Genomic DNA, 96,086 nt, shown 5'->3' on the forward strand with positions numbered 1-96,086 from the left:
AGGCGATCGCGGTGGCGACGCCGGCGATATTGCCGGTGCCGACGCGGCCCGCCAGGGACATGGCGAGCGCCTGGAAGGAACTCACGCCCGACGCGGACTTCTCGCCGTGGAGGAGTTGGCCGAGCATGGCGGGGATCTGGCGCACCTGCACCAGCCTCGAGCGGATGGAGAAGTAGACGCCGACCCCGAGGCACAGGTAGATCAGGGCGGGGCTCCACACGTACTCGTTCAGGGTTGCCAGCAGGTCAGACATGCGAGCAACCCTAAAGGGAACTCCAAGAGATCGGAGCGCATCGACGACCTTTGGTTACCCACAAGTAATCCCACCGCAAAGATCCGCCGTCGCAGCGCGCCGCTCAGCGCACGAACAGGTCGTCGAGATGACGGTCGATCGCGGCGAGGGCGTCGTCAGGGGTGACGACCCCGAGCTCCAGCAGGGGCGTCAGGCCGGTCAGCGCGAGCAGCCGGTCCGTCTCGGTCGACGGTGCGCGGTCCGCCGCGATCCAGCCGTCGGCGATCGCGGCACCGACGAGCTCCTCGACCTGCGCGCGCCCCCGGACCATTCCCTCGCGGGTGCGAGCCCGAATCTCCTCGTCGTGCAAAGCCTCGAGGACGTAGGCGGCGTTCATCCGGCTGGTCGCGCGCGAATCCGGGTGCAGCGGGAGCATTTCGACCAGCACCAGGCGCAGCACGTCGCGCGGGTGCGGATCCACTCCGAGGCGCGCCAGCCCGTCCGCCACACGCGCCCCGGTCTGCTCCGCGGCGAAGTCCATCGCGAAGCCGAGCAGCTCCTGCCGCGAGGCGAAGTAGTGCTGCACCTGGCCGTGCGACATTCCGGCCTCCTTCGCCACCTCGCGCAGGCTCAGCCGGAGGACGCCGGACGCGTCCACCACCCGCCACAGCGCGCGGGCGATCCCCTCGCGGCGCTCCCGGTGATCGACCTGCTTCGGCACGGCGACTCCTCCCGATCATTCCAATACACTTGAAATAATACAACTGGCTGATAACGTCGAGGGCAGGACACGCCGAGACCGAAGGAGCCGACATGCAGAAGCGACCGAGGATCAGGACGGCGGAGGGCGTCGTCGAGGGCGAACTCGTCGGAGGCACCGCGATCTTCCGCGGCATCCCGTACGCGCAGCCGCCCGTGGGGGCGCTGCGCTTCGCGGCGCCGGCACCGGTCCCCCACTGGGACGGGGTCCGCCCCGCCGTCGAGTTCGGGCCGCCACCTCCGCAGTCCGGCCCAGGGCCGCGGGCGGAGGCCTCGGACGACGCGAACTGGCTCACCGTCACCGTGTCCACCCCCGTCCCCGCACGGTCCGGCCTGCCGGTCCTGGTGTGGATCTCCTGCGGCGGCTACATGGCCGGCACCGCGGCGGATCCCATGTTCGACCCCGCCGCCCTCACCAGCGCGGGACTCGTGGTCGTGATCGTCCAGTGCCGCATGGGCGCCGAGGGCTTCGCGCTCCTCGAGGGTGCACCGTCGAACCGGGGCCTGCTCGACCAGATCGCCGCGCTCGAGTGGATCCGGCGGAACATCGCGGCGTTCGGCGGAGACCCCGAGGCGGTCACCATCGCCGGCACCTCGGGCGGTGCGGGATCCGTCGCCGCCCTGCTCACGATCCCAGCGGCACGGCCGCTGTTCCGGCGGGCCATCACCCACTCGGTCCCCGGCCTGACCATCACTCCGGCGCTGGCGAAGGAGGTCACGGCCGCGCTCGCGGACCGCCTCGACGTCGCGCCCACCGCGGCGGGCTTCGCGGACGTACCGCCGCAGCGCCTCGCCGAGGAGGTCACCGCGCTGTGCGCCGACTCCCCCGCGCACAAGGAACGGTGGGGGCGCCTCGCCCACCTCGGGATCGTCGTCTGCCCGATCATCGACGGGGACCTCCTGCCGCAGCCCCCGTGGGAGGCGTTGACCGACGGGAACGCCGCGGGCATCGACCTCCTCGTCGGACACATGCGCGACGAGTTCCGGCTGTTCAGCATCATGATGGGTGTCCGCGGCACGTTCACGGAGGAGGACGCGGCCACGGCGATGGCGGTGTTCGCCCCCGGCGACCCCGCCGAGTACCGCGCCGCGTACCCGGACGCGTCGGCGGACGAGATGGTGGAGATCGTGTACTCGGACGCGACCTTCCGGATGCCGTCCGCATTGCTCGCCGAGGCGAACGCCGACGCCGGCGGCACGTCGTACCTGTTCGAGATGCAGTACGCCTCCGAGGTCTACGGCGCCTGCCACAGCATCGACGTGCCGCTCGCGTTCGGGACCCTGGACTGCCCCACTGGTGTGCTCCTCTTCGGCGAGGACGCGCCGGACGGTGCGCGCGCGATGTCGGACGAGCTGCAGCACACCTGGGTGCGGTTCTGCGCCACCGGCGATCCCGGCTGGCCCCGCTACGACGCCGACGGCCGAAACACCCGGCTCCTCGACACCCCGTCGACGACGGCGCCGTATCCGGAGGAGCGCTCGCGCCGGATCTGGGAGGGCCGCCCGCCGCTGCCGTTCGCCCCCGCCTGAGCGGCCGAGACCGAGGAGCAGCGATGTCCCCACCGGTCCACGTCACCACGTGGCGGCCCGCCGATCCGAGCCGCCGGGGCGCAGCGCCCGCGATCTTCGTGCACGGCGTCTTCACCTGGGGCGACGACGACGCGTACGGCTTCGCCGCGCAGCGTCCGCTCGCCGACGACAGGCCCCTGCTGCTGGTCGACCGTCGCGGCTACGGCCGGTCGCCCGACACGGATCGGAGCGACTTCGACACGGACGCCGACGATCTCGTCGCGCTCCTCGACACCTCCCCGGACGGCGCGCACCTCGTCGGGCACTCCAACGGCGGGCTCGCGGCGATGCTGGCCGCGGCGCGACGCCCGGAGGCCGTGCGCTCGCTGGCCCTCATCCAGCCGTCGGCCCTGCGCGCGGCGGCGGACCACCCCGCGGTGCGTGAGTTGCTCGCCCGCGTCCGCCCCGAGCCCGCACCAGGCCCACCCGACCTCGATCCGGCCGAGTTCCTGAGGCTGTCGACCGAGGGCATGGGGATGGCGATGCCGGAACCGACGCGGCAGCGGCTGCGCGCCGTCAGCACGTCGATGCGCGAGCGTCCGGTCTGGGAGGCGGACCCGCCGTTGGAGCCGCTCGCCGCCGCGCCGTGGCCCGCGCTGGTCGTCACCGGCACGTGGGACGACGCTCCCGCGGAGTATCGACGCTACGCGGGCGAGCCGCTCCTGGCCTGCGCCGAAGCCGTCGCCGAGCGGATCGGCGCCCGGCGCCTGCGCGTGCCCGGCTACTACCCGCACACCCAGCACCCCGCCGAGGTGAACGGCGCGGTGCGCCGCCTGTGGCGGGACTCAGCCGGGTAGCCGCGCGGCGAGACCGTCGAGCAGGAAGCGCACGGCGTCGTCGAACCGCTCGTCGGGCTCGCCCCACGCCGTCGGCCCGGCCTGCGCCGCGAGCGGATACTCCTGGGCGCCGATCGCGGTCGCGCGGGCGACGGGGTCGTACCCTTCGGCCGGGGCACCGTCGGGCCCGAAGACCTCCTGCTCCTCGATGACGAACCCGACGACCAGATCCCGCAGGGTGGACATCGCGAGCGCGGCGTCGCGCAGCGGGAACCCGGCGTCGACCAGCAGGCGCAGGGGCCGCTCGCTCGCGCGCACGACGGCGACGTCGGTGAACTTCGACCCGCTGAAGACCCGGGCGCCGTCGGGGTGCGCGCGGAGTGCGGCGCGCAACCGACGGGCACCGTCGGACAGCTCGGTCCGCCAGTCGGGCGCGGGCGGCCCCGCGGGCAGGGCGCGCCGCATCAGCTCGGTGGCCATCTCGTCGAGCAGGTCGCGCTTGGACGCGACGTGCCAGTACAGGGCCGGCGCCTTGACCTGCAGGCGGTCGGCGATCCGGCGCAGGGTCAGGCCCTCGACCCCGACCTCGTCGAGCACCTCCAGCGCCGCCGCCACCACATCCGTCCGTGAGAGTCCCACCCCACCACCTTAACGGTGTTAAAGTGGTGGCGAATTTAACACCGTTAAGGAGATCGCATGAAGGCAGCACTCGCCACCTACGCCGACGCGCCCGTCTGGGCCGATGCCCCCGATCCCGCCGCCGGGCCCGACCTCGTCGCCGTGTCGATGCGGGCCGTCGCGCTGCACAACCTCGCGCGCGGCATCGCCGACGGCCGGCACTACGCCGCCCCCGCGTCGCCGGGCTTCGTCATCGGCGTCGACGGCGTCGGCGTCGCCGAGGACGGCCGCCGGGTCTACGTCTCGGCGCCGGGCACCGCGGCCCCGACGATCGCGGTCCCCGCCGCCGCACTGGTCGAGGTGCCGGACGCGCTCGACGACCTGCAGGCTGCCGCGGCCGTGAACGCCGTCATGTCGTCGTGGATGGCGATGACGGTCCGCGCCCGCGTCCGCCCCGGGCAGACGGTGCTGGTGCTCGGCGCCACCGGCGGCTCCGGCCGGCCCGCGGTGGCCGTCGCGCGCCACCTCGGCGCCCGCGTGATCGCGGCGGGGCGCAACACGGACGTGCTCGCGACGGTGGGCGCGGACGCGACCGTCGACCTGGGCGCCCCGGAGGCGGAGATCGCGGAGGCGTTGCGCCGCGAGAAGATCGACGTGGTCGTCGACTACCTGTGGGGCCGACCCGCGGAACTGACCCTCGCGGCGCTGGAGAAGCGCGGACCGTCGGAGTTCGTGCAGATCGGCACGATGGCGGGCGCGGAGATCGCGCTGCCCGGCGCGCTCCTGCGCTCGACCGACATCCGCCTGCTGGGCAGCGGCTTCGGCTCGTTCACCGCGCAGGAGGTCGCCGCGGCGCGGCCGGACATCCTCGCCGCGGTGGTCGAACTGGGGATCGGGATGGACGTCACCGCGGTGCCCGCGGAGTCCGTCGCCGACGTCTGGCGGGCGGACTCCGCGGGCACGCGGGTGGTGCTCACGCTGTAGCGGGGACCCGGTCCTCGGCGGACTCGTCGGCGTAGACGTCCTTGCGCGGCGCGTTGTAGGCGTCCTCGTCGAGGATGCCCTCCTGCTTGGCGACGATGGTCGGGACCAGCGCCTGGCCGGTGACGTTGAGCGCGGTGCGCCCCATGTCGACGATGGGCTCGACGGCCAGCAGCAGGCCGACGCCGGCCAGCGGCAGCCCGAGGGTCGAGAGGGTCAGCGTCAGCATGACCGTCGCACCGGTGGTACCCGCGGTGGCGGCCGAGCCGATCACCGAGACGACCACGATGAGCAGGTAGTCCGTGATGCCGAGCGGAACGTGGAAGAACTGGGCCACGAAGATCGCCGCGATCGCCGGGTAGATGGCCGCGCAGCCGTCCATCTTGGTCGTGGCGCCCAGCGGCACCGCGAAGGAGGCGTATTCGCGCGGCACGCCGAGATTGCGCTCGGTGACCCGCTCGGTGACGGGCAGCGTGCCGATGGAGCTGCGGGACACGAAGCCGAGCTGCGCGGCCGGCCAGACGCCGCTGAAGAACTGCTTCACCGAGAGGCCGTGCGCCCGGATGATCAACGGGTACACCACGAGTCCGACGATCAGCAGGCCCAGGTAGATCGCGCCCGTGAACACGCCGAGGGAGCCGATGGCGTCCCAGCCGTAGGTGGCGACCGCGGTGCCGATGAGGGCGGCGGTGCCGATCGGGGCGAGGCGGATGATCCACCACAGCACCTTCTGGATGATCGAGAGCAGCGAGGCGTTGAGGGCGATGAAGGGCTCTGCCTTCTCCCCCACCTTGAGCGCGGCGATGCCGATCGCGGCGGCGACGACGAGCACCTGCAGCACGTTGAAGCTGAGCGAGACGGAGCCGTCGGACACCTTGGCCTGCAGGCCGAGGAAGTTCGACGGAACCAGGCCCGTGATGAAGGCCCACCACGAACCGGTGCTCGACGGCGCCTTGCCCTCACCGGTGACCGTGGTGTGCGCGCCGGGCTGCAGCACCAGGCCCAGGATGATGCCGATGATCACCGAGATGAAGGCGGTGATGGCGAACCAGAGCAGCGTCTTGCCGGCCAGCCGCGCGGCGTTGGTCACGTTGCGCAGGTTCGCGATCGACGCGATGACCGCCGTGAACACCAGCGGCACGACGGCCACCGTCAGCAACTTGACGTAGCTGGAACCGATCGTCTTGAGCGTGCCGACCAGCCAGTTCACGTTGCCGTCGGCCGCGGGCGCCATGTTCCGGGCGATCAGGCCCAGCACCACGCCGGCGACGAGGCCGACGATGATCTGGAAGCCGAAGTTCTTCAGCAGCGCGGGTACGCGCGACGGGGTTTCCACAGAGGACATGTCGGGGTGCAACGACGCGCGGCCGACCCGTGTTCCCTTTCACTCACGCTGAGCGAAAGGCTCGCACCACCACCCGCGCGGGCCGTACATTCCGCGCCGGCACGCTGAGGCCGGGCGCCAGCACCTCGGCGACGGTCCGGTCCTCCCCCTCGTCCTCCGTCGCGACGACCTCGGCCGCCTCCATCACCGCCGGGTCGAACGCCTCCCCCACCCCGGGNNGNCCGACGGTGCCGCCCCGCCCGACGAGCAGTCGCTCGACCCGCGCCGCGACCGCCGCGAAGGCAGCCCGTTCCCGCTCGGACTCGGCGGTGTCGGCGCACGCCGTCACCTCACCGAGGAGGGCGAACAGCTCGACCACGAGCGGCAGGTCGGCGCCGGCCCGGTCCCGGGCCTCCCGCGCGCCCTCCGCATCCGCCAGCCGCTCGACGGTGCCGGCCTGGCGGGCGAGGATCCGGGCCAGGTCCTCGACCCGCTCGACGAGGCGATCGTCGCCGGTCCCGGGCTCCGCCGGGGCGTCCTCTACGCTCATGCTCGCCCACCCTAGCGCGCCGCCTGCGCTGCTAATATCCCGCCATGGGGGTCTACGGGATCGACCTGGGCACGACGAATTCTGCGATCGCGCGCATCGGCGTGGACGGTCGCCCGGAGATCGTCCGCGGGCTCGGCGGGGAGGCGACGGTGCCCTCGGTGGTGCTGTTCGCGTCGGCCTACGACCACCTCGTGGGCGAGGGTGCGCGCCGCGAGGCGCGCCTCGATCCCGAGCATGTGTGCAGCCTGGTCAAGCGGCGGATGGGCGACGCGCAGTGGCGCTTCCGCGCGCACGGCGAGACCTGGTCCGCCCCGGCGGTGTCCGCACTCATCCTTAAGAGCCTGGCGGGCGACGTCGCGTTCAGCGGCGGCGAGCCGGTGCGGCGCGTGGTGATCACCGTGCCCGCCTACTTCGGCGACGAGGAGCGCCGCGCCACGATCCAGGCGGGCGTCTACGCGGGCTTCGACGTGGCCGGCGTGCTGTCCGAGCCCATCGCGGCCGCCCTGTCGTACGGCTTCGGGCGCCTCGACGGCGGCCTCGACCTCGGCAAGGGCGCGCCGCGCGAGACGGTGCTGGTCTACGACCTCGGCGGCGGCACATTCGACGCCACCGTCATCGAGCTCGCCGACCGGCGGATCTCCGTGCTCGCGGTGGAGGGCGATCACCAGCTCGGCGGCGCCGACTGGGACGAGCGGCTCGCGCTGCACCTGTCGCAGCGGTTCTGCGAGGCCAACCCGGATGCGGAGGACCCGCTCGACGATTCCGCGGGCTCGCAGGCGCTGGTCCTGGCGGCGGAGCGGGCCAAGCACGAACTGACCCTCGCGGACCGCACCGACGTGGTGATCGCACACGACGGCGCCCGCGCGGTCGTCACGCTGACCCGCGCGGAGCTGGAGGAGATGACGGCCCCGCTGCTGCGGCGCACCGTCGACCTGGCGCGGGACTGCCTGAAGACCGCCGAGAAGCGGGGCGTGCACAAGGTCGACCGGCTGCTGCTCGTCGGCGGCTCCTCGCGGATGCCGGCCGTGGCCCGCGCCCTGCGCGAGCAACTCGGCCTCGACGGCGAGCTGCACGACCCGGACCTCGCCGTGGCCCGCGGCGCCGCCCTGTACGGCGAGAAGCTGGAGATGGAGCGCCTCGTCGCAGCCGATCTCGTGACCCGCGGCCTACTGCCCGACGGCGCTCCCCCGCTGCACGCGCAGGCGGCCGAGCTGGAGAACTCGATCGCCCGCGTCGCGGCCTCCTTCCAGCAGCCCGTCTCGCTGGTGCGGCGGATGCTCGAGATCCAGGTCGACACCGTGATCTCGCGCGGCTTCGGCGTGCTCGCCGTGCACGATCACGGGGACCTCGGCGTCACGTGGCTGGTGGAGCGCAACCAGACGCTGCCGGTCCGCGTGCGCCGCTCCTTCGGCACGATGCGCGAGGACCAGCAGCAGATCGAGGTCACCGTCGTCGAGCAGCAGGGCCAGGTCGCCTCGCAGCGCCTCGGCGACGCGAAGCTGTTGGTGGAGGGCACGATCCGCGACATACCGCCCGGCTACCCTGCGGGGAGCGAGGTGCGCATCACCTTCGAGATGGGCTTCGACGGGGTCCTGCACGTGACGGCCCACCACGTGGACGCCGACCTGCCGCTCACCCTGTCCGCGCAGACCGGGGCGATGCTCTCGCAGGCCGACGTGGAGCGCGAGCTCGGCCAGGTGCAGCGGTCGCGGCGTCGCGACTGAGGGGCCAGCCATGACGCCGATGCCGCTGTTCGACCCCAACGGCTACCGCAAGCGGGTGCTCGCGGACGTCGCCCGACGCGGCGGCCCCGAGAACGCCGACGCCTTCGAGCTGTACGACCTGCCCCTGGACGATGCCGAGAGCCTCAGCGACGCCGAGGTCGCGGCGCGCCTCGACGAGGTGTGGGGCTTCTGGCAGCGCCAGCGCGACCACCCGAAGTACCGCACTCTGGTCGCGCGGCTCGTCGACGAACACGAGCAGCGCAGCGCCCCGCTGCGGTCCGCCGCGAGCCGCGCGTCCGAGGCCGCGCGGGTGCGCGCCGAGCGGGAGGAGCGGGACGCCGCCCGGTACGAGATCCTCGACACCGCCATCGCGCGGCTCGTCGAACGCCACGGCGGCGTGCCCGCCGAGAAGGTCCCGGGCCTCGAGGAGATCGGCGCGCTCGGCGGGCTGACCGCGGCGGAGGTCGCCACCCGGCTGCGGCGGCACCGCGTGCTGCCGGGCGCCGCGCCCGCACCCGAGCCCGCACCCGCGGGTCTGACCGCCCAACGCCGAGCGCAGATCCGGGCCCTGCTCACGGAGTGGAGCGAGCTCTGCGGCGAGTCGGTACCCACGCTGTTCGCCCTGCTCGGGCTGGGGATCACCGACGTGCACGACGGGGTGGAGATCCGCGAGCGCGCCGACATCCTGCACCGCCGCGCGCGTGAGATGCGCGCCGGCCGCGGCCGCGCGGTGCTCGACGAGCTGGGCGTGCACGTGCGCGAGGTGCTCGCCGTCGGCGGCCCGCTCGCCGACTCGTACGCCCGGGCCGTGGTCGAGGACGCCGCGGAGGTGCTGCGCCCCAAGGTGCGCGCCGCGATCCTGATCGAGGACCGGCTCATCGGCCCCGATTACGAGTACCTCGCCACCGAGGGCGAGGACCTGGGCCTCGACCGCGCCACCGCCGAGCGGGTACTCGCCGAGCTGGCCGCCGAGTACGGCGGCGGGGTCGGGCACGCGCCACCCCCATCGGTATCCGCCCGGACCGCACCGCCGACGGCCGCTCCTGCCCCGGCCGGCGGCCCGCGGGCGTGGGAGGCGCCGCTCAAGGCCGCCCGCGCGGCCCTGCGCCGAGGCCGTCCCGCCGAGGCGGCCCGCCTGGCCGCGGAGGCCAGCGCCCTCGACGACGGCACGGCCAACACCCAGCTGCGCGCCGTCGCCGACGAGGCGCAGTGCGTGCTCGACGAGGCCGCGGCGCTCTGGCGGGAGGTCGCAGCGGCCCGCGCCGCCGGACGGTACGCCGACGCCGCCCGCGCGCTGGCCCTGCTGCAGCGGCGCGCCCTCGACGCTCCCCCTCCGCCCGGGCAGCCCACACTGCAGGACGCCATCGACGAGGTCCGTCGCGCCCAGGAGGGCCCGGCGACCGGGCCCGCCCCGCACTCTGTGGCCGCGGCGCCCCCGCCGTCCACCGCCCCGCCGGCACCGAGCGCGCCGGTGCCCGCGCCGCCCACCGCCGTCACCGCGCGCCAGGTCGACGGTGCCGTGCTCGTCACCTGGTCGTCCCCGCATCCGGCGGCGGATTTCAAGGTCAGCCGCCAGCGGCCCGACGGTGGCTGGACGGTCGTCGGCCGCACCCGCGAGGCCCGGCTCGAGGACGGCGGCGCGCCCCGTCGCGCGGTGCCGGTCTACGCCGTGATCGCGATGGTCGACGGGGTTCCATCGGCCGAGGCCCGCTCCGACGCCCGCCCCGCCCCGGTGCCGGCGCCATCGACTCCCGCACAGCCGCGACCCGTATCCCCGGCGCCGGCACCGCCGGCGGAGTTCCCGGCGATCGCGAACGTGGCGCTCACCGACGGCCGGCTCACCTTCGACTGGCCGCCCGAGGTGACGGAGGTCTACGTGTCCTCGCGGGTCGGGGGGCCGCCGCGCTCGCCCGTCGACCCGACCGCGCGGTCGTGGAAGGTGACCAACACGCGCTACCAGATCGACGGCGGCGCAGTCCTTCCCGGCGACCTGGCCCGCCCGGCGCACCTCGCCGTGGCCGCGTGCCGCCGCGGTCCCGACGGCACGCTGCTCCTCGCTCCCGATTTCGCCGCGACCGCGCACCTGCGGTTGGATTGACGGGTGTCACAACCCCGCGCAGCCTCCCGAGGAAACCTGCGGCTGGCCCTGATCCTGGGCTCGCTGTCGGCGTTCGGCCCCATCACGACCGACCTCTACCTCCCCGCCCTCCCCGCCGCCGCCGCGGATCTCGACGCCTCGCAGCCGGCGATCCAGGCGACGCTCACCGCGTGCCTGATCGGCCTCGCCGTCGGGCAGATCTTCGTGGGCCCGCTGTCGGATTCGATCGGGCGGCGACGGCCGATGGTCGTCGGGATGGCGCTGTTCATCATCAGCTCGCTGATGTGCGCGGTCGCCCCGTCCGTGTACCTGCTGGACATCGCGCGGCTGCTGCAGGGCGCCGCCGGCGCGGCCGGGATCGTGCTGAGCCTCGCCATCGTCCGGGACCTGTTCGACGGTGTCGCCGCCGCCCGGATGATCGCCGCGCTCATGGCTGTCGGCGGCGTGGCCCCGATCGTCGCGCCGCTCGCGGGCGCCCAACTGCTGCGGTTCATGGACTGGCGCGGCCTGTTCGTGGTGCTCGCGGTGCTCGGCGTGGCCCTGCTCGCGATCGCCGCCGCCAAGGTGCCGGAGACGCTGCCGAAGGCGGACCGTCGGCCGGTGGGCTGGGCGTCGGTGGCGAGCGGCTTCGCGTCCCTCGCGCGGGACCGGCGCTTCGTCGCGCTCACGCTGACCGGCGGCCTCGCCTTCGCGGCCATGTTCGCCTACATCTCCACCTCCGCCTTCGTCTTCCAGAGCCACTACGGCTACACCGAGTCGCAGTTCAGCATCGTCTTCGCGGTGAACGCCGTGGGCCTGCTCACCACGAACCTGATCGGCGGACGCCTCGTGGGCCGCGTGCCGGTCGCCTCGCTGGTGCGGATAGGCCTCGCCGGCATGGTGATCGGCTCGGTCGCGTCGCTGGCCACGCTGGCGATCGGGAATCCGCCGCTGGTGATCGTCTCGCTGTTCGTCACCGTCTCGAGCCTCGGCCTCGTCATGCCGACCGTGGCGGCCCTCGCCCTCGACGACCACGGGAACCTGGCCGGCACCGCCTCCGCGGCGCTCGGCGCGGCCCGGATGGTGCTGGGCGGTGTCGCGGCCCTGTTCGCCGGGATCGGCGGGAACCCCGTGGTGCTCGGAACCGTCATGGTGCTCTGCGCGGTGGGCGCGGCGGTGTCCTTCGTGATCGCCAAGCGAGCGCCAACCGCGAGCCGGTAACGTGGCCCGTATGACCGATTCAGTCTCTCGAACCTACCGTTCGCTGCCCGGAATCAGTACGCGCGCCTGGGAGCACCCCGCCGACCGCGCCGCGCTGGTCGCGCTGCGGAGCCTCAAGGGTTTCGACACCGTCCTCAAGGCCATCTCGGCGCTGCTCCGTGAGCGCCAGCACCGCCTCCTCTTCCTCGCATCGGGCGTGCGCGCGGACGACCGGCAGTTCCGCGACCTGCACGACATGCTCGTCGACTGCGCCCGGGTCCTGGACACCGACGTCGTCCCCGAGCTGTACGTGGTGCAGAGCCCCACCGTGAACGCGCTGACCATCGGCATGGACAAGCCCTTCATCGTGATCAACACCGGGCTGCTCGAGCTCCTCGACGAGGAGGAGAAGCGCTTCGTGATCGGCCACGAGCTCGGCCACGCCCTGTCCGGCCACGCCGTCTACCGCACGATGCTCATGCACCTCATGCGGCTGGCCGGCACGTTCGGCCTGATCCCGATCGGCGGCTGGGCGCTGCGCGCTCTCGTCGCGGCGCTCATGGAGTGGCAGCGCAAGTCCGAATTGTCGGGCGACCGGGCCGGGCTGCTGTGCGTCCAGGACCCGGACGTCGCCATGCGCGTGCACATGAAGACGGCGGGCGGCACCCGCCTCGGCGAGATGGACACGCAGCGCTTCCTCGCACAGGCCGCCGAGTACGAGCGCACCGGCGACCTGCGCGACGGCGTGCTCAAGCTGCTCAACCTGGAGCTGCAGTCGCACCCGTTCTCCGTGCTGCGCGCCGCCGACCTGAACCGCTGGGTGGAGCGCGGCGACTACGGACGCATCCTGGGCGGCGAGTACCCGCAGCGCACCGACGACGACCGCGCCAGCACCGCCGACGAGTTCAAGACCGCCGCCCGCACCTACAAGGACGGCTTCGACGCCTCCGCCGATCCGCTCATCACCACGCTGCGCGACTTCGGCGCCTCCGCGGTGAACACCGTCGGGCAGGGCGTGACCGACGTCGCGACCGGCGTCGGCCGCAAGATCGACGAGTGGCGTCGCAACTCGGCGCGGAAGTACGACGAGGGCCAGTGAGCACTCCCCCGTCGCCGGGGTCCGACGACGCACCCGAGCCCGCGGACGTCCCCGAGCCGGCGGAGGCCGCTCCATCGTCGGACGACGCCGAGCACTCCTCGGAAGCGGACGCGTCCGCCGATGCGGCGACGTCAGTCGAGCCGGAGGCCGTGCCGCTGAGCCGGCGGCCCGCGGTCCTGACGATGCTGGCGCTCATCGTGGTGTGCGTGATCGGCAGCCTCCTCATGCGGTCGATGAACGGTTGGCTCAACCAGACCTCGGTGTTCTACGTCGGGCTGCCCGCACTGCTGGCCGCCCTGCTGGTGATCTCGCGCCCGTCGACCAGCGCGTACGGCATCGTGCTCAAGGGCACGACCCTATTCCTACTGATCGCGACGATCTTCGCGGGCGAGGGCGTCGTCTGCGTCCTCTTCGCGGCCCCGCTGGTCTACGCCGTGGCGCTGCTCGTCGCCGCCCTGGTCAACGCCGTCCGCAAGAGCGGACACGACGCGCGGGTGGTCGCGGTCCCCGCCTTGCTGCTCGCCGTCGCCTCGACCGAGGGCGCGGTGCCCGCGCTGTCGCTCCCCGCCGAGAACACCGTCTCCGCCGAACGCATCGTGGCGGCCACGCCCGAGCAGGTCCGCGCCGCTGTCGGCGCGCCGCTGCGGTTCGCCGAGCTCTCGGGCGCGCTGGCGCTGGGCTTCCCTCGGCCGCTCGAGGACCACCCGGAGGGGCTCGACCCGGGCGACGCCCGGCACGTCGTCCTCAGCGGCGCGCCGCAGCGCGCCGCGGTGCTGCACGGGCACCACTGGGGCACGGCGCCGTCGACCCTGACGCTCCGCGTTGCCGGGTCGGGCGACCGCTCCGTGGACTACGTCGCGGAGCACGACGCCACCCCGATCGCCACCTGGCTCGCCTGGCGCGCGTCGACGGTGCGCTGGGAGCCGGTCGACGGCGGCACGCGCGTCACCTGGTCGCTCACGTTCGACCGTCGCCTCACGCCGGCGGCGTACTGGACCCCGCTCGAGCGTGCGGTCGCGCAACGCGCTGCGGACTACCTCATCGGCTCACTGGCCCTGCCCTCCTGACGTGCCCACGGATCTGCCCCTCGATGTGCTGCGCCCGGCGGTCGCGCTGGTGCCGTGGCTCCTCGCGGCCGCCGCGGCGGTCACCGCGGACCGGCCGCGCCGCGCCGGAGCCGCGCTGGCGACGCTGTGGAACGCGGTGGCGCTGCTCGCCGTCAACGCCGCGGCGGTCCGGCTCGGCCTGTGGTCCTTCGGCACCGCCTCGCAGCCGGTCACGGGGTCGGTGTGGGCGGGCGTGCCGGTGGACGTCGTCCTCGGCTGGGCGGTGTTGTGGGGCGCGGTCCCCGTCCTGCTCGGCGCGGTGGTGCGGCCCGCGCTCACCGGCGCGGTGCTCGTGGCCGGCGATCTGATCGCGATGGCCTCGCTGGCGCCGCTCGTGGTCCTGGGCCCCGGCTGGCTGTGGGGCGAGGCGGCGGCGGTCGCCGTAGCCCTCGTGCCGGGACTTCTGCTGGGCGAACTGACGGCGCGCGGCCGCGCCCTCCGGGTGCGGTCGTGGCTGCAGACGGTGCTGTTCACGGCGATCCTGGCGTGGTGCCTGCCGACGGTCGCGCTGGGCTTCGCCGGCCGCGGGTGGGGCGAGGCGCTCGCCGCGTGGCCGCCGCCGGTGCTGTCGCTGTGGATCCAGGCCGGCGTGCTGCTCGCGATCGTCGCGCAGCGCGCGGTCGCTGAGTTCGCCGAGCACGGCGGCACGCCGTTCCCGTGGGATCCGCCGTCGCGCCTGGTCCGGACGGGCCCGTACGCCTACCTGGCCAATCCGATGCAGGCGTGCGCCGCGGCGATCCTGCTCGTCGAGGCGGCGGCCCTCCTCGAATGGCGGCTCGCCGAGGCTGCGGTGCTCGCGGCGGTGTTCGCAGCGGTCCTCGCCGCGCGGCACGAGGACGACGAGCTGACCGCGCGGTTCGGCCCCACCTGGGGCGCGTACCGGCGAGCCGTGCGCGCGTGGCGCCCCCGCCTCCGGCCGGTCGACGGGAACGCCCCGGCGGAGCTGTGGGTGTCGGCGACGTGCTCGGTGTGCGCGCCGGTCGGCGCGTGGTTCGCTCGGCGGGCGCCGGGGCAGCTGACGATCCGTGCGGCGGAGGAGCATCCAGCGGGCCTGCGCCGCGTCCGGTACTCCCGACCGGACGGCACGGGCACCGCGTCGGGCATCGCCGCGATCGGCCGCGGGCTCGAACACCTCGGCCTGGGCTGGGCGGTCGTCGGCTGGATCCTGCGCGCCCCGCTCCTCGCGCCGGTGCTCCAGGTCGCGGCCGACGCCCTCGGCGGCGGGCCGCGCGAGCTCCGGGGGCGGTAGCTCAGGCCTGCGGGCTCAGCGCGTCCAGGTCGATCCGCAGCGGGCACGGCACCGTCGCCGTGAAGGTCCCCCGCACCGTCTCGCTACGGTAGGTTCCATCGACCAGCGTGAGGAGCTGCGCCGACGGGCCGCCGTCGAGGTCGATGATCCAGTACGCGTCGATGCCGGCGCGCTCGTACTCGGCGCGCTTGACCACCTGGTCCGTGCGCCGGGTGCCCGGGGACAGGATCTCGATCGCCAGGCGCACCCGCTCCGCGGGCATGGGCTGCTCCACCGGGCGCTCGACGAGCGCCACGTCGGGCACTCGGACCGTGGGGCACGCGCCGGGCGCGACCAGCACTTCGATCTCCTGCAGGCACAGTACGGGCGTGGGCGCTTGATCGAATATCTGCCGCCACAGCAGCGAACTCGCCAATGAATGCATCGGCCTCGGCATCGGCGACACGTCCACGACCCCCCGCACCAACTCGAACCGCGCCGATGTGTCCTCCCCCAAGGCACGCCACTGCTCCAGCGACATCGTCTCCGGATGCTGCGGCGCGGCGGTCATGGGTCGCAGTGTACGCCGCAACACCGACGGAACACGGTCCGGAAGAGGCGATCGCAACCGCCCTGTGGATGGACCGTTTTCCTCCACAGGCACCCCGTTCCGGGCCGGTTCCCGACGGTGCCGTGCGGCACCGTCGGGACATGCGCATCGTCACCCGCTCGGCACTCGCCCTGATCCTCGCCGTCCTCGCCGGCGCCGCGCCCGCACGGGCGGCCGGCGACTACGACTGGCCGCTCGACCCCCGGCCGGCGATCGCGCGGCCCTTCGCGAACCCGGAGAAGCGGTGGCAGCCGGGGCACCGCGGCGCCGACCTCGCTGCCGCCCCCGGGCAGACGGTGTACGCCGCGGGCGCCGGGCGGGTGCACCACGTCGGGCGGGTGGACGACCGCGTCGTGGTGTCGGTGCTGCACCCGAACGGCCTGCTCACCACCTACGAGCCGATCGGGGAGCCCGCGGTCCGCGGGGGCGACGAGGTGGGGATCGGGACGCCGCTCGGGCGGGTGTCCGCCGGACACGAGGGCTGCCCCGCGGCCGCGTGCCTGCACTGGGGGCTCCGGCGGGGCGCTGGCCACGCGGCGCAGTACTTCAACCCGCTCCTGCTCGTCGGCGCCGCCCCGGTCCGGCTGCTCCCGGACAAGGGCACCGGTTGAGGACCGACCTACCCTGCCGGACGGCGCGCGAGCACCGTCGTCGGGTGCAACGATGGGACCGTGACGGACGAGACCACGCCAGCAGCGGACACCGGCGAGACCGACGACGCGGCCGACCGGCTGCAGGAGGCACAGACCATCGCTTACCCGAGCAGTTACTCCGGGCGCCAGCGCAAGGCACCGGAACACGACCCGACGGTGGTGGTGCTGTTCGGCGCCACGGGCGACCTGTCGCGCCGGAAGCTGTTGTGCGGCCTCGGTTATCTCGCCGTCTCGGGGCTCGGCCCGGACATCCGGGTGATCGGCACCAGCCTGGACGAGATGGACGACGCTCAGTTCCGCGAGTTCGCCCGCACGGCGATCGACGACGTGGGCGCACGCAAGCTGACGCCCGAGCAGTGGGCGGAGTTCGAGCCCGACCTGTCGTACGTGAACACCACCGCCGGCCCGGAGGCGCTCGCCCGCGCCGTGGCGGAGAAGGAGCGCGAACTCGGCGCCGACAAGGGCGTGCGCGTGCGCCGCCTGTTCTACCTGAGCGTGCCGCCGAAGGCCGCCACCACGGTGATCGACACCCTCGCGAAGGCGGGCCTCACCGAAGGCTCGCGCGTGATCATGGAGAAGCCCTTCGGCGAGGATCTGGAGTCGGCGCTGGCGCTGAACGCGGAGGTGCACAAAACCTTCCGCGAGAAGCAGATCTTCCGCATCGACCACTTCCTCGGCAAGGAGGCGGCGCAGAACATCCTCGCGTTCCGCTTCGCCAACGGGCTGTTCGAGCCGATCTGGAACCGCAACTTCATCGATCACGTGCAGATCGACATCCCCGAGTCGCTGGGGCTCGACGCGCGCGCCGCGTTCTACGAGCCGACCGGCGCCTACAAGGACATGGTCGTCACCCACCTCTTCCAGGTCATGGCGTTCGTCGCGATGGAGCCGCCCACCGCGCTCGAGCCGCGGGCGATCTCGGAGGAGAAGAACAAGGTGTTCCGCTCGCTCGAACCCATCCACCCCGACGACGTGGTCCGCGGCCAGTACGCGGGCTACCGGCAGGAGAAGGGCGTCGATCCGGAGTCCGACACCGAGACCTTCATCGCACTCAAGGCGCGGATCGACAACTGGCGCTGGGCCGGCGTGCCGTTCTATCTGCGCACGGGAAAGAAGCTGGCGCAGGGCATGCGGATCATCTCGATCGCCTTCAAGGAGGCGCCGAAGTCGATGTTCCCGGCCGGCTCGGGCATCGGCCAGCAGGGCCCGGACCACCTGACGTTCGACCTCGCCGACGAGTCCAAGGTGTCGCTGAGCTTCTACGGCAAGCGCCCCGGGCCCGGCATGCGGCTGGAGAAGCTGTCCATGCAGTTCTCCACCGAGGAGACCGACCGCGCCGACGACGTGCTCGAGGCCTACGAGCGGCTGATCCTCGACGCCATGCACGGCGACCACACCCTGTTCACCACCGCCGAGGGCATCGAATCGCTGTGGGAGCGGTCCATCCCCCTGCTGGACGATCCGCCGCCGGTCAAGCTCTACGAGCCCGGCTCCTGGGGGCCGAACTCGATCCACCAGCTCATCGCCCCGAACGCCTGGCGCCTGCCCTTCGAGCGCAGCTGGCGCGACTGAGGGCTACGCCCGCGGGTGCGCCTGCTCGTGTGCGGCGCGCAGCCGGGCGACGGAGACGTGCGTGTAGAGCTGCGTCGTCGCCAGCGAGCTGTGGCCCAGGAGTTCCTGCACGACGCGCAGGTCCGCGCCACCGTCGAGCAGGTGGGTGGCGGCGGTGTGCCGGAGGCCGTGCGGCGCCACCTCACGCCCGCCCGGCACCGACCCGGTGACCTGGTGCACGACGGTGCGCGCCTGCCGCGGGTCGAGCCGCCCGCCGCGCGCCCCGAGGAACAGGGCGGTGCCGGAGCGCTCGGCGACGAGGGTGGGCCGGGCCTCGTCGAGCCAGCGCCGCAGGGCCGCGGCGGCGGGTGCGCCGAAGGGCACCGTCCGCTCCTTGTCGCCCTTACCGATCACGGTGAGCACGCGCCGGCCGTGGTCGACGGACCCCAGGTCGAGCCCGCACAGCTCGCTCACGCGGATCCCCGTGGCGTAGAGGGTCTCCGCGATCGCGAGGTCGCGGACCGCGAGGGGGTCGCCCTCCGCCGCACCGGAGGCGGCATTGCGCAGCGCCTGCCCGGCATCGTCGGAGGAGAGCACCGTGGGCAGGGTGCGATGCGCGCGGGGAGCCTTGAGCCGGACGCCGGGGTCGGCGTCGAGGTGGCCCCGTCGGGCGGCCCAGGCGGTGTACGTGCGGGCCGACGAGGCCTGTCGCGCGAGGGTGGTCCGGGCGGCGCCGGACGCGGCCCGCTCCCCCAGCCAGGCCCGCAGCGTCGCGAGGTCCAGACGGTCCGCCGCCACCCCGCGCTCCGCGGCGAAGGCGAGCAGGGCCGTGAGATCGGCGAGGTACGCGCGCACGGTGTGCTCGCTGCGGCCGCGCTCGAGCCGCAGGTACGTCTCGTACTCCGCCAGCGCCTCGCTCATACCCCCACCCTAACCCCGAAGTGAACACCGTTTCGGACCGGAAAGCCGCAGGTCGCGATGAACAGGAACGGTGTTCAATCGGGCAGGGGCGCGTGCGCGGTCTCGCGGCAGCGGTGGACCACGGGCAGGGCGACGAAGTGGAGCACCACCAGGTAGACCGGGAAGGCGAGGTCGAGGCCGCGCTCGTGCAGCGCGGTGCCGATGGCGGGGATCGTGCCGCCGAAGATCGCGGTCGCGAGGGCGAAGGCGGTGCCGGTGGCCAGCACGCGGATCCGGGACGGGAACATCTCCGCGAGGGCGGTGCCGAGGCTCGCCATCATGAGCGCGGTGATCACCATGCCGGCGCACTGCACGGCGAGCACCGTGACGAATGCGCCGGAGAGCGCGAGGAACAGCGGGATCGTCGCGACGGCCCCGACGACGAGGAAGGCGTACATCAGGGGCTTGCGGCCGATCCGGTCGGAGAGCAGGCCGAGCGGGATCTGGACGAGCCCGTACACGACGAAGGCGATCGCCGAGACGGTCACGGCGCTCTCCTTGTTCAGCCCCTCGGTGAGGATCGCCCACGTGGGCACGAAGGTGCTCCACGCGTAGAAGACCGCGGCGGTGGTCGACGCGAGGACGAAGGCGCGACCGAAGTCGGCGCGGTGGCCGGTGAGGATCTCGCGGTACGGCCTCGTCCCGGCGGATGCCCCGGGATCGGCGAGGGTCTCCGCGGCGCTGCGCCGGATCCACCAGGCGACGACCGCGAGGACGGCGCCGAGGAGGAACGGGACGCGCCACGCCCAGTCCGCCATCGCGTCCGCGCCGACGGTCCCGACCAGCAGCGTGATGGCGAGCAGGCACAGCACCTTGCCGAGGCTGGAGCCCACGTTGACGATGCTCCCGTACGCGCCGCGGCGGTCGCCGGGGGCGGACTCGACGAGGAAGGCGGTCGCGGTGGAGAGCTCGCCGCCGGTCGACAGGCCCTGGATCAGGCGCGCTACCACCAGGATCACCGGGGCGAGCACTCCCACCTGCGCGTACGTCGGCGCGACGCCGATGAGCAGGCTGCCCAGCCCCATCATCGCGACGCCGACGGCCAGCGTGGGCTTGCGCCCGTACCGGTCGGCCATCCGCCCCATGAGGACGCCGCCGATGGGCCGCGCGAGGAAGCCCACGGCGAACACGGTGAAGGTCGCTAGCAGCGGCACCACCGACTCCGCGTCGCCCGGGAAGAACTGGCGGGAGAAGTAGATGGCGAGGAAGGAGTAGGCGCTCCAGTCGAAGTACTCGACGAGGTGCCCCACCGACCCGGTGAGGATCTGCGTGCGCCGATTCGGTCCCGTCGCGGGCGACGCGACCGCGCCGGTCTCAGTCACGGTGCTGCAACCGGCGGGAGAGCCAGTTGCCGAAGAACTGCGCGATCTGCACCACGACGATGAGCACCACGATCACCACCAGCGTGAGCTGCCAGTTGTTCTGCTGGTAGCCGTACTGGCGGGCGAAGTCGCCCAGGCCGCCGCCGCCGACGTAGCCGGCCATGGCCGACATGTCGACCACCGCGACGAACATGAACGTGTAGCCCAGGGTGAGCGGCGCGAGGCCCTCCGGGATCACGACGGTCGCGAGCGTGCGGACCTTGCTCGCCCCCATCGACCGCGCGGCCTCGACCACGCCGGGATCGACAGTCACGAGGTTCTGCTCGACGACGCGGCCGATCACGAAGGTCGCCATCACGGTCATCGCGAAGGCCGCGGCCTCGACGCCGATCCGCGTGCCGATCACCTCTTTGGTGATCGGTGCGATCGCCGTGATGAAGATGATGAACGGGATGGGCCGGATGATGTTGACCAGCACGTTGAGCACCGAGAACACCGCGCGATTGGCGAGCAGGTTGCCGGGCCGGGTGGCGTAGAGCAGCGTGCCGTAGACGAGTCCGAGCAGGCCGCCGACGATCATCGTGATGCCGACCAGGCGGACGGTCTCGCCGATGGCGTCGATGAAGACGTCCTGCGTCCCGGGCGGGAAGACGTCGTCGAGGAAGGTCGGGTAGGTCATCGGACGATCTCCTGACCGGTCTGCGGGTCCTTGACGTGCGCGAGGGATCCGAGCTGCGCGACCGCCGCGGCGACCGCGGCCTCGTCGCCCGTCACCGAGTAGGTCAGCGAGCCGAACGGGCGGCCGCCGACCTCGGCGACGCCGCCGTAGAGCACGCGCGCGCCGGTGCCGTGCGCGGCGAAGACCTCCGCCGCGTCGAGCGCGTCGGGCTCGTCCCGCACGTCGACGGTGACGACGGTGCCGGGTCGGGCCGCGTGCAGGCGCTGCAGCGTCTCCGGGGTGACGTCGTCGCCGACGGCCGCGTGGACCAGCGACGTGGTCGCGGGCGACGTGGGCGCGGCGAAGACGTCGTATACCGGGCCGTAGTCCACGAGCTTGCCGTGATCGAGCACCGCGACGGTGTCGCAGATGCGGCGGATCACGTCCATCTCGTGGGTGATCACGACGATGGTGGTGCCGAACTCACGGTTGACCCGCAGCAGCAGGTCGAGGACCTCGCTGGTGGTGCCCGGGTCGAGCGCGCTGGTGGCCTCGTCCGCGAGCAGGATCTTCGGGTTCCGGGCCAGGGCGCGGGCGATGCCGACGCGCTGACTCTGCCCGCCGGACAGCTTGTTCGGGTACTGCTTCGCCTTGTCGCCGATGCCGACGAAGTCGAGCAGCTCCGCGACGCGCGTGCGGCGCTCGTCCTTCGACAGGTCCCCCAGCGTGAGCGGGTACTCGACGTTCCCCGCCACCGTGCGCGAGTTCATGAGGTTGAACCGCTGGAAGATCATGCCCACCTGGGCGCGCAGCTTCTGCAGGTCGCGCTCGCCGAGCGTGCCCACCACGGTGTCGAGCACACGCACCTCGCCGGAGGTGGTGGACTCGAGGCCGTTGATGGTGCGGATCAGCGTCGACTTGCCGGCGCCGGACTGCCCGATCACGCCGGTGATCGATCCCTCTTCGATCGCGAAGCTGACCCCGTCGAGCGCCTTCGTCGTGCCGAAATCCCGGGTGGTGTCGCGGAACTCGATCGCCACCCGGGTATCGGTCGCGCTACTCACTTGCCGCGGGCCTTGACCTGCTCCTGCAGCTTGACCGTGATCTGCTGCAGCTCGTTCGCGGGCTTCTGGATGAGGATGAACGTGTCGCCCTTGTCCTTGCGCAGCGCCTCGACGACCTTCTGGTCCTGGTACAGCTTCGCCAGCTGGAGGTACTTCGGGTTGTCCTTGTCGGCCTCGCGGACGACGAAGGCGTTGATGTAGGGCTCCGACGCCGGGTTGGCCGGGTCGTCCTTGGCGATGATCAGGTCCTTGCCGAGCTTGGCGTTCTCGGCCGGATCGTTGTTGACGACGGCGCCGTCGACGCTGTCGAGGCTCAGCGCGGTCTGGTTGGCGTCCACCGTCTTGACGGTGACCTTCGACGCGGCGGTGTCGATGTCGGCCGGCGTGACGAACGGGTTCTGCTCGACCTTGAACTTCACGAGGCCGGCCGAGTACAGCACGAGCAGCGCGCGGGAGAGGTTGGTCGGATCGTCCGGGACGACGATGGTGCCGCCCTGCGGGATGTCGGCCACCGACTTGTGCTTCTTCGAGTACAGCGGCAGCGGGTAGATCGCGGTCGCGCCGATCGGCACCAGCTTGGTGTTGTTCTTGGCGTTGTAGTCGGCCAGGAACAGCAGGTGCTGGTACTCGTTGATGTTCAGGTCGCCGTCGTTGAGCGCGGCGTTGGGCTGCTTGTAGTCGCTGAAGTTCTTCAGCTCCACGTCGATGCCCTGGTCCTTCGCGAGGCCCTTGTAGACCTGCCAGAACGCCTGGGCACCGTCGGTCACGCCGATGGTGACGGCGTCACTGCTCGAGCTCGAGCCGCACGCGGCGACACCCGAGGCGAGGGCGATGGGCACGACCAGGGCGAGCGCGAAACGCTTCATCTTCACGGTTGATGTTCTCCAACTCGACGGCACCGGGGATCTCCCAGCTGCGTGAACGATACCTACTGGTTAGTACATCGGTGGGACAAGCGCGCGGTTGGGCCCGGCGCGCGGTTCCGTGACCAGGTTCGACGGTCCGCCGCCGGTTTCGCTCATGAGTGCACCGAATGATCGCCCGCCCCCGGACGGGCGCATCGGACCGGATCGATCACGAATCGAGAAGCCCGCCCGGGCGGCCGCTCGTAGTCTCGGTGGTGAACCCGAGGACCACCGCGAGGAGAGCACCATGACCGCCCGCAGCGCCACCGCCGTCCGCTTCACCGCCACCGCCGAGGTGCTCGGCGAACGGACCCTCGTCCGGCTGCCCGCCGACGCCAGCGCGGCGCTCCCGTCACGCGGCCAGGTCGCCGTGACCGGCACCCTCGACGGCGCGGACTTCCGCACCGTCGTCGAGCCGGACGGCCGCAAGGGGCACTGGATCGCCCTCGACGACGCCCCGGTCGAGGCCGGCGACGAGGTCGCCCTGGACCTCGCGCCGACGAAGGAGTGGCCGGAGCCGACGGTGCCCGACGACCTGCGGGCGGCCCTCGACGGTGCGCCGGACACCGCCGACGTGTGGAGCGACATCACGCCGATGGCCCGGTGGGAGTGGGTCCGGTGGATCGGCGCCACGAAGAACCCGGCGACCCGGGCCAAGCGCGTGGACGTGACGATCTCCAAGATGCGCTCGGGCAAGCGCCGGCCGTGCTGCTTCGACCTCGCCTCGTGCACCGATCCGGAGCTGATGAAGAACGGCGAGCTGATCGCGCCCGAGGACGCGGCGCTCCGCCCGGCGTAGCCCCCCGGAACGCCGCACCGGCCGGTCCGCGACACGCGCGGGCCGGCCGGTGAGAGGTCGTGCGGATTCAGTTCTGAGGTGGCTGCTGCCCGCCCGGGCGACCGGGATCCTGCGGGTCCGGGCCGGGCCAGCGCTCGGGGTCGGGTCCCGGCTGCCAGCCCTGCTGCCATCCCTGCGGCTCGGCGCCGGGATGGCCGGCGTGCTGCCCGGTGTGCGGGGCCTCGCCCGGCTGCCACGCCGGAGGCTCGGTGGCCTGCCGGTTCCAGGCGTCGGGACCGCTCTGCCAGCCCTGCGACGGGCTCGGCGCGCTGTGCTGGGGCGCCCGCCCTCCGTACTGGTGCTGGCCGGGCTGGTGCTGTCCGGCGGGCTGCGCGGGCAGCCCGACGGTCGGCGGCTGCCCACCCTGGGCGGCGAACTGCTGCCCGGTGCCCGGTGCCTGCTGCGGAGCGGCCTGGGTGTGCTGCGCCGAGAGCGGCGCCTGGGGCGGGAGCGGCGGCTGGTAGCCCGGGGCCTGGGGCGGCACCTGCTGGGCGGCCTGCGCCAGCGGCGGCTCCCCCACCGGCGCCTGCCCCGCCGGGCTCTGGGCCGAACTGGTGCGCGCGGCCTCCTTCGCGGCCTCCTCGCGCTCGGCGCGGCGGGCCGGGATCTCGGTCTCGACCTTGCTCAGCCAGCCGTCCCAGCGCTGCTGCATCGGCTTCACCAGTCCGCCGCCGACGCCCACGACGATGACGCCGCCGATCGTGGCGAGCACGGCGACGAGGACGGGGGTGGTGACCGTGGTGGCGACGCCGATCTGGTTCAGTGCCGCGATGATGCCCGCACCCCAGATGAACAGCGAGGCGATGGTCGCGAGCAGCGGGCCGTACGAGGCGCTGCCGAGCGCGCCGCCGACGATGTCCTTCACCGCCTTCGCGATCGCGGCGACGATCACGATGATGAGGATCGCGACGAACAGCTTGGGCAGCCACGCGACGAACCGGGACAGCAGGTCCCCGATCGGATTGGGGCCGAAGACCCCGATCGCGAGCTGCAGCGTGATGAGCAGGACCGCGTAGTAGACGACCTTGGCGAGCAGGGTCGAGGCGTCGTAGTCGCTCTTGGCGAGGACGCTCTGCAGGCCGCTGCGCTCGGCGAGCCGGTCGAAGCCGACCTTGGCGAGGATCTTCGCGATGATCTTGGACAGGATCTTCGCGACGATCCAGCCGATGATCAGGATGACCAGGAAGGCGGCGAGTTTGGGGACGAAGGTCGCGACGGAGCTCCAGGCGTCCGAGAGCCCGGCCCCGTAGTCGATGGCGAGTTGGGAGGTCATGGGTTCACCTCTCGATCAGCGATACCCGGGCACGCCGAACGCGTGGCGGATATCCACGGGAAGGACTTGGGGACCACGCCGGTTACTGGACACCGCCACCCTGGGGCCAACCCTAGGCACTCAGCGTGCCGATCTCGCGTCAACACCCCCAACTCCCGCGACAAGCAATCGCATTCACGACATTTCGCCCGGTCGCATCGGGTTCGATTGAGGCGTTTGCAAATTCCAGCGGGTGCGACTTCACCGGATCTACACCCCGCGACGTGCGCCGGTCAGCCGTCGAGGCGCCACAGTGCGCCCTCACGTCGCACCAACCCCTTCGTCTCGAGCAGGGCGAGCTGTCCCATGACCGCGCGGGCGGGCAGCCCTGCGATCACGGCGATCTCCGACACCGACAGCGCGGATCTCGCCGGGAGCGCGCCGTGCACCCGCAGCGCCGGCCCGTCGAGGCCGTCCGTCGGGCGCGCAGGGACGTCGAGTTCCAGCGCGAGCTCACCGATCCGGCCCACCTCCTCGATCACCTCGGCGGACCGGGTGACCAGCACGGCCCCTTCCCGGATCAACTGATGGCAGGTCACCGAGGTCGCCGCCGTCACGGGACCGGGCACCGCGCACACCGGCACCCCGCGACGACGCGCCCACGTGGCGGTGTTCCTGGTGCCCGACCGGAAGCCGGCCTCCACCACCACGACACCGCCGGTCGCAGTGCCCACGATCCGGTTGCGGTTCAGGAACCGGTGCCGCGCGGGCACACCGCCCGGCGGGTACTCGGAGACGACGAGACCCGTCTCCGCGATCCGCCGGAACAACCCGGCGTGGCCGGCGGGGTACGGCCGGTCCAGGCCGCCCGCGACGAAGGCCACCGTCGGGCCCTCGGCGGCGAGCGCCGCGCGGTGCGCCGCCCCGTCGATCCCGTACGCGCCGCCGGAGACGATGGAGAAGCCCTCGGCCGCGAGGTCGCCGGCGAAATCGTCCGTCACCCGCTCGCCGTAGCTCGACGGCGCCCGCGTCCCGACCATCGCCACGGACCGCTCCAGCAGCTCGTCGAGACGTCCCCGGCCGACCACCCACAGTGCCACCGGCCGCAGTTCACGGACCTCGTCCTCGTGCTCGGTGTCCTCCGATGGCAGACGCTCGGCGAGCCGCCGCACGGACTGCTCCGGCCACTCGTCGTCGTCCGGCGTCACCAACCGGCCGCCGAGGTGCGCGATGTGGGCGAGATCGGCGTCGGCCCGATCCTCCTGCGCCCGGCCGACGGTGCCGTCGGCCACGTCCTCGAAACCGTCGGCGAACTCCCGACGGCGCACCATGTCCGCCGCGGCCACCGGTCCCACCTCCTCGACGAGGGCGACCAGCGGCCCGCACGGCGGCTCCGCGACCCGGCTCAGATACGCCCACGCCCGCCTCACGTCCTCGCTCATCGTCACTCCTTGTCCCGGAACTGCAGGGCCTGAATCACTTCGTCCTCGCCCGGCTTGTCCAGGCCGAGCAGGTCCGCAAGCGTCCACGACAATCGCAGGCAGCGGTCCGCGCCGCGCGCCGTGATCTTCCCGCCCCGCAGGTAGAGCTCCAGCGGACGAAGAGCCTTGGCCGAGAGCCGGAACCGGCGGCGCAACACGACGCCCGGGACCTCCGAGTTCGTCAGCCATCCCTCGGCGCCCCAGCGGGCCGCCGCCGCCTCCCGCGCTCGGCGTACCCGGTCGCGCACCGTCGCACTGGATTCCTCCGCAACGCCGTCCTCGTGCAGCGCGCCGGTGCCAGGAGGTTCCATGCGCACCCACAGGTCCACCCGGTCGAGCAACGGCCCGGACAGGCGGCCGAGGTAACGGCGGCGGACCGTCGCGGTGCACGTGCAGTCCTGGTTCCGGGCGGGCGCACAGGGACACGGGTTCGCGGCCATGACGAGGAGGAACCGCGACGGGTACTTCACCACGCCGTCGCGGCGCGCGAGCCGGATCTGGCCCTCCTCCAACGGGGTCCGCAGCGCCTCGAGCGAGCGCGGCCCCATCTCGGCGCACTCGTCGAGGAAGAGCACGCCGCGGTGCGCGAGCGACACCGCACCGGGGCGGGCCAGTCCGCTGCCACCGCCGACGAGCGCGCTCACCGAGGACGTCTGATGCGGCGCGACGAAGGGCGGCACCGTGATGAGCGGCCGGTCCGGGCGCAGGTTCCCGGCGATCGAGTGGATCGCGCTCACCTCGAGCGCCTCCCGGCGCCCCAGCGCCGGCATGATCCCCGGGAGCCGCGACGCGAGCATCGTCTTCCCGATGCCCGGCGGGCCGGTCATCATGATGTGGTGCGCGCCGGCGGCCGCCACCTCCAGCGCGTACTTCGCCTCGGGTTGCCCCACCACGTCGGCCAGGTCCGCCACCGCGGGACCGCGGTCCTCGGCGACGAGCGGTCCCGGTTCTGCCAGGCTCCCCTCCCCCGCGAGCCACGCCACGACCTCCGACAGGTGCGCGGCACCGAGCACCTCGATACCGTCGACCAGGCCCGCCTCGTCGAGGTTGGCGAGCGGCACGACGGCGCGCGTGAAGCCCGACTCCTTGGCGGCGAGCACGGCCGGGAGCACCCCGCGTACCGCCCGGACGCGGCCGTCGAGGGCGAGCTCCCCGAGCAGGACGGCACCGTCGATCCGCCCGACAGACACCCGCTCCGCGGCCAGGAGGATCGCGATCGCCAGGGGCAGGTCGTAGACGGAGCCGACCTTCGGCAGCGTCGCGGGCGACAGCGCGACGGTGACCCGGGTGTCGGGGAATCGGATCCCGATGTTGACGATGGCGGCACGGATCCGGTCGCGGGACTCCTTGAGCACCGTATCCGGCAGGCCCACGAGGTGCACCGCCGGCAGGCCCGGGCCGATGCAACCCTCGATCTCGACCACCGCACCGTCGACCCCGGTGATGGCGACCGAGTGCACCTTGCTCAGCGCGGACATCACGCCACCCCGGCCCGGTACTCGAGCGTGACCGGGCCGCCCGGCGGCGTGTAGACCGACGCCACGTCGATGCGGACCTGCGCGAAGGCGCCCTGCGTCTCGGCCAGCCAGCGCGACGTGAGGGCCCGCAGCTGTGCGACCTTGCGCGGCGTCACCGCGTCGAAGCCGGTGCCGAACGCCGTGCCCGACCGCGTCTTCACCTCGACGATCGCGAGCATCCCGTCCGGCGCGCGGGCGATCACGTCCAGCTCGCCGCGCAGGCCCCCGCCCGAGTACCGCCAGTTCCGCGCCAGCACCGTCCACCCGCGGTCCGCCAGGAAGCCTCAGACCACGTCCTCGCCGGCACGCCCCGTCTCGTTGTTCCCCATGGCCTGATCGTGCCGCCGGTGCACCACAGGCACCGTCCGCGAAGACGGTGCCTGTGGAGAAAAAAGGTTATGTACGCATAATTGTGGATAACCGGCCCCGACGGGCGATCACTGTCGGACGAACCGCTCCGCGATCGACGCCACCTCACGACGGTCCGGAACGGCGCCCTGCACCAGGATCCGGAAGACGACTGGACCCACCAGCTCGGCCGCGGCCACCGTCGGATCGAGGTCCGCAGCCAGCCGCCCGGCGGACCGGTTGCGGTCGATGACGGCCCGGGCGGCATCGCCGAGCGGGTCGGCGCCGGCCATCAGTTCCGCGACCTTCGGATCGTGCTGCGCCTCGCCGATCAGGGCCCGGTAGGCCAGTCCCGCATCGGATTCCGTGAGGAAGACCACGACCGCGGCGAGGAAGTTCTCGACGTCCTCGCGCACCGTCGGCCGGGGCTCCACAGCGAGCTCGAGGACCGCGTCCGCCGCGCTCGCCTCCAGCAGGATCTCGGCCTTCGTCGACCACCACCGGTAGACGGTCTGCCGGCCGACCCCGGCGCGCTCGGCGATGCCCTTCATCGTCATCGCGGCGTAGCCCTCGTCGACGAGCATGTCGTCCACCGCCCGCAGCACCGCCGTGCGCGCCTCCTCGCTGCGGGGCCGCCCGACCGGGCGCTCGGTCTGCGTCATCGCGTCACCGTAACAGCCGACTCCGCCCCTGATTCCCCGTCACGCACGCGACGCCAGGGCGCGGGCGCGCGCCGCCGACCGCGCCTCGACGGCGCACACGACCACGGCCAGTGCGGCGACGACGGCGCAGAAGACCAGCCCCGCGGTGCGCAGGCCGACCGCCGCGGAGAGCGCGCCGACACCGATCGCCGGGAAGGCGAGCATCACGTACAACCCCGCGAAGAAGGACGACGAGACCTCGGCGCGGTGCGCGGGCTCGACCTGCTCGACGGTGGTGGCGATGCCCGCGTTCATGCAGAGTCCGCCGAACAGGCCCAGCACGGCGGCGGAGAGCAGCAGCGCGGCGACGGACTCCGCCGCGAGGGCGACGGCGAGCAGCGCCGCTGCCGCCACCAGGCCGCCGCAGCCGACCACGAGCGCCGTGCGCGGCACCATCCGGCGCGCCACGAGCTGCCCGATCGCCATGCCCGCGAAGGCGAGGAAGACGACGAAGCCGGCGAGGGCGTGTCCGGGCAGGTGCAGGAAGCGCGCGAGGAAGATCGCGGAGACCGCGGTGAGCACACCGGTCACGGCGAACGCCGAACCGGCGGCGAGAACGGCCCGCACGAAGGCGCCGTGGATCTCGCTCGGCACCCGCAGTCGCCGGGGGCGCAGCCGCACCGAGCCGGCGACCGCGGTCCTCGGCGCGAACGCCCACAGCCCGGCGAAGGCGGCCACCGAGAGCACGAGGTGGACGACGAACGGCACGACCAGCGGCGATGCCGAGACGTCGGCGACGGCGCCCGCCAGCAGTGTGCCCACCGCCAGGCCGCCGGTGTTGACGGCGACCGCGAGGGTCCCGGCGGCCGCCCGCTTCTCAGGGGCGAACAGGTCGATGACCGCCGCGGTGCCGGTGCCGCTCATGAGCCCGGCCCCGAGGCCGGAGACGATGCGCGCCACGATGAGCAGCGGCAGCGACGGGGGCAGCAGGAAGAGCAGGGCGCTGACGATCGCCAGCGTCACGGCCACGAGGAGCACCGGGCGGCGCCCGATCTCGTCGGACAGCCGCCCGAAGACGGTGAGCGCGGCGACGACGCCGAGGGCGTACACCGCGAACAGCACGGTGACGGTGAGCGGGCTGAATCCGAGCTGCGCGGAGTAGATCGAGTAGAGGGGCGTGGGGAGGGTGGTACCCATCATGACCACTAGGAACGCGAAGGCCGTGCACACCACGGCCGGCGCGACGCGGTAGGGAACCGCGGTCCGATCAAGCAACATGAGATATTCCTTCTATATCGAGACAATGTGACTCGTTATAGAAACGATAGCAGATATTCGAGACACTGTGCACCGTTAATTTTCCGGCGGAGACGCCGCAGGCACCGTCCCCGACGGGAACGGTGCCTGCAGCAGGATCGGCCGGCTCACTCCGGGAGTCGCAGCTCCGGCTTGTCGAGCTCCTCGATGTTGACGTCCTTGAACGTCACTACGCGGGCCTGCTTGAGGAAGCGCGCCGGGCGGTACATGTCCCACACCCAGGCGTCGGTCATCCGCACCTCGAAGTAGACCTCGCCGTCCGCGTTGCGCGGGATCAGATCGACCCCGTTGGCGAGGTAGAAGCGGCGCTCCGTCTCCACCACGTAGGTGAACTGGCTCAGCACGTCCTTGTACTCGCGGTACATGGAGAGCTCCATCGCGGTCTCGTACTTCTCGAGATCCTCTGCGCTCACGTCGTCCTCCTCACCTGATGTCATCTGTCGTAACCGCTCCAGATTACCGCGCCGCCGCGATGTTCCTCGACGACGCGTCCAGCGCGGCCCGCACGTTCTGGTACCGCATGCGGTGCTGGGCGCTCGGCCCCAGCTCCCCCAGCGCCGTCATGTGCACCGCCGTCGAGTAGCCCTTGTGCACCGCGAAGCCGTACCCGGGGAAGTCGTCGTCCAGCTCCGTCATCACGCGGTCGCGCGTCACCTTCGCCAGCACGCTGGCCGCGGCGATGCACGAGGCGGAGGCGTCGCCGCCGATCACCGGCAGCGACGGGATGCCGAGGCCGGGCACGGTGAAGCCGTCGATGAGCACGTATCCCGGCCGCACCTGCAGGCCCGCGATCGCGCGCCGCATCCCCATGATGTTCGCGACGTGGACGCCGATCCGGTCGATCTCGGGCGCCGGGATCGAGACGACCGACCAGCTGACGGCGAGCTCGAGGATCTTCGGATACAGCTGCTCCCGGGCGTTCTCGGTGAGCTTCTTCGAGTCGTCGAGCCGCGCCAGCGACGGCGGTATGCGTGCCGGCAGGATGCACGCGGCCACCGTCATCGGGCCCGCACAGGCGCCGCGCCCGGCCTCGTCGATGCCCGCCACCGGCCCGAGGCCGGCCCGCCCGAGCACGGTCTCGAGCGTGCTCAGGCCCGACGATGCCCGCACCACCGGTCGCGGGGGCCATCGGTCGCGCATGCGCCCCTAGCCCTGCTGCGGGTTGATCGAATCCACCGTCTGCCAGCGGCTGAACGGGTAGATGATCGCGACGACCTTGCCGCGGATGTCGGCCTTGGGGATCGTGCCCTGCAGCTCGTCCTCGATGTGGAAGCGCGAGTCGCGCGACATGGTGCGGTTGTCGCCCATGGCGAAGACGTTGCCGTCGGGGATCGTGATCGGCCCGAAGGGCACGCCCCAACAGCCGTCCTGCTCGGCCATTTGCTTGGCAGCGTCGGCGAGGTAGGGCTCGACGAGCTTCTTGCCGTTCACGGTGACACCCGTCTCGGGGCGGCACTGAATGGTCTGGCCGCCCACCGCGATCACACGCTTGACCAGGTCGTTCTCGTTCGGCGGCTGCAGGCCGACGTACGACAGGGCCTCCTGGAGGCCGCGGATCACGGTATTGCTCGAGCGCACCGGCGTCACGGGGTCGAGCCCCCAGGACTCGGTGGGCGCGCGGAAGACGACCACGTCGCCCGGCTTGGGGTCGCCGGTGAAGTAGCTGATCTTCTGCGTCACGATCCGGTCACCGGTGCAGCCCTCGCACCCGATCAGGGTGGGCTCCATCGACTCGGACGGCACGTACCACTGGCGGCCGACGAAGGTCTGCAGGCAGAAGCTGAGCACCAGCGCGACCAGCACGATCGCGCCGACCTCGAGCGGCCAGTTGGTCTTCTTGTCCTTCTTCGCCTTCGCACCCTTCCCGTCCGTGGGCGCGTCGGAGCCGTTGGTCCCCCGCTCGTCGCCCGACGGTGCCGGGTCCGGTGCGGCGTGGCGGCCGCCCTTGCGCAACGGCTCGGGGGTCTCCGGGGAGTTCGTCTGCTCGGGCACGGGTACACACTACCGAGCAGGCGGTGCGGACATCCGATCGCGGAGCCGCTGGGCGGGCGAGTCTGCCGCCGCGGACAGCATCCGTCGAACGCCGGCGAATCCGCGTCGCCGTCACATGTGCGCGTAGACGATGCGTGGACGAGGCCCGATCGCGCGCAGGAGCTCGGCGTCGAGGCCGGGGACGAGCGACAGGGTGGGCCAGTTCCAGAGCGCGACCGCGCAGTCGGTGAAGTAGGTTCCGCCCTCGCCCTGCCAATCGCCGATGAGGCCCGTGGTTCCGCAGTTGTTGCACGTCACCGTCGGCTCGATGCGACTGTCGAACCACTGCTGGCACCACTCGCCCATCGGAATCTCCGTGAAATCGCGAGCGCATCCCGGGCACCGGGGATCGTCCGTGGCCTCCACGGCGGTGACGCAGCCGAAGCCCAGGTCGATCTCAGGGCGCTGCGGGTACATCGATCGCCACCGGGCGATGGCCAGCTCCTCCAGCGCGTCCGCGTCGTAGGCTCCGTCGCGGAAGTCGGGCGAGGCGTCGATGACGCCGCGATAGGCGTGCCCGCACAGTTCCATGATCCGCGGGTCCGCTCGTGCCTCGTCGAGGCACCATCTGGCGTCGGCGAGCCTCAGCTCGGCCCCACGACGCTCCGCGATCTCCGCGACCGCCTCGGCGCGCGCCCGTCGTCCCGGGTCGCCCGGCGGTGCCACCGAGATCACGTAGATGCAGCTCTCGCTCAACTGCTCCCCCCTTCCCCCGCGCAGAGTCCGTTCTCGCTGTCGAGCCTAGGCGGAGACAGACGAGCGCCCCACGATCCTCGGGATCGTGGGGCGCTCGGGAGGTGCTACGCGGCGGTCACTCGGATCGCCGGCGGCGCTGATGTCAGCGCTTCTCCTTGATCTTGGCGGCCTTACCGCGCAGGTCGCGCAGGTAGTACAGCTTCGCGCGACGGACGTCACCACGGGTGAGGACGTCGATCTTGGCGATGTTCGGGGAGTGCACGGGGAAGGTGCGCTCCACACCGACGCCGAAGGACACCTTGCGCACGGTGAAGGTCTCGCGCACGCCGCCGCCCTGGCGGCGGATCACGACGCCCTTGAACACCTGGACGCGCTCCTTGCTGCCCTCGATGACCTTGACGTGCACGTCAAGGGTGTCGCCGGGGCGGAAGTCGGGCACATCGCTGCGCAGGGACTGCTGGTCAATGAAGTCGAGCGTGTTCATCGCTGGATCATCCGTTTCTTACATGTCTTCGTGAGCAGAGGACCCTGGCGGCCCGTCGCGACTACTGCCGCGGGGGTTCGACCGGTTCGTACTCCTGTCCTGCCGGCCGCTCCGCAGCCGGATACGCCCGGGTAGCACGCAGCCCGGGCAACCTGTTGATTGTGCCAGATCGCCGCCGGTTTTTCGAAATCGTGAGCCGCCGGGCCATCGACCGGGGCCGACGGGGCGGCGCCGGCGCGGGCACGACGGTGCGGTCCAGCTCCTTCTCAGCGTCCTCGCGCAGGTTCGGCAGCAGATCCGGGCGGCCCGCCATGAGGTCCTGCACGGCGATCTTGGCGCGGATCAGCGGGCGACGCAGCCGACGCTCGCGGCGCAGGGCGCGGAGCATCCGCCGCGAGTCCTGCTCGTACCGCCAGCGGGCCCACGGCGCGCCCGGCCGGGAGAGCCGGATCGCGCCGATCAGCAGCAGTGGGAAGAAGAACAGGCCGATCAGGCCGGTCCAGATCTTCCCCTTGAGCAGCACGATCGCCGCGGTGCCGAGGCTGATCACGCCGAAGCCGATCTGCGCGGCCCGCTCCGGCGAGTCCCGGAATCCCGCGAAGTCCACCAGGTCGAGGGGGCGCAGCCCCAGCAGCAGCAGGCCGCTCATGGCGATCGCCACGAACACCGCGTCGACGGACGCGCGCCCCTCCTCCTGCCAGTACACGTCGCGCAGGTAGAGGATCAGTGCAAACTCGTCGAGGATCAGCGCGGCCCCCAGCCCGAAGACGCCCGCGAGCACCGCGGCCGTCGTCTGGGTGGCCTTGTCGAAGTTCGCGATGAGGCCGATCGCCGAACCCAGGCACAGCACCACACCGAACACCATGTGGTGCAGGTGCAGGCCGCCGGGCTTGACGTTGCCGAACCACCAGCGCACGTTCGCCCGAATCAGCCGCACGCTGATCCGGATCCCCATGAAGCCCACGATCAGACCGATGCAGAAGGAGAACAGCGGCAGCCGTCCCCCTGCGACGATGTCGTTCGCGAACCAGGTGGACATCCCTCCAACCTAGCGCCGCGCACCGTCGCCCCAGGTCGGAACGCCGCCGCCCGCGCACGCCCGCGTACGCGGATGGCTTCCGCGCACGGTGCGCGGCTGTGCGCACGCGGCACGTCCGCACAACCGCGTGGTGTGCGCGGATCGCTCGCCGCGCACGCGGCGCGTGCGCGGGGACTACTTCCCGAAGCCCGCCTTGCGCAGCGCGTCCGCCATCGAGCCCGACGGTGCCGCCTGCCCACCGCCGCGCGACGACCGGTTCTGGCCGCCGCCCCGCTGCCCCTGGCCGCGGTTCTGGCCGCCGTGTCCACCCTGCCCGCGCTGGCCACCACTCGGCTGCCCACCGCGGGCGTCGCCGCGCGGACCGCCGCCCCGAGGACCGCCGCCGCGCTGCGCTCCCCCGCCGCGCGGTCCGCGCTCCTTGGGGGCGGCGTCGTCGTTCAGGCGCAGCGAGAGACCGATCCGCTGGCGCTCGACGTCCACGTCGACCACCTTGACCTTGACGACCTGGCCGGACTTGACCACCTCGTGCGGGTCGGAGACGTACCGGTCCGACATGGCGGAGACGTGGACGAGGCCGTCCTGGTGCACCCCCACGTCGATGAACGCGCCGAACGCGGCGACGTTGGTGACCACGCCCTCCAGCACCATGCCCGGCGTGAGGTCGGACACCTTCTCGACGCCGGCGGCGAAGGTCGCGGTGGCGAAGGCGGGACGCGGATCGCGGCCCGGCTTCTCCAGCTCGGCGAGGATGTCGGTCACCGTCGGGACGCCGAAGCGCTCGTCGGCGAGTTCGGCCGCGATGTCCGCGGGCCGCAGCTTCGCCAGCGCCGGGCCGTTGCCGATGAGCTCGGCGAGGGCCAGCCCGGAGCGGTCGAGGATCTTCCGCACCACGGGGTACGCCTCGGGGTGCACGCCCGAGGCGTCGAGCGGGTCGTCGCCGCCGCGGATCCGGAGGAAGCCGGCGCACTGCTCGAAGGCCTTGGGGCCGAGGCGCGGCACGTCCAGCAGGCCCTTGCGGCTGCGGAAGGCGCCGGCGCCGTCCCGGTGCGCGACGATCGCGGCCGCCAGGTTCTCGGTCACGCCGGAGACGCGCGCGAGGAGCGGGGCCGACGCGGTGTTGAGGTCGACGCCGACGGCGTTCACCGCATCCTCGACGACCGCGTCGAGCGACTTGGCGAGGCTGGCCTGCGAGACGTCGTGCTGGTACTGACCGACGCCGATCGACTTGGGATCGATCTTCACCAGCTCTGCCAGCGGATCCTGCAGGCGACGGGCGATGGAGACCGCCCCGCGCAGGGAGACGTCCATGTCCGGCAGCTCCTGCGAGGCGTACTCCGACGCCGAGTAGATCGACGCGCCCGCCTCGCTCACGACCGCCTTGGCCGGGACCTTCGCCCCCGCCTTCTTGATCTCGCCGAGCAGCTCGGTGGTCAGCGCGTCGGTCTCGCGCGATGCGGTGCCGTTGCCGATGGCGACCAGCTCCACGTCGTGCCGGGCGATGAGCGCCGCCAGCAGTGCCTTGGACTTGTCCCACTGGTTCTGCGGCTGGTGCGGGTAGATGATCAGGGTGTCGAGCACCTTGCCGGTGCCGTCGACGACGGCGGTCTTGACGCCGTTGCGGAAGCCCGGGTCGAGGCCCAGGGTGGGCCGGGTACCGGCGGGCGCCGCCAGCAGCAGGTCCTTGAGGTTGGTGGCGAAGACGTGCACGGCGTCGTCCTCGGCGCTCTGGCGCAGCCGGGTCCGCGCGTCGACGGTCGCGGAGACCATCAGCTTCGTGCGCCAGGCCCACCGCGCGACGGTGCCGAGCCACTTGTCGGCCGGGCGCCCCTGGTTCGAGATCCCGAGCGTGGCGGCGACCATCGCCTCGTAGTCGGCGTCCTCACCGCCGTCGAACTGCAGCGAGAGCACCTCCTCCTTCTCACCGCGGAGCACGGCGAGTACCCGGTGCGAGGGCATCTGGTCGAGCGGCTCGGAGAACTCGAAGTAGTCGCGGAACTTCTGCGCCTTCTGCGGGTCGGCACCCTCGCGCACGCCCGTGCGCAGCGTGGAATCGGCCCAGAACTTCTCGCGCACGGTGCCCACCAGCTCGGCGTCCTCGGCCGCCCGCTCGACGAGGATGTGCCGCGCGCCCTCGAGCGCCGCCGCGGCGTCGGCGACGTTCTCGCCGAGATACTCCGCGGCCAGCTCCTCGGGCACCAGCGTGGGGTCCGCGAGCAGGCGCTCGGCCAGCGGCTGCAGGCCGTTCTCCCGCGCGATCTGCGCCTTGGTGCGGCGCTTGACCTTGTACGGGAGGTAGATGTCCTCGACGCGGGCCTTGGTGTCGGCCGCGAGCAGCGCGGCGCGCAGCTCCGGCGTCAGCTTGCCCTGCTCCTCGATGGAGGCGATCACCGCGGCGCGGCGATCGTCGAGCTCGCGCAGGTAGCCGAGCCGCTCCTCCAGCGTGCGCAGTTGCGCGTCGTCCAGGCTGCCGGTGACCTCCTTGCGGTACCGGGCGATGAACGGGACCGTCGACCCCTCGTCCAGCAGCTGGACCGCGGCGGCCACCTGGTTCTCCCCCACCGAGAGCTCCTCGGCGATGCGGGCGGATACGGACTTCACGGGCGCGCTCGAATTCACGCGGCCACCCTACCGGCGGGCACCGACGAGTTCGGCGATCACCGGCTCGGTGGCGCCGCACACCATGACGGCCTCGTACGCGACGTCGGCCAATCCGGCGCCGCCGTCGCGCACGAGGAAGTGCAGGGCCGCCATCACCCGCGCGGACTGGAAACCCAGGATGTAGCCGGTGTGGTCCCCGTCGAGGCGGCGCGCGTGCGCCTCGCGGTCCAGGTGGTCGGCCGCGGCGGCCAGGCGATCCGCCTCGCTCCGCCGGGATCCGGGCGCGCGCCGCTCGTCGAGGAGCACCTCGCCCGCGGCATCGAGGGCGGGATCGGCGGCGCGGTCCAGGGCCCCGGCGACGAGGGCCAGCCCCGCGGCGTGCCGCCGGTCGGCGGGCACCGCGGCGACGGCCTCGGCGAGGTCCGGCAGGCTACTCGAGCGGTGCATCGGCGCCCTCCCAGTCGGTGGACCACGCGTCGGACGACCACGTCGGCGCGAAGCCGGCGGCGCGCAGGTACTCGCACACGTCGGGCGGCGGCGGGGCCGCGCCCACCACCGGGCCCGGCGCGAAACCATGCGCCGCGCAGAAGGTCGCGATGGACAGCTCGGGCCAGGCCTCGTTGCCGGCGGCGAGCTCGCCGTCGCGCAGGATCACACCGGGCCGCAGGTAGCCGTCGAGCTCCGTGGTGCCGACGAGCCGCCACGGCCGGCCCGCCTCGTCGGTCACCTCGGCGACGGCCATCCGCACCCAGCCGCGCGCGGGCCCCGTGACCGCCGCGCACACCTCCCGCAGCCGCAGGTCGAGGTCCGCCGGCGCGGAGGCGGGCACCGCGTAGTGCGCCGACCGGTGGGCACCGTCGGCACCGAGGGCCCGGCCGAGCATCCCCATGCCGGCCACGGACGCAAAGGCGCCGAGCGCGGCGCCGTGCCCCGCCCCGAGTTCGGCGGCTCGTCGGCGGGCCTCCTCGGCGGCGTCCTCGGTCTCGGCCCGGCCGCGTTCGTCCGCGAGGTCGGCGGACTGCTCGGCACCGGGGTCGCCGGGCGGGTTCTGGCCGCGCGCCTCCAGCCGGGCCAGGGCCGTGCGCGCGGCCACGTCGGTCATGCGGGTGCGGGTGTCGTCGACGAGCTGCGCGTACTGCGCGTGGAACTCCGCCCGGGCCCCGTCGAGCTCGGCCGCGGCGACGAGAGCGCCCGCCGGCGGGGCAGTCCCGAGGCCGGCGGCGATCCGGCGGGCCGCGTCGTGCGCGGCGAGGTACCCCTCGACGGTCGCGACGTACGGGCCCGGTTCCGCCGGCCAGAACGCGGGGCCGGTCACCCGACGGCCTCGATCGCCTCGGCCGCGGCGCGGTCGGTTCCGGCCGCGCGTCGGGCCCCGTTCCGGATCCGCGCCGCCAGCGCGCGCAGCTCGGCGACGGCGGCGGCGTGCAGCTCCCTCGCCGCGGCGTCGGACGCGGCGGGGACGTCGCCGAGCGCGAGGGCGTACCGATCGTCCGGGAGCGGCAGCGGCTCCGGTGCGGGCAGGGAGTCCGCGAGCGCGTCGACGGTGCGCGCCTCCCGTTCCCACGCGTCCGGGTCGAGTTCGAAGATCATCGCGGCACCCGGGTCAGCTCGGCGCGCCGCTCGTAGTGCTCGCGCAGGGTGGCGGCGGCGCGGGCCGCGAGCTCGGCGATCAAGGGGCCCAGGCGTTCCGGCGGATGCGCGCGCGGCGTCCCCGGCGCCAGCTCCACATCCACGACGTGCCCCCGGACGTCGACGGTGACGGCGACGGTCCGGTCCTGCGACCGCGCCGTCACCCGGGCGGTGCGGAACTCCTCATCGAGCCGCGCGAGTTCCGCCTCGCGGCGCTCCACGTCCGCGAGCAGCGCCGCGGCACCGCTGATCTGAGCCATGATTCCCCCGAATCCGCCGGCGCCCCCACGCCCGCTCGCGACCCATCATGCCGTGCGGGCGCGCGCAGGGTGCGGGTTCGGCGGCGATCAGTGCGGGCCGGGTGCCGGGGCCTCCCAGTCCGGAAGGCTGTCGCCGCGCACCGCGGGGAACTCCACCCGCAGGCGCGACCCGCCGCGCGGCGAGTCCTCGATGCGGACGGAACCCCCGTGCGCGCGGACGATCTCCTCGACGATGACCAGCGCGAGTCCGGTGCCGTCGGCGCGGAGACGGTCCGGTTCCTCGAAGGGCGCGAAGGCCCGCGCGCGCTCGGCGGCAGGGATGGGCGGGCCGTCGTCGTCGACGCGGAGGACGACGGCGTCGTCGAACGTCGCGATCCGCAGCACAACGGCCGTCTCGGCGTGCCGCGCGGCCTCGTCGAGGAGGTACTGCATGAGCACGGTCAGGTGGGTGCGGGCGCCGAGCACCAGGGTCGTGAGATCGCCCTCGACGGAGAAGGCGGCCCGGGCCGGGGCGCGCACGTCGGTCATCACCTCGAACCACGGCAGGATCTCGCGGCGCGGGCGATCGCCGGCGCGCAGCCGGGCGAGGAGCAGCACGTCGGCGGCGGCCACCTGCAGTCGCTCGGTGGCGGCGAGCCCCCGCTGCACCGCGTGCGCAGGGTCGGGTCCACCGGGCCTGCTCGCCGCCTTCAGGTCCGTGTGGACCGCGGCCAGGGGGCCGCGCAGTGCGTCCGCGGCGTCGCCCACGAAGTCGAGTCGCCGCTCGGCGCCGCGCTGGCGGCGGTCGAGGGCGTCGTTGAGCGTGCGCGCCAGGCGCGTGAGCTCGTCGTCGCCGTCGGGCTCGTCCACGCGCAGCCGGGGGTCACCGTCGGCGAGGTCGCGGAAGCGCCGCTCCAGCACCCCGACCCGCCGCAGGACCCGGTCCGCGACGAACCACGCGACGGCGGCGGCGACGAGGCCCGCCAGGGCCGCGGTGCCGGCGACCGCCCCGGCGGTGGACCCGGGGCGGGTGTCGGAGACCCGCACGGCGGCCCAGGCGATCATCGCCGCGCCGAGGGCCACGGCGATCCCGACGAGGAGCGGCAGACGCGTCCGCGTCGAACCGGGCGACGTCGCGCCCGGCGCCGGTGTCCGTGCCACTCGTCCTCCTCCCGGGCGCCGATCGCCTGGTCCGTGACGGTGCGATCGCGCCGGCACCGTTCCCCGGGTTGACGATACCGACCGTCGATCCGTTCCCAGCGCTCATCGCGCCCGGGACGTGCGGCGTGGCGACCGACCGTCAGGCCGTGGTCTCGGCGCCGTCGGGCGGCAACAGATCCGGCCGACGGTCCGCGGTCCGCGCGAGGGACTGCTCGCGGCGCCACAGCGCGACCTTGGCGTGATCGCCCGACAGCAGGACCGGCGGCACGGTGAGATCGCGCCAGGTCTCGGGCCGCGTGTACGAGGGGCCTTCAAGGAGGCCGCCGGCACCGTCGGAGAAGGAGTCGTCCTGGTGGCTGAGCTTGTTGCCCAGCACGCCGGGAATGAGCCGGCCGAAGGCCTCGACCATGACGAGGACGGCGACCTCGCCGCCGATGAGGACGTAATCGCCGATGGACACCTCGACCACGCGGACGCGGCGGGCGGCGTCGTCGAAGACGCGCTGGTCGATGCCCTCGTAGCGGCCGCAGGCGAAGACGATGTGCTCCTCGCGGGCCCATTCGTGGGCCATGGCCTGCGTGAACTGGACGCCGGCGGGGGTGGGGACGACGAGCAGGGCGTCGTCGGGACAGACGTCGTCGAGGGCGGGGCCCCAGACGGTGGGCTTCATGACCATGCCGGGCCCGCCGCCGTAGGGCGAGTCGTCGACGGCCTTGTGCACGTCGTGGGTCCAGTCGCGCAGGTCGTGCACGCCGAACTCGAGCAGGCCCTTGTCGACGGCCTTGCCGAGCAGCGCCTGCCGCAGCGGCGCGAGGTACTCGGGGAAGATCGTGATGACGTCGATGCGCATCATTCGGGGTCCAGGAGCCCCTCGGGCGGGTCGACGGTGACGACGCCGCCGGCGACGTCGATGTCGGGGACGATCGCGGTGACGAACGGGATGAGGATCTCGCGGCCGTCGGGCGCCTTCACCGACAGCAGCTCGCCGCCGGGCGCGTGCAGCACCTCGGCGATCGTGCCCACATCCTCCCCTCCGACGGTGCGGACGGCGAGGCCCTCGAGCTCGTGATCGTAGAACTCGTCGGGGTCGTCGCTCGGCTCGACGTCGGCGGAATCGATGAGGAACAGCGTGCCGCGCAGTTCGTCGGCGGCGGTGCGATCGTTCACGCCCTGCAGACGCACCAGCAGCCTCCCGGAATGGTTCCGGGAGGCTGCCACGGTGTACGTCTGGGTGTTCTTCTCACGGGGGCGCCGACCGGTGAGGACGGCGCCGTCCGCGAAGCGGAGCTCGGGCGAATCGGTGCGCACCTCCACGACGATCTCGCCGCGGATGCCGTGCGACTTGGCGACGCGGCCGATCACGAGCTCCATCGGGTCAGCGGACCCGATCGGTGTCGACGACGTCGATCCGGATGCCCTTGCCACCGATGCCGGTGACGAGGGTGCGCAGGGCGGTCGCGGTACGGCCACTGCGGCCGATGACCTTGCCCAGGTCGTCCGGGTTCACGTGGACCTCGATCACGCGGCCACGACGGCCGGTGATGAGGTCGACGCGGACGTCGTCCGGGTTCGACACGATGCCGCGCACGAGGTGCTCGACGGCATCGGCGACGACGGCGCTCATTACTCGCCCTCGGCCGGAGCCTCGGCGGGAGCCTCAGCAGCCTCTGCAGGCGCCTCGTCGGCCTTCTTCTCCGCCTTCTTCTTGGGCGTGGTGGCGGCCGCGGCGGGCTCCTTGTCGGCCGCGGCGAGGGCCGCGTTGAAGAGGTCCAGCTTGGACGGCTTCTCGGCGGCGGTCTTCAGGGTGCCCTCGGCGCCGGGGAGACCCTTGAACTTCTGCCAGTCACCGGTGATCTTCAGCAGGGCGAGGACCGGCTCGGTCGGCTGCGCGCCGACACCCAGCCAGTACTGCACGCGCTCGGAGTCGATCGCGATGAGCGACGGCTCCTCCTTGGGGTGGTACTTGCCGATCGACTCGATCGCGCGGCCGTTGCGGCGGGTGCGCGAGTCGGCGATGACGACGCGGTACTGGGGGTTGCGGATCTTGCCGAGCCGCGTGAGCTTGATCTTGACAGCCATGTGCCTGTGGTTCCTTCGTGTAGTCACGTGTGCAATTCAGCGATGCGTCAGGATGAACGCACCCGGTTTTGCCGTCTGGTTGCGTGACCGCCGGGGCGGTATCTCAGCCGCTGCCGGTCAGCAGCGCTCCATTCTGCCACGCCGTGCGACCGGCGCGAAATCGCGTGACCGCGCTCCCGCCGTCGTCCGCCGGCGCTCGGCCTGCCGCGGCGGGCGCGCGGCGGTAGCGTTCGGCCATGGGCACGAATCCCCTCGACGACGACGCCTTCCTCATCCCCGCCTACGCCGGACGACTCGGTACCGACCCGCTCCCCCGCGCCCGGCTCGCGGACGGTGAGACCACGCCGTCGGAGGCGTACCGCTTCATCCACGACGAGCTCATGCTCGACGGCCAGTCGCGGATGAACCTCGCGACCTTCGTCACCACCTGGATGGAGCCGCAGGGCCAGGCCCTGATGTCCGAGTCCTTCGACAAGAACGCGATCGACCACGACGAGTACCCGGCGACGTCCGCGATCGACGCGCGGACCGTGGCGATCGTGGCCGATCTGTTCCACGCCCCCGGTCTGGACCCGGCCGACCCCGCCTCGGCGACGGGCACGTCGACGATCGGCTCCTCGGAGGCCGTCATGCTGGCCGGCCTCGCGCTGAAGTGGCGCTGGCGGAAGGCCCGCCGGGCACGGGGCCTGGACGCGAGCGCACCGAAGCTGGTCCTGGGGTCGAACGTGCAGGTCGTGTGGGAGAAGTTCTGCCGCTACTTCGACGTCGAGCCGGTGTACCTGCCGATCGAACCCGGGCGCTACGTGATCACGCCGGAGCAGGTGCGGGCCGCCGTCGACGAGAACACCATCGGTGCCGTGACGATCCTCGGCACCACGTTCACCGGCGAGTATGAGGACGTGGCAGGGGTCTGCGCCGCGCTCGACGATCTGGCGGCGCAGGGCGGCCCCGATGTGCCGGTCCACGTCGACGCCGCCAGCGGCGGCTTCGTCGCCCCCTTTCTCGACCCCGACCTCGTGTGGGACTTCCGGCTGCCGCGGGTCGCGTCGATCAACGCCTCGGGCCACAAGTTCGGGCTGACGTATCCGGGCATCGGGTTCGTGGTCTTCCGCGACCGGGCGGCCCTCGACGAGGACCTGGTCTTCCGGGTGAACTACCTCGGCGGCGACATGCCCACCTTCACCCTCAACTTCTCCCGCCCCGGCGCGCAGATCATCGGCCAGTACTACAACTTCATCCGCCTCGGCCGCGACGGGTACACCAAGATCATGCGGGCCCTGCGCGGAACGGCGACCTGGCTGGCGAAGGAGGTCGCCGCACTGCCGCACCTGCAGGTCGTCACCGAGGGCTCGGCGTTGCCGGTCGTGACTCTCACCGTCGACGACGCCGCGCCGTTCACCGCCTTCGACGTCTCCCACGAACTGCGCGCCTACGGCTGGCAGGTGCCGGCGTACACGATGCCCGCCGACGCGCAGGACGTGACAGTGCTGCGGATCGTCGTCCGGGAGGGCTTCTCCGGCGACCTCGCGGGCAAGCTCCGCGACGATCTCGCCGCCGCGCTCACCCGGCTCTCGCGGACCGACGGGCCGGGAGAGCGACGGACCGTCTTCCACTATTGACCCCGCGACACGCGGCTCCGGGCCGCGATCCCGCCCGGCCGCTAGGGTCGAGGTGAAGACGGTTCCCATCGCGTGACACGCGCCACTTCGGTGCCGATGTTGCGAAAGCAATGGTTACCGACGGGTAAACTCGACCCCCGTTGTTGCCTGCGCGATGCACCGTCAGCCCGGTGTAGCCCCCTGCCAGGCCACAGACAGCCACCTCGCAGGATCGGACCGCAGACTCAGACATATGGCCACGCACCTGGACCGCACCGCCCCGTCACCGGTGACCGCCGGCGACGCGGTCGCCCGTTCTCGCGGCGGCTATCTGTACCAGCTGGACTTCGTCCGCACGATCACCTTCCTCCTCGTGGTGTTCATCCACACGCTGACGAACACCAACGACGAGGTCAACGGCACCGTCACCAACGCGATCGCGATGAACCTGCACTTCACCCGCAACGCCTTCTTCGCCCTCACGGGCCTGGTGCTGGCCTACGGCATCGTGGAGCGCGGCGCACGACTGAGCCCGGTGCAGTTCTGGCGCAAGCGCCTCACCCTGGTCGTCACGCCGTTCGTGCTGTGGGCCTTCGCCTACTGGGCGTACGACATGGTGGTCGCCGGCAACGGCGGCAGGATCCCCACCGAGCTGGGCGACTTCTGGAACAGCCTCAAGTGGGGCGGCACCAACGGCTACCAGCTGTACTTCATCTTCGTCACGCTGCAGATCTACCTGCTGTTCCCGCTGATCTTCGCGTTCGCGGAGCGGACCCGCCGGTTCCACGCCCCGATCCTCGCCGCGAGCGCGGTCCTCCAGGTGGGGATCTACGTCGCCGCGACCTACTGGAACCCGACCACCGGATGGTGGGGCGAGAACTTCTGGCACCTGTACGCCACGTTCGTGCCCTACCAGTTCTTCATCCTGCTGGGCGTCGTCGCGGCCTTCCATCGCGAGCGGATCGAGGCGGTCCTGCTGCGGCACGCACCGCTGATCTTCGCGGCCGCGGCGCTCGTGGCGCTGGGCGCGCAGGTGCTCTACCGCGTGCGCCTCAGTGACGAGACCGCGCCCATCGTGGCGTCGGCGGTCTTCCAGCCGGCCAACTTCGTGCTGTACGTCGTGCTGGTGGCGGCGGTGTACACGGTGGGCCTGCTGCTGGCCCGCAACCGGCACCGGCTGGCCCGGCTGACCCGCTTCGCCTCCTACGGTGCCAAGCGCTCCTTCGGCGTCTTCCTGGTGCACGTCATGGTCCTCGAGACGCTGCTCCTCCCCCGTACGGCCGACGGTGCCTCCTGGCTGACGACGGTGCTGCCCTCCCCCTTCGGCACCGCGGTCGCGTACGTGCTGACGATCGCGATCACGCTCGGCATCGTCGAGCTGCTGAGCCGCGCGCCGAAGGCGCAGTGGTGGGTCGGCCGCCCGCGGCCGAAGCGGAAGCGGGCACCGTCGGAGCCGAGCGGCCAGAGCCTCGCCGGCATCGCCCGCACCAGCGCCTCTTGACTCTCCCCTCACTGGAGACCGCAGGCTGATCCCGTGACCGACGAGAGCGCACTGTTCAGCATCGGCGACGTCGCGGCCCGCACCGGGGCGTCCGTGAAGACGATCCGGTTCTGGTCCGACGAGGGCCTCGTCCCCACCATCCGCAGCGCGGCCGGATACCGGCTGTACGACGCGGAATCGGTGGCGCGGCTCGAGCTGGTGCGGACGCTGCGCGCGCTGGGCCTCGACGTGAAGACGGTGCGCGCCGTGCTCGCCGAGCAGGTCGGCCTCGCCGCGGTGGCCGACGCGCACGCGAAGGCCCTCGACGCCGAGATCCGCACGCTGCGGATCCGGCGGGCGGTGCTGCGGTCGGTCGCCACCAGGAACAGCACGACCGAGGAGTTGAGAATCATGCACGAGATGGCGACACTGTCCGCGGCCGAACGCCAGCGGATCATTGATGCGTTCGTCGACGAGGCCTTCGCCGGCATCGCCCCGGACGCCCCCGGCGCGCACATCGCGCACGGGATGCGGTCGATGCCCGCCGAACTGCCCGACGATCCGACGCCCGCCCAGGTCGACGCGTGGATCGAGCTGGCGGAGCTGGTCGCGGACGAGGAGTTCCGGGCACGGGCCCGCGAGATGGCGGTCACGGGCGCCGCGGCAACCGAGCCGCCGGTGATGGTGGACCTCGAGGCCGCCCGCACGGCGGCGGAGAGCGGGACCGCCCCGGGCTCGGCGGAGGCCGCGGCGCTGCTGGCGACGCTCCTGCCGGAGGGCACGGACCGCGCCGCGATGGCCGATCAGATGGCGACCTTCACGGACGCGCGGGTCGAGCGCTACTGGTCGCTCCTGGGCGTGCTGAACGGCTGGCCTCCGCGCCCGGCGATGGTGCCGGCGGCGGAGTGGGTCATCGCCGCGCTGCGCGCGCACGCGTAGCGCGGCGGTTCACCGCGGCAGGTCGGCGAGCTCGCCCCGGACCACCACGGCCGACGGTGCCGGCAGGGCGCCGTGGGCGAGCGCGACCCGCGGGTCCTCGTCGTAGATCACCAGGTCGGCGGGGGCGCCGTCGTCGAGGCCGGCGAAGCCGAGCCACTGCCGCGCCCGCCAGGACGCGGCGGCGATCGCCTCCTCCGGGGGCATGACGGCGGCGAGCGCCTCGATCTCCCGGGGCAGGGCGCCGTGCACGTTGAAGCCGCCGGCGTCGGTGCCGGCGTACATGGCGACGCCGGCCTCCCAGGCGGCCCGGAACGTGGCCTTGCGGCGGTCGTGCAGCGCCATCATGTGCCGGTGGTAGGTGGGGAACTTCTCTGCCGCGGGGGCGGCGATGGAGGGGAAGTTCTCGATCTGGATCATGGTGGGCACCAGGCCGATCCCCTTCTCGACCATGATCTCGATGGTATCGGCGGTGAGGCCCGAGCCGTGCTCGATCGCGTCGACGCCCGCGGCCAGCAGGCCCGGCAGGGCGTCCTCGCCGAAGACGTGCGCGGTGATCCGGGCGCCGGCGTCGTGGGCCGCGGCGACGGCCTCGGCGAGCACGTCGTCGGGCCACAGCGGCGCGAGGTCGCCCGCGGACCGGTCGATCCAGTCCCCGACCAACTTGATCCAGGGGTGTCCCTCGGCGGCGCGCCGGCGCACCGCGTCGACGAGCTGCGACGGGTCTTCGAGCTGCTCGCCCAGCCCGCGGGTGTACCGCTTGACCAGCGCGATGTGCCGGCCCATGCGGACGAACCGCGGCAGGCCGGGCTGCCCGTCCAGCGGCGACGTGTCGAGGTCGGAACCGGGTTCGCGGATCACGGTGACGCCGACGGCGACGTCCTCGAGCGCCAGCGCGCGGCCGCGCACGAGGTCGGGCTCGCCGTCCTCGACGATGCCGACGTGGCAGTGCGCGTCGACGTAGCCGGGGACGGCGAAGCCGGTCAGCTCGGTGACCGGGCCGCCGGGCGGGTCGAATCGCACCGCACCGTCGGACACCCAGAACTCGCCCTCGCCGCCGGGCAGGACGGCGCCGGTGAAGTGCAGATCGCTCACCCGGGCAACCCTACGTCGTGAAACCGGGCGATTTCGACGGTACGAGGCCATTTGTGGCCTCGTACCGCAGGATTCCGCCGGTTTCGCGAGGTGCTACCGCTTCTTGCGGAGCTGCTCCTCGAGCGCGGCCATGTCGATCCCCTCGAGGCCGGGCGGCAGTTGGTTGAGCCCCTGGGGCATCCCGGACAGGTCCATCCCGGCGGGCATGGCGGGGAAGCCGCCCGCGCGGGGCGCCGCGGGTCCGGTCTGCCGGGCGCGGTTGTTCTTCTTGCCCTGCTTGCCCTTCTGCTTGCGCTTGGACAGCCGCTTCGGGGCGCCGCCGCCGAAGCCCGCCATCTGCGACATCATCTTGCGCGCCTCGAAGAAGCGGTCCACCAGCTGGTTCACGTCGGTGACGGTGACGCCGGAGCCCTTGGCGATGCGCAGGCGGCGCGAGGCGTTGATGATCTTCGGGTCGGCGCGCTCGGCCGGGGTCATGCCGCGGATGATCGCCTGGATCCGGTCGAGCTGGCTGTCGTCGACGGCGGCGAGGGCGTCCTTCATCTGGCCCGCTCCGGGCAGCATGCCCAGCAGGTTCCCGATGGGGCCCATCTTGCGGATCATCAGCATCTGATCGAGGAAGTCCTCGAGGGTCAGCTCGCCGGAGGTGATCTTGGCGGCCGCCTCCTCCGCCTTCTGCTGATCCATGTGCTGCTCGGCCTGCTCGATGAGCGAGAGCACGTCGCCCATGCCGAGGATCCGGGAGCTCATCCGGTCGGGGTGGAAGACGTCGAAGTCGTCGAGCTTCTCGCCCGTGGACGCGAACAGGATCGGCTTGCCGGTGATCTCGCGGACCGAGAGGGCCGCGCCGCCGCGGGCGTCGCCGTCGAGCTTGGTGAGCACGACGCCGGTGAAGTCGACGCCGTCGGCGAAGGCCTGCGCGGTGGTCACCGCGTCCTGGCCGATCATGGCGTCGAGGACGAACAGCACCTCGTCGGGGTCGACGGCGTCGCGGATCGCCTTGGCCTGCCCCATCAGCTCCTCGTCGATGCCGAGGCGGCCCGCGGTGTCGACGATCACGACGTCGTGCTGCTTCGCCCGGGCCTCCGCGATGCCGCCGCGTGCGACCTCGACGGGGTCGGCCGCGCTGACGCCGAGCGCGCCCTCGCCGCCGACGGAGGTGCCGGGGTGCGGCGCGTAGGTCGGCACGCCGGCCCGCTCGCCGACGATCTTCAGCTGGTCGACGGCGCCCGGACGCTGCAGGTCGCAGGCCACGAGCATGGGCGTGTGGCCCTGCTTCTTGAGGAACGCGGCCAGCTTGCCGGCGAGCGTGGTCTTACCGGCGCCCTGCAGGCCGGCCAGCATGATGACGGTCGGCGGAGTCTTCGCCAGGTTCAGCCGCCGGGTCTCGCCGCCGAGGATGGCGACGAGCTCCTCGTTGACGATCTTGACGATCTGCTGCGCGGGGTTGAGCGCGGCCGAGACCTCGTGGCCCTTGGCCCGCTCCTTGACCCGGGCGACGAAGGCGCGCACCACGGGCAGCGCGACGTCGGCCTCGAGCAGCGCGAGCCGGATCTCGCGCGCCGTCGAGTCGATGTCGGCGTCGGTGAGCCGGCCCTTGCCGCGCAGGTCCTTGAGCGCGCCTGTGAGCCGATCGGAGAGGGATTCGAACATTGCTCCAGACTATCGGGTCTGCTCGTCGTCCGGTGCCGCAGGCGGCGCGGCCTCGGGCAGGACGGCGATGACCGCCTCCTCGGCGCCTGCCCGCACGGCCTGCTCGTCGCCGGGCACCGCCAGGCAGAAGACGTCGACGGCGGTCGCGCCGAGGGTGGCGACCTTGGCCCACCGGACGTCGATGCCCGCGTCGTCGAGGGCACCGGCGACTCGCGCGAGCAGGCCGGGCGTGTCGCCGGAGCGGACCTCGAGGACGACGGTGCCGGGCGCACCGTCGAACCAGCGCAGCCGGGGCGGCGCGGCCACCCGCAGCGGCGGGGCGGCCGCGGTGCCGTCGACGGGGGCCGCCGCCGCGCGCTCGCGGGCCCGTAGCTCCGCGAGGACGTCGGCACCGTCCAGCGCGGCGAGCAGCCGCTGCCGGACGACGGCCGGATCGGGCGGGTCGCCGAACGTAGGGACCACGAGGAACGTGTTGACCGCGGACTCCCCCGCGGCGCCGACGGACGCGCTCTGCACCCGCAGGCCCGCGAGCGCGAGCACCGCGGCCATCCGGGCGAGGACGCCGCGCCGGTCGGGACCCACCACGGCGACGGTGAAGGTGTGCGGCCCGGCCTCCGGCGCCGGGGTGATCCGCACGTGCGTGCCGCCGGCGGCGGCGAGCGCCGCCACCTCCTCGGGCACGGGACCGGGCTGCGGGGCGGGCTGGCCGTCCAGCACGCGGCCGGTGCGGCGGACGAGTTCGCCGATGAGCCGCGACTTCCATTCGCCCCAGACGCCGGGCCCGGTGGCGAGCGAGTCCGCCTCGGCGAGGGCGTGCAGCAGCTCCAACAGGACGGGGTCGTGGCCGATCGTGTCGGCGACCATCTCGATGGTCGCGGGGTCGTCGAGGTCACGCCGGGTGGCGACCGCGGGCAGCAGAAGGTGGTGCCGGACCATCGCGGCGAGCAGGGCGGTGTCCTCGGCGGAGAGCCCGAGCCGGGCGGCGATGGCCTCGGCGAGCTCGGCGCCGATCACGCTGTGATCGCCTCCGCGGCCCTTGCCCAGGTCGTGCAGCAGCGCGCCGAGGACCAGGAGGTCGGGGCGGGCGACGTCGGTGGCGCGATTGGCGGCGTGCGCGGCGGTCTCCATGAGGTGCCGGTCGACGGTCCAGGTGTGCACCGCGTCGCGCGGCGGGAGGTCGCGGACCGCGCCCCACTCGGGCAGCAGGCGCCCCCAGAGGCCGGTGCGGTCGAGGGCCTCGATCACGGGCACGGCGCCGCGCCCGGCCCCGAGCAGCGCGAGCAGGTCGGCGACCGTCTCCGCCGCCCAGGGGCTGCGCGGCGCGGGCGTGACCTCGGCGAGCCGGGCCAGGGTGGACGCCGACATGGGCAACCCGGACGCGGCGGCCGCGGCGGCGACGCGGACGGTGAGGCCCGTGTCGCGGTCCGGCCGGGCGTCGCGGGCGAGGGTGACCTCGCCCGCGTGCTCGACGACGCCCTCGGCGAGGGGCCGCCGCATGGGCGGGCGGCGCAGCCGGGAGAAGCCGCGGCGCGGCAGGGCGTTCTGCGCGGTGCGGATCCCCACGTCGACGGCGTAGGCCACGGTGCGGCCGCTGTCGCTGATGGTGCGGGCCAGGTCGAACCGGTCGCCGAGGCGGAGTGCGGCGCCGATCTCGTCGGCCTCCTGGGCGCGCACCTGGTCGCGGGCGCGGCCGGAGATGCGGTGCAGCTCGGTCCGGACGTCCAGCAGGCGGGAGTACGCGGCGGCGAGGTCGTTGCCGGTGGTGCCGTTCGGGGTGGCCGACGGTGTCGGGATCCCGTCGGTCAACTGGGCGAGCGAGAGGGCCTGGAGCAGCTGCACGTCGCGCATGCCGCCGCGGCCGTTCTTGAGGTCGGGTTCGGCGCGGTGGGCGATCTCCCCCGAGCGGCGCCACCGCTCGCGGGCCTGATCGACGAGGTCGTCGACGCGGGAGCGGATGTCGGCGCGCCACTGCCGGCGCACCCCGCTGATGAGCAGGTTGGTGATCTCCTCGTCGCCGACGATGTGCCGGGCGTCGAGCAGGCCGAGGGCCGCGGTGAGATCGGACTGGGCGACGCGGACCGCCTCGGGCACGGTGCGGACACTGTGGTCGAGCTTGATGTGCGCGTCCCACAGCGGGTACCAGATGCTCTCGGCGACGGCCGTCACGCGTTCCGGGTCAAGCCCGTCGTCGTGCACGAGCAGAAGGTCGAAATCACTGTGCGGCAGCAACTCACGACGCCCCAGGCCGCCGACGGCGACGAGGGCGAGCCCGCTGTCCGGGCCGATGCCGGCGGCGGCGCCGTGCGTCGTGAGCCACACCTCGGCGAGGTCGGCCAGGGCGCCCCGGAGGGCCGCCGGGTCGAGGCGGTGGGGCCCCGATGCCCGGTCGAGGAGGCGGGAGCGGGCGGCGACGAGCTCCTTCGCGCCGCTGGGTCCGCCCCCCGCCTGCCCGCCGCCGGCCGGCGACCCGCTCTCTCCGGTCGTCACGATCGCCCTGTCCGGCACCGACATCGGCGTTCCTACAGGGCCTCGTTGCCGCGCTCGCCGGTGCGCACGCGCACGACGGACTCGACGGGGGTGACCCAGACCTTGCCGTCGCCGATCTTGCCGGTGCGGGCGCCCTCGACGATCACGTCGACCACGCTGTCCACGACGGCGTCGTCGACGACGACCTCGATCCGGACCTTGGGCACGAAGTCCACGGAGTACTCGGCGCCGCGGTACACCTCGGTGTGCCCCTTCTGCCGGCCGTAGCCCTGCACCTCACTGACGGTCATACCGAGGATCCCGGCCTGCTCGAGGCCCGCCTTCACGTCCTCGAGCGTGAAGGGCTTGACGATCGCGGTGACCAGCTTCATAAGAGTTTCCTTCGCTTAAGTCGGTTGTGGATTCAGCTTAGATCCGGTCACCTCAGACCAGGTCGTACGCCGTCTCGGCGTGCTCGGAGTTGTCGATGCCGTCGGCCTCGGCCTCCTTGTCGACGCGCCAGCCGAGCGGCTTGAGCGCGAAGGCGATGACCGCGGTCAGGACGGCGGTGAAGGCCAGGGCGACCGCCGCGATGACGATCTGCACGACCAGCTGCTTGTAGTCGCCGCCGTAGAAGAGGCCGGTGTCCTTGGCCAAGAAGCCCAGGGCGACGGTGCCGATCACGCCGGCCACCAGGTGCACGCCCACCACGTCGAGCGAGTCGTCGAAGCCGAACTTGGACTTCAGGCCCACACCGAAGGCCGCGGCGACACCGGCGACGACGCCCAGGATGAGGGCGCCCACGGGGGTCACGTTCGCGCAGGCCGGGGTGATGGCGACGAGGCCGGCGACGACGCCCGACGCGGCGCCCACCGTGGTGGCGTGGCCGTCGCGGAACTTCTCCACCGCGAGCCAGCCGAGCATCGCGGCGGCGGTGGCGGCGGTCGTGTTGACCCAGGCCAGGCCCGCCGTGGCGTTGGCGCCGAGCGCGGAGCCGGCGTTGAAGCCGAACCAGCCGAACCACAGGAGGGCGGCGCCGAGCATCACGAACGGGATGTTGTGCGGACGGTACGACTGCTTGCCGAAGCCCAGGCGCTTGCCGACGATGATCGCCAGCACGAGGCCCGCGATGCCGGCGTTGATGTGCACCACGGTGCCGCCGGCGAAGTCGATGGGCGCCACGGTGGCGTGGCCGTCGGTGGTGCCGAACATCTTCGCGGCGATGCCGCCCTCGGCGCCCGACAGCAGGCCGCCGCCCCACACCATGTGCGCCAGGGGCAGGTACACGATGGTCGTCCAGATGCCGGTGAACAGCAGCCACGTCCCGAACTTCACGCGCTCGGCGAGCGCGCCCGAGATCAGCGCGACGGTGATCACGGCGAAGGTCAGCTGGAAGCCGGCGAAGACGATCGCCGGGAGGCCGCTCCCCGCGGCGTTGAGCACCACCAGGGTGTCCTCGCCCGACGTCTTGGTCTCCATCAGCTGGTCGAGGCCGAAGTATTTGAAGGGGTTGTCGAACAGCCCGAGGTAGTTGCCCTCCCCGGAGAACGACATCGAGTAGCCCCACAGCACGTAGATCACGGAGACCAGGCCCAGCGAGCCGATCGACATCATCATCATGTTGAGCACGCTCTTCTGGCGGGAGAGACCGCCGTAGAAGAACGCGAGGGCGGGTGTCATGAGCAGCACCAACGCCGCGGACGTCAGCATCCACGCGGTGGTGCCGGAGTCGACCTTGCCGAACAATTCGTCGGGCACAGAAGCCAAGAGCACGGGAAACCTCCTCGGGCGCGCCGCGGTTGCGGTGCGAGTGAGAACAGCTTCTGCGGCCGCGGTTTCCCGGCGGGGGCGCTCGTGTTGCTCGTGTGTAACCGGTCGGCCCGGGTTCGGGCCGTTCGGTTACGCCCGTGTTTCCGACGGTGCCTCCCCGCCGGCGCCCTCCGCGTCGGGATACCGGGGAATGGGCTGGCCCGCACCGGTCGTGACCAGCTGCGGGATGCTGGTCCGCACGTAGAAGCTCCAGCCGCGCGAGCAGGCCTCGAAGCATTCGGACTCGACGGTCAGCCCGACGTGGGTGAGCCGCAGCTCGGTGCCGCGGTCCACCGGCGTGAGGTCGATGATCACGTCGGTGTCGCGCCATTCGTGGCGGTCCTCGATGAAGGTCATCTCGCAGTCCACGGCGTGCCAGGTGACCCGGGTGGGGCTCACCTCGGTCACCCGGAACCGGCAGAACCGGATTCCCTCCTTGGTCCGGGAGGTCTCGCCGGGGTACGCGGCGTCGTCGGTGAAGACGAACTCGTCGCCGACGGCCGCGGAGTGGCCGATGAGGTTCTCGGTCCACCATCCGCGCACGTCCAGGACCGCGGCGAGGACGTGTTCCGGCGCGCGGTCGATCGTCACGGCGGCGGTCAGGTACTGGGTGTTCTCCATGATCGACATGATCTGGCTCCTTCGGTAGGGGTCGTCCACCCCACCTACGGATGGGCGCGCCCGGAATCGACATCCGCCGCGAAGAAGTTCTCCGGCCGGTGTCCGCCGCGCAGCTCGTGAACCCGTCGGGCCAGGTAGGCACGCTCGGGGTCGGTGGGTGCGATCGCCAGGGCCTCCTCGTACGCCGCGCGGGCCTCGGTCGTGCGGCCGGCCCGCCGCAGCAGGTCGGCGCGGGTCGCGGGCAGCAGGTGGTAGCCGTCGAGGGCGCCGGTGGCGGCGAGCCCGTCCACGATCGCGAGGCCCGCGGGCGGACCGTCGGCCATGGCGACCGCGACGGCCCGGTTGAGCTCGACGACGGGTGACGGCGTCGTGCGGGCGAGCTCGGCGTACAGCGCGGCGATCTGCCGCCAGTCGGTGCGCCGCGCGTCCGGGGCAGTCGCGTGGCAGGCGGCGATCGCCGCCTGCACCTGGTAGGGGCCGGGCCGCCCGGCGGCGAGCGCCGCGTCGAGTAGGGCCAGGCCCTCCTCGATCAGCGCCCGGTCCCAGCGGCTCCGGTCCTGCTCCTCGAGCGGCACGAGCACCCCGTCGCGCACCCGGTGGGCGCGGCGCGCCTCGCTGAGCAGTATGAGGGCGAGCAGGCCGCGCGCCTCGGGCTCGTCGGGCAGCAGCCGGTCCAGCACGCGTCCGAGGTGTAGGGCCTCACCGGTGAGGTCGCGGACGCCGTCGACCTCGTCGTAGCCCTCGTTGAAGATCAGGTACACGACGGCCAGCACCGCGGGGAGTCGCTGCGGCAGCAGGTCCGGCGGCGGGACGCGGTACGGGATCCCCGCCTCGGCGATCTTCCGCTTGGCCCGGACGATCCGCTGGGCCGTCGCCGACTCGGTGGTGAGCAGCGCGGCGGCGATCTCGCCGGTAGTGAGCCCGGCGAGGGTGCGCAGCGTGAGGGCGACGCGGGCGGCGAGCGGCAGCGCGGGGTGGCAGCAGGTGAAGATCAGGCGCAGCCGCTCATCGGGGATGTGCTCCGGCGGCTCGTCCTCCCCCGCGCCCGCGAGCGCCGCGAGCCGGCGCGTCCGTTCGCGACCGGTGGCGTCGTGCCGCAGGCGGTCCCGCGCCTTGTTCCGGGCGGTGATGGTGAGCCACGCGCCGGGCCGCGGCGGCACGCCGTCCCGGGGCCAGGTCGCGAGGGCGGCGGCGAAGGCCTCCTGTGTGCAGTCCTCGGCCAGGTCCCAGTCGCCGGTGAGTCCGATCAGGGTGGCGACGACCTGGCCCCACTCGGCCCGGTACGCGTCGGCGACCGCGCGTTGCACCGCGTCGGGGGCGGTCATTCCCAGACGGGCCGGACCTCGACGCACCCGCGGGCCGCGTACGGGTGGTTCGCGGCGATCGCGAGGGCCTCGTCGAGGTCGGCGCACTCGATGATGTCGATCCCGCCGACGACGTCCTTGGTCTCCGCGAACGGCCCGTCGGAGACGAGGGTCTCGCCGCCGCGCACCCGGACGGTGGTCGCGTCGGCGACGGGACGCAGCCGGGCCCCGCCGAGCATCGCCCCGCGGCGTCGGAGGTCCTCGTCGTAGGCGCGGTAGTCGGGGTCGGCGGCGATCTCCTCGTTGGTCGGCGAGCCGTCCTCGTCGTCGCAGATCAGCAGCACGTACTTCACGACTCGATTATGCGCCCGCGGTGCCGATCCCGCGGGCCCCGAGCCAGCGCTCGATCTCGTCGCCGGCGAGCGCCGCGGCCGTCCGCTCGGCCGCCGTGAGGGCCGCGCCGAAGTGCTTCCCGCGCACCCGTACGTGCTCGACGTCGTCGGTCCCCAACGCCGCGACCATCGCGCGGGCGTCGTCGGGGAAGCACGCCTGATCGCCGGTGATCTCGACGAACAGGGTCGGCACGGTGACGGCGGGGGCGCAGCGCAGGAAGCCGGCGTTGCTGCTGAGCGCCGACCACGTGGACAGCCACGCGTCGGGGGTGGTCAGCCGCCCGAAGCCCACGACGCCGTAGTCGGTGAGGTCGGGCCGGGAGCCGAACAGCGAGCCGTAGGGCCGGTCGTTCGGGTCGAGCGACGGGTCCGTGCAGCGCAGGTCGGCGTCGGTGCGGTGCACCGTGATGAACTCGGTGGCCAGCGCGTCGCGGCGGTCGGCGGGGTCGCCGGACTCCGCGAACCGCTGCTGGGCGGCGCGGGCCCGGGCCACCCGCTCGCGCGCGAGGGCGTCGATCCGCTCCACCCGCGCGCGTTGGGCCGCGCGGTAGCGCTGCACGAACTCGGGCGGGTAGGTGCTCGGGGCGGGCGCGGGCGCGTAGCCGTTGTCCGGGTTGAAGGGGTCGAGCTCGGGCAGGATCGAACGGGGGTCGTCCTCGTCGGCGACCGACGGGTCGATCATCCGGAGCAGCAGTTCGCCCTGTCCGGGGTGCGGCGCCATGAACACCACGAGGTCGGGCGCGGGCATCCGCGCGTCGCGCAGCTTCACGGGCTTGCCGCTCGGGGTCCGCGCGAGCCGTTCGTGGGCGGGCAGGCCGGCCTGTTCCATGTAGAAGGCGGCCAGCGCGCCGCCGCCGGAGTGGCCGACGGCGATCACGGTTCCGAAGCCCTCGTCGCGCAGGAAGGCGTGGCCGGCGGCCATGTCGAGCAGCGCCTGCTCGTGCAGCAGCGTCAGGTCGTTGCCCTGGGTGCGGCTGCCCTGGGTCCAGACCGCGACGCCGCGGCGCAGGAACTCGGGCACCAGGACGTGGTGCGCGAAGTCCTGCCGGGGGTGCATGAGGAAGGCGACGGCGTTCGCGCCGGGCACGGTGCGGAGCAGGCCGGATACCTTGGCCCCGTCGACGGTGCTCAGCTCGACGGGGGTGGTGACGGTGCCGTCGGGCACGGCCTCGGCGTCGAGGTAGCGGCCCGCGCCGAGGCCGGTGGCGGCGTCCGCGCGCTCGGCGGTGGTCACCGGTCCACCACCCGGAGGGCGTCCTTGTCGTGCTGCGCGACGCGCGAGTCCTCCAGGCCCGCGAGGGCGCTGTACCAGACGGCGTGCCGGCAGCCGGTGGCGCGGCGATCGATCGCGATCTCCTCCGGCCGGGTGATCCGGAAGTACGGACCGACCCGCACGATCTCGTTGCGCGGCTCGGCGCCGGCGACCTTGAGGACGCCCTCGTTCTCGGGGACGTCGAGGACGTAGATGCGGCTCATCGGACCTCGGCCTCCTCGTCGGCGTTCCACGCGGCGTCGCCGGTCGCATCGCCGGTCGCGGCGAGCCCGGCCAGCTCCCGCTGCCGTTCCTCCCACCTCTCGGCCTTCTCCACGATCAGCTCGGCCTTGCGCAGCAGGAGCGCGTCCATCGACGGTGCGCCGCCCGAGACCACGTCGCACAGCGCCTCCAGGGTGAGGGCGGCGTCCAGGTCCTCCTGGGGCGTTACGGGGCGCAGGGCGCGGGTGATCTCGATCATGTAGCCGTTGGGATCGTGGGTGTAGATCGACTCGATGGTCTCGTGCATCACCTGCATCTCACACGGCCAGTCCGAATCATCCAGGCGGCGGCGGTATTCGAGCAGATCCTCCTCGCTGTTCACGTGGATGGCCAGGTGGCGCGAGTTCTTGAAGAACTCGGGCGTGCCCTGCGGCAGCCGCGCCCAGGAGTCGCCGGGCGCGGTCTGATCGCCGAAGGGCTCGAGGCCGAAGTAGTAGAAGAACGCCATCCGGTCGCCGTTGCCGATGTCGAAGAAGAAGTGGATGAAGTCGGGATGGTTCTCGGGGCCCCAGCCCGCGGCGCAGATCGAGTGGACGATGGGGAACTTGAGCACGCCGTTGTAGAAGTTCACGGTGCCGACGGGGTCGAAGGTCGGGAAGGCGGCGTGGTCGACGCCCTGGACGCGGTGCTCGGAAGTGCTGGCGGACATGTCTTCTCCTTATCCGGTGACGAGTGGGGTCAGGCGCCGGCGGCGGCCGGGGCGGCGGCGTCGGCGCGCAGCAGCGAGCCGGCGCCGGGGATGTCGACGGTGGCGCCGACGGAGCGCAGGATGCGGTAGGCGCCGGCGGTGGCGGCGGTGATCACGGGGATGCCGAACTCGTCCTCGGCGGCCTGGACCAGGTCGAGCGAGGGCATCTGGACGCACGCGGAGAGCACGAGCGCGTCGACGCCGGTGAGATCGAGGCTGCGCGCGGCCTCCATGACGCGGTCGCCTGGGATGCAGCCGACCTCGGCGTTGTCGGCCACCTCGAGAGCGCGCCAGTCGGTCACCGTCAGTCCCTCGTGCTCGAGGTAGGCCATCACCTGCTCGGCGAGCGGGCGCAGGTACGGGGTGACGACGGCGATCCGCGTGGCGCCCATGTCGCCGAGGGCGTCCACGAGGGCGCCGGCGCTGGAGAGCACGCGGGCGTCGCTGCCGCCCTCCGAGAGCTGCTCGGCGATCTTCGCCTCCACGCCGTGGTGCTCGCCGAGGCCGGTGGACATGATCGCGACGAGGCAGGCGTAGAGCATCGCGTCGACGCCCGCGTCACCGAGCTCGATGACGCAGCGCTCGCGCTGGGCGTTCATGGCGCGCAACTGCTCCGGGGAGACCTTCTGCATCCGCATGCGGCTGGAGTGGAAGGTGAACGTCTCCTCCGGGTGCCGGCCGAGGATCCGCGGCATCTCGGTCTCGACGGTGACGTTCGAGCTGGGGACGACCAGTCCGATCCGGATGGGCGTGGCGCTCATGGTGCTCCTCTGCGTGTGGTTCGTCGTTCCCTTCCAGTATTCGACGCCTTCGTAAAATTGTCAACACCAATGTTGACTGGTCGACGTCGCCGTCGCAAACCGGGTCGAGAAACGCCACTCGCCCGGCCGATGCGGCCGGGCGAGTGCGTGTGTTCGGTTGTGGGAACGGACGTCAGATCAGCGGCTCCAGGCGGTCCAGGCGGTCCCGGATCTCCGAGAGCAGCCCGGCGGGCCCGGAGGCCCCGTCGCCGGACTCCGGAACGCACAGCATGCGTCGGGCCAGCGCCGCGACGGTGTCCACGATGGCCTTGACCTCGACGGCGTCGGCGGGCCGCGCCCACCAGGCCACCCAGTTGCACATGCCGAGCAGGCTCAGCGCCGCGGTACGGGCGTCGACGGGGACGAACTCCCCCTTCTTGACGCCCTCCTCGATGATCGCGATCGTCTCGCGCAGCACCTGCCGCTTGGCGCGCGCGTGCACCGCGCCCGCCTCCTCCGGCAGCATCATCTCGGACCGGTCCAGGATCCGGAACTGGCTCGGGTGCTCGGCGCGCTGCTGGACCAGCTGCTCGGTGAGCAGCGTGATCTTCTCCGTCGGCGCCAGGTCCGACCGGTTGCGCAGTTCCTCGATCACGTCGGCGAGATCCTTGGAGACCCGCTCGACGAGCATGACCAGCAGGTCCTCCTTGCTGCTGAGGTAGTGGTACAGCGCCGGCCGGGAGACCCCCACCGCGTCGGCGATGTCCTGCAGGCTGGTCGCGTCGTACCCCTTGACCGCGAACAGGTCCGTCGCCGCGTCCAGCACGTCCCCGACGATCAGATCCCGCCGCCGCGATCCGCGGCCCGGTTTCTCCACTGTCGACATGTCGACGACCCTATCCCGCGGCGCGGCCGGCCGCCGGGACGCTCATGCCGTGAGCACCACCGCGTCGGCCCGCCCCACGGCGACGGCGGCGGCCGCCTCGGTGCGCAGCGAGTCCGGGACCTCCACCACCACGGTCTTGCCCGCCCAGCGGATCCGCTCGGCCAGGTCGATCCGCGCCCCCACCGCTGCGGGGTCCGACGGTCCGCCCACCACGACCACCGGGCCCGGGGCGGTGGCCGCGTCCGCGACGAAGGCGTCGTGCCCGGCCTCCCAGGCCGCGCCGCCGTTCCACGCGACCCGGGTCGCGTCCTGGAGTTCGTCGACGCCGATCACCTTCGACGGTGCGCGCAGCGCCTCGGTCTCCAGCGGCAGGTCCAGCACCCAGTCGTCGACGCCGCTCCAGTCCCCCGGCGGCTCGGCGCCGAGGCCGCGCAGCGCGACGGTGGCCGCCTCCGGGAACTCGGCCGCGTAGTGCTCGATCCCGAGGTTCCCCGCCCGGGTCATGTACGACAGCGCAGTGGCCTCCGGCGCCGCGCCGGCGCGGTCGCGGAAGCTGGTCCACCAGTTCTGCGAGCGCGCGGCGAGGTGCTTGAAGCGCTGCACCGAGGGGCGGCGGGCGGCCTCGTAGGCGGCGAAGGCCGCGTCGGTGTCGGCGTGCGCGGCGAGCGCCGCGGCGAGGGCGATGGCGTCCTCGATCGCCAGCTTGGTGCCGGAGCCGATCGTGTAGTGCGCAGTGTGCGCCGCGTCGCCGATCAGCACCACGTTGCCGGTGGACCAGCGGTCCAGGGTCACCGTCGGGAACTGCGCCCAGCGCGTGCGATTGGCGAGCAGCTCACCGCCGTTCAGCTCGCGGGCGAACACCCGCTCGAGGTGCTTCAGGCTCGCGGTGTCCGACTCCCCCGCGGGCGTCGCCGCGGCGTTGGCCGCGAGCCCCGCGGCCTCCCAGGTGATGTCGTCGGCCTCGATCAGGAAGGTGCTGCGGTCGTCGGCGTAGGGGTACGCGTGGACCACGAACAGCTCGTCGCCCTCGCCGCGCCAGGTGAAGTTGGCGTTGTCGACGGCGAAATCGGTCCCGCACCACATGAAGTGCAGGCGGCCGTAGTCGACGTGCACGCCCAGTCCGTCCGCCACGGCGTCGCGGACGGCACTGCGCGCGCCGTCGGCGGCGACGATCACGTCGGCCGAGACGTCGTCGAGGCCCGCCTTCACGCCGCTGCGGATCTCGACGCCCACCTCGAGCGCCGCCTTGGTGAGCACCTCGAGCAGCGCGGCCCGGCCGATCGCGAGGTTCCGCGCGCCGTGCAGGCCCACGTCGCCGGCGTCGGTGCGCAGCACGAGCGAGTGGCCGCCGTGGCTGACCTCGCGCATCCGGTCCGCGGTCTGCGGGTCGCCCTTGGCGAGGTTGCTCATCGTGGCCTCGGTGAGCCCGACGCCGAACCCGAAGGTCTCGCTACTGCTGTCGGTCCGCTCGTACACGGTGACGAGGGCGTTCGGGTCGGCGAGCTTGATCAGGCGCCCGGCGGCGAGGCCGGCGGGGCCGCCGCCGATGATCGCGACGGTGCGGCCGGGGGTGGTGTGGGTGGTCATGGCGGTCTCCTATCGGGCGGTGGCGGACTGGTCGGCGGCGAGCTGGTCCGCGATGCGCTCGCGGAGGTCCTTCTTCGACACCTTGCCCACGTTGGACAGGGGGAACTCGGTGACGACCTCGATCCGCTCGGGCAGCTTGTACTTCGCGAGGCCGTGGCCGAGCAGGAACTCGCCGAGCGTGGCGACGGTCGGGGCCTCGGCACCGTCGTCGACGATGAGGTAGGCGCAGGCGCGCTCGCCGAGCACCGGGTCGGGCATCGCGACGAGCGCGGCGCTGACGACGTCGGGGTGGCGCAGGATGACCTCCTCGATCTCCTCGGCGTGGATCTTCTCGACGCCGCGGTTGATCACGTCCTTGATCCGCCCCTCGATCGAGTAGACGGTGACGCCGCCGATCACGTGCGCGCGGGCGAGGTCACCGGTGCGGTAGAAGCCGTCGGCGCTGAAGGAGTCGCGGTTGTGCCGGTCGGCGCGGTAGTAGCCGCGGATCGTGTACGGGCCGCGGGCGCAGAACTCGCCGATCTCGCCCGGCGCAACCGGATCGTCGCCGCCCACCTCGGCGATCCGCACCTCATCGGCGGGCGAGACGGGTGCGCCCACGCTGTGGTGCCGCACGTCCTCGCCGGCGCCGGCGGGCGTCACCAGGAACATGCCCTCGGCCATGCCGAACATCTGCCGGACGGCGATGCCGAGCTCGTCCCGCAGTCGCTCAGAGACCTCCTCGGGCAGCGCCTGTCCGCCGACCACGAAGTCCGCGATCGAGGTCAGGTCGGTGGTGCGGCTACGCGGATCCTCCAGCAGCCGCACCGCGACGGCGGGCGGGACCAGCGGCAGCGACGTCGGGCGCTCGGCGGCGATGAGGTCGAGCAGGTCGGAGGTCCGCGCGGACGGGGCGAGCACCAGCTGGGCGCCGGCGAGGATCGCGGGCTGCACCGCGAGGCCGATGCCGGCGTTGTGCATCACGGGCAGCGGGTACAGCAGCTTGGTGTCGCCGTCGTAGCCGAGCGCCTCCGCCCAGGCGACCGAGTTGTGGACGTACTCCTCGTGCTGCCGGGCCGCCACCTTGGGCAGGCCCGTCGTGCCGCCGGAGAGCTGGAAGACGGCGATCTGCGCGGGATCCACCGCCGGCGGCGCGGGGGCGGTGGCGCCGAGCTCGGACAGGCGCTCCAGGGTGGGGGTGTCGCCGATCGCGTCGCCGCGGGCCACGACGACCACGGGCAGGGCGCCGGACTCGTGCAGCGCACGGGCGACGGCCAGGGTCTCGCCCGCACCGTGGTCCGCCTGCACGATCGTCGCGCGGGCGCCGACGTGCTGCGCGAGCAGGCCGATCTCGCGCTCGCCGTGCTGCGGCAGGGTGCACACCGGGCGCAGTCCCGCGATCAGGGCGCCCAGGTAGGCCACGACGGTCTCGGCCACGTTCCCCATCTGGAACATGACCGGCTCGCCCGGCTCCAGGTCGGTGCCCGCGAGCAGGCCCGCGCCGAACGCCCGCGCCCGGCCGAGCAGCTCGCCGTGCGTCCACCGGACCTCCGGCGTGATGAGGCCGGGGCGTTCGGCGAACCGCGCGAGCGCGTCCGTCAGCTCGTCGGGCAGCGACCTGCCGCGCCACAGGCCGTCCGCCCGGTACCGGGCGACGTACTCGTCGGGATAGGAGACCAACCCGGCCTCGTGCGCCGAGCGGGTGGGAGACTGCACATCGTTCTCTGACATGTTTGTCAATTTATCAACGTGACTGTTGCCACACAAGGGGTCCGCGGAGTTTTCTTGACATTGCCGACGAAACTTCACCATCGGCGTAACCTCACTCGCGAACGCCGGCCGTCCACCGTCCGCGTCGACCATCCAAGGAGCACCGCATCATGACGACCACCTCCGCAGTTTCCTCCACGACCATCGACGCCGCAGGCGGTCCGCTCGCGGCACGCGTGGCTGAGGCGCCGGGCGATCCGCGCGCCCTGATCGTCGCGATCCACGGCGGCACTTACGATTCCGAGTACTTCCAGGTCGGCGCGGATTCGTTGCTCACCCTGGCCCCGGAACACGGGTACACGGTCGTCGCGATCGACCGACCGGGCTACGGCGGCAGCGCGACGGTCCCCGCGGAGCGGCTCGGCTTCGACGAGCAGTCCACGCTCCTGGCGGCCGCGGTCGACGCGCTGCGCGCGCAGTACGACCTGCCGACGGTGCTCGTCGGCCACTCGATCGGCGGCATGCTCGCGCTGCTCACCGCCACCAAGACCGCCGAAGCGCCCGCGGGCGTGGAGATCAGCGGGCTCGGCGAGCTGTGGCAGCCGGGCATCCGCGAGATGTGGGGCGGCCTGCGCGGCGACGCCCCCGCGATCGCGCTGCCCGCCGCGGCCCACGCCGGCGTCATGCTCGGCCCCGACGGGTCGTTCACCCCCGCGCACGTCGCCCGCGACGCCGAGCTGCTGCGCCCGATGCCGATGCCGGAGCTCTGCGACGTGGTGAACTGGGCCGACCGTCTCCCCGCCGTCGGCGCGTCCGTCACCGCGCCGGTCCAGGTGACCTTCGCCGAGCACGACAAGATCTGGCGCTCCGACGACGAGGCGCGCGCGGCCCTGACCCGGCACTTCACCGCCGGCCCGATCGACGTGCGCGTGATGGGCGGCGTCGGCCACTCCATCGAGCTGCACAGCTGCGCCCGCGAGTACACGCTGGCCCAGCTGGATTTCGTGGAGCGGTCGATCGCCTGAACCGACGACGGCGCCCCGCACCGGAACCCTCCGGCGCGGGGCGCTGTCGTGTTCGGGCCCGACCGGGCGCGTGCCCTACCCGAGCAGGGCGTCGACGAAGGCCGCCGGCTCGAACGGAGCGAGGTCGTCGGCGCCCTCGCCGAGGCCGACGAGCTTCACCGGAACGCCGAGCTCGTGCTGCACGGCGTAGACGATGCCGCCCTTGGCGGTGCCGTCGAGCTTGGTGAGGACGACGCCGGTGATGTCCACGACCTCGGCGAAGACCTTCGCCTGCGCGAGGCCGTTCTGGCCGATGGTGGCGTCCAGGACGAGCAGCACCTCGTCGACCTTGGCCTTCTTCTCGACGACGCGCTTGACCTTGTCCAGCTCGTCCATGAGGCCGGTCTTGGTGTGCAGGCGGCCGGCGGTGTCGATGAGCACCACGTCGACGCCCTCCTCGGTGCCCTTCGCGACGGCGTCGAAGGCGACGGCGGCGGGGTCGGCGCCCTCCCTGCCGCGCACCACTTCTGCGCCCACGCGCTCGCCCCAGGTCTGCAGCTGGTCGGCCGCGGCGGCGCGGAAGGTGTCGGCGGCGCCGAGCAGCACGCGCCGGCCGTCGGCCACGAGTACCCGGGCCAGCTTGCCCGTGGTGGTGGTCTTGCCGGTGCCGTTCACGCCCACCACCAGCAGCACCGACGGTGCGCCGGCGTGCGGCAGGGCCTTGATGCTGCGGTCGTACTCGGGGTGCAGCTCCTCGATCAACACCTGACGCAGCAGCGCGCGCGCCTCGGCGGCGCTGGAGACGCCCTGCGTGGCGATGCGGTCGCGCAGCTTCTCGACCACGGCCATCGTCGTGGGGGTGCCGAGGTCCGCGAGGAGCAGCGTGTCCTCGATCTCCTCCCACGACTCCTCGTCGAGGTCGCCCGCGCCGAGGAGGCCGAGCAGCGACGCGCCGACCGTCGACTGCGAGCGCGCGAGCCGGCCCTTGAGCCGGTCCAGCCTGCCCTCCGTCGGGGCGATCTCGTCCAGCTTCGGGGCCGACGGTGCCGCCTCCGCGGGGGCCTCAACCTCTACCGGCGCCGCCGGCGGAGCGGGCGCCGCGGGCGCGGTCGCCTCGGGAGACGCGGTCGGCTCTACCGGCGCCGCGGGTGCAGCCGGAGCCGCGGGCGCCTCAGGCTCGGCGGGCGCCTCGGGCGCGGCCTCCGGCGCCTCGTCCTCGATGTGCTCGATCTCGGTCGGGGCGGACGGCGCGACGTTCGCGATGCCGGGGTCGATCTCCTCGGCCTCGGCGAGGCGCGCGTCGGCCTGCACCTGCGCCGCTTCGGCGGCCTCCTGCTCGCGCGACTCCTGCAGGTCCTTGAGGGAGACGTGCGGCGCCGCGTCGGGCGCAGGCACCGTCTTCGGGGCGGGCGGCGCCTTCGGCACCAGCGGCGCGGGCTCGGCCTCGCGCGTGCCCTCACTGAAGGTGAAGCCACCGCCGGCCTTGTACCCGCCCGACTTGTCGAGGCTCTTGGGCTCGGTCGTCTCCTCCTTGAGCGAGACGCGCCGTCGCTTGTTGAGGTAGAGGCCGGTCGCCAGCGCCGCCAGAACGACGAGGACGGCGACGACGGCGATGATGATGGCGATGGCCGAAGTACTCACGCCACGACTCTAGTCAACGTGCCCGGCCCGCCCGGGGCGCCCGTCGCGACCGACGGAACTCGCGGGCGACGGCGCGATCGAGATCACGGATCCCGGATCGCGGTGATCGGAACTCTTCGCAGGCCGTACGACCGCAACTAGCGTTCAGCTTCCATCGGGCCCCTCCACCTCCTGACGAAAGCGAGATCGCCCCATGCGCACCACCTTCTCCCGCCGCGCCGTCATCGCCGCCGTGGCCACGACCGCCGCGGCGGCGGCCACCGTCGTCGCCACCCCGGCCGCGAACGCCGAGACCCTCACGGGCACCTTCTCGATCGACTCCGGTTCGTACTTCCGGATGATCCTGCCGAGTGGAAGCACGTCGGGGCCGTTCCTCGCGAACGGCAACTCGACCAATTCGGACAAGACGATCACCCCGCTGTCCGGCTCACTCACCTCCGGCTCCTACCAGGGGCAGGTCACGTCCGCGCGTACCTTCTTCGGCTCGGACTTCACGACCTCGACGAAGGCGACCGACCCGCAGACCGGGTCCGCCACCGCCGTCCCGACCATCACCCGCAACGGCTCGTCGCTGTCCGGCGATCTGTCGGCCTTCGGCGTCGCCTGGAACGGCCAGGTCTTCAACCAGGGCGCCCCGAAGCCCGGCGGCGGCCTCCCCGGCAAGACCAGCCGCGTGACCGGCACGATCAACGGCTCCAGCTACTCGATCACGTGGACCAGCCAGATCGTCGGCGGGCCGTTCAACAACTTCACCGGCCTGTGGCATCTCACCGGTACGTACAGCAAGTAGCGGCACCCGGCGCGGCCGCGCTCCTCGGGGGCGTCCCCCGGCTGCGCGCCGTCGCGCCTCCGCGCACCGCGGCGGTCCCCACCGGCCGACGGTGGCCGGCCTGGTTCCTGCTGATCGCGGGCATCGCCCTCGCTCTCGGCTCCGTCGCCGGCGGCCTTCCCACCACGACGGCGGGCGCGACGAAGATGCTCGACGCCTTCGCACCGCACCTGACCGACGAGTCCCTCGCCCGGCTCGACGGGGACGTCGAGGCGATCGCCCGGTTCGGCGCGGCCGCCCGCGCGGAGGCCGCGGCCGGAAGGCTCGCGGCGGCGCCGCGGACCGTCGACTACGCGGACCGGTCCGCCGACGTCGAGGCGAACGCGCGGGAGCAGCTCTCCTCGGCGCGGGCGGCGAAGCCCGACGTCGACGCGCTGGCCCGGATCCGCGGCCTGAGCACGCTCCCCCAACTGCTCCTGCTGGTCGGGATCGCGCTGGCCGTGGCCGGGGCGGTCCTGCTCCGCTCCCGGTCCGCCCCGCCGCGTCGGTGGGCGACCGCCGCCTCGGCGCTCTGCGCGGTGGCGCTGGTGGTCCACCCGTTCGCCTCCGGCCTGGTCGCCGGTGCGCCGTCCGCCGGCCGGGTGGTCGACCGGTTCGCGCCGATCATGACCGAGCAGCAGGTGGTGCGCCTGCAGCGCGACTTCCTCGCGCTGGTCGGCGCGGTCGGCGAGATCGACCGCGGTACGACGGTCCGCCGCACCCCCGAGATCCGGGCCTTCACCGCCTCCTGGCAGACGGTGTCCTCCGATCTCGCCTCGCTCACCGGCGCGATCAACGACAACCTCCCCGACTACCGGCGGCTGGCCTCCACCAACGCCGCCCTGCCGGTCCCCGGCGGCACCTTCGCGGCCCTGCCCTGGGCGGAGCTCGTCCTGGGCCTCGCCGTCGGCGGCGCCGTGCTCGGAACCCGACGAAAGGCCCTGCCGTGACATCCCGTCCGATCTCCCGACGGTCCGTCGCCCTCGCACTGGTGGCCGTCGCGGCGGCGACCTCCGCCGCCTGCGGCTCCTCCGCGCCTGCGCAGCCCGAGGCCGCCGAGCAGCTCATCGGGCTGTTCCGGTTCACGCCGGGCGGTTTCGCCGACGGGAAGCCGACGGGCACGTACTTCAAGATGGCGATCGTCGGCGGCACCGCCGACGGGCCGTTCGTCAACAACGCCAACTCGCCGATCGACGAGGGCCGCGTGACGGCCCTGAAGCCGGGCACCGCGGGCGGGCTCCGTACTGGTGCCTACCAGTCAGAGGCGAAACCCGGTTTTCGCAACGGTGATTCGCTGTCCGGCTCGGTGATCACGCCGACGAAGTTCTTCGACGTGCTCTTCGGCATCTCCACGAACGCCGTCGATCCGCAGACCCGCGCCGCGCTGCCGGCACCGTCGGTGACGCGCACCGGGACGAAGCTGACCGCGGACGTCTCCGCCTGGGCGGCCTCCTGGAACAACCAGGAGTTCAACCAGGGCGCACCGAAGCCGGTGCCCCGCACCGACGCCGCCGCGGCCGGCCAGGAGCAGGTCGGGAAGGCCTGGGACGTCGTCTCGCAGCGCTGGCTCGCGCAGCCCGCGGCGGCGAAGGCCGACGGTCCCACCGCGACCGGCACCTTCGATCCCGCGACGCGGCGCTTCACCCTCGACTGGACCAGCCACATCCAGGGCGGCCCGTTCAACGACTTCACCGGCGTCTGGCACCTGGAGGGCGCCTTCGAGCCCGGACCGCCGCCCACCGCCGCCGGCGCGACCGCACCCGCCCACTCCTCCGCACCGAAGAAGGCCCCATGACCCGCATCCCGCCCGCGCTCGCCCGCACCGCCGTCGCCGCCGCGCTCGCCGTGACCGTCCCCGTCGCCGGTACCGCGGCGGCCGCGCCCACGCCCAAGCCCGCCCCGTCGCCGGGCAGCTCCCCCGCGTCGGCGAGCGCGGCGGCGAAACCCTCTCGACCGGCGACGCCCTCGGTGGTCAAGCCCTCCGGCGCGGCGATCCCGTCCGGCCCGGCGAAGCCCTCCGGCTCGGCGGCCACCTCGGGGGCGGTCTCGACCGTCGTACCGGGCGTGAACCCCGCCGACATCCAGTGCCCGCTCGGCTGGCCGAAGCCGCGGGAGAAGGGCGGCCTCGCCTCGCTGATCCTGCTGGCGCCCGCTGCCGGCGCCTTCACCGACGAGGCCTTCGCGGCGGGCCAGGCCTACGACCCGATCCTCAGCCTGTTCGGCCCGTTCCTCGCCGCGATCAAGCCCGTGATCGAGCAGTCGCAGCCCGCCCTCGCCGGCCCCGTCGGCGCGCTCAACGCCGCGGAGCAGGCGGTCTACGACGCGATCAAGCCCCTGTACGCGCAGTACCGCCCGAAGGTGATAGAGGCGCTCACCAAGGCCGGCGACGACCTCGCCCCCGCACTCCAGGAGCTCGCCGCCACCCCGGCGGCCGCGTGCCTCGTCGCCTGGGAGGACCAGGTGCTCACCGGCCTGCAGACCGGGAAGTGGTCCCCCATCGCCACCGGCGGCCTGGCCGCGCTCGCCGAGCTCGCGGCCAGCGGCAAGGGCGGCGGTCCGACGGCGACGAAGCCCGGGCCCGCGAAGACAGTGCCTGCGAAGCCCGCGACCGCGAAGCCCGCCGGGACGGCCGTCGCCGCGACGCCGCGGTGATCGAACTCTCCGGGGTCACCGTCCGCTACGGCGCGACGGTGGCCGTCGAGGACGTGACCTTCACGGCACCGTCGGGCGAGGTAACGGGACTGATCGGCCCGAACGGCGCCGGGAAGTCGACCACCCTGCGGCTCATCGCCGGTCTCGAGCGGCCCTCGTCCGGCACGGTCACGATCGACGGGCAGCGGTACGACGAGCTCGCGAACCCCGGGGCGACCATCGGCGTGCTGCTCGACGCGGCCTGGGCGTCGCCGACGCGCACCGCGCGCGAGCACCTGCGGTGGATGGCGGCCGCGATCGGCCTACCGGACGCGCGGGTGGACGCCGCGCTCGACCTGGTCGGCCTGGAGCGGGTCGCCGACCGGCCCGTCGGTGGGTTCTCGCTGGGGATGCGCCAGCGGCTCGCGATCGCGGGCGCCGTCCTCGGCGACCCGCCGGTGATCGTGCTCGACGAGCCGGTCAACGGACTGGACCCCGAGGCGATCGCGTGGATCCGCCGGACGCTGCGGGCGCTCGCCGAGGAGGGCCGCACCGTGCTGCTGTCCTCGCACCTGCTCAGCGAGTTGGAGCGGACCGCCGACCGCATCGTCGCCCTGCACGAGGGGCGCGTGGTCGCGGACGCCCCGCTGGCCGAACTGGTCGAGCTCTCGTCACCCGGTCGGTCCGGGCTCGAGGCGCTCTACTTCCGGCTCACCGGCGACGACGAGGCCGCGGCTCCCGCACCCGCGCCGGAGGCCGCCGCGCCGCGTCGTGTCGCCCGCCGGTCGGTGGCTGCCGAGGCCCGGAAGGCCCTGACCTCCCGGGGTTTCCGGGCCGCGCTCGGCGGCGCGACGGCAGTGGCTCTTGCGGTGGCGGTGATCGTCGGCGTCTTCGCGCCGGTCTTCCACGATGCCTCGGTGACCACCGCGGGCTACGGCCTCGGGCTGGTGGGCGGCGCGCTCATCGCCGTGGCCGGGGCGCTGCTCATCGGGCTCGACCGGGACCACGGGACGCTCGCCCTCACCCGGATCCTGATCCCGCGCCCGCTGCTGGGCTACGGCTCGAAGGCCCTCGTGGCCGCGTTGGCCGGCGCCGGCGCGGGGCTCGCGGGCGCGGTATCGGCCGTCGTGGTCGCCGCCGTCACGGGATTGCCCTCGCCCGCCGGCGAGGTCCTGCGGCTGCTCGTCATCGCGCCGGTCGCGGGCGCGCTGCTCGCGGTGCTGGGGCTCGCCGTCGGGCACGTGGCGTCGTCGACGACCGCCGCCGTCGGAGCCGTCCTGGGCTGGTGGTTCCTCGTGGAGGCGATCGCGGTGCCCGCGCTCCCCTTCGGGCGGTCGCTCGCGGCGTGGCTCCCCGCGACGAGCTCCCAGATCGCGACGGTCGGCGTGCCCGCGAACACGGCGACCTGGTCGCCGTGGGTCTCGCTGGCGATCCTCGCCGCGTGGACCGCCGTCGCCTCCGCAGGGGCGCTCGCCGCGGCGCGACGCGGGACCCGGACCGCCTGATAGCGTCACGCTCGAGTCGGACATGGGGAACCCGGTGGGAATCCGGGACTGGCGCGCAACGGTGTGAGGCGGCGAAAGCGGCTTCGAGTCCGATACCCGCCGACTCGCAGCTGTCCACCGCCGCCCCCGCGCACGGAGCGGCCGACGAATCGAGTCCGACCCATGCGGCCCAGCACCCTCGTCCCACCCCTCGCCCTGTCCGTCGCGGCGGCCTTCCTCACGGGGTGCGGCACCGCACCGTCGACCCCCGCGGCGAGCCCCTCCGAGCGGTTCCCCGTCAGCGTCACCACCTGTGACTTCACCACGGAGGTCGCGGCGGAACCGCGACGCATCGTGACCATGAACCAGGGCGCTACCGAGGTGGCGCTGGCGCTCGGCGTGGCCGACCGCATGGTGGGCACCGCCTACCTCGACGACGCGGTCGCACCCCGCTTCCAGGCCGACTACGCGCGGATCCCCGTGCTCGCCGCGAAGTACCCCACGCAGGAGAAGATGCTCTCGGTGCGGCCCGACCTCGTCTACGGCTCGTACAACTCGGCGTTCAGCGAGAAGAACGCCGGCGACCGCGCGCGGCTGCAGGGCCAGGGCATAGCCACCCTCCTCGCCCCTGCGGGCTGCGCCAAGAAGCCCGAGCGCGCCTCGTGGGACCTGATCTGGGACGAGCTGACCGCCGCGGGCAAGGCTTTCGGCACCGAGGACGCCGCGGCGAAACTCGTCGCGGCGCAGAAGGACGAGCTCGGCAGCGCCGCGCTCAAGGGCACGGCGCGCGGCCAGCGGATCTTCTGGTGGGATTACGGCGCGCAGTCCGGGCTCAACGTGGGCGCGGGCAAGGGCACGCCACAGCTGCTCATCGAGTCGGTCGGCGGCGTGAACGTCTTCGCCCACCTGCCGGGCAACTGGGCCGAGGTCTCCCTGGAGAACGTGGTCGGCACGAACCCCGACGTCATCGTCGTGGCCGATACCGCGGGACACCCAGCACAGGACCGGATCGACCAGGCGCGCAAGGACCCCGCCCTGAGCCAGCTGCGTGCGGTCCGGGAGAACCGGTTCGTCGTGATCCCGTTCTCGGAGACCACCTCCGGCGTCCGCCTGCTCGACGGTGCGCGGCGCGTCGCCGACGGAATCCGGGCGCTGCCGTGACCGCGATCCTCGTCGGCATGTCCGCCGGCGTCGACCCCGAGGGCCTCACCGCCCTCGCCCGCAGCGCCGCCGCGGAGCCCGCCTTCCTGCAGGTCCACGACCCGGCGCTGGTCGACGTGCTCACCGCGGTCGCCGACCGCGGCGCCTCCGACGTCCTACTCATCGGCGCGGGCTGGGCGCAGCCCGGACCGAAGCGGTCGTGGTTGCGCCGCGTGGCAGCGCACTGGCTCCGGGGCTACGACGGTGCGCCGACGCTGCACCTCGCGCCGCAGCTGTTGGCCGAACCCGACCGCGACCTGCTCGCGGCCGCGATCGCCGCAGGCGGCGCCCCGATGGCCTACGATGCTGCACCCCTGCATTCGGCGGCGTGGGAGGAGGTGCCGCGGCACCGGCACCAGGTGCTGATCTGCCGCGGCCCGCGCTGCTCCGCGCTCGGGGCGTCGGCGCTGACCTCGGCGTTCGGCGACGAGCTGCGTCACGCGGGCCTGGGCGACGACGACGCACTGGTCACCGTCACCGGGTGCCAGTTCCCGTGCAATCACGCGCCCGTCGTCACGGTCCAACCGGACGACGCCTGGTACGGGCGGGTCACCGTCGACGACGTCCCCGGACTCGTCGACGCGCACCTGCTGAACGAGGAGCGGGCCGCCCATCTCCTGCTCCCCCGGGAACGCTCCGAGGCCCGACGGCCCGCGGAATATTCGGACCGCAGTCCGGGGTTGTAGCGGCCATGAAGAAGATCGGCTTCCTGTCCTTCGGTCACTGGACCGATTCACCCGGCTCCCGTACCCGCACGGCGGCCGACGTCCTGCACCAGTCGATCGACCTCGCGGTGGCGGCCGAGGAGGTGGGTGCCGACGGCGCCTACTTCCGCGTGCACCACTTCGCGCGGCAGCTCGGCTCGCCGTTCCCCCTGCTCGCCGCGATCGGTGCCCGGACCTCGCGGATCGAGATCGGTACCGGCGTGATCGACATGCGCTACGAGAACCCGCTGTACTTCGCGGAGGACGCTGGAGCCGCCGACCTCATCGCCGGCGAGCGACTGCAGCTCGGCGTGAGCCGTGGGTCGCCCGAGCAGGTGATCGAGGGCTACAAGTACTTCGGCTACCAGCCCGACGAGGGCAAGACGGACGCCGACATGGGCCGCGAGCACACCGAGTTCATGCTCAAGGTGCTCGAGGGCCGCGGCTTCGCGCAGCCGAACCCGCGCCCGATGTTCCCCAACCCGCCGGGGCTGCTGCGCGTCGAGCCGCACTCCCCCACGCTGCGGGACCGGATCTGGTGGGGCGCCGCATCCGACGCGACCGCCGAGTGGGCGGCGAAGCTCGGCATGAACCTGATGAGCTCGACGCTGAAGACCGACGAATCCGGCGAGCCCTTCCACGTGCAGCAGGCGAACCAGATCCGGAAGTTCCGCGACGCGTGGGCCGAGGCCGGCCACGATCACGAGCCGCGGGTCTCTGTGAGTCGCAGCATCATGCCGATCATCGACGACGAGAGCCGCGCCTACTTCGGCCACGAGCGCTCCAGCGACGACCAGTTCGGTGTGATCGACGACTTCCGGGCAGTTTTCGGCCGCACGTACGCGGGCGAGCCCGACGAGCTCGTCGCGCAGCTCCGCGACGACGAGGGCATCGCCGAGGCCGACACCGTCCTTGTGACGGTGCCCAATCAGCTGGGCGTGGAGTACAACACCCGCCTGCTGGAGTCCCTGGTCAAGGACGTGGCTCCGGCGCTCGGCTGGCGCTGACCTCCATCACGGTCGCCACCACGCCGCGGACCTGCGAGGCCGCGGGCGAGAGCTCGTAGGCGTGGTGGTGGCAGTACCCGCTCAGCTCGTACCAGGCCGCGGCGAGCACCCGCCCGGTCGCCGTCTCGTCGAGCGCTCGGAGCACCGCGATCCGGGCCTTCATCGTGGCGCCGGTGACGTCGACGCCGGTCAGCTCGCAGCAGCGCGCGTCGATGAGCGACTCCACCTCCTGGCGGGCGAGGAAGGCGGCGAGCCGGGCGCTGTTGCCGGCGCCGGCAGGTGCGCCCGACTGCAGGAGCTCCTCGGCCCGCGCGAGCAGCCCCGCGGTCACCGTCCCTCCAGGACGTCGTCGACGGTGCGCCGCAGGTCCTTCAACGCACCCACGAGATCCCCGGTGCCGCTGTGCACGCCCCGCGCGCAGATGTCGATCGTCGGGAACCGCCAGTCGCGCTGGGACTTCCATCCACGGAGGTTGCCGCGGGGATCGTCGAGAACCGTGAGCGCGACCTTCTGCTGCGTCGTCAGCGCCGACTCCCAGCGCGATTCGGACTCGTCGTACGGCACCCCGCGCCGGGCGCTCTCGGCGTAGAACCGCTGCTGCGCGGCCGCTTCCACCGCGAGCCGGAAGATCCCCGGCACCGCCTTACGCTTGACCACGTCGTCAAGTGCCTCGTCGCGGACGAGCGCGGTCGCGTCGACGATGTACCGGTGCGCCGGCGTGTTCGCGGGCTTGGGCGCGACGACCGAGCCCGGCTCGCGCACGACCTCGATGAGGTTCGCGGGGATCGAGGCGTTGCGGATGGCCTTCGCCAGCCGGTCGTCGTGCGAGAACACGATCACCTGACGCTCGGCGGCGAGGTCCTGCAGCACGTCGAGGAATCCGGCGACCTTCGCCGGGTCCATCGCCTGAATGGGATCGTCGAGCACCAGGAAACGGAACGGACTCGCCGTCGCAGTCGCCCGCGGAATGAACAACGCCAGCGCCAGGGCGTGCAGCTCGCCCTGGCTCATCACCGAGAGCGTTCCCGTCGGCTTGCCGTCGACGGTGCCCCGCAGTTCGGCGCGCCGCCGCGTGGCGCTGCCCTCCAGTTCGATGGTGCCGAGGTCGACGTCGGACTCCTGCCGCAGCCGGGCCCAGATCGCCCGTGCCTGGTCGACGATCGGCGCGAGCCGCCGGCCCCGGAGCGTGCCCGCATTCTCCTTAAGCCATGCAGAGGCCGTCTTCGCCGCTGCGAGGGCCGCGTCGTGTTCCTGCGCGGCGGTCTCCGCCACGACCCACGCGCCCACCTCCTGCGCCACCGGCGCCCAGGCGTCCTCGAGCTCCGACGCTAGGGCCGCCGCGGTCGGACGCAGTCGCCCGCCGATCTCTGCCAGCGCGCCCAGGCGATCGGTCAGGTGATCGGCCCACTCCGCGGACGAGGACGGCAGCGCACGCGCGGCTCCGACCGCGTCGTTCCACTCCGCGATGACGTCGAGGGCGTGGCCGTCGACGGGACGCAGCTGCGCGAGTCCGGCGACCAGGTCCCGCACAGCGCGTTCGGCATCCGCGAGGCGGGCCTGTGCCGCCCGCTGGTCCGCGAGCTGCGAATCGGTATCCGCGAGTTCGGCCTCCACCCGGCTCCGCCACGCACCGTCGAGCTCGCCCGCGGCGCACACCGGGCACGGTCCATCGCCGGTGTCGCTGTGCAGCGCCAGCGCGTCCCGCAGCAGGGCGTTCCGGCGCTGCGCCACCGCCGTCGCACCCGCGGACGCGGCGACCACACCGCCGATCGCACTGCGGAGCGCGGCTGCCGCCGCGAAACCGTCCGGCGACGACACGGCGGCACACGTCCGCAGGGCCGCGACCGCGGCCGCCTGCGGCGTGGCGCTGCCCAGGGTGATCGCCGTGATGGCGGCGAGGTCGTAGGGCTTGCGAGCGATCAACTTCGTGACCTCCCCGGCGCGCGCGTCCTCGCACGCGGCGAGCGAGCGCTTGAGCAGGGCGCGATCGGCGTCGGCGGCCTTGCGGTGCGGTTCGAGCTGCTTGATCAGCGCCTTGAGGGCCGCCTCCGCATCGGCCACCGCGTCGAGCCCGAGCATGCGGTTGAGAGCGTCGTACAGCCCCGACGGCCCCTCCTCGAAGATCCCGCCGAGCTCGTCGTAGGAGAGCAACGGGCGGTACACCGCGAGCGGCTGCTCCCAGCCCAGGTCCGCCACGCCGGTCTGCTTCTCCGAGGCGACCTGAGCCCAGCGGCGCGCCTCGTCGAGGTCGGCGTCGTCGGCCCACTGCGCCCCCACCGTGAGCGTCCGCCCGCCGCCGGCCTGCTGCATCGCGAAATCCGCGGCGATCCTGGCCGCCCCCGAGTGGAGGTTCCGCCAGGCGCCGGCCCATTGCTGTGCGCTGCGCTTCTCCTTCCACCGGTAGCTCGTACCGGTGAGGGCGTACTCCAGCGCCTCGGCGAAACTCGACTTGCCCGAGCCGTTCCGGCCGCTGATCACCGTGATCCCCGGCCGCGCCTCGAACTCGAGGCGCGCCTCGGGGCCGATCCCGCGGAACCCGGCGACAGTGATCGTGCGCAGGAAGGCGACCACGGGGTCCGGGACGACCTCCGCTTCCTCGCCCGCACCGGGCCGCTGCGGCGCTGCTGCGTCACCCGCCTGGGCGAACAGATGCGCCTCACCCTCGAGCGCGGCCGCGACCAGGTACATCGCCCGTTCGCTGATCGACTCGTCCGCGTCCAGCAGTTCCCACACCTCGCGGATCGTGTCCTGTTCGATCGCTTCCTCGACAGCCCCCATGTCGCCTCCCCTGCGGCTGGTTGTTGAGGCAACAATGGCACACGGCACCGACAGGAATGTGCGGTCCTGGCGCTCCGCCGCGGAACGTCGCACTTCAGCGTTGCTGGTGGCCGGTCCAGTACCGCATCAGGACGCGCGTGAAGCCGTTCAGCACCGACGAGGTGTCGATGACGTACTCGAAGCCCGCCCGCTCGAACAGCGCTCGGGTGCCCACGTAGGCCATGGTCAGGTCGACCTTCGCGCCCTGATTGTCGACGGGGTACGCCTCGACGACCGTGGCGCCGTTCGCGCGGGCGAACTGCACCGCCCCGGCGACGAGTTCGTGGCTGATCCCCTGCTTGCGGTGCCCCGGCCGCACCCGCACGCACCACAGCGACCACGGGTCCTCGTGCCCGTCGACCTGCGGAATGCGTCGATTCGTCGCGAAGCTGGTGTCCGACCGCGGGTGGATGGCGGCCCAGCCGACGGGTTCGGCACCGTCGTAGGCGAGGACGCCGGGCGGCGGGTCCTCCGCGCACAGTCCCCGGACCCGCTCGAAGCGCGCCGGCCCGCGGAGCGTCTGGTTCTCCTTCGAGCCGATCCGGTACGAGAGGCAGAAGCAGTTGCTGGAGGTCTGCTTCTTGGGGCCGAGCACGGCCGCCACATCCTCGAAGACACTCGCCGGCCGCACCTCGATACCGCTCATGCGGCTCACGCTAACTCAGCGCACCGACCAGCGGTCCTCGATCCGCCCGTACCGCCAGATCAGCAGCGCCGCGGCCCATACCGCCACGAACAGCCCCACGATCACGAAACCCGCGTAGTCCAGGTTGATCGAGGCGACCCAGCCGAGCGGCCCGGACTCGACGTGCGCCCGCTCGGCCAGCACGCCCAACAGTTCGACGGTGCCGATCGCCAGCGCCACAGCCACCGAGAGCGAGGTGATCGTGATGTTGTAGTACACCTTCCGCACCGGCTTGGCGAAGGCCCAGCCGTAGGCGGCGTTCATGAAGACGCCGTCGATGGTGTCCAGCAGCGACATTCCCGCCGCGAACAGCACCGGCAGCACGAGAATGCAGTAGAAGGGCAGGGTGAACGCGGCCATGCCACCGGCCAGGACGAGGAGACCCACCTCGGTGGCGGTGTCGAAGCCCAGGCCGAAGAGCACGCCGATCGGATAGATGTGCCAGGGCTTGCGCACCGACCCTGACACCCCGCGCAGCAGGCGGTTCATGAGGCCGCGCTTGTTCAGCCGGTCCTCGAGCTCGGCCTCGTCGTAGCGCCCGGTCCGCATGTCCCGGAACACCTTCACGATGCCGATGAGCACCACCAGGTTGATGATGCCGAGGATCCACAGGAACACGCCGGAGACGGAAGTGCCGATGAAGCCGAGCACGGTTTGCATCGTCGAGTTCTCGTCCTCCACGGGGCCGACGAGGGCGCGCACGCCGAGCGCGAGCAGCGCGGCGAGGCCGAAGACGACGGTCGAGTGGCCGAGCGAGAACCAGAAGCCGACCGAGAGCGGCCGGCGCGGGTTGCGCTCCCCCGCGGCGATCCTCCCCTCGCGGTCCGCCAGCAGCTTCCGCGTGGTGTTGTCGATCGCGGCGATGTGGTCGGCGTCGAAGGCGTGGCGCAGGCCGAACGTGTAGGCCAGCAGTCCGATGCCGACGGTGAACTCGCCGCCGTCGCCGATCCGGTAGTGACCGGGTGCGATGAGCAGGATGAGCGCGCCGAAGCCGACGACGTGCAGCGCGATGACGGTCGCGGTCATGCCGAACAGCGACCGCCGGTCGCCGGGGCCCAGCGCGGTCCACGCCGTCCGGAGTCGTTCGGTGGTGCTCGATGTGGTCATGCCGGTGTCCTCCACCTCAGTACTTTCGCAGGTTCATGGGTGCCTGTCCGGTCCATCGGGATCGGAGCAGCGCGATGACCGCGTCGAACAGGCCGGCCAGCTCGGCGGTGTCGTCACCGAGGCAGCGGAGTACGAAGCCCGGGCCGGCGAGCGCGGTGAGCCCGCTCCGAACCGTCCCGACGGTCCCGGTGAGCGCGTGCACCTCGTCGAGCAGATCCTCGTCGATGCGCGGATCCACCGCGGTCAGCGATCCGACGTGCGTGCGCCCGTCGAGGAAGCCTATGCCGGACGGGTCGGCGCGGCCGGGTTCGATGAGCAGGTTGTCCACCGCGAGCAGCTCCCCGCCGCGGTGGATCTCGGTGCGCATGCGCAGCTCGTCGTACCGGAACCGCGCACCGTCGGGCGACCATCCGGGCGTGATGATCTCGGCCAGGACGAGCGACGCGGTCTCGTCGAGCTCCACGGCGCAGGTCTGCCGGTAGGTGGCTTCGCGGTACAGGATCAGCGCGTCGGGCACGTACTCGAGGACGGCGCCGGCACCGAGCCGGATCCGCATGTGCTGCGCGGCGCCGCCGCCGGGCGTGCGGTAGACCTTGGTCGCCGACTGCGTGGTCACGACGGCCCGGGCGCCGGCCTCCAGCTCGATGTCGATCGCGTAGGTGTCGCCGCGCAGGCACCCGCCCCCGGGGTTCACCACGTGGTAGGTGACCTGCCCGGAGTCGTCGAGGTACATGGGCCGCAGGGTCTGCAGGGTGCCGGCGTGCCGCTGCGCCACGGCGACGGTGCGCTGCCCCCGCGGTGCGAGCGTCAGGGCGAGTTCGCCGGTGAGCGCGGGCACGGCAGCACCGCTCACGCGAGGTCGAGCATGAGGACGTCGCGGCGGATCCACTCCAGCACGCCATCCAGGCCCTCGTCGGTCTTGAGGTTGGTCATGCAGAACGGGCGGTCGCCGCGGAAGACCTTTGAGTCGGCGGCCATGACGGACAGGTCCGCGCCGACGTACGGCGCGAGGTCGGTCTTGTTGATCACGAACAGGTCCGACTTGATCATGCCCTGCCCGGCCTTGCGCGGGATCTCCTCGCCCTGCGCGACGTCGATGAGGTAGATCGAGAAGTCCACGAGCTCGGGACTGAAGGTCGCGGAGAGGTTGTCGCCGCCGCTCTCGATGAAGACGATCTGCAGGTCCGGATGCGCGGCGATCAGCCGCGAGACCGCGGCCTCGTTCATCGACGTGTCCTCGCGGATGGCGGTGTGGGGGCAGCCGCCGGTCTCGATCCCGACGATGCGGTCGCCGGGCAGCACGCTGTTGCGCGCCAGGATCTTCGCGTCCTCGGTGGTGTAGATGTCGTTGGTGATGGCCGCCATCGACACCTCGCCGTCGAGGTGGCGGGTGATGCGCTCCACGAGCTGGGTCTTGCCCGCGCCCACGGGTCCGCCGACACCGATCCGGATCGTCGTCATGGAATCTCCTCCTAGCTCATGAACATCCGCGCCCGCTGGCGCCGATGCCGCATCTGGGCGATCTCGAGCCCGGGCGATGCGGCGCCCAGGTCGTCGTCGGTCAGGGTCATCGCGGTGGCGACGGCGTCGGCCACCACGTCGTGCATCGAGCGCTGCACCCGCTGCCCCGCGGTCTGGCCGATGGGGATAGCGCGCACGGCGTTCTGGGTCAGCGAGGTGACGGCGGCGAAGACGTGCGCCTCGATCGCCGCGGCCGGCGGGGCGTCCACCGCGTGAGCGAGCAGCGCGAACGCGACGGCGGGGTGCCCGTGGCAGCGACCGGCGTCGAGCTCGGCGAGGTAGTCGCCGAGGAAGGACTCGGGCGCGACGACGGTGCCGACCTCGGCGGTGCGCCTGCCGATCGTGCCGGCCGCGGTCCGCACCTGTTCGGGCAGGGTGAGGGCCGCCAGTAGGCGGTCGAGCTTCCAGACCGCGTCGAGGTCGCCGAGGTGCAGTGCGTCGAAGACCATCCGGATCGCGAGGCCGTCGGTGTAGGCGAGCTGCCGGGAGACGTACGCGCGCAACCACGCTGCGAAGGTGTCCTCGTCCGCGATGGTGCCGTCCGCGAGGTACGCCTCCATCCCGAAGGAGTGGCTGAACGCGCCCGTCGGGAGCGCGGAGTCGCTGAGCTGCAGGAGCGGCAGCAGGTACCCCGGCGACGCCCCCGCCCCGATGGAACACCGTTCCTGTACGCCGCGACCTGCGCTTTCGCCGACCGAAACGGTGTTCAATGCGTGTGCTCCGCGTGGCGGAAGGGCGTGGGCAGCACGCGGTCCTGCCGCGCGAAGGGCACGCCGTGATGAACGAGGTAGTCCTCGACGGTGTGGTCGTACTGCACCACCATCACCTCGGCGCCGTACTCGGAATCGGCGTCGAAGAACTGCGCCTGCAGGTGGCGGTTGCCGAGTCCGTGCGCGGTGCGGCCCATCTCGGTGATCGTGCGCGGGGCGATCACGAGCACGTCGGTGGCCAGCACCTGCACGGCGATGATGTTGCGGTCGTCGCGGTGCAGGATGTCGCCGTCGCGCAAGTCGCCGTCCGGCCCGACGGGCGCGGCCAGGCGCAGCCCGATCTCCCGGTCGTGGTCGGTGCGCACCCGCTGGATCCGCTTCACGAGGTCGGCTCCGGCGAGCGGCACCCGCTCGACGTGCACGGCGTCCAGTTCGGCGGGGTCGAGGTCGGCGAGGTTGCCGGCGACGGTCTCGATGATCACTTCTCGCCTCTCAGAACAGGAAGTAGCGCTGGGTCATGGGCAGGGACGACGCGGGCTCGGAGCGGACGGGCGTCCCGTCGACGGCGACGACGTACGTCTCGGGGTCGACGGTGATGTCGGGCGTCGCGCCGTTGTGCGGCAGGTCCTGCTTGCGGAGGGTGCGGATGCCCCGGACGGGCAGGGTGCGCTTGCGCAGCCCGAGCTCGCCGGCAACGCCGGATTCCGCTGCCGCGGTGGAGAGAAAGGTGATCGCGGCGTCGTGCACCGCCTGCCCCATCGACCCGAACTGCGGGCGCATGGTGCGCGGTTGGGGCGTCGGGATCGAGGCGTTGGCGTCGCCCATCAGGGCCGTGGCGATCTGTCCGCCCTTGATCACCAGGTCGGGCTTGACCCCGAAGAAGGCGGGGTTCCACAGCACGAGGTCCGCGAACTTGCCCTCCTCGACGCTGCCGACGTACTCCGCGATGCCCTGCGCGAGCGCCGGATTGATCGTGTACTTCGCGACGTACCGCTTGATCCGGGCGTTGTCACCGCCGTCCGGGTCGCCGTCGAGTGGGCCGCGCTGGCGCTTCATCGAATCCGCGAGCTGCCACGTCCGGGTGATCACCTCGCCGACGCGGCCCATGGCCTGGGAGTCGGACGAGGTGATGGAGATGATCCCCATGTCGTGCAGGACGCCCTCGGCCGCGATGGTCTCGGGGCGGATCCGCGAGTCGGCGAAGGCCACGTCCTCGGGGATGTCGGCGTTGAGGTGGTGGCACACCATGAGCATGTCGAGGTGCTCGACGATGGTGTTCTCGGTGAACGGCAGCGTCGGATTCGTCGACGCGGGAAGCACGTTCGGGTGCCCCGCAATGGCGATGATGTCCGGCGCGTGCCCGCCGCCCGCGCCCTCCGTGTGGAAGGTGTGGATCACCCGGCCGTCGATCGCGGCGACGGTGTCCTCGAGGAAGCCGCATTCGTTGAGGGTGTCGGTGTGGATCGCGACCTGCACGTCGTACTCGTCGGCGACCCGCAGCGAGTTGTCGATGGAGGCGGTGGTCGACCCCCAGTCCTCGTGCACCTTCAGGCCGATGGCGCCGGCGCGGATCTGTTCCGCGAGAGGCTCGGTGGCGCCCGCGTGGCCCTTGCCGAGCAGCCCGATGTTCATGGGCACGTCGTCGAGCGCCTGGAGCATGCGGGCGATGTGCCAGGGGCCGGGCGTCACGGTGGTGGCGTTGGTGCCCGCCGCGGGGCCGGTTCCGCCGCCGATCATGGTGGTCACACCGGAGTTGAGCGCGGTGTCGATCTGCTGCGCGCTGATGAAGTGGATGTGCGTGTCGATGCCGCCGGCGGTGAGGATGCGTCCCTCCCCCGCGATGATCTCGGTGGCGGCCCCGATGGTGATGGTGATGCCGTCGCTGATCTGCGGGTTGCCCGCCTTGCCGATCCGGAGGATGTGGCCGTCGCGCAGCGCGACATCGGCCTTGACGATGCCCGTGTGATCGATGATCAGGGCGTTGGTGATCACGGTGTCGGGGATGTCGTGCTCGCGCGTGAGCACCCCGTTCTCGCCCATACCGTCGCGGATCACCTTGCCGCCGCCGAAGACGACCTCCTCGCCGTACACGGTGAGGTCCTGCTCGACGACGGCGAAGAGCTCGGTGTCGGCGAGGCGCACGGCGTCGCCGACCGTCGGGCCGTAGAGGTCGGAGTACTCGCGCCGGCTCAGTTCGAAGCTCACTGCTCTCCCCCGTTCCCGGCGCCGTCGGCACCGTCGAGCGGGCCGTTGACGCGATTCGCGAGACCGTGGACCACGCGGGTTCCGGCGAGCGCGACGAGGCGCACCGTCTTCCCGTCGCCGGGCTCGAACCGGACCGCCGTGCCGGACGGGATGTCCAGACGGTGCCCGTAGGCCTCGGCCCGGTCGAACTCGAGGGCGCGGTTGACCTCGGCGAAGTGGAAGTGCGAGCCCACCTGGATGGGTCGGTCTCCGGTGTTGACGACGCGGACGGTGCGCGTGGGCCGGCCGTCGTTGCACAGGATCGGCGCGGACGCGAGGCGGAATTCTCCCGGAATCATGACGCGCCTACCGGATCGGGTGGTGGACGGTGACGAGCTTGGTGCCGTCGGGAAAGGTGGCCTCGACCTGCACGTCGTGGATCATCTCGGGCACGCCCTCCATGACGTCGTCGCGGGTCAGGATCGTGGCCCCGTAGGACATGAGGTCGGCGACGCTGCGCCCGTCGCGCGCGCCCTCCACCAGTTCGTACGTGATGATCGCGACGGCCTCGGGGTGATTCAGCTTGAGCCCCCGGGCCTGGCGACGGCGCGCCAAGTCCGCGGCGACGACGATGAGCAGTTTGTCCTGCTCGCGGGGCAAGAGGTGCATGAGAAGTCACTCAAATCCCTTGCCCCGGCGGCCGTCAAGCCAGATCGTCAGGCGCAACAGGCTGGAAACACGAAGTTAACGTCGCCCGCTGGGGCCACCCTGGCAGGGCGGGCCGGCCGGTGGTCCCGACGGCGGATCGCTGGACTCGGCGAGCCGGTACCGGATCAGCCTGGAGCTGTTGAGCACCACCGCGACCGAGGAGGCGTTGTGCAGGATCGCGGCCAGGACGGGCGAGAGCGCGCCGCCCGCGCCGACCAGCAGGCCGACGGAATTGACCGCGATCGACATGCCGTAGTTCTGCCGGATCACGTCGACGGCCCTCCGGCCGAGATCCACGACGTCGAGGACGTTGCGCAGGTCGTCCCCGGCGAGCGCCACGTCGGCGGTCTCGACCGCCACGTCGGTGCCCGCGAGGCCCATCGCGATCCCCACGTCCGCCGCCGCGAGCGCGGGCGCGTCGTTGACACCGTCGCCGACCATCGCGACCACGTGGCCCTCGTCCTGCAGCGCCCGGACTTCGGCCAGCTTGTCCTCGGGCATCACTTCCGCACGCCATCGGGTGATGCCGAGTTCGGCGGCGATGGCGGCCGCCGTCTCCGGATGGTCGCCCGTCAGCATGACGACGGTGCCGATGCCCGCCGCCGCGACGGCGGCGAGGGTCTCCGCGGCCTCGGGGCGTACCTCGTCGCGCAGGCTGACGAGGCCGGTCAGGGCACCGTCCACCGCGAGGAGCAGCGGCGTCTCGCACTCGGCGCGGAGCCGCTCGACCCACCGCCCGGCGTCGACGCCCACAGCCACGCCGTGCTGTTCCAGGAGCGCCGGACTCCCCAGCAGGAGCACGCGGCCGTCCTCGGCCTGGGTCCGCATGCCGAGTCCGACGATCACCTCGCACTCCGCGTGGCTGGGGATCTCGATGTGCCGCTCCTCGGTGGAGCGGATCACGGCCTCCGCCAGCGGGTGCCGGGAGTGGATCTCGGAGCTGGCCGCGTGCGCGAGCACCTGCTCCGGCGTCCAGTCGTCGCGGAACGAGACGACGTTGGTCACCACGGGCCGCCCCGTGGTCAGCGTGCCGGTCTTGTCGAAGACCACCGCCGTGACCGAGCCCGCCGCCTCAAGGTGCGAGCCGCCCTTGATCAGGATGCCGCGCCGAGCACCGTTGCCGATGGCGCCGCTGATCGCGGTCGGCGTCGACAGGCCCACTGCACAGGGGCACGCGATGAGCAGCATCGTCATCGCGCGCCGCAGGTCCCGGGTCAGGAGCAGGGTGAGCCCGGACAAGAGGAACGACCCGGGGACGAAGCGGCGGGAGAAGTTGTCCCCGACGGTCTGGATCGGCGCCCGGTCCCGCTCGGCCTCCTCGACCCGCTCGATGATGCGGCCGATGGCGGTGTCGGCGCCCACGGCCGTGGCGCGCACGACGAGGCGTCCCGAGACGACCACCGCTCCCGCATGCACCGTCGCGCCCGGTTCGATGGTGACGGGGAGCGTCTCCCCGGTGAGCGCGGCCTGGTCGACGACGGCGAGCCCGTCGACCACGACGCCGTCCACGGGCACCGCCACGTGATCGTGCACGATGACGACGTCGCCGACGTCGAGCGCGTCGATCGGGACCTGCACCTCGGCCCCGTCGGCGAGCCGCAGCCATGCCGAATCGGTGTTGCCGCGCAGCAGGTCCGAGATCGCGCGCCGAGTGCGGCGCAGCGTGAGGTCCTGGAGGAACTCGCCGATGTTGAGGAGCCACAGCACCGTCAGCGCGACGACGTTCTCGCGGAGGAGGAGGCTCGCGATGGTTGCCGCTGAGACGAGGGCGTCCGTGCCGGCGCGTCCGCCGCGCAACGATCGCAGGGCGCCACGCAGGAACGGGTAGCCGGTGAAGACGGTGATCGCGGTCGCCGCGGTCCGCGTGCCGGGCCCGAGCAGCGGCGGTCGGCGGAAGGCGTAGCGGCGGAGGCCGAGGAGCACCAGCGCCGCGGCGCCGAGACCCATCCGGAGGAGATCCGCGTTGGTCAGGTCCGCCGAGTGCGGCGCGTGCCGGGCGACGAGGGAGGCATCGGCGGCGAGCCCCTCCGCGGCGGCCTCGGCGATGCGCGCGGGATCGACGTCGCTGCGATGCCAGACCACGAGGGACCCGGTGTGGCTGTAGGCGTGCGCCGCTCGCACTCCGGGAATCGCCAGCACCGCGTCCTCGACCGCGATGCGGCGCTGCGGTGTCGCTCCGACGAGATCATCGAGCACCCAGCGCAGCCGGCCGGCGGCCTGCGAGACGACACGGCCCGCAGGCTCGGACGGCGCGGTCATCAGTGGTCGTGGTCGTGCGCGGCGCCGGTCGCCGGTGGGGTCGATTCCTCGCCGACCCGCTCCTTGGCCTCGGCCAGGATGTCCGCGGCGTTCAGTCGCACGTTCTCGGCGACCTCCTCGGCCTTGCGGCTGCCCTTGAGCCCCAGCGCCGTCGCGGCGACCGCGCTGTCGCGCAGCGGCGCCTTGGCGAGCGCCTTCTTGGTCGCATCGTACGCCGCGGCGCCGACGAGGCCGGTCACGAGCGCGGAGCCCGCCTTGAGGAGTACCGCCTGAACCGCCATCGGATCGTCCCTTCGTCGGGCGGCGTCCCGCCACCTATCGAACATCATTTCCAACAGCGTACCGCGCGAGGCGGGACCAACGGAACGTAACGCACAACACGGTGGGCCGCCTCGCGGGCGTCGGCCGGCTCCAGCAGCGACGGAGGCGCCGCGCGTCAGCCCTGCGCGACCTTGACCGCCAGCACGGGGCAGGTGGCGTCGAGCAGGATCCGCTGCGCCGACGAGCCGAACAGCAGCTTGCCGGTCGCGGTGCGGTGCTTGATCCCGATCACGAGGACGGACGCGTCCAGCGCGGTCGCAGCGTCGACGACGCCGCCCACCGGGTCCTTCTCGAACTCCTTCGGGCGTTCGACGGTGACGGTGAGGCCGCGCGCGGTGGCCTCCGAAAGGTCGGGGGCGTCACCGTCGAGCAGGAAGACGACGATGGGCTCCCCGGGCCTGCGCTCCGCCTCGTTGTAGGCGGCCTGGAGCGCAGCGGCGCTCTCGGGGGTGGTCGAGTGGGCGACGAGAATCGTCATATCAGATGTCCTTTCCGGTGCGGGCGGTGACGACCTGGCGCGCCTTGAGGAGGAGCACGGCGATCAGCAGGGCGTAGAGGGTGATCGAGATCGGCGAGGAGACGAAGACGGAGTAGTCGCCGTCGGAGGAGAGCAGGGCGTCCCGCAGGCTGGTCTCGGCGAGCGGCCCCAGCACCATGCCGATGAGCAACGGGGCGATCGGGATGTCGTAGCGCTTGAACACGAACGCGAGCAGGCCGATCCCGAGGAAGAGCAGCAGGTCGAACATCGTCGGCGAGGTCGCGTAGATGCCGAGGCCGCAGAAGACCACGATGCTGCCGTACAGGTACGGCGCGGGGATCAGCAGCAGCTTCGCCCACAGCTGCGCGAAGGGCAGGTTGATGATGAGCAGCACGACCATCGCGATGAAGAAGCTGGCGAGCAGAGCCCACACCAGGTCCGGCGAGTTGTCGAACAGCAGCGGCCCGGGCTGCAGGCCGTACTGCCGGAACGCGGCGAGCATGATCGCGGCCGTCGCCGAGACCGGGAGGCCCAGGGAGAGCAGCGCTCCCATCGCCATGCCGGTGGTCGAGTTGCCGGCGGCCTCCGGCGCGGCGAGGCCGCGGATCGCCCCCTTGCCGAACATGGGGACCTTGCGGCGGCGGTCCAGGCGGCGCTCCACGTCGTAGGCGAGGAAGGTGGGGACCTCCGAGCCGCCGACCGGGATCACGCCGAAGGGGAGGCCGATCGCGGTGCCGCGGCCCCACGCCGGGAGAGCCTCCGTGAACTCCGCCTTGGAGAGCCAGGCGCGGCCGGCCTTGGCGCCGAGCGCCTTCGGGGCCGGGTCGCGACGGATCCGCGAGGCGACGATGATGATCTCGCCGAGGGCCAGCATGCCGACAGCGACGATCACCAGTGAGATGCCGTCGAAGAGGTTCGCGGAGCCGAAGGTGAAGCGTTCGGTGCCGGAGATCTGGTCGATGCCGACGGTCGCGAACATCAGGCCCATCACCAGCGAGGCGAGCCCCTTGAGCACCGACTCCGAGACGACGGAGGAGATCGCACCGAACGCGAGCAGCGAGAGCGCGAAGTACTCGGCCGGGCCGAACTGGGTGGACAGGTCCGCCATGAACGGGGCGAGGAAGACGACGAGGATCGAGGCGATCATGCCGCCGATGAACGCGCCGATCGCCGCGGTCGCGAGTGCCTGCGGCGCGCGACCGTTCTTCGCCATCTGGTGTCCCTCGAAGGTCGAGGCGATCGACGACGCCTGTCCCGGGGTGTTCATGAGGATGGCCATCGTCGAGTCACCGAAGAGGCCGCCGAAGTAGACGCCGGAGAAGAGGATGAAGGCCGCGGTCGGGTTGAGCGCGAAGGTCATCGGAAGCAGCAGCGCCACGGCCATCGAGGAGCCGAGGCCGGGCAGGACGCCCACCGCGGTGCCGATGAGGCAGCCGATGACGACCCACATGAGGTTCGACGGCGAGAGGGCGCCGGCGAACCCGTCGAGCAGGAGTCCGAACTGGTCCATGGTTACAGTCCTCCCAGGATTCCGGACGGGAGCGGGACGTCCAGCAGGACGCCGAAGATCAGGAAGACGAGGCTGGCGAGCAGCAGCCCGACGGAGACGTCGAAGAGCGGCCGCTTGCTGTTGAAGGCCCGTGTCACGCACCAGAACAGGAGCGCGGCGGCCAGGATCCAGCCGAGCACGTCGAGGAGCACCGCGAAGGCGATGAGCCCGCCGATGAGCCAGCCGGCGGCCGCCCAGTCGGTGTAGGTACGGAACTTCGTCTCCGAGCGCGCCAGCTCGTCCGGGTTGCGGACGAAGTGCACCGCGAGCGCGGCGGCGAGCGCGTACCCGACGATCGCCAGCAGCCATGGGAAGAACGTGGGACCGGGGCTGTCGTCGGACTGCACGTCCATGGTGACGTTGCCGATCACGACCAGGGTGCTGGCGATCGCGAGGATCGCGGGAACGACGAGCGCGCCGAGCCCGTTGCCCGTGCCCTTGGCCGCGGAGTCCGCTTCGTCTGCCTGCGCGGTCATTTGCCCAGCTCCTTGTACAGGCCGGCGATGACGCGATCCTCGTCGGCGATGAAGGTGGTCAGGTCCGGGCCCTCGAGCCAGGCCCTGGTCCACTTGTTGTTGCGTTCGGCGTCGGCCCAGTCCTCCGTGCGCATGACTTCGTCGAAGACGTCGCGGATGTTCTTCACGTCCGCCGGGGAGATGCCGGGCGGGCCGAACAGGGCGCGCCAGTTGGCGAGCGTCACGTCGTAGCCGAGCTGGCGCAGCGTCGGGAAGTCCACGCCGTCGAGGGGCTCCTTGGCCGCCATCGCGAGGCCGCGCAGCCGGCCGGACTGGATCTGGTCGATGAGGTCGGCGTAGCCCGAGAAGGCGGCCTTCGCGGTGCCGGTGACCAGGGCCTGGGCGACTTCGCCGCCGCCGGCCTTGGGGATGTAGGTGGTGTTCTTCGGGTCGATCCCGGCGGCCTTCGCGAACTGGGCCATGACGAGCTGGTCGAAGCTGCCGCCGCCGGTGAACGGGATCGAGTGCGGGTTGCTCTTCCAGGCCGCGACCAGGTCGTCGACGGACTTGTACGGGGAGTTCGCGGGGACGACGAGCACGTCGTACTCCTCGAAGATCCGCGCGACCGGGGTCACGTCGGTCATCGTCACGGCGGACTTGGTCTGCTGGACGCCCGCGACGAGGCCGGTGCCGCCGACCATGACGACGTCGGCCCGGCCCGGCATCGAGTGCAGCCGGGACAGGCCGATGGTGCCGGCGGCGCCGGGCACGTTGACGACCTGGATGTTGGTGGCGATCTTCTGCTCCCGCATGATCGCCTGCGCCTCGCGCATGACGAGGTCCCAGCCGCCGCCCGCGCCCGCGGGCGCGATCAGCGTGGCCTTGTTGCGGATGTCGGCGGAGAGGCCGCCGCGTTGGAAGGAGTAGAAGACCGCCATGGAGACCACCACGACGACGATGATCGCGTAGATGACGAGTGCGACCATGTTGCGCTGTCCCGGTGGACTTTTCGTCCGTCCCGCTTCGTCCGAGCTGTCCGTCACGACCGTGGCCTCCTCGTCGAGCTGATGAGGACGCCAGATTATCGACGCACCAACGGCGTATGACGAGAACGGAAAATCTCAGTAAAGAGCAGAATGCGCGAAACGCGCAGAACTCCCCCTCAGTGGGGCCGTTGCCCCGCAGCCGATTCCAGTCACCTGTCGAGCCAGTGGTCCACGGCGAGTGCACGGGCGTCGCTCAGTGCGGAAGCCTGGCAGCCGAAGCCCACCACGGCGCGGCCGTCGTCGAGCACCACCGAGCCCAGGGTCATCGGGGCGGGCAGCCGGGTGAGGAAGCTCCCCAGCGCGGCCGGCGCGAGTCGCCAGAGCTCGCCGCGAATGCCGCGGCCGTGCTCGGTGTCGTGGACGAGGCCCGGCTTGGGCGGCGTCGTCGCCAGTTCGACCAGCCGGTACTCGCCGGCGGTCCGGATCTCCCCCGCCCAGTACGCCCCGAGCGAGGTCAGCTCGTGCTCGAGCGGTTGGCGGCGCAGGTGCGCGCCGAAGACGGCCAGGTCGACCGCGCCGGCGAGGCCGAGGTTCCACGGCGCCACGGGTTGCGCGCCGGTGATCCGAGCGGCGAGGTCGAGCGCGACCCCGTCGTGCCCCGCGGGCGCGAGCACCGTGACGCCGAACTGCGCGCCGTCCGCGGTCTCCCCCACCGGGACGGCGACGCCGCACAGGTCGAGGAGGTTGCAGAAGTTGGTGTACGTCCCCATCTCCGAGTTCACCCCGACCGGGTCGGCAGCCACCTCGGCGAGGGTCGGGTGGCGCGGCGCGGTGGGCACCATGAGCCCGGCGAAGCCGTCGAAGAGCGCCGCTGCCCGCGCGGCGATGGCCCGCAGCTCGGCCTGGTCGGAGGCCAGACGGTGCGCCGGAACCTCGCCCGCCGCGCGCACGATGCCGGCCACCGTCGGATCCAGCCCCGCGTCGTCGCCTGCCGCGGTGACGAACTCCCCCACCGCGCTGTACCGCTCGGCGACGAGTGCGCCGTCGTAGAGGAGCTTCGCGGCGGCGAGCAGCTCGGAGACATCGACGGGCTTGACCCGCAGCCCGGCCGCCTCGGCGCGGGCGACGGCACCGTCGAAGGCCTCCCGCCAGAAGGCGGGCAGGGCGGGGAGCTCGGCGGGGATCGCGAGCGCCGCGTCGGGCGCGGCGGCGAACGGGGTGTCGGCGGCCCACGGGCGGGTGCCGGTGGTGCCCATGACCGCCATGGCGCGGTTCGCCGTCGCGACGTCGCGGGCGAAGACCGTGACGCAGTCGTAGGACGCGCACGCGGGCACGACCCCGTCGGTGCTGACGGTGCCGATCGTCGGCTTGATCCCGACGATGCCCTGCAGCCCCGCGGGCACGCGGCCCGAGCCCGCGGTATCGGTGCCGATCGCGATGTCGGCGTAGTCGAGGGCCACGGCGACGGCGGAGCCGGAACTCGATCCGCCGGAGATGCGGTCGGGCCGCCGGGAATCCCGCACGGCGCCGTACGGGCTGCGGGTGCCGACCAGGCCGGTGGCGAACTGGTCGAGGTTCGTCTTGCCGATCACCACCGCGCCGGCGGCGCGCAGGGCCGCGACGACTGCGGCGTCGACCTCGGGGCGGTAGGCGTAGCCGGGGCAGGCAGCGGTGGTCGGCAAGCCTGCCACGTCGACGTTGTCCTTGACCGCGAGGACGAACCCCGCGAGCGGGCCGCCCGCCGCGAGCGACGCGGCGTACTCGGCGGCGACCTCCGCCTCCGGCCGCAGGGCGAGGAACACCTCGGGGCGGTCGTCCGCGGCGATGCGCCGGTAGATGTCGGCGATGCGGGTCATGCTGCGCTCCTCGTGAACTCACCGGCGGCCGCCCAGCGGCCGCGCTCCTCGTCGCGGGCGATCTCCATCGCGGACCGCACCCGCGCGATGTCCTCGGCCTCGCGGGCCAGGAACGCGCGGTGCGCGGAGAGCGAGAAGGATCCGGGCGTGATGTCCACCGAGCCGCGGCCGGCGGCCGTGTCGGCGCGCAGGTCCGCGAGCTCCTCGGTGCTCACGGGGTACCAGCTGATCCGGTCGAAGTGCCGCAGCAGCCAGGGGTGTTCGGGCTCGAAGCCGCCGGCGGTGAGCGGGTGCCGGTGGTTCCAGACCTGGGTGGTGCGGCCCACGAACTGGTAGCCGCCGGGGCCCTCCATGCCGTAGATGCACAGGTAGGCGCCGCCGATGCCGACGGCGTTCTCGGGCGTCCAGGTGCGGGCGGGGTTGTACTTGGTGGTTACCAGGCGGTGGCGCGGGTCCAGCGGGACGGCCACGGGCGCACCGAGGTACACGTCGCCGAGGCCCAGAACGAGGTACGAGGCGTCGAAGACGATCCGCTGCACGTCCTCGACCGATCCGAGGCCGTTCATGCGGCGGATGAACTCGATGTTCCAGGGGCACCACGGGGCGTCGCCGCGCACGCCGAGGACGTACCGCTCGATGGCCTCGCGGGTGCTCGGGTCGTCCCAGGACAGCGGCAGGGAGACGGTGCGGCTGGGCACGATCATGTCGTCGGCGGCGGGGAGCTGCGACTCCGCCTCGCGGATCCAGTCGAGGGCCGCGGGTTGGTTCAGCGCGGTCGGGTCGAACTTCACCTGCAGGCTGCGCACGCCGGCGGTGAGATCGATCAGTCCCCGCGGCGATTCGGCGCGCAACCGCTGCTCGAGCGCGTGGACGCGGGCCCGCGACTCCAGGTCCAGCGTCATGGCGCCGTACTCGACGAGGATGTTGTCATCGCCGGAGCGGCGGTAGGTGATGGTGGTCTCGGCGTCGGCGGTCATGGAGCGGGCGAGGACGCCGTCGTCGGCGTCGCCGCCTGCGGACAGCACGACGGGCAGGTTCGCGCGCCGTGCGCTGCCGACGGCCCCGGGCGAGGCGGCCGCGGCGGCGCGGACGGGGACGAAGCGCACGGCGTCGCCGGGGCGGAGCTGCCCCAGCTTCCAGCGGTCGGCGGTGGTCACGGTGACGGGGCAGACGAAGCCGCCCAGGCTGGGGCCGTCGGGGCCGAGCAGGATCGGGGTGTCGCCGGTGAAGTCCAGTGCGCCCACGGAATAGGCGTTGTCGTGGATGTTCGACGGGTGCAGCCCGGCCTCGCCGCCGTCGGGGCGGGCCCACTCGGGCTTGGGGCCGATGAGCCGGACGCCGGTGCGGTCCGAGTTGAAGTGCACCTCGTAGGCGGTGTCGTAGAGCGTCGTAATGTCGGCATCGGTGAAGTACTCGGGGGCGGAGTGCGGTCCGACGGTGACCGCGAGCTGCCACTGGGTGGTGAACGCGGGGACCTCGTCGTCGAGGATGCGACGCGGGGCGGAGGCTGCGGTGGTGCCGAGGGGCAGTTCGTCGCCGGCGGCGAGGGTCCGGCCGTCGTGGCCGCCGAACTTCCCCAGCGTGAACGTCGAGGCGCTGCCGAGGTAGTCGGGCACCGTCACCCCGCCGCGAACGGCGAGGTAGACGCGCATGCCGAGCGATCCGGTGGCGCCGACGGCGAGCTGCTGCCCGGGCAAGAGTTCGACGGGCGCCCAGGCGGGGACCGGCGTCGCGTCGACGGTGACCGCGACGGGGGCGCCCGCGACCGCGACGGTGGTGGGTTCGTCGACGGTGACGGCAAGGCCGCCGAGGGTGCACTCGAATCCCGGTGCGCCCTCGTCGTTGCCGACGGCCAGGTTGGCGAGGCGGAAGGAGAGGTCATCCATCGGGCCGGACGGCGGGACCCCGATCGACCAGTAGCCGGCGCGGCCGGGCCAGTCCTGCACGGTGGTCATCGGGCCGGGGCGGACGACGGTGAGGGTGGTCATGCGGCGGCCTCCGAGATCGCGAGGTCGACGGCGGTAGGGTCGAAGCCGTTGCAGGGGTTGTTGATCTGCGGGCAGTTGGAGATCAGCACGAGGGTGTCGATCTCGGCGCGCAGCACCACCTTCTTCCCCGGGGCGGAGAGGCCGTCGACGATGCCGAGCGTGCCGTCGGGGTCGACGGGGACGTACATGTAGAAGTTGACGTTGCCCACCAGGTCCCGCTTTCCGAGGCCGTGCCGGCTGCCCTCGATGAGGAAGTTCTCGACGCAGGCGTGCTGGTGCTTGGTGTGGTGGCCGTAGCGCAGCGTGTTGGACTCCTGGGAGCAGGCGCCGCCGAGGGTGTCGTGGTGGCCGACCTCGTCGTCGACGATGATCATCATCGGCCGCGACTCCTGGTCGCGGATCACGGTTCCGGCGCCCAGGAAGATGCTGCCCTGGGCGAGGATCGTCTGCTGGGCGCTGTAGCGGACAGTGTGGTCGTGCGCGCCGTAGAAGAGGGTGTCGACGGCCTGGTTGCCGTGCAGGTCGGTCATGGTGAGGGTGTGGCCGGCGGGGACGATGCCCGACCAGGGCGCCCGCGGGGTGACGGTGGCGATCATGGGTGGTCCTTCAGTCGGTGGTCGGCGGTCAGCGCGCGGCGCGGTGGGCGTCTTCGGAGTTCGCCACGGCGCGCTGGTATTCGGGGTCGGTGTCGGTGGCGGCGACGAGCGCGGCCAGGTCGTCGGCGCGCCAGGCCAGCACCTCGAGCAGGCCGGTGTCGAAGGTCGGCGACGGGTCGAGGGGGTGGGCGGTATTCGCGATGGCGACGATGCACGGCAGGTGCAGCACCACTTCCACCGACTTCCCCGCCCCCGCGCTGCCGGTGGAGGCGAGGGCACCGTCGGCCTCCACGGTGACGCCGTGGAAGAAGGAGACGGACGGGGCGACGTCGGTGGGCGTGAGGCCGTGCTTGGCGGCGGCGAGTACGAGCAGCTCGCGGCCGGCGGGACTGCCCGAATGCGCCTCCCCCGCGCCGTACTTGGTGGTGTTGGTGGCGAGTGTGGTGGTGCCGCAGAGGGCGTCGTGGTGGCCGGAGTCGTCGGCGACGACGGTGGCGAGCACACGCCCTTGGTCGGAGAGCAGCGGGTGGCCCGCGCCGATGTAGGCCTGCCACGGCACCTTGACGGTGTCGGCCACGTTGAGCCGTTCCCAGGGGGCGTCGGCGCGCCAGAGGAGGAGGTTCGCGCAGGCGGTGCCGACGGTGTCGGTCAGGCGGATTCGGGAGCCGCGCGCCAGCACCTTCGACGTGTAGCGGCCGCCCGGGACGGTCTCCGCCCAGGTGAGGGCGTCGGCGGGCACGCCCGCGGGCGGGTCGGGCCGGGCGGTGGCGGGCACCGTCGGCATGCCTTCGACGCGGGTGTCGGCCTGCGCCCGGGCGTGGTCGCGGGCGCCCTGGGTGGTGGCGGTGGTCTCGGCGATGGCGGTCACGTCAGATGCCTTTCGTGGCGGGGAGGTTCGGGAGGACGGCGGTGACGGGGCGCGGGTGTGCGCGACGTGGGAAGCACGCGATGCCGGCGATGACGACGACCGCGATGGTGATCGGTCCGGCCCACTGCAAGAGCGGGGATTGTCCTGTGGGGTCGTAGATCTCGGCGCGCGGCCAGGCGAGGTTGATCACCATCGCTCCGCCGTAGAGGACGGCCGCGGCGTTGATCGGCACGCCCCAGCGGCCCAGGGTGAAGACGGGCTTCCCCTCGGAGTCGCGGACGGTGGCGCCGTGCGGCCAGCCGCGGAGCCGCTGGTAGAGCATCGGCACCGTCACCGACAGGTAGGCGAGGTAGATGAGCACGATGCACACGCTGGCGAGGGTCGCGAAGATCGCGGGGTTGCCCACGTTCACCAGCAGGACGGCGACGCAGAGGACGCCGATGAGTACGGCCGGGGCGACGGGCGCCTGGGTGCGCGGGTTCACGCGGGAGAGCTGGTCCGAGAACGGGAGCCGGTGGTCGCGGGCCATGGAGAAGATGAGGCGGCTGCACGCGGTCTGGATGGCGAGCGTGCAGATGAAGACGGCCACGGCCACGTCGACCAGGAGTACCTTGCCCCAGAACGAGCCGAGGACGGATTGGAGCACGTACGGCAGGCCGCCGGCGGCGAGCTCCTCCCCCAGCGTCGGCGCGGCCATGAGCGCGGTGATGAGCATGAGGCCGCCGCCGACCGCCGAGGCGGTGAGCGCGAACCGGATGGTGCGCGGCGCGACCCGGCGGGGGTTGACGGTCTCCTCGGCGAGCTCGCCCGCCGAGCCGAAGCCGACCATGACGTAGGCGGCCATGAGGCCGGAGACGATGAACGCGCCGAGGTAGCCGCCCGAGCCGGTCGTGGCCGCGTGGGAGGTGTCGAAGACGACCTGGGGGCCGCGCTGGGCGTGCATCGCGAGGGCGCCGATGACCGCGACCACGCCGACGAGCTCGCAGGTGACACCGATAGCGTTGATGCGGCTCATCCAGTGCACGCCGATGCAGTTGATGGTGGTGGTGACGATGAGGAGGACCGTGCCGAGCAGGACGGCATTGGCGGCGCCGCTGGAGCTGGTGAGGGACGGGTCGTCGCCGATGATCTGGAAGCCCGACCACACGGTGGGCAGCACCACCTGCAGCGCGATCGCGGCTGCCGCGGCGGTGACGATCTGCGCGAGGATCATGAACCAGCCGCCGAACCAGCCGACCACCTCGCCGCCGAGGCGCCGCGACCACTGGTAGATCGCGCCGGAGATCGGGTAGCGGGCGGCCATCTCGGCGAAGCACAGCGCCACGAGGAACTGGCCGAAGTAGACGAGCGGCCAGGTCCAGAAGAAGGCGGCCCCGCCGAGCGAGTAGCCCAGGCCGAACAACTGGAAGATGGTGGTGAGGATGGAGACGAAGGAGAACCCGGCGGCGAACGACGCGAACGTCCCGAGCGAGCGGCGCAGCTGCGGCTGGTAGCCGAGCTGGGCCAGATCATCCGAATCATGGTGTCGGGGTTGGGTGGTTGTCATGGGCGGCTTCCCGGTCGGGGCTCTATCTGTCAGTTGATAGAAAACCGTTCTCCGGGGTCGCCCGGATTGCCCCGCTGTAAGGACTGGGAAAACCGGCGCTACGAACATGTTTCGTGGCAGGTAGCGTGGCCGCTGTGACGGAGACGAACGACGGGGCCGGCGGTGGGGCCGGCGGGGCG

General features: G+C 72.5%; 95 protein-coding genes and 1 riboswitch (1 of these 96 only partly in view). Of the genes, 24 read left to right on the forward strand and 71 right to left on the reverse strand.

Annotation, left to right across the window (positions count from 1 at the left end; translation table 11 throughout):
* Window positions 1-253, reverse strand: partial view of an alanine/glycine:cation symporter family protein gene (locus tag ACM9LD_RS14115; protein WP_415677260.1) — the beginning only. The gene continues 1,286 nt to the left of window position 1, outside the view; the window shows 253 of its 1,539 coding nt (coding positions 1-253); the start codon lies at window positions 251-253; the stop codon falls past the left edge of the window.
* A 103-nt stretch (window positions 254-356) separates the two neighbouring features.
* Window positions 357-953, reverse strand: coding sequence for a TetR/AcrR family transcriptional regulator (locus ACM9LD_RS14120; RefSeq protein WP_415677261.1), 597 nt, complete (start codon window positions 951-953; stop codon window positions 357-359).
* A 92-nt stretch (window positions 954-1,045) separates the two neighbouring features.
* Between ACM9LD_RS14120 and ACM9LD_RS14125 the strand changes: the two genes are divergently transcribed.
* Both ACM9LD_RS14125 and ACM9LD_RS14130 read left to right on the forward strand, forming a co-directional pair.
* A complete protein-coding gene (locus tag ACM9LD_RS14125) occupies window positions 1,046-2,521 on the forward strand; it encodes a carboxylesterase/lipase family protein (protein ID WP_415677262.1) in 1,476 nt (491 codons plus the stop codon).
* Window positions 2,522-2,544: 23 nt separating this feature from the next.
* Window positions 2,545-3,357 (forward strand): alpha/beta fold hydrolase, encoded by an 813-nt coding sequence (locus ACM9LD_RS14130; protein ID WP_415677263.1) that lies wholly within the window; start codon window positions 2,545-2,547, stop codon window positions 3,355-3,357.
* Here the strand turns inward: ACM9LD_RS14130 and ACM9LD_RS14135 are convergent.
* A complete protein-coding gene (locus ACM9LD_RS14135) occupies window positions 3,346-3,975 on the reverse strand; it encodes a TetR/AcrR family transcriptional regulator C-terminal domain-containing protein (protein WP_415677264.1) in 630 nt (209 codons plus the stop codon). The two genes, ACM9LD_RS14130 and ACM9LD_RS14135, sit on opposite strands and share 12 nt — an antisense overlap.
* Window positions 3,976-4,032: 57 nt before the next feature.
* On the opposite strand from ACM9LD_RS14135, the gene ACM9LD_RS14140 reads away from it, so the two are divergent.
* The gene (locus ACM9LD_RS14140) at window positions 4,033-4,938 is read left to right on the forward strand and encodes a zinc-binding dehydrogenase (RefSeq protein ID WP_415677265.1); all 906 of its coding nucleotides are present in this window, start codon (window positions 4,033-4,035) and stop codon (window positions 4,936-4,938) included.
* Here the strand turns inward: ACM9LD_RS14140 and ACM9LD_RS14145 are convergent.
* Together ACM9LD_RS14145 and grpE are read right to left on the reverse strand one after the other, a co-directional pair.
* Entirely contained in the window at window positions 4,928-6,280 is a 1,353-nt protein-coding gene (locus ACM9LD_RS14145; RefSeq protein WP_415677266.1) for a dicarboxylate/amino acid:cation symporter, read from the reverse strand. The two genes, ACM9LD_RS14140 and ACM9LD_RS14145, sit on opposite strands and share 11 nt — an antisense overlap.
* Before the next feature lie 43 nt (window positions 6,281-6,323).
* A complete protein-coding gene (gene grpE, locus ACM9LD_RS14150; RefSeq protein ID WP_415677343.1) occupies window positions 6,324-6,491 on the reverse strand; it encodes a nucleotide exchange factor GrpE in 168 nt (55 codons plus the stop codon).
* A 362-nt stretch (window positions 6,492-6,853) separates the two neighbouring features.
* Here grpE and ACM9LD_RS14155 point away from each other — a divergent pair, with 362 nt between their 5' ends.
* From ACM9LD_RS14155 to ACM9LD_RS14180, 6 genes are read left to right on the forward strand one after another with little or no spacing between them, the layout of a single operon-like run.
* Window positions 6,854-8,533, forward strand: a complete 1,680-nt coding sequence (locus ACM9LD_RS14155; RefSeq protein ID WP_415677267.1) for an Hsp70 family protein — start codon at window positions 6,854-6,856, stop codon at window positions 8,531-8,533.
* 10 nt (window positions 8,534-8,543) lie between these two features.
* The gene (locus ACM9LD_RS14160; RefSeq protein WP_415677268.1) at window positions 8,544-10,631 is read left to right on the forward strand and encodes a hypothetical protein; all 2,088 of its coding nucleotides are present in this window, start codon (window positions 8,544-8,546) and stop codon (window positions 10,629-10,631) included.
* A gap of 3 nt (window positions 10,632-10,634) precedes the next feature.
* Window positions 10,635-11,831 (forward strand): multidrug effflux MFS transporter, encoded by a 1,197-nt coding sequence (locus ACM9LD_RS14165; RefSeq protein WP_415677269.1) that lies wholly within the window; start codon window positions 10,635-10,637, stop codon window positions 11,829-11,831.
* Window positions 11,832-11,841: 10 nt separating this feature from the next.
* Window positions 11,842-12,909 (forward strand): M48 family metallopeptidase, encoded by a 1,068-nt coding sequence (locus ACM9LD_RS14170; protein ID WP_415677270.1) that lies wholly within the window; start codon window positions 11,842-11,844, stop codon window positions 12,907-12,909.
* A complete protein-coding gene (locus tag ACM9LD_RS14175) occupies window positions 12,906-13,976 on the forward strand; it encodes an SRPBCC family protein (protein ID WP_415677271.1) in 1,071 nt (356 codons plus the stop codon). The genes ACM9LD_RS14170 and ACM9LD_RS14175 overlap by 4 nt, the downstream gene beginning before the upstream one ends.
* Window position 13,977: 1 nt before the next feature.
* Window positions 13,978-15,264: a methyltransferase family protein gene (locus tag ACM9LD_RS14180; protein WP_415677272.1), complete on the forward strand. Its 1,287-nt coding sequence runs from the start codon at window positions 13,978-13,980 to the stop codon at window positions 15,262-15,264.
* Between the two features lies 1 nt (window position 15,265).
* On the opposite strand, the gene ACM9LD_RS14185 is transcribed toward ACM9LD_RS14180, so the two are convergent.
* Complete coding sequence (locus ACM9LD_RS14185; protein WP_415677273.1) at window positions 15,266-15,814, reverse strand: Uma2 family endonuclease; 549 nt, start codon at window positions 15,812-15,814, stop codon at window positions 15,266-15,268.
* Window positions 15,815-15,954: 140 nt separating this feature from the next.
* Between ACM9LD_RS14185 and ACM9LD_RS14190 the strand changes: the two genes are divergently transcribed.
* Window positions 15,955-16,464 (forward strand): M23 family metallopeptidase, encoded by a 510-nt coding sequence (locus ACM9LD_RS14190; RefSeq protein WP_415677274.1) that lies wholly within the window; start codon window positions 15,955-15,957, stop codon window positions 16,462-16,464.
* 120 nt (window positions 16,465-16,584) lie between these two features.
* Window positions 16,585-18,078, forward strand: coding sequence for a glucose-6-phosphate dehydrogenase (gene zwf, locus ACM9LD_RS14195; RefSeq protein WP_415677344.1), 1,494 nt, complete (start codon window positions 16,585-16,587; stop codon window positions 18,076-18,078).
* A gap of 3 nt (window positions 18,079-18,081) precedes the next feature.
* Here zwf and ACM9LD_RS14200 read toward each other — a convergent pair whose 3' ends face one another.
* The 5 genes from ACM9LD_RS14200 to ACM9LD_RS14220 all read right to left on the reverse strand — a co-directional run bounded on the left by ACM9LD_RS14200 (window position 18,082) and on the right by ACM9LD_RS14220 (window position 22,927).
* The gene (locus ACM9LD_RS14200) at window positions 18,082-18,978 is read right to left on the reverse strand and encodes a tyrosine recombinase XerC (protein WP_336670580.1); all 897 of its coding nucleotides are present in this window, start codon (window positions 18,976-18,978) and stop codon (window positions 18,082-18,084) included.
* A gap of 74 nt (window positions 18,979-19,052) precedes the next feature.
* Entirely contained in the window at window positions 19,053-20,339 is a 1,287-nt protein-coding gene (locus ACM9LD_RS14205) for an MFS transporter (RefSeq protein ID WP_415677275.1), read from the reverse strand.
* Window positions 20,332-21,018, reverse strand: coding sequence for a methionine ABC transporter permease (locus ACM9LD_RS14210; RefSeq protein WP_259139893.1), 687 nt, complete (start codon window positions 21,016-21,018; stop codon window positions 20,332-20,334). The genes ACM9LD_RS14205 and ACM9LD_RS14210 overlap by 8 nt, the downstream gene beginning before the upstream one ends.
* A complete protein-coding gene (locus ACM9LD_RS14215; RefSeq protein ID WP_415677276.1) occupies window positions 21,015-22,061 on the reverse strand; it encodes a methionine ABC transporter ATP-binding protein in 1,047 nt (348 codons plus the stop codon). The genes ACM9LD_RS14210 and ACM9LD_RS14215 overlap by 4 nt, the downstream gene beginning before the upstream one ends.
* A complete protein-coding gene (locus ACM9LD_RS14220) occupies window positions 22,058-22,927 on the reverse strand; it encodes a MetQ/NlpA family ABC transporter substrate-binding protein (protein WP_068525852.1) in 870 nt (289 codons plus the stop codon). The genes ACM9LD_RS14215 and ACM9LD_RS14220 overlap by 4 nt, the downstream gene beginning before the upstream one ends.
* Window positions 22,928-23,213: 286 nt before the next feature.
* Here ACM9LD_RS14220 and ACM9LD_RS14225 point away from each other — a divergent pair, with 286 nt between their 5' ends.
* Window positions 23,214-23,765 carry a YdeI/OmpD-associated family protein gene (locus tag ACM9LD_RS14225; RefSeq protein ID WP_415677277.1) on the forward strand — a complete coding sequence of 184 codons (552 nt, stop codon included), beginning with the start codon at window positions 23,214-23,216 and terminating at the stop codon, window positions 23,763-23,765.
* A gap of 67 nt (window positions 23,766-23,832) precedes the next feature.
* Here ACM9LD_RS14225 and ACM9LD_RS14230 read toward each other — a convergent pair whose 3' ends face one another.
* From ACM9LD_RS14230 to rpsP, 22 genes are all read right to left on the reverse strand, one after another.
* A complete protein-coding gene (locus ACM9LD_RS14230; protein WP_415677278.1) occupies window positions 23,833-25,077 on the reverse strand; it encodes a mechanosensitive ion channel family protein in 1,245 nt (414 codons plus the stop codon).
* A gap of 272 nt (window positions 25,078-25,349) precedes the next feature.
* Entirely contained in the window at window positions 25,350-26,498 is a 1,149-nt protein-coding gene (gene dprA / locus ACM9LD_RS14235; protein WP_415677279.1) for a DNA-processing protein DprA, read from the reverse strand.
* 2 nt (window positions 26,499-26,500) lie between these two features.
* Window positions 26,501-28,015 (reverse strand): YifB family Mg chelatase-like AAA ATPase, encoded by a 1,515-nt coding sequence (locus tag ACM9LD_RS14240; protein WP_415677280.1) that lies wholly within the window; start codon window positions 28,013-28,015, stop codon window positions 26,501-26,503.
* The gene (locus ACM9LD_RS14245; RefSeq protein ID WP_415677345.1) at window positions 28,015-28,332 is read right to left on the reverse strand and encodes a YraN family protein; all 318 of its coding nucleotides are present in this window, start codon (window positions 28,330-28,332) and stop codon (window positions 28,015-28,017) included. Before ACM9LD_RS14245 ends, ACM9LD_RS14240 begins: the two co-directional genes overlap by 1 nt.
* 159 nt (window positions 28,333-28,491) lie before the next feature.
* A complete protein-coding gene (locus ACM9LD_RS14250; protein WP_415677281.1) occupies window positions 28,492-29,064 on the reverse strand; it encodes a TetR/AcrR family transcriptional regulator in 573 nt (190 codons plus the stop codon).
* A gap of 39 nt (window positions 29,065-29,103) precedes the next feature.
* Window positions 29,104-30,321: an MFS transporter gene (locus tag ACM9LD_RS14255; RefSeq protein ID WP_415677282.1), complete on the reverse strand. Its 1,218-nt coding sequence runs from the start codon at window positions 30,319-30,321 to the stop codon at window positions 29,104-29,106.
* Window positions 30,322-30,467: 146 nt separating this feature from the next.
* Window positions 30,468-30,773: a DUF2469 domain-containing protein gene (locus ACM9LD_RS14260; protein WP_040768524.1), complete on the reverse strand. Its 306-nt coding sequence runs from the start codon at window positions 30,771-30,773 to the stop codon at window positions 30,468-30,470.
* A gap of 43 nt (window positions 30,774-30,816) precedes the next feature.
* Window positions 30,817-31,500 (reverse strand): ribonuclease HII, encoded by a 684-nt coding sequence (locus ACM9LD_RS14265; RefSeq protein ID WP_415677283.1) that lies wholly within the window; start codon window positions 31,498-31,500, stop codon window positions 30,817-30,819.
* A gap of 6 nt (window positions 31,501-31,506) precedes the next feature.
* Complete coding sequence (gene lepB, locus ACM9LD_RS14270; RefSeq protein WP_415677284.1) at window positions 31,507-32,352, reverse strand: signal peptidase I; 846 nt, start codon at window positions 32,350-32,352, stop codon at window positions 31,507-31,509.
* A gap of 111 nt (window positions 32,353-32,463) precedes the next feature.
* Window positions 32,464-33,087, reverse strand: coding sequence for a hypothetical protein (locus tag ACM9LD_RS14275; protein WP_415677285.1), 624 nt, complete (start codon window positions 33,085-33,087; stop codon window positions 32,464-32,466).
* A 142-nt stretch (window positions 33,088-33,229) separates the two neighbouring features.
* The gene (gene rplS, locus ACM9LD_RS14280; RefSeq protein ID WP_019203499.1) at window positions 33,230-33,571 is read right to left on the reverse strand and encodes a 50S ribosomal protein L19; all 342 of its coding nucleotides are present in this window, start codon (window positions 33,569-33,571) and stop codon (window positions 33,230-33,232) included.
* 61 nt (window positions 33,572-33,632) lie between these two features.
* The gene (locus ACM9LD_RS14285) at window positions 33,633-34,610 is read right to left on the reverse strand and encodes a hypothetical protein (protein ID WP_415677286.1); all 978 of its coding nucleotides are present in this window, start codon (window positions 34,608-34,610) and stop codon (window positions 33,633-33,635) included.
* Window positions 34,611-34,784: 174 nt separating this feature from the next.
* The gene (locus ACM9LD_RS14290; protein ID WP_415677287.1) at window positions 34,785-37,226 is read right to left on the reverse strand and encodes a Tex family protein; all 2,442 of its coding nucleotides are present in this window, start codon (window positions 37,224-37,226) and stop codon (window positions 34,785-34,787) included.
* A gap of 9 nt (window positions 37,227-37,235) precedes the next feature.
* A complete protein-coding gene (locus ACM9LD_RS14295; protein ID WP_415677288.1) occupies window positions 37,236-37,655 on the reverse strand; it encodes a hypothetical protein in 420 nt (139 codons plus the stop codon).
* Window positions 37,639-38,523: a hypothetical protein gene (locus ACM9LD_RS14300; protein ID WP_415677289.1), complete on the reverse strand. Its 885-nt coding sequence runs from the start codon at window positions 38,521-38,523 to the stop codon at window positions 37,639-37,641. Before ACM9LD_RS14300 ends, ACM9LD_RS14295 begins: the two co-directional genes overlap by 17 nt.
* Window positions 38,520-38,798: a hypothetical protein gene (locus ACM9LD_RS14305; protein ID WP_415677290.1), complete on the reverse strand. Its 279-nt coding sequence runs from the start codon at window positions 38,796-38,798 to the stop codon at window positions 38,520-38,522. Before ACM9LD_RS14305 ends, ACM9LD_RS14300 begins: the two co-directional genes overlap by 4 nt.
* Complete coding sequence (locus ACM9LD_RS14310; protein ID WP_415677291.1) at window positions 38,795-39,097, reverse strand: YbaB/EbfC family nucleoid-associated protein; 303 nt, start codon at window positions 39,095-39,097, stop codon at window positions 38,795-38,797. Before ACM9LD_RS14310 ends, ACM9LD_RS14305 begins: the two co-directional genes overlap by 4 nt.
* An 87-nt stretch (window positions 39,098-39,184) precedes the next feature.
* Entirely contained in the window at window positions 39,185-40,237 is a 1,053-nt protein-coding gene (locus tag ACM9LD_RS14315) for a HAMP domain-containing sensor histidine kinase (protein WP_415677292.1), read from the reverse strand.
* A gap of 139 nt (window positions 40,238-40,376) precedes the next feature.
* A complete protein-coding gene (trmD, locus tag ACM9LD_RS14320; protein WP_415677346.1) occupies window positions 40,377-41,087 on the reverse strand; it encodes a tRNA (guanosine(37)-N1)-methyltransferase TrmD in 711 nt (236 codons plus the stop codon).
* Window positions 41,087-41,608, reverse strand: coding sequence for a ribosome maturation factor RimM (rimM, locus tag ACM9LD_RS14325; RefSeq protein ID WP_415677293.1), 522 nt, complete (start codon window positions 41,606-41,608; stop codon window positions 41,087-41,089). Before rimM ends, trmD begins: the two co-directional genes overlap by 1 nt.
* Window positions 41,609-41,612: 4 nt before the next feature.
* Window positions 41,613-41,861: an RNA-binding protein gene (locus tag ACM9LD_RS14330; protein WP_013126270.1), complete on the reverse strand. Its 249-nt coding sequence runs from the start codon at window positions 41,859-41,861 to the stop codon at window positions 41,613-41,615.
* Window positions 41,861-42,316 carry a 30S ribosomal protein S16 gene (gene rpsP, locus ACM9LD_RS14335; RefSeq protein ID WP_415677294.1) on the reverse strand — a complete coding sequence of 152 codons (456 nt, stop codon included), beginning with the start codon at window positions 42,314-42,316 and terminating at the stop codon, window positions 41,861-41,863. The genes ACM9LD_RS14330 and rpsP overlap by 1 nt, the downstream gene beginning before the upstream one ends.
* A 236-nt stretch (window positions 42,317-42,552) precedes the next feature.
* Here rpsP and ACM9LD_RS14340 point away from each other — a divergent pair, with 236 nt between their 5' ends.
* From ACM9LD_RS14340 to ACM9LD_RS14350, 3 genes are all read left to right on the forward strand, one after another.
* Entirely contained in the window at window positions 42,553-43,935 is a 1,383-nt protein-coding gene (locus ACM9LD_RS14340) for a glutamate decarboxylase (RefSeq protein ID WP_415677295.1), read from the forward strand.
* A gap of 232 nt (window positions 43,936-44,167) precedes the next feature.
* A complete protein-coding gene (locus tag ACM9LD_RS14345) occupies window positions 44,168-45,415 on the forward strand; it encodes an acyltransferase (protein WP_415677296.1) in 1,248 nt (415 codons plus the stop codon).
* A 33-nt stretch (window positions 45,416-45,448) separates the two neighbouring features.
* Window positions 45,449-46,333, forward strand: a complete 885-nt coding sequence (locus ACM9LD_RS14350; protein ID WP_415677297.1) for a MerR family transcriptional regulator — start codon at window positions 45,449-45,451, stop codon at window positions 46,331-46,333.
* A gap of 9 nt (window positions 46,334-46,342) precedes the next feature.
* Here the strand turns inward: ACM9LD_RS14350 and ACM9LD_RS14355 are convergent, their stop codons facing one another.
* The 15 genes from ACM9LD_RS14355 to ACM9LD_RS14425 all read right to left on the reverse strand — a co-directional run bounded on the left by ACM9LD_RS14355 (window position 46,343) and on the right by ACM9LD_RS14425 (window position 62,815).
* The gene (locus tag ACM9LD_RS14355) at window positions 46,343-47,425 is read right to left on the reverse strand and encodes an amidohydrolase family protein (RefSeq protein ID WP_415677298.1); all 1,083 of its coding nucleotides are present in this window, start codon (window positions 47,423-47,425) and stop codon (window positions 46,343-46,345) included.
* Between the two features lie 93 nt (window positions 47,426-47,518).
* On the reverse strand, window positions 47,519-49,078 hold the full coding sequence (ffh, locus tag ACM9LD_RS14360) for a signal recognition particle protein (RefSeq protein WP_415677299.1): 1,560 nt from the start codon (window positions 49,076-49,078) through the stop codon (window positions 47,519-47,521).
* A gap of 9 nt (window positions 49,079-49,087) precedes the next feature.
* Window positions 49,088-51,589: a [protein-PII] uridylyltransferase gene (locus ACM9LD_RS14365; protein ID WP_415677300.1), complete on the reverse strand. Its 2,502-nt coding sequence runs from the start codon at window positions 51,587-51,589 to the stop codon at window positions 49,088-49,090.
* A gap of 8 nt (window positions 51,590-51,597) precedes the next feature.
* Window positions 51,598-51,936: a P-II family nitrogen regulator gene (locus tag ACM9LD_RS14370; protein ID WP_068524879.1), complete on the reverse strand. Its 339-nt coding sequence runs from the start codon at window positions 51,934-51,936 to the stop codon at window positions 51,598-51,600.
* 52 nt (window positions 51,937-51,988) lie between these two features.
* Window positions 51,989-53,317, reverse strand: a complete 1,329-nt coding sequence (locus ACM9LD_RS14375) for an ammonium transporter (RefSeq protein WP_415677301.1) — start codon at window positions 53,315-53,317, stop codon at window positions 51,989-51,991.
* Between the two features lie 126 nt (window positions 53,318-53,443).
* The gene (locus tag ACM9LD_RS14380; protein WP_415677302.1) at window positions 53,444-53,983 is read right to left on the reverse strand and encodes an SRPBCC domain-containing protein; all 540 of its coding nucleotides are present in this window, start codon (window positions 53,981-53,983) and stop codon (window positions 53,444-53,446) included.
* 35 nt (window positions 53,984-54,018) lie between these two features.
* Complete coding sequence (locus ACM9LD_RS14385) at window positions 54,019-55,299, reverse strand: RNA polymerase sigma factor (protein WP_415677303.1); 1,281 nt, start codon at window positions 55,297-55,299, stop codon at window positions 54,019-54,021.
* Window positions 55,296-55,631, reverse strand: a complete 336-nt coding sequence (locus ACM9LD_RS14390; protein ID WP_415677304.1) for a YciI family protein — start codon at window positions 55,629-55,631, stop codon at window positions 55,296-55,298. The genes ACM9LD_RS14385 and ACM9LD_RS14390 overlap by 4 nt, the downstream gene beginning before the upstream one ends.
* A 7-nt stretch (window positions 55,632-55,638) precedes the next feature.
* Window positions 55,639-56,904 carry an alpha/beta fold hydrolase gene (locus tag ACM9LD_RS14395; RefSeq protein WP_415677305.1) on the reverse strand — a complete coding sequence of 422 codons (1,266 nt, stop codon included), beginning with the start codon at window positions 56,902-56,904 and terminating at the stop codon, window positions 55,639-55,641.
* Window positions 56,901-57,146 (reverse strand): hypothetical protein, encoded by a 246-nt coding sequence (locus ACM9LD_RS14400; RefSeq protein WP_224646260.1) that lies wholly within the window; start codon window positions 57,144-57,146, stop codon window positions 56,901-56,903. The genes ACM9LD_RS14395 and ACM9LD_RS14400 overlap by 4 nt, the downstream gene beginning before the upstream one ends.
* On the reverse strand, window positions 57,143-57,853 hold the full coding sequence (locus ACM9LD_RS14405) for a VOC family protein (protein WP_415677306.1): 711 nt from the start codon (window positions 57,851-57,853) through the stop codon (window positions 57,143-57,145). Before ACM9LD_RS14405 ends, ACM9LD_RS14400 begins: the two co-directional genes overlap by 4 nt.
* Before the next feature lie 29 nt (window positions 57,854-57,882).
* Complete coding sequence (locus ACM9LD_RS14410) at window positions 57,883-58,653, reverse strand: maleate cis-trans isomerase family protein (RefSeq protein ID WP_415677307.1); 771 nt, start codon at window positions 58,651-58,653, stop codon at window positions 57,883-57,885.
* Window positions 58,654-58,825: 172 nt separating this feature from the next.
* Window positions 58,826-59,518: a TetR/AcrR family transcriptional regulator gene (locus tag ACM9LD_RS14415; protein ID WP_336670604.1), complete on the reverse strand. Its 693-nt coding sequence runs from the start codon at window positions 59,516-59,518 to the stop codon at window positions 58,826-58,828.
* Between the two features lie 42 nt (window positions 59,519-59,560).
* A complete protein-coding gene (locus ACM9LD_RS14420) occupies window positions 59,561-61,105 on the reverse strand; it encodes an FAD-dependent monooxygenase (RefSeq protein ID WP_415677308.1) in 1,545 nt (514 codons plus the stop codon).
* A gap of 9 nt (window positions 61,106-61,114) precedes the next feature.
* Window positions 61,115-62,815, reverse strand: coding sequence for an AMP-binding protein (locus ACM9LD_RS14425; RefSeq protein WP_415677309.1), 1,701 nt, complete (start codon window positions 62,813-62,815; stop codon window positions 61,115-61,117).
* Between the two features lie 149 nt (window positions 62,816-62,964).
* Here ACM9LD_RS14425 and ACM9LD_RS14430 point away from each other — a divergent pair, with 149 nt between their 5' ends.
* A complete protein-coding gene (locus ACM9LD_RS14430) occupies window positions 62,965-63,819 on the forward strand; it encodes an alpha/beta hydrolase (RefSeq protein WP_415677310.1) in 855 nt (284 codons plus the stop codon).
* Window positions 63,820-63,894: 75 nt separating this feature from the next.
* On the opposite strand, the gene ftsY is transcribed toward ACM9LD_RS14430, so the two are convergent.
* Window positions 63,895-65,439 (reverse strand): signal recognition particle-docking protein FtsY, encoded by a 1,545-nt coding sequence (gene ftsY / locus ACM9LD_RS14435; RefSeq protein WP_415677311.1) that lies wholly within the window; start codon window positions 65,437-65,439, stop codon window positions 63,895-63,897.
* A gap of 193 nt (window positions 65,440-65,632) precedes the next feature.
* Here ftsY and ACM9LD_RS14440 point away from each other — a divergent pair, with 193 nt between their 5' ends.
* The 8 genes from ACM9LD_RS14440 (at window position 65,633) to ACM9LD_RS14475 (ending at window position 73,273) form a co-directional block, all read left to right on the forward strand.
* Window positions 65,633-66,229: a hypothetical protein gene (locus ACM9LD_RS14440; protein WP_415677312.1), complete on the forward strand. Its 597-nt coding sequence runs from the start codon at window positions 65,633-65,635 to the stop codon at window positions 66,227-66,229.
* A complete protein-coding gene (locus ACM9LD_RS14445; protein ID WP_415677313.1) occupies window positions 66,199-67,197 on the forward strand; it encodes a hypothetical protein in 999 nt (332 codons plus the stop codon). Before ACM9LD_RS14440 ends, ACM9LD_RS14445 begins: the two co-directional genes overlap by 31 nt.
* On the forward strand, window positions 67,194-68,042 hold the full coding sequence (locus ACM9LD_RS14450; protein WP_415677314.1) for a hypothetical protein: 849 nt from the start codon (window positions 67,194-67,196) through the stop codon (window positions 68,040-68,042). The genes ACM9LD_RS14445 and ACM9LD_RS14450 overlap by 4 nt, the downstream gene beginning before the upstream one ends.
* Complete coding sequence (locus tag ACM9LD_RS14455) at window positions 68,039-68,899, forward strand: hypothetical protein (RefSeq protein WP_415677315.1); 861 nt, start codon at window positions 68,039-68,041, stop codon at window positions 68,897-68,899. The genes ACM9LD_RS14450 and ACM9LD_RS14455 overlap by 4 nt, the downstream gene beginning before the upstream one ends.
* Window positions 68,896-70,383: an ABC transporter ATP-binding protein gene (locus ACM9LD_RS14460; protein WP_415677316.1), complete on the forward strand. Its 1,488-nt coding sequence runs from the start codon at window positions 68,896-68,898 to the stop codon at window positions 70,381-70,383. The genes ACM9LD_RS14455 and ACM9LD_RS14460 overlap by 4 nt, the downstream gene beginning before the upstream one ends.
* Before the next feature lies 1 nt (window position 70,384).
* A riboswitch (cobalamin riboswitch) is annotated at window positions 70,385-70,501 on the forward strand.
* Between the two features lie 44 nt (window positions 70,502-70,545).
* Entirely contained in the window at window positions 70,546-71,523 is a 978-nt protein-coding gene (locus ACM9LD_RS14465; RefSeq protein ID WP_415677317.1) for an ABC transporter substrate-binding protein, read from the forward strand.
* Window positions 71,520-72,248 carry a (2Fe-2S) ferredoxin domain-containing protein gene (locus ACM9LD_RS14470; RefSeq protein WP_415677318.1) on the forward strand — a complete coding sequence of 243 codons (729 nt, stop codon included), beginning with the start codon at window positions 71,520-71,522 and terminating at the stop codon, window positions 72,246-72,248. Before ACM9LD_RS14465 ends, ACM9LD_RS14470 begins: the two co-directional genes overlap by 4 nt.
* 5 nt (window positions 72,249-72,253) lie before the next feature.
* On the forward strand, window positions 72,254-73,273 hold the full coding sequence (locus ACM9LD_RS14475) for an LLM class flavin-dependent oxidoreductase (RefSeq protein WP_415677319.1): 1,020 nt from the start codon (window positions 72,254-72,256) through the stop codon (window positions 73,271-73,273).
* Here ACM9LD_RS14475 and ACM9LD_RS14480 read toward each other — a convergent pair.
* The 22 genes from ACM9LD_RS14480 to ACM9LD_RS14585 form a co-directional block, all read right to left on the reverse strand.
* On the reverse strand, window positions 73,239-73,604 hold the full coding sequence (locus ACM9LD_RS14480) for a hypothetical protein (protein WP_415677320.1): 366 nt from the start codon (window positions 73,602-73,604) through the stop codon (window positions 73,239-73,241). The two genes, ACM9LD_RS14475 and ACM9LD_RS14480, sit on opposite strands and share 35 nt — an antisense overlap.
* On the reverse strand, window positions 73,601-76,051 hold the full coding sequence (locus tag ACM9LD_RS14485; protein ID WP_415677321.1) for an AAA family ATPase: 2,451 nt from the start codon (window positions 76,049-76,051) through the stop codon (window positions 73,601-73,603). The genes ACM9LD_RS14480 and ACM9LD_RS14485 overlap by 4 nt, the downstream gene beginning before the upstream one ends.
* A 94-nt stretch (window positions 76,052-76,145) precedes the next feature.
* Window positions 76,146-76,736: a GNAT family N-acetyltransferase gene (locus ACM9LD_RS14490; protein ID WP_415677322.1), complete on the reverse strand. Its 591-nt coding sequence runs from the start codon at window positions 76,734-76,736 to the stop codon at window positions 76,146-76,148.
* A 15-nt stretch (window positions 76,737-76,751) separates the two neighbouring features.
* Entirely contained in the window at window positions 76,752-77,882 is a 1,131-nt protein-coding gene (nicT, locus tag ACM9LD_RS14495; RefSeq protein ID WP_415677323.1) for a Nickel transporter NicT, read from the reverse strand.
* Between the two features lie 16 nt (window positions 77,883-77,898).
* The gene (locus tag ACM9LD_RS14500; RefSeq protein ID WP_415677324.1) at window positions 77,899-78,735 is read right to left on the reverse strand and encodes an urease accessory protein UreD; all 837 of its coding nucleotides are present in this window, start codon (window positions 78,733-78,735) and stop codon (window positions 77,899-77,901) included.
* Window positions 78,732-79,343 (reverse strand): urease accessory protein UreG, encoded by a 612-nt coding sequence (ureG, locus tag ACM9LD_RS14505; RefSeq protein ID WP_415677325.1) that lies wholly within the window; start codon window positions 79,341-79,343, stop codon window positions 78,732-78,734. Before ureG ends, ACM9LD_RS14500 begins: the two co-directional genes overlap by 4 nt.
* Before the next feature lie 11 nt (window positions 79,344-79,354).
* Complete coding sequence (locus tag ACM9LD_RS14510) at window positions 79,355-80,113, reverse strand: urease accessory protein UreF (protein ID WP_415677326.1); 759 nt, start codon at window positions 80,111-80,113, stop codon at window positions 79,355-79,357.
* Window positions 80,110-80,595, reverse strand: a complete 486-nt coding sequence (gene ureE / locus ACM9LD_RS14515) for an urease accessory protein UreE (protein ID WP_415677327.1) — start codon at window positions 80,593-80,595, stop codon at window positions 80,110-80,112. The genes ACM9LD_RS14510 and ureE overlap by 4 nt, the downstream gene beginning before the upstream one ends.
* A gap of 10 nt (window positions 80,596-80,605) precedes the next feature.
* Window positions 80,606-82,318 (reverse strand): urease subunit alpha, encoded by a 1,713-nt coding sequence (ureC, locus tag ACM9LD_RS14520; protein WP_415677328.1) that lies wholly within the window; start codon window positions 82,316-82,318, stop codon window positions 80,606-80,608.
* Window positions 82,315-82,656: an urease subunit beta gene (locus ACM9LD_RS14525; RefSeq protein WP_415677329.1), complete on the reverse strand. Its 342-nt coding sequence runs from the start codon at window positions 82,654-82,656 to the stop codon at window positions 82,315-82,317. The genes ureC and ACM9LD_RS14525 overlap by 4 nt, the downstream gene beginning before the upstream one ends.
* Before the next feature lie 7 nt (window positions 82,657-82,663).
* The gene (locus ACM9LD_RS14530) at window positions 82,664-82,966 is read right to left on the reverse strand and encodes an urease subunit gamma (RefSeq protein WP_415677330.1); all 303 of its coding nucleotides are present in this window, start codon (window positions 82,964-82,966) and stop codon (window positions 82,664-82,666) included.
* Between the two features lie 75 nt (window positions 82,967-83,041).
* Window positions 83,042-85,264 (reverse strand): heavy metal translocating P-type ATPase, encoded by a 2,223-nt coding sequence (locus tag ACM9LD_RS14535; protein WP_415677331.1) that lies wholly within the window; start codon window positions 85,262-85,264, stop codon window positions 83,042-83,044.
* Window positions 85,264-85,545 carry a DUF1490 family protein gene (locus ACM9LD_RS14540; RefSeq protein WP_415677332.1) on the reverse strand — a complete coding sequence of 94 codons (282 nt, stop codon included), beginning with the start codon at window positions 85,543-85,545 and terminating at the stop codon, window positions 85,264-85,266. Before ACM9LD_RS14540 ends, ACM9LD_RS14535 begins: the two co-directional genes overlap by 1 nt.
* 155 nt (window positions 85,546-85,700) lie before the next feature.
* Window positions 85,701-86,063: a universal stress protein gene (locus ACM9LD_RS14545; protein ID WP_415677333.1), complete on the reverse strand. Its 363-nt coding sequence runs from the start codon at window positions 86,061-86,063 to the stop codon at window positions 85,701-85,703.
* Window position 86,064: 1 nt separating this feature from the next.
* Window positions 86,065-87,573: a tripartite tricarboxylate transporter permease gene (locus ACM9LD_RS14550; protein ID WP_415677334.1), complete on the reverse strand. Its 1,509-nt coding sequence runs from the start codon at window positions 87,571-87,573 to the stop codon at window positions 86,065-86,067.
* A 2-nt stretch (window positions 87,574-87,575) separates the two neighbouring features.
* Window positions 87,576-88,088 (reverse strand): tripartite tricarboxylate transporter TctB family protein, encoded by a 513-nt coding sequence (locus ACM9LD_RS14555; RefSeq protein WP_415677335.1) that lies wholly within the window; start codon window positions 88,086-88,088, stop codon window positions 87,576-87,578.
* Complete coding sequence (locus tag ACM9LD_RS14560; RefSeq protein WP_415677336.1) at window positions 88,085-89,053, reverse strand: Bug family tripartite tricarboxylate transporter substrate binding protein; 969 nt, start codon at window positions 89,051-89,053, stop codon at window positions 88,085-88,087. Before ACM9LD_RS14560 ends, ACM9LD_RS14555 begins: the two co-directional genes overlap by 4 nt.
* 209 nt (window positions 89,054-89,262) lie before the next feature.
* Window positions 89,263-90,909, reverse strand: coding sequence for an allophanate hydrolase (gene atzF, locus ACM9LD_RS14565; protein WP_415677337.1), 1,647 nt, complete (start codon window positions 90,907-90,909; stop codon window positions 89,263-89,265).
* Window positions 90,906-92,897, reverse strand: coding sequence for a 5-oxoprolinase/urea amidolyase family protein (locus tag ACM9LD_RS14570; protein WP_415677338.1), 1,992 nt, complete (start codon window positions 92,895-92,897; stop codon window positions 90,906-90,908). Before ACM9LD_RS14570 ends, atzF begins: the two co-directional genes overlap by 4 nt.
* The gene (locus tag ACM9LD_RS14575; protein WP_415677339.1) at window positions 92,894-93,493 is read right to left on the reverse strand and encodes an urea amidolyase associated protein UAAP2; all 600 of its coding nucleotides are present in this window, start codon (window positions 93,491-93,493) and stop codon (window positions 92,894-92,896) included. Before ACM9LD_RS14575 ends, ACM9LD_RS14570 begins: the two co-directional genes overlap by 4 nt.
* Window positions 93,494-93,521: 28 nt before the next feature.
* Window positions 93,522-94,361: an urea amidolyase associated protein UAAP1 gene (locus ACM9LD_RS14580; protein WP_415677340.1), complete on the reverse strand. Its 840-nt coding sequence runs from the start codon at window positions 94,359-94,361 to the stop codon at window positions 93,522-93,524.
* Window position 94,362: 1 nt separating this feature from the next.
* Window positions 94,363-95,907 (reverse strand): amino acid permease, encoded by a 1,545-nt coding sequence (locus ACM9LD_RS14585; RefSeq protein WP_415677341.1) that lies wholly within the window; start codon window positions 95,905-95,907, stop codon window positions 94,363-94,365.
* Window positions 95,908-96,086 lie beyond the last annotated feature (179 nt).

Source organism: Tsukamurella hominis (assembly GCF_965137015.1).
Classification (GTDB): Bacteria; Actinomycetota; Actinomycetes; order Mycobacteriales; family Mycobacteriaceae; genus Tsukamurella; species Tsukamurella hominis.

Bases quoted from the DNA above. Each gene is read 5' to 3' on its own strand.
- ACM9LD_RS14125 (WP_415677262.1), top strand. From the start codon at position 1,046: ATGCAGAAGCGACCGAGGATCAGGACGGCGGAGGGCGTCGTCGAGGGC.
- ACM9LD_RS14130 (WP_415677263.1), top strand. From the start codon at position 2,545: ATGTCCCCACCGGTCCACGTCACCACGTGGCGGCCCGCCGATCCGAGC.
- ACM9LD_RS14140 (WP_415677265.1), top strand. From the start codon at position 4,033: ATGAAGGCAGCACTCGCCACCTACGCCGACGCGCCCGTCTGGGCCGAT.
- ACM9LD_RS14145 (WP_415677266.1), bottom strand. From the start codon at position 6,280: ATGTCCTCTGTGGAAACCCCGTCGCGCGTACCCGCGCTGCTGAAGAAC.
- ACM9LD_RS14155 (WP_415677267.1), top strand. From the start codon at position 6,854: ATGGGGGTCTACGGGATCGACCTGGGCACGACGAATTCTGCGATCGCG.
- ACM9LD_RS14160 (WP_415677268.1), top strand. From the start codon at position 8,544: ATGACGCCGATGCCGCTGTTCGACCCCAACGGCTACCGCAAGCGGGTG.
- ACM9LD_RS14170 (WP_415677270.1), top strand. From the start codon at position 11,842: ATGACCGATTCAGTCTCTCGAACCTACCGTTCGCTGCCCGGAATCAGT.
- ACM9LD_RS14185 (WP_415677273.1), bottom strand. From the start codon at position 15,814: ATGACCGCCGCGCCGCAGCATCCGGAGACGATGTCGCTGGAGCAGTGG.
- ACM9LD_RS14190 (WP_415677274.1), top strand. From the start codon at position 15,955: ATGCGCATCGTCACCCGCTCGGCACTCGCCCTGATCCTCGCCGTCCTC.
- ACM9LD_RS14200 (WP_336670580.1), bottom strand. From the start codon at position 18,978: ATGAGCGAGGCGCTGGCGGAGTACGAGACGTACCTGCGGCTCGAGCGC.
- ACM9LD_RS14210 (WP_259139893.1), bottom strand. From the start codon at position 21,018: ATGACCTACCCGACCTTCCTCGACGACGTCTTCCCGCCCGGGACGCAG.
- ACM9LD_RS14220 (WP_068525852.1), bottom strand. From the start codon at position 22,927: ATGAAGCGTTTCGCGCTCGCCCTGGTCGTGCCCATCGCCCTCGCCTCG.
- ACM9LD_RS14225 (WP_415677277.1), top strand. From the start codon at position 23,214: ATGACCGCCCGCAGCGCCACCGCCGTCCGCTTCACCGCCACCGCCGAG.
- ACM9LD_RS14230 (WP_415677278.1), bottom strand. From the start codon at position 25,077: ATGACCTCCCAACTCGCCATCGACTACGGGGCCGGGCTCTCGGACGCC.
- dprA (WP_415677279.1), bottom strand. From the start codon at position 26,498: ATGAGCGAGGACGTGAGGCGGGCGTGGGCGTATCTGAGCCGGGTCGCG.
- ACM9LD_RS14240 (WP_415677280.1), bottom strand. From the start codon at position 28,015: ATGTCCGCGCTGAGCAAGGTGCACTCGGTCGCCATCACCGGGGTCGAC.
- ACM9LD_RS14250 (WP_415677281.1), bottom strand. From the start codon at position 29,064: ATGACGCAGACCGAGCGCCCGGTCGGGCGGCCCCGCAGCGAGGAGGCG.
- ACM9LD_RS14255 (WP_415677282.1), bottom strand. From the start codon at position 30,321: ATGTTGCTTGATCGGACCGCGGTTCCCTACCGCGTCGCGCCGGCCGTG.
- ACM9LD_RS14265 (WP_415677283.1), bottom strand. From the start codon at position 31,500: ATGCGCGACCGATGGCCCCCGCGACCGGTGGTGCGGGCATCGTCGGGC.
- rplS (WP_019203499.1), bottom strand. From the start codon at position 33,571: ATGAACACGCTCGACTTCATTGACCAGCAGTCCCTGCGCAGCGATGTG.
- ACM9LD_RS14285 (WP_415677286.1), bottom strand. From the start codon at position 34,610: ATGTCCACCTGGTTCGCGAACGACATCGTCGCAGGGGGACGGCTGCCG.
- ACM9LD_RS14295 (WP_415677288.1), bottom strand. From the start codon at position 37,655: ATGCACCGCTCGAGTAGCCTGCCGGACCTCGCCGAGGCCGTCGCCGCG.
- ACM9LD_RS14305 (WP_415677290.1), bottom strand. From the start codon at position 38,798: ATGATCTTCGAACTCGACCCGGACGCGTGGGAACGGGAGGCGCGCACC.
- ACM9LD_RS14310 (WP_415677291.1), bottom strand. From the start codon at position 39,097: ATGGCTCAGATCAGCGGTGCCGCGGCGCTGCTCGCGGACGTGGAGCGC.
- trmD (WP_415677346.1), bottom strand. From the start codon at position 41,087: ATGCGCATCGACGTCATCACGATCTTCCCCGAGTACCTCGCGCCGCTG.
- rimM (WP_415677293.1), bottom strand. From the start codon at position 41,608: ATGGAGCTCGTGATCGGCCGCGTCGCCAAGTCGCACGGCATCCGCGGC.
- ACM9LD_RS14330 (WP_013126270.1), bottom strand. From the start codon at position 41,861: ATGAGCGCCGTCGTCGCCGATGCCGTCGAGCACCTCGTGCGCGGCATC.
- rpsP (WP_415677294.1), bottom strand. From the start codon at position 42,316: ATGGCTGTCAAGATCAAGCTCACGCGGCTCGGCAAGATCCGCAACCCC.
- ACM9LD_RS14340 (WP_415677295.1), top strand. From the start codon at position 42,553: ATGGGCACGAATCCCCTCGACGACGACGCCTTCCTCATCCCCGCCTAC.
- ACM9LD_RS14345 (WP_415677296.1), top strand. From the start codon at position 44,168: ATGGCCACGCACCTGGACCGCACCGCCCCGTCACCGGTGACCGCCGGC.
- ffh (WP_415677299.1), bottom strand. From the start codon at position 49,078: ATGTTCGAATCCCTCTCCGATCGGCTCACAGGCGCGCTCAAGGACCTG.
- ACM9LD_RS14365 (WP_415677300.1), bottom strand. From the start codon at position 51,589: ATGTCGGTGCCGGACAGGGCGATCGTGACGACCGGAGAGAGCGGGTCG.
- ACM9LD_RS14370 (WP_068524879.1), bottom strand. From the start codon at position 51,936: ATGAAGCTGGTCACCGCGATCGTCAAGCCCTTCACGCTCGAGGACGTG.
- ACM9LD_RS14380 (WP_415677302.1), bottom strand. From the start codon at position 53,983: ATGTCGATCATGGAGAACACCCAGTACCTGACCGCCGCCGTGACGATC.
- ACM9LD_RS14385 (WP_415677303.1), bottom strand. From the start codon at position 55,299: ATGACCGCCCCCGACGCGGTGCAACGCGCGGTCGCCGACGCGTACCGG.
- ACM9LD_RS14400 (WP_224646260.1), bottom strand. From the start codon at position 57,146: ATGAGCCGCATCTACGTCCTCGACGTCCCCGAGAACGAGGGCGTCCTC.
- ACM9LD_RS14405 (WP_415677306.1), bottom strand. From the start codon at position 57,853: ATGTCCGCCAGCACTTCCGAGCACCGCGTCCAGGGCGTCGACCACGCC.
- ACM9LD_RS14410 (WP_415677307.1), bottom strand. From the start codon at position 58,653: ATGAGCGCCACGCCCATCCGGATCGGACTGGTCGTCCCCAGCTCGAAC.
- ACM9LD_RS14415 (WP_336670604.1), bottom strand. From the start codon at position 59,518: ATGTCGACAGTGGAGAAACCGGGCCGCGGATCGCGGCGGCGGGATCTG.
- ACM9LD_RS14420 (WP_415677308.1), bottom strand. From the start codon at position 61,105: ATGACCACCCACACCACCCCCGGCCGCACCGTCGCGATCATCGGCGGC.
- ACM9LD_RS14425 (WP_415677309.1), bottom strand. From the start codon at position 62,815: ATGTCAGAGAACGATGTGCAGTCTCCCACCCGCTCGGCGCACGAGGCC.
- ACM9LD_RS14430 (WP_415677310.1), top strand. From the start codon at position 62,965: ATGACGACCACCTCCGCAGTTTCCTCCACGACCATCGACGCCGCAGGC.
- ACM9LD_RS14440 (WP_415677312.1), top strand. From the start codon at position 65,633: ATGCGCACCACCTTCTCCCGCCGCGCCGTCATCGCCGCCGTGGCCACG.
- ACM9LD_RS14455 (WP_415677315.1), top strand. From the start codon at position 68,039: ATGACCCGCATCCCGCCCGCGCTCGCCCGCACCGCCGTCGCCGCCGCG.
- ACM9LD_RS14465 (WP_415677317.1), top strand. From the start codon at position 70,546: ATGCGGCCCAGCACCCTCGTCCCACCCCTCGCCCTGTCCGTCGCGGCG.
- ACM9LD_RS14475 (WP_415677319.1), top strand. From the start codon at position 72,254: ATGAAGAAGATCGGCTTCCTGTCCTTCGGTCACTGGACCGATTCACCC.
- ACM9LD_RS14485 (WP_415677321.1), bottom strand. From the start codon at position 76,051: ATGGGGGCTGTCGAGGAAGCGATCGAACAGGACACGATCCGCGAGGTG.
- ACM9LD_RS14490 (WP_415677322.1), bottom strand. From the start codon at position 76,736: ATGAGCGGTATCGAGGTGCGGCCGGCGAGTGTCTTCGAGGATGTGGCG.
- nicT (WP_415677323.1), bottom strand. From the start codon at position 77,882: ATGACCACATCGAGCACCACCGAACGACTCCGGACGGCGTGGACCGCG.
- ureG (WP_415677325.1), bottom strand. From the start codon at position 79,343: ATGACGACGATCCGGATCGGTGTCGGCGGACCCGTGGGCGCGGGCAAG.
- ACM9LD_RS14525 (WP_415677329.1), bottom strand. From the start codon at position 82,656: ATGATTCCGGGAGAATTCCGCCTCGCGTCCGCGCCGATCCTGTGCAAC.
- ACM9LD_RS14530 (WP_415677330.1), bottom strand. From the start codon at position 82,966: ATGCACCTCTTGCCCCGCGAGCAGGACAAACTGCTCATCGTCGTCGCC.
- ACM9LD_RS14535 (WP_415677331.1), bottom strand. From the start codon at position 85,264: ATGACCGCGCCGTCCGAGCCTGCGGGCCGTGTCGTCTCGCAGGCCGCC.
- ACM9LD_RS14540 (WP_415677332.1), bottom strand. From the start codon at position 85,545: ATGGCGGTTCAGGCGGTACTCCTCAAGGCGGGCTCCGCGCTCGTGACC.
- ACM9LD_RS14545 (WP_415677333.1), bottom strand. From the start codon at position 86,063: ATGACGATTCTCGTCGCCCACTCGACCACCCCCGAGAGCGCCGCTGCG.
- ACM9LD_RS14550 (WP_415677334.1), bottom strand. From the start codon at position 87,573: ATGGACCAGTTCGGACTCCTGCTCGACGGGTTCGCCGGCGCCCTCTCG.
- ACM9LD_RS14555 (WP_415677335.1), bottom strand. From the start codon at position 88,088: ATGACCGCGCAGGCAGACGAAGCGGACTCCGCGGCCAAGGGCACGGGC.
- ACM9LD_RS14560 (WP_415677336.1), bottom strand. From the start codon at position 89,053: ATGGTCGCACTCGTCATCTACGCGATCATCGTCGTCGTGGTGGTCTCC.
- atzF (WP_415677337.1), bottom strand. From the start codon at position 90,909: ATGACCCGCATCGCCGACATCTACCGGCGCATCGCCGCGGACGACCGC.
- ACM9LD_RS14570 (WP_415677338.1), bottom strand. From the start codon at position 92,897: ATGACCACCCTCACCGTCGTCCGCCCCGGCCCGATGACCACCGTGCAG.
- ACM9LD_RS14575 (WP_415677339.1), bottom strand. From the start codon at position 93,493: ATGATCGCCACCGTCACCCCGCGGGCGCCCTGGTCGGGCATCGTCCCC.
- ACM9LD_RS14585 (WP_415677341.1), bottom strand. From the start codon at position 95,907: ATGACAACCACCCAACCCCGACACCATGATTCGGATGATCTGGCCCAG.